The sequence below is a fragment of the Methylobacterium sp. UNC300MFChir4.1 genome (assembly GCF_900110155.1).
GTDB lineage: Bacteria > Pseudomonadota > Alphaproteobacteria > Rhizobiales > Beijerinckiaceae > Methylobacterium.
Genome location: NZ_FOCS01000013.1, coordinates 1 through 113678, shown reverse-complemented (window position 1 = coordinate 113678; position 113678 = coordinate 1). Strand labels below are relative to the sequence as shown.

The window sequence follows — 113678 nt, the reverse complement described above, 5'->3', positions numbered from 1 at the left end:
GAGTGTGCGCCCGTCCGCCAGCGCGACGCTGCGGCCGGCCGGATCGATCCGGGTCGCCTCGGCCTCGACCCGCTCGACCCGGTGGGCGGCGGCGAAATCCGGCTCCAGCAGGGTCTTCTCGGCCGGGGTGGGCTTGGCCAGGAACTGCTTGGACAGCTTGGTCCGGTCGTAGGGCGGGTGGCCCTCGCGGCCGACCAGGGTGATCGCCCCCGCGAAGCCCTCGCGCCGGAGCGTGGTGACGCAGGCGGCGGCGGCCGCACCGGTGCCGACGATCAGGACCGTCCCGACCGGGGCCTCGGCCCGCCGCGCCGGGACCGGCTCGGGGGTCAGCGTCGCCACCGCCTCGCCGCCCTCGATCCGGACGGGATAGCGGGTCAGCGCCTCCAGCGCCGGCGGCTCCTCCAGGCCGCCGTCGGCGACCGCGAAGGCCGCCTTGTGCCAGGGACAGTAGAGTCGGCCGCCGCAGATCTCGCCCTTGGCCAGCGGCGCGCCGAGATGCGGGCACTTCGCTTGGAAGGCGCGCACCCCGTCGGCGTCGCGCACGAACAGCACCGCGTCGTCGCCCGCGGCCCCCTCGCCCTTGCCCTCGGCCTTGCCACCGAGAGGGATCGCGTCGAGGGCGAGGCGGATCTCGCGGGGCTTGTCCTGGTTCATCCTCGCCTCGCGCGCTGCCGGCCCGGGCCGATCCGGCCCGCGCGCACCAAACCGCGAGGGCGCGAAGGGTTTCCGCGCCTTCCGTCGCAGGGGTCGCGGCCTCGGCGGCGACCGCCCGCGGCCATCTCACCCGCGGCTCGCCACCGCCACGCCGAGGGCGGCGAGCGCCATGCCGGCGCCCTGCACGGGGGTCAGCACCTCGCCGAACAGCAGGTAGCCGAGGACGGCCGCGACCGGCGGCACGAGGAAGAACAGGGCGGCGACGCCCGCCACCGCGCCCCGCCGGATCAGCACCAGCAGCAGCAGGATCCCGGCGACCGAGTTGACCAGGACCGCCCAGCCGAGGCCGAGCCACAGGGCGGGCGCCGGATCGAACGCGCCGCCGCCGAAGGCGAGCGCCAGCGGGATGGCGCAGGCCATGCCGCCGACGAACTGGAGGGTCGCGCCGGCCAGGAGATCGACCTGGCCGCCGGTGCGCTTCTGCCAGAGCGTGCCGAGGGTCAGCGCCAGCACCCCCAGGAGGCTGACGGCCAGCGCCGCCGGCGGGATCCCGGACGGGTCCGTGGCGCCGAGCTTCGGGGCGAGCACGAGGCCGGTGCCGACGAAGCCCATGAGGATCCCGAGCGCCCGCCGGCCGCTGACGCGCTCGCCCAGCAGCGGCTGCGCCAGGAGCGCGGTGAGCAGCGGCTGGAGGCTGCCGACGAGCGCCGCGATGCCGGCCGGCAGCCCGTGGCTCACCGCCCAGAAGACGCCCGACAGGTAGACGCCCTGCATCAGGAAGCCCGCGACGACCGGGTCGCGCCACCCCGCCCGGTCCGCCGGCCAGCGCACCCGGGCGGCCGCGGCGATCAGGGCCAGCACCAGGGCGACGGCCGTGAAGCGGATTGCGGTGAAGGCCAGCGGATCGACGTGCGGCACGACCGCCCGGGCCGAGATGAAGCCCGTGGCCCAGATCGGGATGAACAGCGCCGGGAGAGCGCCGGACGCGAGCGTCGACGGGCGGGAGAGCGTAGGCATGGCCGCCGGACGGAGCATGCCGGCGCGCCCGGCGCAACGGTGATCTTACCCGTGGGGCGCGACCGGCACCGGCGTGGCGCGGACGCGTCACCGGCCGCCGATCGGGACCGGAGCGGGCCGACGGCGTTGACGCGCGGGTGCCGGCGCCGTTCATCGGCGGACCTCTCCCGGAGAGGGCCGCCCCGAGGATCGCGCGATCGAGGATCGTTGGACACCCGTGAAACCCCTCCGCAGCGGATTACAGGTCATGGGCGTCGCCGCGCAGCGCTTCGTCTCCCATGACGGCTGGGCGATCGCGAGCCACATCGCCCTCTCCAGCCTGACCTCGCTGTTCCCGTTCCTGATCCTGCTGGCGGCGCTCGCCGGCCTGTTCGGCACCCAGTCGCTGGCCGACGAGGCCGGGGTGCTGATCTTCGACGCGTGGCCGCGGGAGATCGCCAAGCCGATCGTCGGCGAGGTGCACCGGGTGCTCACCGAGCAGCGCAGCGGCGTGCTGACGCTCGGCGCGCTGTTCGCCCTGTACTTCTCCTCCTCGGGCGTCGAGAGCCTGCGGGTCGGGCTGAACCGGGCCTACGGCCTGCGCGAGAGCCGGCCCTGGTGGCTGACCCGCCTCGAATCGATCGGCTACGTGATCTGCGGCGCCTTCGCGATGCTGGCCTTCGCGCTGCTCGTAGTGCTGGGGCCGCTGATCTGGCGCAACGTCGTCCTGGTGGCGCCGGGCCTGGAGCCCTTGAGCCTCACGGTGGCGATCGGGCGGATCGCCGTCACGGCCCTCCTGCTCGCCGTCGTGCTGGTCATCGCCCACAAGTTCGTCGCGGCCGGGCGGCGCTCGATCCTGTCGGTGCTGCCGGGGATCGGGGTGACCCTGCTCCTGTGGTTCTTCGCCGGCCTCGGCTTCGGCTACTACCTGGACCGGTTCTCCAACGCCTACGCGTCGACCTACGGGGGGCTGGCCACCGCGATGGTGTTCCTGGTCTTCCTCTACTGGCTCGCCGCCATGTTCCTGTTCGGCGGCGAGATCAACGGCACGGTGATCGCCGCCCGCCGCACCCGCCTGCAGGCGAAGATGCTGGCGCGCCGGGCCGAGATGGAGGGCCGCAGGTCCGGGACGCGCGCCCCGGGACCGGGCGCCTGATCCCGGAGCGTCCCGGTCGCACCCCACCGTCTCCCGCGCGGGAGAGGGGTTCGCGCCCGGACCCGACGACGCGGTGCGCCCGGCGGCGCCTCACGCCGCCAGCGCCAGCCCCTCGTCTTCCTCCGCCTGGGCCGCCATGAACTGCGCCCGGGCGAGCTCGGCGAACCTGCCGTCCTGCGCGACCAGGTCGTCGAAGGTGCCGGCCTCGACGATCCGGCCCTCGTGGAACACCAGGATGCGGTCGGCGTCGCGGATCGTCGCGAGGCGGTGGGCGATGACGAAGGTGGTCCGCCCCTCCATCACGGTCTCCAGGGCGCCCTGGAGCTTGCGCTCGGTGGCGGCGTCCAGCGCCGAGGTCGCCTCGTCGAGGATCAGGATCGGCGGGTTCTTCAGGAGGGCCCGGGCGATCGAGAGCCGCTGGCGCTCGCCGCCCGAGAGCGACCGGCCGCGCTCGCCGATCACCGTGTCGAGCCCGTCGGCCTGGCGCGCCATGAAGGCGCTGGCCTGGGCGCGCTCCAGCGCGTCGAGCATCTCGGCGTCGGTGGCGTCGGGGCAGCCGACCTGCAGGTTCTCGCGGATCGAGCGGGCGAACAGCATCGGCTCCTGGAACACCACGCCGATGTTGTGGCGCAGCGAGGCGAGGCCGACGTCGCGGATGTCCATGCCGTCGATGCGGATCGCGCCGGAGGCCGGGTCGAAGCTGCGGTGCAGCAGGCCGAGCGTCGTCGACTTGCCCGAGCCGGTGGTGCCGACCAGCGCGATCGTCTCGCCGGGCTTGGCGGTGAACGACACGCCGTCGAGCGCCGGGCGCCTTCCGTCGTACGAGAAGGCGACGTCCTCGAAGGTGACCGCGCCCTCGAAGCGGGCGACCTGCCGGGCGTGCGGCCGGTCGGCCACCGCCGGGACGGTGTCGTAGATCTCGAAGAACTCGGCGATCTTCGGCGCCTGCTGGAACAGGCCGTTGACGAAGCCGACCACGTGGTCGAGCCGGGCCACGAAGGCGGTGGCGAGGCTCATGAAGGCCACGACCTCGCCCACCGTGGTGGTGCCGGCCTGGTAGAGCCAGATGCCGGTGACGAAGATCGCCGTCATGGTGATGGTCGCGGAGGCGCGGGTCGCCACGTTGGCGAGCGCCCACCAGGACAGGACCGGGATCTGCGCGGCGAGCAGGTTGGTGATGATGCCGCGCATCGCCTCCTTCTCGGCCTTGGCGCGGGTGAAGGACTGGATCACCGCGACGTTGCCGAGGGCGTCCGAGGCGTGGGCGGCCAGCCCCGAGTTGAATTCCTCCACCTGGCCCTGGAGCGCCTCGGTCCGGCGCATCACGAAGGTGGTGAGCGCCGTGAAGGCCAGCACCAGCACCACCAGGATCGCGCCGAGCTGCCAGTTGATGAACAGGGTCATCGGCAGGAGCACGCCGAGCGAGACCAGGGCGACGAGGTGATCGCGGAAGAAGCCGAGCCACAGCCACGCCATGCCGTTCGTGCCCTCCAGCATCGCCTTCAGGACGCGGCCGGAATGGTTGGCCGAGTGGAAGGCGAGCGGCAGGTCGAGGACGTGCTCGAAGTAGCTCGCCATCGACGACAGGCGGTTGCGGTGCGCGAGCCGGTCGGCGTGGAGCGCGATGAACACGCCCGCCGCGATGGTGAAGAAGCCGAACGCCACCCAGGCGGCGAGCAGGGGCAGCATCGTGCCCATGGCGTCGCCGCCGCGCTTGAGATGGGTCAGCTGGTCGATGATCCGGCCCATCAGCAGGGGCTCGGCGAAGGCCGCGATCGCCAGGACCACGTTGGTGACGGCCAAGCCTATCGCCAGCCGCCGCTCCGCCTTCAGAAATCCCAGGACCCGCCCGTACAGACGAACCATCGTACCGCTCCGCCACCCCTGGCGCGGCCCGTGTGACCCGGGTCTCACGCCTTCACCGAAGAGGTCCGCGCGGCCGGCATGCGTGCCGGATTCGCGTCAAACCCCTCGTACGAAACGGGTATGCCAGCGCCTGCCTGAACGGGCGATGACGGGCCGATACAGGTTCGAAACAGTCGCCTTTACGGTTGCTTCAGCAAAGCTTCCCGAAGCTTAGCCCGGACCCGCCGCGCCCGGGACGCGCGGGCGGTGCCCGACGGCTCGGCGGCGTCGACGCGGCGTTCGCGCCGTTCATGATCGACGGCGTCCGGCTGTCCGGACGACCGATTCGCCTCCCGCCGGCGAGGCCCCCTCCATGCCGGCCGACCGGCGGGGTGCCGCTACTTCGCGGTGAGGAGCGCCCAGTAGACCTTGTACTTCGAGCCCGGGGCGTAGGCGGTGGCGATCCCCATCCGGGTCGCCCCGGGCGCCAGCATGGTGGCGTCGTGGGGCGGGCTCTCGCGCCAGCCCGAGAAGGCCTCGGCCAGGGTGTGGTAGCCCGCCGAGAGGTTGGCGTTGACGCTCGCGTAGCCGAGCCGCTCGACGGCGGCCTTGACGGTCTGGGCCCGGCTCGGCCGGTCGGCGAGCGCCATGGCGGCCGCCTCGGCCTCGGCGAGGCGCTGCAGTTCGGGATCGACCGTCAGCGGCGGCGCGCCGCGGTTGCGGCGGTAGGACGAGATCATGTCGCGGGCCGCCTCGACGTCGATATGCGCGCTGTTGCTGGCGAGCGGCAGGTAGATGCTCGGCAGCCCGGCGCTGCTCGGCGGCTGGGCGGCGCAGCCGCCGAGAAGCGCCACCGCCAGCGCGGCCGGACCGACCATCCGGGCTCCGGTCCTGATCCGGGCGCGCCCGCGCCCCGCATGTCGACCGTCCCGATCGCGTCTCGTCACGTTTCACCCATCCCTGCGACGGCCCCACCGCCCAGCCGCCATATAGGGGCTGCCGCTCGGCCGCGCATCGGACGGTTAGGGCTTCCTCAAAGGCCCTCCGTCTAAAATTGCACACCGATGACGACCGCGCGTTCCCTGACCCCGGTGGATCCACCCCGCGACCGACCCGTCGGCGGGTGCGCGGACCCGTCGGCAGCGTCTGAGGCGGCGTTGGAGGCCGCGGCCGCGCGCGCCCTCCAGCGGACGATCCTTCGCCAGCAGGCCGGCCTGCTGGCGCGGCAGGAGCGTGCCCTGGCGGCCGCCGGGATGGGCCTCTGGTCCTGCCGCCTGCGCGACGGCGCCCTCGACTGGTCCGGGGGCGTCCACGACCTGTTCGGCGTCCCCCGGGGCGCAGCGCTGCACCGGCCCCGGATCCTGGACCTCTACGAGCCGACCTCGCGGCGCCTGCTGGAGGCGCTCCGGCACCGGGCGATCGCCGGGAGCGGCGCCTTCGTGCTCGACGCCGAGATCCAGGCCGGGGGCCGGCGGCGCTGGATCCGGATCCGCGCCGCGGTCGAGGCCGAGGACGGGCGCCCCGCCCGCCTGTTCGGAACCAAGCAGGACGTCACCGAGGAGATCGCCCGGCTGGCCGAGCTGAGCCGGCGCGCCGAGCGCGACCCGCTCACCGGGCTGGCGAACCGCCGCGGCTTCGAGGCGCGATTCGAGGCGCGGTTCGAGGCCGGGACGGGCGGCGCCGGTCCGGATCCCCTCGGCGCCCTGCTGCTGATCGACCTCGACGGGTTCAAGCCGGTCAACGACGTCCACGGCCACGCGGCCGGCGACCTGTGCCTCCGGCGCTCGGCCGCGCGGCTCGCCGCCGTCTGCCGGGACGCGGCCCTCGTGGCCCGCATCGGCGGCGACGAGTTCGCCGTGCTCCTGCGGGCGCCCGTCGACCCGCTCGCGCTGGTGGAGCGCGGCCGGCGCGTCGTCGCCGCCCTGAGCCGGCCGATCCCGTATCGCGGCCGGGAGTTGCGGATCGGCGCCTCCGTGGGGATCGCGGTGGGAGACGCCGCGGGGATGTCCAGCGGGCGCGGGGGCCGCGCCCGGCTGTTCGACCGGGCTGACGCGGCGCTCTACGCCGCCAAGGACGCGGGCGGGAACGCCGTCCGGATCGTCCTCGGCGGCGGCCGGTCAGGCACCGGCGCTGCGCAGCCCGCGGTCGCGCTGGGGGCGGGCTGATTCGCCGCCCTCGGGAACCGCGGCCGGCTGGATGAAGCGGCTGGCGATCTCGCCCATGGCGCTCTGCATCGTGTCGAGGCCCTGCACGGTGACGATGCTGGAGCCGGGCCCGAGCGGCGGGATGAAGCCCGCCTCCGAGAGGGTCGCGAACACCGAGAAGTTCAGGTCGGTCACCACCTTCTGGCCGAGGCTCACGTCCACGATCCAGACGAGCAGCTCGAATTCCAGGAACGGGTCGCCGATCTTCTTGAACACCACCCGGGGCGGGGGCTCCTTCAGGATGTCGGAGTGGCTCTGCGCGCAGGCCGTGATCATCTCGGCGGCGCGCACCGGGTCCTGGTTGCGCAGGACGCTCACCGTGATGCTGACGCGCCCGGTCCGGTCGCCCCGCACCCGGTTCTTCACCACCCCGGAGATCAGGTTCGAGTTCGGCACGATCACGGCCGAGCGGTCGAAGGTCTGGATCTCGGTGGAGCGCACCGAGATCCGCTTCACGATGCCCTCGGAATCGCCGATCACCACCTGGTCGCCGACCCGGATCGGGCGCTCCCACAGGAGCAGCAGGCCGGAGACGAAGTTGTTGACGATCGACTGGAGGCCGAAACCGATACCGACCGACAGGGCGCCGGCCACGATGGTGAGCTTCTCGAGGCTCAGGCCGAGATACGAGAAGGCGAGCGCCAGCGCGATCAGGAAGCCGCAATAGCCCGCCACCGTGGTGATCGAGTTGCGCAGGCCCGCGTCGAGGTCGGTGGCCGGCAGGTAGGTGTTCTCCAGCCAGCGCTGCACCCCGCGGGTGATGAACACGCCGACCACCAGGATGCCGATCCCGAAGGCGATGCTCGAGAGCGAGATCGTGACGTCGCCGACCTTGAAGCCGAAGAAGGCCTGCCGGACCGACGAGACGATGTCGGTGGAATCGAGCCCCCAGGGCGCCAGCACGAGGACCGCGGCCGCCAGGAACAGGATGAGCCGGGTCGCGCCGGTCGTCAGGACCGAGATCTGGTTGAGCGAGCGCTTGCGCAGGCCGGTATTGGCCTGGAGCGTGGTGGCGAGCCGCGTCTCGTCGCTGAGCGCGCGGCCGACGAAGATGTCGACGCTCTGGACCAGCAGGTAGAGCAGCACGAGGACCGCGGCGTCCCAGATCAGCTGGTCGATCAGGAAGGCCGCGAAGGCCACGTAGCCCACCAGCGCGCCGAGCCCGATCAGCGCCACCGCGGCCCAGCCCAGGAGCCGCGCCGGCCCGCCGATGCCCGTCGTGGTCTTGGTCGGCACGTAGGGGCCGAAGCAGGCCTCCTCCTCCTGCTCGGTGTCGGCGAACCGGTGGAGGCCGACCGCGAGGATCAGCGCGGTGGCGACCGCCCCGAGGCCCCGCGTGGCGATGGAGATCGGCAGGGCCGCCGAGATCCCGGAATTCAGGGCCTCGACGGACTTCACCACGGTGATCACCGTGGCGATGCCGACGGCGAGCCGGGTCAGGCGGGTGGCCGCCGCGTCGCTCACCGGGGCGGGCCGCCACGCCGGCTTCTCGGGGCTGAGCAGCCCGTCGCAGAGGGCCTCCACGAAGGCGATGAAGGCCAGCCCTCCGAGGATCGCGGCGGCGACCGGCAGGAGCCGGGACGGCAGCAGGTTGGTGGAATCGAGGGCGTAGTAGACCGCGTAGGACCCGGCCACGGCCGGCACGGTGCCGAGCAGGATCACCCGCCAGGCGGCGAGCATCACGGCGCGCCGCGACGGGTCGGTCTTGGTGGCATCCCGGCGGGCGCCCTTGGGGGCGATGTTGCGCCGGCCGAAATACAGCGCCACCGAGATCCCGAAGGCGAGCCCCAAGAACAGCAGGTTGGCGAGGTTGCCGTTGCGGGAAAACAGCAGCCCGATATCCGACACGGCGCTCTGCAGGGCGCGCGTGTCCCGGGGGACGTCGCCCATCACCTTGGTCCAGAGACCGGGGCCGACCAGCGGCTGGGAGCGCTGGAGCAGGTCGCGGGTGAACGATTCGCGGCGGCGATTCGAGACACGGTCGACGATCTGGTCGCCCTGCACCACCAGGGAGCGGGCGAGGCGCTGGGTCTCGTCGATGCGGGTGACGGCGGCCTCGCGCTCGGCGCGCTCGGCGGCGACGTCGGCGCTCTCCTGGGTATCCTTGGGTTTCGGCCCGAGCTGAGCCAGGCGCTCGCGCGCGGCCTCCAGCGGCGCGTCGAGCCGGGTGACCAGGGTGCGGATCTCGTCGGTGACCGTCACGGCGCTGTCGCGGATGGCGGTGAGGTCGGCCACCGTCAGCTCCGTGTGGCCGAGTTGCTTCTCGCGGGCGTCGAGCTCGGTCTTGGCGGCGTCGAGCTTGGCTCGGACCTTCTTGAACTGCTCGGGAACCTCGGCCTTGGCGGCCGGCGGGGGCGCGGGCTTCGCGTCGGCGGGTTTCGCGTCGGGCGCCTTCGCGTCGGGCGCCTTGCCGTCCGCGGGCTTGGCGTCGGGCGCGGCCTTGGTGTCGGCGGACTTGTGATCGGCGGGCTTCTGATCGGAAGACTTGGCGGCGGGCGCCGGATCCTGGGCGAAGGCCGGCAGGGTCAGGGCCGCCGGGGTTGCGAACACCAGCGCGGCGAGCAGGGCGAGTGCGCGGGACGGGCGCGGCGCGCCCTCCGGCTTCCGGGTCCGCGCTGGGATACGATGCATGAGCAACCTCTCGTCGGGCGCGCGGCGGCCGGCCGGAGTCCGGCATCGGCGAATCGGCGGCGATCGGGGACCGGGCGGGCCTCCTGGCGGCCGGGCGCTCTGGGCGAGCAATAGGGCGAAACCGTGCCGCTGCCCACCCCGGGCCGGATCCCGCGCCGGGTCCCGCCCCCGCGAGCCCGCTGTGGGTGCGTCCCCGGGGCTCATCCGGAAAAGCTTCACAAGGGTGTCACGCTGGGATTAGATGAACACCTGATGGACAGGGCCTTTTCGTTGCTACGCGAAAGGGCGCGGCCGGTGGCGATACCGGCCCGGCCCGGCCGCGTTCCGGATGCTACCGCATCGACCGGCGCCCCCGCGCGCCGGCCCGCCGCCCTGTTGTTCCCTCCGTCTCTCCCGTCAAGCCGTCGCTCCGCGCGCCGGCCCGTCCCGTATCGGCCCCGGGCCGGTTCGGACGGGCCGGCGGGGCGGCGGCATGGTCCCGCGCGTCCCACGCGCCAGAGCTAGTCCGAAGAGTCGCGCCGATGATGGATCTCCAAACCCTCGTCCTCAACGCGGATTATCGGCCGCTCTCGTACAATCCGCTCTCCCTCTGGTCGTGGAAGGACGCCTTCACGGCCCTGTTCCTCGACCGCGTCACCCTGGTGGCGAGCTACGACGTCGAGGCGCGCTCGCCCTCGCGCGCCCTGCGGGTGCCGAGCGTCGTGGCGCTGAAGAACTACGTGGCGCTGGCCCGCAGTCCGGCCTTCACCCGCTACAACATCTACCTGCGCGACGGTTTCAGCTGCCAGTATTGCGGCCTGCGGCTGCCCTCGGGCGGCCTGACCTTCGACCACGTGGTGCCGCGCTCCCGGGGCGGCCTGTCGAGCTGGGAGAACGTCGTGGCGGCCTGCTCGCCCTGCAACCTGCGCAAAGCCAACCGAACGCCGGACGAGGCGGACATGCCGCTGATGACCGAGCCCCGGCGGCCGACGCGCTACGAGCTGCACCACCGGCAGCCCGAGTTCGACCACCGCCAGTACCATCACACCTGGCTCGACTACCTGTACTGGGACAGCGAGCTGGAGAGTTGAGGGCGGCGCGGAGGCCTCACCAGGCCGGCTCGCGGCGGGGCGGCTCGTTGTACATCGGGACGTTGTGGTTGCGCGGCAGGTAGCCCCGCACCAGGACGGGCGGGGGGACGGCGGGAACGGACGGCACCGGACTCCGGTATCGAACACTGCGCGGCGGATGCGGGTCGCGCGGCCAATCCGCCGCGACGGCGGGGTCGAGGAGCGGGCCGGCACCGAGCAGCAGGAGGGTGAGCCGGATGGTGCGTGCGTACCACATGAGCAGGCTCCCGCCGAAGCGCGGCATCAGAACTTGACGGCCGCGCCGGCGCGGACGGTGTTCAGGTTGACCTTGTGCCCGTCGAAGGCATCGAAGAGCACGTATTGATACTCGGCGCGCAGTAGGATGTTGGGCGTGATGGCGTACTCGACGCCGGTTCCAGCCGAAAAGCCGCCGACGATCTTGGTCTTGGCGCGGTTGAATACCAAGGGATCGGACAGGATCCCGGCATTCGGGTTGCTCGCGTCGAACGAGCTGTACCCGTAACGTCCGACGAAGGCCGGCTTGGTCGCGTCCGTGATCGCTTGGTTCGCTCTGTAGGTCGTCTGGTCGTAGCCGGCCACCTGCACGGACACGTGGTCGGCGATCTGCGCGGAGCCGATCGCGAATCCGCCCGTCACGAAGGGAAGAACGTTTCCGAACGCGTAACCCGCTCGGGCGCGCAGCGTGGCGTAATCGTCGAGCTTGGTGCGGGAGTTGCTCGCGAGGTTGACGTAGTTCACGAAGCCATCGTTGGTCACCATCTGCCGGCCGATCGTGTCATTGACCGCGCCACCCGATCCGAAATGCGTGTAGTCGGCCTCGACACCGAGAACGATCTCGTCGAACTGAATGTTGTAGCCGACAAACGCGCCGAAGCTGGTCCCGTTCACGCGCCGATTGGCGTTCGAGGACATCAGGGTCGAGACGTGGTACTGGCTCTCGACGCTGGTCTGGCGCAGATCATTGGCAACGATCGGCTGGGCGGTGTTCCCGAAGCCCAGGCTCGTCGACGTGAAGCCGCCGTGGCCGCCGACATACACGCCGCTCCAGTCGACCACCGGGGCCGGGACCGGGTCGTAATCCGCGCCGCGCAGGTAATCGTAATCCAGATCCGCAGCGCGCGCGGTGTTCACGCCGCAGAGACCGAGAACCGCCAGCAGCGGGAAAGTGACGGTACGCATCGGGATCGTCCTGGGACGGAAGAGACGGACGGCGGATCGAGCCTCGACACGGTGATACGCCAGTAACCTTAATTCTCCGTTGCTCGACTGCGATAGGTCAGTCCCGATCCGGGGATGCCAGTCCCGGGACGTCGTGGCGGTTATTGGGTCGGGCAAGGACGGGCTGAGGACAGGCCGAGAACCGGACCTGTCGCGACGGGGCGCCGAAACGCGAGACGGCGCGGAGACCCTCCGCGCCGTCGTCGTCCGTCAAGGGGATCGCGGTCGAGGCGCGATCAGTACTTGCGCACCAGCGGGCCGGGGATGGGCTCCGGCATCAAGGGCGGCAGCGGGGCTGCCACGAAGCCGCCGAGGTAGTAGCGCAGGCCGATCTTCACGTCGTGCGCCTCGATGTCCTTGATCTTGATCGCCTGCAGGCTGCCGGTGCAGCACGGGACGAAGCCCGGGCCGGTCTCGGCCTTGCCGAGGTTCAGGTAGCGGTAGGCTACTTCGATCTTCAGCGCGTCGGTCACGTTGTAGGCGAGACCGGCGTGGAGCGCCCAGGCGAGGCTGCCGGTGGTCTTGTCCTTGTAGAACTTGCTGCCGCTGTTGGTGTTGTAGACCGGATTGCCGTTCGGGTCGTAGACCGGGGCGTACGGGATGCAGCCGCAGCCGGCATTGGTGTAATCGTACGCGTAGGTCGGGCTGGTGAACTGCTGGTTGGTCGAGTAGCTCGAGACGTGGTTGAACGCGTAGCCGACGCCGCCGCCGATGAACGGCGTGATGCCGTACCACGTGCCGAGGTCGAAATAGGCGTTGGCCAGCACCACCGCCGAGTCGAAGTTGCCGCTCGACTTGTTCACGCCGTACGAGCCGAGTCCGTTATCGAAATCCGGACCCTTGTAGTACTCGCTGCCGCGCAGGCCGGTGGAGTAGCGGTACTCACCGGTGATGTCGCCGCGCAGGAACGGGGTGAACTGGTAGCCGACGCCGACGCCCGCGAAACCGCCGCCGCCGACCGCGTTGCCGAAGGCGCGGTTGGACTCGGCGTAGCCGGTGTAGTCGTAGGCGTCGCTGTAGCGCGGACGGGTGTAGATGCTCGCGCCCACGTCGCCACGCAGGTACCAGCCGCCGCCGACCTCGATCGGCGGGGGCGGCGGGGGCGGGGGCGGCGGCAGCATCAGATCCGCGGCCGCGGCGAGGCAGGGCGCACCGACGCTCGCCGCGAGCGTCAGGCTACGCACCAAAGCGTTCAGCTTGGAGCGGGCCATGAGGATTCCTTCACTGGACTCGTGAGCCGGACGCGCGGCGCGCGGTCCCGGGGTACGAGGGCAGGATGGAAGGAACGTCTTAAATCCGGCTTAACGTTAAATGTTAGGCTTGCGCATCCGTTGCCGAACTGTCGAAACGGATATCCGGGCGAGACTTGCTTGTTTCGGCTGCGCTGCGCCGCCGGGGTCAGCGCAGTTCTTCTGTGGGGGCCGGACGGCGCGGGGGCTGAGGCCGCATGGGACCCGACGACGTGCGCATCCTGGCGCTGATGCTGCCCGAGGCGGTAGCGGGCGCCCACAGCGGCAACCCGGATTTCCGGGTCGGCGGCCGGGTCTTCGCGACCCTCTGGGTCGAGGAGGCGCGGGTCGTGCTGCGCCTCGCGCCCGCCGATCAGGCCGCCCTGTGCGAGGCCGAGCCGGACCTGTTCGCGCCGCTCGACGGCGCCTGGGGGCGGCGGGGCTGGACCAATCTCGACCTCGACCTCTGCGCGGAGGAGACCCTGCGGGCGGCGCTGCTGGGCGCGTGGCGGATGACCGCGCCCGCGGAGCTGCGCGCCGCCTACGCCGACCTGGGCTGACCTGGGCTGACCCCGCGCCTGGCGCCCCTCCGGGGCTCCGGCCTCAGGCCGCCGCGCGGGTGACGGCGTCGACCACCTCGTCGACCACCGCGTTGACGAGGCCGCGGTCGTCGCCCTCGGCCATGACGCGGATCACCGGCTCGGTGCCCGACGGGCGGATCACGAGGCGGCCGGCGTTGCCGAGCCGCTCGCGGGCGTGCTCGATGGCGCTGACCACGCTGTCCTCGCGCAGGGGCTCGCCGCTCCGGTAGCGGACGTTCTTGAGGATCTGCGGCAGCGGGTCGAAGCAGTGGCAGACCTCGCTCACGGGCCGGTTCTGCCGCTGCACCACGCTCAGCAGCTGCAGGGCGGCCACGAGGCCGTCGCCGGTGGTCGTGTAGTCCGACATGATGATGTGGCCGGACTGCTCGCCGCCGAGGTTGTAGCCGTGCGCCCGCATGTGCTCGAGGACGTAGCGGTCCCCCACCGCCGTGCGGGCCAGGGTCAGGCCGAGACCGCCGAGGAAGCGCTCCAGGCCGAGATTCGACATGATCGTCGCCACCACGCCCGGCTGCGTCAGGCGCTCGTCCTCCTTCCAGGAGCGCGCCACGACGGCCATGAGCTGGTCGCCGTCGACCACCTGGCCCTTCTCGTCCACGATCAGCACCCGGTCGGCGTCGCCGTCCAGCGCGATGCCGATATCGGCCCGGCGCTCGCGCACCATGTCGATCAAGGCCGCGGGCGCGGTCGAGCCGACATCCCGGTTGATGTTGAACCCGTCCGGCTCGGTGCCGATGGCGATCACCTCGGCGCCGAGCTCCCACAGGGTCTCGGGGGCGACCCGGTAGGCCGCGCCGTTGGCGCAGTCGACCACGACCCGCAGCCCGTCCAGCGTCACCTGCCGCGGCAGGGTCCGCTTGGCGAACTCGATGTAGCGGGCGTGCACGCTCTCGATGCGCTTGGCCCGGCCGAGGTCGTTCGAGCCGGAGAGGCGCTTGTGCATGTCGGCGTCGATCAGCCCCTCGATCTCGTGCTCGATCGCGTCGTTGAGCTTGAAGCCGTCGGGCCCGAACAGCTTGATGCCGTTGTCCTCGAACGGGTTGTGCGAGGCCGAGATCATCACGCCGAGATCGGCCCGCATCGAGCGGGTCAGCATCGCCACGGCCGGCGTCGGCACCGGCCCGAGCAGGAGCACGTCCATGCCCACCGAGGTGAAGCCGGCGACGAGCGCGGTCTCGATCATGTAGCCCGAGAGGCGGGTGTCCTTGCCGATCACCACCCGGTGGCGGTGGTCGCCGCGCTGGAACACGAGGCCGGCGGCCTGACCGACCTTGAGGGCGAGCTCCGGCGTGATCACGCCGTTGGCCCGGCCCCGGATGCCGTCGGTTCCGAAATACTTGCGCACCATCACGTCTCCGGCGCCCGGTCTCGCGGACCCGGCACAGCTTAGCAGATTATCGCGCCCGCCGGCGGCTCACCGGCCGGCAGAGTCAACGGGGTGCTCCCCGACAAAGGCGGTCGAAATGGGGCGCCCGGCGCGCTGCAGGAGCCGCGGCGCCGAGGCCGAGACCAGCGCGAGGCCCGAGACGGTCAGCAAGCCGAGCACGAGCCGGCGGAAGGCGACCTCGCTGAGGCCGAGATAGATCCGGGTGCCGAGCAGCGTCGGGACCAGCATCGCCGGCAGGACCACCGCCAGGATCGGCAGCGTCGCCCGGGTGACGAGCCCCGCGGCGAGGTAGGTCGCCAGGGTGACGCTGAGCATCGCGAGGTTGAAGTTCTGGATCACCGAGCGCTGCACGTCGCGCTCGTAGCGGCGCAGGGTGCACCAGAGGGTCGGCAGCATGCCCGTTAAGCCGCCGAGCCCGCCCATCATCCCGCCGCCGAGGCCCACCGCGGCGTCGGCGAGCCGGCCGCCGGCCGCGATCCGCGGTAGGTTCCGGGCGAACAGCATGGCCGGGCACCAGACCATCAGCAGGAGGCCGAGGAGCGTCTTGAACCAGTCGGCGTCGAGCCGCGGCAGCAGGAGGACGCCGAGGGGGATGCCGGCGAGGCCGCCGAGGACGAAGGGCGCGAGGCGCCTAGTCTCGAACCCGCGCCGGACCGAGACCGCCGCGATGACCTGGCCCGTGAAGGCGCCGGAGACGGCCAGCACGGCGGCGAGCTGCGGGTCGATCACCCAGGCCCAGAACGACAGGGCCGTGAGGCCGAAGCCGAAGCCCGACAGGCCCTGGACGAAGCCGGCGACGACGGCGCCGAGGGCGACGACGAGATAGGTCGAGACCGGCATCGGGGGTTTCGCGGCGGCCTGTGGAAGGGACCTGTGTTTCCGATTCGGCGGAGTCCGCCGAGCCTCCGGCCAAGCTGACGCGCGCGATCCGCCGACAGGAAGGTCGGTTTGTCACGGGAGACGCGGCGACGATCACGCGTCGCCGGCGAACGCCGCCGCTGATGAGGGAGCGTGACGCGGCCCCGCGCGCGGTCCTGACAGCGTCCTGAAAGCGCGCCGAATCCGCACGCGCGTCGAAGGAGGCCGCACGGAACGAAAAAGGGCGCCTCGCGGCGCCCCCTTCGCTCGTCCGATTCCGCGACCTCAGGCCTGCGGCTGCGGCTCCAGGCCGCCGTCGCTCTCCTTCGGCCGGCCGCGGCCCGCCGAGGGGACCGAGGAGCCCCGGGCCGGGGTCGGCGGCACGTCGCCGCCGTCGCGGATCGGGGGCTGGCCCTTGAGCAGGTTGCGGATCTCCTCGCCCGAGAGGGTCTCGTATTCGAGGAGCCCCTGGGCCAGGGCCTCCAGGTCGTCCTTGTGCTCGGCCAGAATGCGGCGCGCCTCCTCCAGGCCGGTCTCCACGAGGCGGCGGACCTCGGCGTCGATCTTCTGGGCGGTCGACTCGGAGACCGATTGCTGCCGGCCCATCGACATGCCGAGGAAGACCTCGTCGTTGTTGTCGCCGTACGCGACGGTGCCGAGCTCGGGGCTGAAGCCCCAGCGGGTCACCATCATCTTGGCGAGCCGCGTCGCCTGCTCGATGTCCGACTGCGCGCCCGAGGTCACCTTCTCGCGCCCGAAGATCATCTCCTCGGCGATGCGGCCGCCCATCATGATCGCCAGCCGCGAGGTCATCTGCTCGAAGCTCATAGAGAGCTTGTCGCGCTCGGGCAGCTGCATGACCATGCCCAGCGCCCGACCGCGCGGGATGATGGTCGCCTTGTGCACCGGGTCGGTGGCCGGGACGTTCAGCGCCACGATGGCGTGGCCGCCCTCGTGGTAGGCGGTGAGCCGCTTCTCGTCCTCGGTCATCACGAGGGTGCGCCGCTCGGCGCCCATCATGACCTTGTCCTTGGCGTCCTCGAACTCGTGCATCGTCACGATGCGTTTTCCGCGTCGAGCGGCGAGGAGCGCCGATTCGTTGACGAGGTTCATCAGGTCGGCGCCCGAGAAGCCCGGGGTGCCGCGCGCGATGGTCTTGAGGTCGACGTCGGGGGCCAGCGGCACCTTGCGGACGTGGACACGCAGGATGCGCTCGCGGCCGGTGACGTCCGGGTTCGGCACCATGATCTGGCGGTCGAAGCGGCCGGGCCGCAGCAGGGCCGGGTCGAGCACGTCGGGGCGGTTGGTCGCCGCGATGATGATCACGCCCTCGTTGGCCTCGAACCCGTCCATCTCCACGAGAAGCTGGTTGAGGGTCTGCTCACGCTCGTCGTTTCCGCCGCCGAGGCCGGCGCCGCGGTGGCGGCCGACCGCGTCGATCTCGTCGATGAAGATGATGCAGGGCGCGTTCTTCTTGGCCTGCTCGAACATGTCGCGCACGCGGCTGGCGCCGACGCCCACGAACATCTCGACGAAGTCGGAGCCCGAGATGGTGAAGAACGGCACGTTGGCCTCGCCCGCGACCGCCCGGGCGATCAGGGTCTTACCGGTGCCGGGCGGGCCGACGAGCAGCACGCCGCGCGGGATCCGGCCGCCGAGCCGCTGGAACTTCTGCGGGTCGCGCAGGAACTCGACGATCTCCTGGAGATCCTCCTTCGCCTCCTCGACGCCGGCGACGTCGTCGAACGACACGCGGCCGTGGGCCTCGTTCAGGAGCTTGGCCTTCGACTTGCCGAAGCCCATGGCGCGGCCGGCGCCGGACTGCATCTGGCGCGAGAGGAAGATCCAGGCGCCGATGAAGACGAGGATCGGCAGCCAGCTCACGAGGAGCTGGATGAACCAGGGGGTGTTGTCGGACGGCGGGCGGGCGGTGATCTGCACGCCCTTGCCCTGGAGCTTGGAGACCAGGCTCGGGTCGTTGGGCGCGTAGCTCGTGAAGTTGCCGCCGCCCACGTAGGTGCCGGACACGTCCTGCCCGGAGATCACCACCGACTGGATCTTGCCGGCATCGGCGTCGTTCAGGAGCTGGCTGTAGGCGATCTCGCTGCCGCCGCCCCGGTGACCCGGGTTCTGAAACAGGGTGACGAGGGCCAGCACCAGCAGGAAGATGACGACCCACAAGGCAAAGTTGCGAAAATTCGGGTTCATCGATCAATCCCTGGCGCGTGCGACCCCCAGGACGGACCCGCCACGCGGCTATTCCGGTCCATCCGTGCACACTCCGCCAATGTAGGCGGGGGGCTCTCCCTTGCCAAGTAAGTCGGGAGACCCTGCGGCGAGGGCAGCACCTGCGGGTCCGTGCCGGCGCGGCGGCGCCGGGGCGAGGCTCACGCCCCCGCCCGCGTCGGCGGCGACGAGGATCCCCGCGAGGGTGCGGCGGACCGGCTCCCGGCGGCGCAGGGCCGGCAGGAGCGATTCGAGGACGAGGGCCTCGAGGCGCGCGAGGCGGCGCGGCGCCGCGCCGGCCCGGGCCAGGGCGAGATCCAGGCAGCGCAGGGCCACGGCGTCCGGCAGGACCGCCAGGGCGCGCCCGTCGAGGCGCAGGCCCGCGCCCGTCTCCGACCCGGGTCTGAGCGCCCCGTCGAGGGCCTGCTCGGCCGCGCCCCGGAGCGCGGCCTCGTCGCGGGCGGCGCGCTCGGCGAGCCGGGCGAGGCGCGCCCGGGTCAGGCCCTCGCGCTCCAGGGCCGGCCAGGCCGCGCGCAGGCGGCCGCGGGCGAAGCGCGGGTCGCCGTTGGCGGGATCGCGCAGGTAGGCGAGGCCGCCCGCCGCGCACCACGCCACCAGACTGGCCTTCGGCAGGTGCAGGAACGGGCGTCCGAGGACGAGGCCCGGGCCGAGGTCCCGCTCGGCGCGCATGCCGGCGAGGCCCGCGGGGCCGCTGCCGGCCGCGAGCCGGATCAGGACCGTCTCGGCCTGGTCATCCCGCGTGTGGCCGGTCAGCACGAGCCCGGCGCCGGCCGCCCCGGCATGGGCGGCGAGGAGTGCGTAGCGGGCCGTGCGGGCCGCGTCCTGCAGGCCGCTGCCGGGCTTCGCGCCCGCCCAGGGCAGGGTCGCGTGGGGCAGGCCGAGCGCGCGGGCGGCGCGGCCGACGGCCTCGGCCTCCGCGCCGGATTCGGGCCGCAGGCCGTGATCCACGGTCGCCACGAGCAGCGACGCGCCGGTCGCGTCGCGCAGGCGCGCGGCGGCGTGCATCAGGGCGCTCGAATCGGGACCGCCCGAGACGGCGAGGAGCACGCCCCGCCCGCCGCGCGCGGCCCGGTCGAGCCAGGGGCGGAGGGCGCCGAGGACCGGGTCGCCCGAGTCGCCCGAGGCGCTCAGAGCGCCCGAGACGCTCAGGCGCCGCAGCGGGCGCGCTTCTGCTCGCGGGCGACGCCCTGGCGGACGCCGGTGCCGGCATTCGGGAACTTCCGGTCCAGCTCGGCCAGGGTCGCGCAGGCCTGCTCGCGGGCGCCGAGCGCGTTGAGCGTGACGCCGAGCTTCAGCATGGCGTCGGGGGCCTGGGCGGAGCGGGCGTAGTCGGTCGAGACCTTCAGGAACTGCTCGGCGGCCTCGCGGTTGCGGCCGCGGGCGAGGTAGCTCTCGCCGAGCCAGTAGGTCGCGCCGGCGACGCGGTTGTCGCGCGGGTGCGACTGGATGAACTGGCGCAGGCCCATCTCGGCCTGCTCGTACTGCTTGGCGCGGTACAGCTCGACCGCGGCGTCGAAATCGGCGGCCGGATCTCCGGTCCGGGTCGCCGCCACGCTCTCGGAGGGCCGCGCCGGGATCGCCCCGGTCCGGGCCGGCGGCCGCAGGTCCACGGGCTCGTCGTAACCGGAGGTCCCGGCCTCCGAGTCGTCCTCGCCGGACTCGTTGAGCGCGCCCTGGGGCAGGCGCTGCGGCCGGGGCGCCGCCTCGGCGGCCTCCTCAGCCTCGCGGGGCGGCAGCGGCGCGGAGGGCTGCGTGCTGCCGAGCTGCATCGGGGCGCCCGGGGCGCCGGGGGCCTGCGACGGGTCAAAGGCGTCGCCGCGCTTCCCGGGGCGGCCGGCGCCCGGATTGCCGCCGTTGACGGGCCCCGACGGCGCGGGCGCGGCCGAGGGTTTGCCGCCCTTGCCCTCGTTCAGGCGGTACTCGACGTCCTCCTGGAACTTGCGCAGCTGCTCCTTTAGCTGGCGGTTCTCGTACTGGAGGGTCTCGATCTGCCCGGCCATCATCCGGGACTGGTTCTCGATGCGGCCGAGGCGCACCACCAGTTCCGAAGCGTCCTGCGCGGCGGCCGGGTGGGCGAGGAGCACGGCACCGACGGCGGTGGCGAGGGCGAGGCGGGTGCGAAGGCGGGCGGGCATGGTACGGCTGCGGTCCGGTGTCGGCGCGAGGCCCTATCAGATGCGCCGCACCGCGGCAAAACTGCGGCGCGGGTCGAAGGAGTGATCGAAGGCCGTGATCGAGAGCATCGATCGGAGGCGGCGGCCGAGAGCCGCCTCCGGGGTCGTTCGCGCGGCGGCCTACGCGCCGGCGCCGCGGTCGAGGACGATCACCGCGCGGCGGTTCTGCGACCAGCAGGAGATGTCGTTGCACACCGCCACCGGCCGCTCCTTGCCGTACGACACGGTCCGCATCCGGCTCGCCGCGATGCCGCGGGTGGCGAGGTAGTCGTTCACCGCCTGGGCCCGGCGGGCGCCGAGGGAGAAGTTGTACTCGCGGGTGCCGCGCTCGTCGGCGTGGCCCTCGATGATGAAGGTGTAGCGCGGGTAGCGCTGCAGCCACGCGGCCTGCTTGTCGAGGGTCGCGGTCGCGGTCGGCGTCAGGTCGGTGGAGTCCGACTCGAAGAAGACCCGGTCGCCGATATTGACGACGAAGTCCTGCGCGCTGCCCGGGGTGGCGGCGCCAGCCCCGAAGGCGGAGGCGTCGGCGAGGTCCTTGTCGTTGCTGCAGGCGCCTAGGCCGAGGGCGGCCACGAGTGCGAGGCCGAGGGCGGCGGCGCGGAAACGCTGGGGCATGGTCTGAAAAACTCCTCGAGCGGTGCCGAAGGCCGGCTGCTGGTCTTCGAGGCGGGTCCGCGTAATCCTGGCGCCGTTGGTAGGCGGGGTTGGTTAAGCGACGGTTCCGCCGGGCGGCGCGGGGGCGTGGTGACGGTCCGCACCGATCGACGGCGTGCGCTGACGCACCCGGACGCGCCCGGAATGCGGCGGCGGCGGGGCGGCGGGCCGCGACGCGCCATTTCGGCCGCCCCGGTTGCGGCGCTGCAACAGGCGCCGGGCCTCCGCCGGTAACGGTCGCGGGCCGGGCTTTAAGAGATCCTCAACCCTATCGGTCCCTTATCGGCGGGCCGAAGACCGGACTTCCCGCATGCGCCCCGCCCAGAGCGTCCTCATCGTCGAGGACAGCTACCTGCTCCTCGAGATCGTCGCGAGCCTGTGCGAGACGCACGGCATCCGGGTGATCGAAGCCTCGACGGGCGAGGCCGCGCTGACCGTCCTGCGCGACCGGGGCGCGGCGATCGACTGGCTGTTCACCGACATCCACCTGCCCGGACTGATCGACGGCTGGACGGTGGCCCACGCCTTCCGGGCGATCCATCCGGACCGGCCGGTGGTCTACACCTCGACCGACACGCACGGCCGCAGCGGTGTGCCGGGCAGCCTGTTCCTGCGCAAGCCCTTCCAGATGCAGGAGGTCAACCGCCTGGTCCGGATGATGGTCGAGGGTCTGGGCGAGGCTGGCTCCGACAGCCGGCTCTGCGCGGCGGGCTGAGTCACGGACCCTTCCGGGCGGGACCGTCGTCGCGCGCGCCGCGAAGCGACCCGGGACGCCGCGGCGCCCGGAGGCGGCCTCAGCCGCCCCGGAACAGCGCGACGATCTCCGGCGCGGCGAGCCACGCCTCGACCCGCGGGCAGGCGAGATCCCCGGGGGGCATCGCGTCGTAGAGGGCGAAGCTCGCCGCGACGAAGCCCGGCAGGTCGTAGAGCACCGGGAAGTCGTCGCCCCGCGGCTTGGTCTTGAACAGGTACGAGCCGGTCAGGCCGAAATGCTCGGCGATGGGCGGGTAGATCGGCCAGACCACGTCCTGGGCCAGCTCGTCGCCGAGGTAATCCTCGATCTCCACGGGCTCGGGCGTGAGCCCGTTCTCCTGCAGCAGCCGCCTCGCGATGTCGCCGAGGACGTGGACCTTGGGATGGTTCATCAGGTGCATGAAGGCGCCGCGGCGCGCCCAGCGGGTCACCTCGCGCTCCAGCCCGAAACCCAGGGCGTCGGCCGCGCCGACGAGCTCGCGCACCGCCGGGTCCCAGTGGTCGAGGTAGCCCAGGCGGGCGAACACGTCCTCGCGGAACAGGGCGGCCGTGCGGCCGGCATCGAGCCCGAGCCGGTGGGCGGTGACGACGATCGCCGAGTGGTACTGGCCCAGCGGCGACGGCGTCAGCTTCAGCGCGGCGAGGTCCGAGGCCTGCCCGACATAGACCATGTCCGGGTGGAAGGCCGAGAACACGATCGACGGGAACAGCTTGAGCCGCGGGTCGGCCGCGCGCACAGTGGCGGCGTCGCCGCCGGGGATCAGCCCGGCCGGGAAGGCCTGCGAGAAGACGTGGTCGTGGGCGCGCAGGGTCCGGATCAAGCCGTCGACATGGCCGTGGTCGCGCTTCAGCGAGCCCATGGGCAGGTAACGGACCGGGCTCTTCGGCGCGAGCAGGCGCATGGCCCGGGCGATGCCCCGGGCCTGGCAATTGCCCAGCACCGCGATGCTCGGCCCGTCACGGGTCGTGGCGGTGCGGGCGCGGTTCCGCCATGGTGTCGCCCAGGTGGGGGCCCAACGGGTAGGCGTCCAATCGGTCGCCGAGCGGGTGAACGCGCTGCGGGCGCGCCGGGGCAGGTCGTTCAGGGCCACGTCGCGTGCCGGTGTCAGCGGACGGAACAGCGCCCCCGAGGGCCTGCCGCCGTCGTGAAGAAGAGGGTTCGAAGATGGCGTTGAATCCGTATACGGGTCTACCGGCCGAGCGATTCTGGCGCAAGGTCGTCACCAACGTGCCGCCCTTCGCGGTCAATCCGCACCCGAAGGACACGTTCGTGATCGGGCCGACCGACAAGGTCGCCACCGGCGGCTCGTGCTTCGCCCAGCGGGTGGCCGAGGCGGTGCGCGGCGCCGGGTTCAACTACTACCTGACCGAGCCGCCGACCCCCGGCATGAGCGCCGAGGAGGCCAATGCCCGCCAGTTCGGCACGTTCTCGGCGCGCTACGGCAACCTCTACTACACGCGCCAGTTCGTGCAGCTGTTCGACCGGGCCTACGGCACGTTCGAGCCGGAACTGAAGGCGTGGCTGCGCGACGACGGTCGCTACGTCGACCCGTTCCGCCCGACCGTCGAGCCGGCGGGCTTCGCCAGCGAGGCCGAGGTGGTCGCGGCGCGCGACGCGCACCTCGCCGAGGTGCGCCGCCTGTTCGAGACGCTCGACGTGTTCGTGCTGACGCTCGGCCTCACCGAGGGCTGGCGCTGGCGGGCCGACGGCGCGGCGCTGCCGCTCGCCCCCGGCGTCGCGGGCGGCACGTTCGACCCCGCGCTCTACGAGTGCGTGAATGCCGGCGCGGGCGAGGTGCTCGGTGACCTCAACGGCTTCCTCGACCGGCTCTGGAGCGTGAACCCGAAGGCGCGGGTGATCTTCACGGTCTCGCCGGTACCGATGATCGCCACCTACATGGACCGGCACGTGATGGAGTCGAACAGCTACTCCAAGTCGGTGCTGCGGGTGGCGGCCGGCGAGGTGGTCGGCCGCGGCGACCCGCGGGCGGTCTACTTCCCCGCCTACGACATCGTCACGAGCAACGTGAATGCCGGGCGCTACTACAACGAGGACCAGCGCACCATCAACGACGCGGGCGTGCGCCACGTCATGCGCCTGTTCCTGGCGACCTTCGCCCGCGACCGGGTCTCGCCGGCGCCGACCCACGCCCCCGTCGACCTCGCGGCCGAGTTCGAGGGCAATGCCGGCGTGATCTGCGACGAGGAGGAGATCGAGCGCAGCGTGGCGTGACGGGGGGGGCCGAGATCGTCACCGGAGCGGCCGCGGCCATCGGGCGGCCTGCATCGTCTTCACGAGCGTAGCGAAGTGACCCAGGGCGACGCGACATCGACAGTCGTGGCGCTGCCTGGATTGCTTCGCTCCTCTCGCAAAGACGGCAGCGCTCCGAAGATCCCGCCGGGCAACCGCTCGAGCCCTTCGCGACCGTCACGGCGGCCGGGGCGATCCCGCGTTTGCCTCCAGCCCGGCCTTTCGGGCAAGCTCGGCCGCCCGGGCGCTCGCGCCTATCGGAGACGAATCCCTTGAGCCTGCCCCCGCCCCGCCGCGCCGACCACGACATCGATCCGGTCTTCGTGAAGCGGCACTCGCCCCGCGCCTTCACGGGCGAGGCCGTGCCCGAATCCGAGCTGATGCGGATGATCGAGGCGGCGCGCTGGTCGCCCTCCGCCTACAACTCGCAGCCCTGGCGCTTCCTCTACGCGCTCCGGGGCGACGCCCACTGGGACACGTTCTTCGACCTGCTGGTGCCCGGCAATCAGAAATGGGTGTCCGGCACCGGCGCGATCCTGTTCCTGGTCTCGAACGGGTTCATGAAGGTCGGCGACGAGCTGAAGCCCTCCTACAGCCACTCCTTCGACGCCGGCACCGCCTCGCTGGCCTTCCAGCTCCAGGCGATCCACCAGGGCTGGCACGCCCACGGCATGGTCGGGTTCGACCACGTCCGCGCGCCCGCGGTGCTGCGTCTGCCCGAGAACCACCGGATCGAGGCCGCCTTCGCGGTCGGCCGCAAGACGCCCGAGGCGGACCTCACCGAGGAGCAGCGGCCCCGCGAGACCCCGAACGGCCGCCGGCCGATCACCGACTTCACCATCGCGGGACCGTTCCCGCAGGCCGCCGGCTGAGACGGGCCGGAACCCGCTCGGACGGCCGGGGATTGGCTCCGCATCGCGACGCCATCGCAGGTCCGTGGGCGCAGGCCCACGGGCTCGACCCGGGCCGGCAGGGGGCCGCCGCCCCGCGCCTCCTGTCCGCCCTCCGACGCTTCGGGAGCTGGCTCATGGATCCGTCCGACACCGCCGCGTCCGACCCGTTCCGGGATGACGGGCCGTTCGACCCCGTCCCCGGGCTGCAGACCGTCGCCGACCGCCACGGGGTCAGCCCGGACGCGGTGCGCCACCTGGTCCGGGCCCTCGAGCGTGGCCACGGCACGATGGCGCAGTTCGACCATCCCGATCTCGGCGGGATGGGGCAGTGGTTTTCCGGCGGGATGGTGATGGTTGGCCGGATGTTCGACGACGCGCTGAAGGCGCGGGTCGACGCGCTCTGCACCGAGCTGGCCGGGGCGCTCCCCGCGGGGGGCTTCTCGGAGGCCGCGCCCGCGGCGCGGCGCGGCGGCGGCGAGTGGTGGCCGGCCGGCCTCGGGGATCCGGCCAGCACCGGCGCGCAGGACGGGCTGCGCTACGCCTATTTCCCGGACAGCCGGCGGCTCGCCGTCGACGCGGGGTCCGGGGTCGCGCTGTACGATACCGGCGAGCACCGCATCACCGGCGTTTCCCAGGCGAACGGCAGCCTCGGCTTCACGGGACCGTCCGGGGCCGTCGCCCTCGACCGCCTGCGCCGGATCGAGGCGGAGGTCGCGGCGCCGCGCCAAGCGGACCCGGGCCAGGTGAATCCGGGCCGAGCGGACCCGGCCGAGATCCCGGCGAAGGCCGCCCCCGCCGCTTCGCCGGCCGCTGCGGCTGCCCCTTCGGCGGCCCCGGACCGGTCGTCTCCGGACGCGATCCTCGCGACCATCGAGCGGCTGGCCGACCTTCACGCGCGCGGCGTGCTCACCGACGCGGAGTTCGCGACCAAGAAGACGGAGTTGCTGGCCCGGCTGTGAGGGGCGCCCGGCCGCCGTACCCGCCGGCCCCGTCCCGAGGCGCGGAGGCCTCGCGGGATGCGGGCGCGGATCGGACCCTGCCGGGTCCCGACGGCCTCAGGCGATGCCGACGCGCAGCAGGTCGTGGACGTGCACGATGCCGACCGGCCGGCCGTCGGTGACGGCGAAGACCGCCGTGATCAGCCGGCGGTTCATCAGCTCCAGCGCGGCCTGGGCCAGCTTGTGCGGCTCCACGGTCACCGGGTCGCGGGTCATGACGGTCGAGACCGGCGTGTCGAGGAGCGCCGGACCCATGTGGCGGCGCAGGTCGCCGTCCGTGACGATGCCGACGAGGCGGCCGGCCGCGTCCGTGACGCCGACGCAGCCGTAGCGCCGCGCCGCGATCTCGATCATCACCTCGGACATGAGGGCGGTCTCGTGCACCAGCGGCATGTCCTGGGGCCCGTGCATCACCTGCTGCACGGTCCTGAGGCGGGCCGCGAGGGTGCCGCCCGGATGCAGGGTGTGGAAGCGCGCCGAGGTGAAGCCGCGCCGCTCCAGGAGCGCCACCGCCAGGGCGTCGCCCAGCGCCAGCTGGATCAGGCTGGAGGAGGTCGGCGCGAGGTCGTGCGGGCAGGATTCCCGCACGCGGGGCAGTTCCAGCAGCACGTCGGCGGCCTTGCCCAGGGTGCTCTCGCCGTTGCGGGTGATCGCCACCAAAGGGATCGAGAACCGGCGGCTGAAGCCGACGAGGTCGGACAGTTCCGCGGTCTCCCCCGACCACGACAGCGCGATGATGACGTCGTCCCGGGCGATCATCCCGAGGTCGCCGTGGCTCGCCTCGGTCGGGTGGACGAAGAAGGCGTGCGTGCCGGTGGAGGCCAACGTCGCGGCGATCTTGCGCCCGACATGCCCGCTCTTGCCGATGCCGCTGACGATGACGCGGCCCTTGCTTTGCAGGATGGTCTGCACCGCCTCCTCGAAGGCCGCGCCGAGCCGGCCCTGGAAGGCGGCGCTCGCCTCCTGCAGGGCCGCGATGCCGAGTTGGAGGCTGCGGATCCCGAGGTCGCGGGTGGTGGCGAGATGCGCCGACGGCGCGTCGTAGCGGTCGTCGCGCAGGGCGCTGGAGGCGGGAGCGTTCATCGTGTCCGTTCTTGACCCGTCGACCGGATCCGGCACCGGGGGCCGGAATCGGGGAGCGGCGCAGCGAGGCGTCTCCGGCGACGCTAGGCAGCCGTCGTGGTTGAAATGTGACGCGGGGACGACGCAGCGCCGCACGCCGGTTGAAGGCGCGGCCGCCGGGGTCCATGCTCCCGGCACGCCACCCCGCGCGCCGTCCCGCGCCGCGGGCCCCAGGAGGGCAAGAGCCCCATGACCATCCGCTTCCCCGACCCCGATCCCGCGATCCTCGCCCGCCGCGAGGCGATCCTGGCCGGCCTCGCGCCCCTGGTCGCGCCGGAGGCGCTGGTGGTCAGCGAGGACGAGCGCCGGGCCTTCGAGACCGACGGGCTCACCGCCTACCGGCAGATGCCGCTCGCCGTGGTGCTGCCCTCCACCACCGCGGAGGTCGCCGCCGTGATGGCCTACTGCCACGCCAACGGCGTGCGGGTCGTGCCCCGGGGCGCCGGCACCTCGCTCGCGGGCGGCGCCATCGCGCAGGCCGACGCGATCATCCTCGGCGTCGGCAAGATGACCCAGGTCCTCGACATGGACTTCGCCAACCGCACCGCCCGGGTGCAGAGCGGCATCACCAACCTGGCGATCTCCGGGGCGGTCAGCCACGAGGGCTTCTTCTACGCTCCCGACCCGTCGAGCCAACTCGCCTGCACGATCGCCGGAAACATCGCGATGAATTCGGGCGGCGCGCACTGCCTGAAATACGGCGTGACCACCAACAACCTGCTCGGCGTCACCCTGGTGCTCAACGACGGCACCGTGGTGGAGATCGGCGGCCAGCACCTCGACAGCGGCGGCTACGACCTGCTCGGCCTCGTCTGCGGCTCGGAGGGGCAGCTCGGCATCGTCACCGAGGCGACCGTGCGGATCCTGCGCGCCGCCGAGGGCGCGCGCCCGGTGCTGGTCGGCTTCTCGAAGGTCGAGGATGCGGGCGACTGCGTCGCGGCGATCATCGCGGCCGGGATCATCCCGGTGGCGATCGAGTACATGGACCGCGAGGCGATCCTCATCACCGAGGACTTCGCCCAGGCCGGCTACCCGCGCGACGCCGAGGCGATGCTGATCATCGAGGTCGAGGGCTCGGACGCCGAGTGCGACGCTATGCTGGCGCGGATCGAGACGATCGCCCGGGATTTTCGACCGACCAGCCTGCGCGTCTCGCGCTCGGAGGCGGAATCGGCCGCGATCTGGAAGGGCCGCAAGTCGGCCTTCGGGGCGACCGGCCGGATCTCCGACTACATCTGCATGGACGGGACGATCCCCACCGGCCAGCTCGGGCCGGTGCTGGAGCGGATCGGCGCCATCTGCGCCGAGAAGGGCCTGCGCGTCGCCAACGTGTTCCACGCGGGCGACGGCAACCTGCACCCGCTGATCCTGTTCGACATCAACACGCCCGGCGAATTGCAGAAGGCCGAGGCCGCGGGCGACGAGATCCTGAAGCTCTGCGTCGAGGTCGGCGGCTGCCTCACCGGCGAGCACGGGGTCGGTATCGAGAAGCGCGAGTTGATGCGCTTCCAGTACGACCAGGTCGATCTCGAGCAGCAGATGCGGGTCAAGGCGGTGTTCGATCCGGACTGGATGCTGAATCCTGCCAAGGTGTTCCCGCTGGACGGGCGCCTCGCGGCCTGAGCCGCGCCGCGCGCGGGGTCCGGCCGAGAGCTTGGCCGAGAGCTTGGCCGAGAGCCCGGCCAACAGGTCTGGCGAACAAGTCCGGACCGGTGCGGGCGCGATCGTCTCCGATCGCCCGCCCCCGTCCGGGCCTCGCGGCCGCGCTCAGGCGGCCTCGACCTTGCGGCTCGCCCGGGTCTTGCTCGCGGCGGTCTTGCGGCGACCGGAGGCAGGGGCGGAGGCGGGGGCGGCAGCCTCCTCCTCGGCGGCGGCCTTGTCGGACGCCGGGGACCGGCCCGGCTGGCCGAGGCCGAGGCTCTTGGCGAGCGCCGAGCGCTGCGCCGAGTAGTTCGCCGAAGTGGTCGGGTAATCGGCCGGCAGGCCGTAGCGCTCGCGGTAGGTCTGCGGATCGAGACCGTGCTTGGTCAGGTGACGCTTCAGCGTCTTGTACGACTTCCCGTCGATGAAGCTGACCAGCCCGTCGGGGCGGATCGACTTGCGGATCTGGGCGGGCGTCGGCCGCTCGACGCTCTCGGTCGCCGGAGCGACGGGGCCGGCCCCGATCGTGTTCAGCGCCTCGTGGATGCTCGCGATCAGGGCCGGCAATTCGGCCGAGGGCAGCGAGTTGTTGGAAACGTAGGCCGCGACGACGTCCACGGTCCGCTCGATGAAATCCAATTGCGATGTCGGCGCAGCTTCTGACATTCTCTCGTTCCTCGGCACAAATGCCTGATGGGATCCCCACTTTTCGCGAGTTAAGTCAGCGTCCGAAAAATGCAAGCCGCGCCATACAATTATCTGTGATGAGACCGAAGTCTAACTCTGCATCACGCGGCGAGGCTTACAGGGTATGGTTGCATTGGCGGCACTTAAGGGACACTTCTGAGACGCTTTATCGGTGTCCGCCCGGCGAATTCTAGTCGCTTCCTCGAAGCGGGTTTTCGCAACCGGCAGAGACCTTTACCCCCGGGTCAGGGGCCGGCTCTAGACGGTCGTATACGATTGCCGCCCGGTCGTGCGGGCACAATGCGCAATCTTCGTACAGTTGTGCGAGCGCGGGGCGAGGCCCTGCGTCATTTTCGCAACCCGCGCGGCCTCAGGCGAAAGTCTTGCGCGGATCGAAGGCGTCCCGCACGGCCTCGCCGGCGAAGACGAGCAGGCTCAACATCACGGCGATGACCAGGAAACCGGTCAATCCGAGCCACGGCGCGGTCAGATTGTCCTTGCCCTGCGCGAGAAGCTCTCCGAGGGACGGCGAGCCCGGCGGCAGGCCGAAGCCGAGGAAGTCGAGCGAGGTCAGGGTGGTGATCGAGCCGTTCAGGATGAACGGCAGGAAGGTCAGCGTCGCCACCATGGCGTTCGGCAGCAGGTGGACCGTCATGATCCGGATATTCGACAGCCCCAGCGCCCGGGCCGCCCGGACATACTCGAAGTTCCGCGCCCGCAGGAACTCGGCACGCACCACGCTCACCAGCGCGACCCAGGAGAACAGCAGCATGATCCCGAGCAGGACGAAGAAGCCCGGGGCGATGAAGGCCGAGATGATGATGATCAGGTAGAGGGTCGGGATGCCGCCCCAGACCTCGATGAAGCGCTGGAAGGCGAGATCGACCCAGCCGCCGAAATAGCCCTGCACGGCCCCCGCGATGACCCCGATCACCGACGAGACCGCGGCCAGGATCAGACCGAACAGGACCGAGATGCGGAAGCCGTAGATCACCCGCGCCAGCACGTCCCGCGTGGTGTTGTCGGTGCCGAGCCAGTGCTGGGGAATGTCCGCGCAGGTCGAGCCGCCGAGCTTCTCGGCGACGGGCTTGCACTGCGCGTCCGTGAGCATCCAGGTCGGCGGCGACGGCGACGGCGTCGGCAGGTCCTCGTTGATCGTGTCGTACGCGTACGGGATCGGCGGCCACAGTGCCCAGCCGTTCGCCGCGATCTCCCGGCGGATCTCGGGGGAGCGGTAGTCGGTCGTGGCGAGGAAGCCGCCGAACTTCTCCTCCGGATAGTCGACCAGGACCGGGACCAGCCACTCGCCCTTGTAGGACATCACGATCGGGCGGTCGTTGGCGATGAACTCCGCGAACAGGCTGAGCACGAACAGGACCGTGAAGATCACGAACGACCCGTAGCCGAGCCGATTGCGGCGGAAATTGTCGAGGCGGCGCCGGTTGAGCGGCGACAGCCGGGCGCGCCGGCCGGCGGCCCCGGGCAGGACCGGCGGCGGCGCGCCCTCGTCCGGCCGCAGGACCAGCGGCTGGGCACCGGGCATCGGCGCGGGCACGACCTCGCTGTCGCCGGGACGCGTGACCTCGTTCATCCGTGCTGCCTCCCGGGCCGCGTCGCGCGCGCGCCGGCCGCCCCGATATCCGGGCGGCCCCGCGACCGGTCGGCCGCGGGACGGAGGCCGGTAACGCTCAGCCGTCGAGCCGGGTCGCGGTGCCGTCGATCTCGGTGGGACGCAGGTTGCCGCTGCGCTCCAGCCAGCGGCGCAGCAGACGGACGTTGCGGCGATTGGCCTTGAAGGCGGCGTCGAACAGGTCGCCCGCCACCGGCACGGCGCCGATCAGCCCGTCGAAGGCCACGTTCAGGCCCATCCGGGCCACCAGCCAGCGCGGCGCCCCGAGGCGCTTCGCCTCGTAGACGATGAAGGACGAGATCACCATGCCGGCCAGGTCGCCGATCACCGGCACGAGGCCGATCAGCGCGTCGAACCCGACCCGCCGATTGATGCCCGGGATGACGAAGGCGGTGTCCATCAGGTGGGCCAGCGTCTCCAGCCGGGCGAGGCTCGCCTCCCGGCCGAGATCCGCCGACAGGTAGGGGGGCCGGGTGCCGGCGCGGGTCTCGCCTCCGGGGAAGGTCTCGGCACGGGCGAAACGCCCGGCCTGGGCAGCCTGGGTGAAGTCCATGGTCGGGATCCGTCGGGAAGCCATCGTCCCCAACGATGTGGCCCCCCGCCGGGATCCCCGCAAGGACGGTGCCCGCTCGGCGGGCGCGGTCCGCCGTGATGCCCGCCGTGATGCCCGTCCTGCTGCCCGTCATGCCGTCCCTCGAGCCGACCCTCATGCCCCGGCCCCCGGGAGCCCGCGCATGCGGTCGAGCGCCGCATCCAGGGTCGCGTCGTCCTTGGCGAAGCAGAGCCGGACGAGGCCGCGCACGGAGGCGTCCGGGTAGAAGGCGCTCACGGGGATCGCCGCGACGCCGTGACGGGTGACCAGGGCCTCGCAGAAGGCCACGTCGTTGGCGTGGCCGCGGGCGGCGATGTCGATGTTGAGGAACCACGTGGCCCGGGCCGGCAGCACGGTGAAGCCGAGGCCGCGCAGGCCGTCCGCGAGCCGGTCGCGGGACCGGGCGTAGCCGGCCCGCATCGCCTCGAACCACGGGGCCGGCTTGCCCAGCCCGTAGGCCACCGCCTCCTGGAGGTTCGGGGGCGTCGTGAAGGTCAGGAACTGGTGCGCCTTGGCGAGCCCGCGCATCAGCCGGGCATCGGCCATCACGAAGCCGACCTTCCAGCCGGTGAGGGAGAAGATCTTGCCGGCCGAGCCGATCTTGACGGTCCGCTCCCGCATCCCGGGCAGCGCCATCAGCGGCCGGTGGCGCGCGCCGTCGAACACCACGTGCTCCCAGACCTCGTCGCAGAGGGCGGTCACGTCGAAGCGCTGGCAGTAGCGGGCGAGCAGGTCGAGGTCCTCGGGCGCGAACAGGGTGGCGCTCGGGTTGAGGGGGTTGTTCAGCACCACGACCCGGGTCCGCGCCCCGAAAGCCTCCGCGAGCGCGGCCTCGTCGAGGCGGAAGTCCGGGGGCCGGAGCGCCACGACCCGCGGCACGCCGCCCGCCCGCCGGACCAGGGGCAGGTAGGCGTCGTACATGGGCGCGAACAGCACGACCTCGTCGCCGGGCTCGATCAGCGCCAGGAGCGCGCCGGCCAGGGCCTCGGTCGCCCCGGAGGTGACCATCACCTCGGTCTCCGGGTCGAGGACGAGGCCCTGGTGCTGCGCGTAATGGGCGGCGACCGCCTCGCGCAGGGCCGGCAGGCCCATCATCGGCGGGTACTGGTTCCAGCCGTCTAGGAGCGCCCGCGCGCCCCGCTCGCGGACATCCGCCGGCCCGGCGTCGTCCGGGAATCCCTGGCCGAGATTGATCGCACCGTGGACCCGCGCGAGACGCGACATGGTCTCGAACACGGTCGTGGGCAGCGCGTCGAAGACGGGGTTGATGACGGCGGACCTCATGCGGCGCGGCCCACGGTACGGCACGCGGCGCCGGGCATCGAGAGAGTCGGCATGGCGGGTCTCGGCATCGCCGGCCTGTAACATGGCCGTCGCGCGTTGCGGAATGTGCGCGGTCGCACAGACCCGGTCTCCGACGCGCCGGGGCCTGCTGACGAATGTTGACATTCATCACCCGTCTCTTAGGTTCGGATCACGGCCGGAGCGGCGCACACGCCGACGGAGCTTCGCCCCCTCGCTCCGTCAGCGGGGCGCCGCTCCGGTCCCCAGAAGGGCCATCGACTTGCGGGTCGGTGGCCCTTTCGGCATGTCCGGACGCGGCCGCACCCGCTCACGCCCCGCTCGCTGGGTCGGCCACCGGATACGACGATGCGGCCCTCCTCACGCGCGTTCCTCGGCTGCCTCGTGCTGGCGCTGCTGGTCGGCGGCCTCGGACTCGGCCTGCGCCGCGCCGTGGCCGTTACCCCGGTCGATCCCGCGTTCCGGGCGGTGCTGCGCGCTTATGCGGTACCGGACGCGTCCAGCGGGCCCCAGCAACACGAGTGAAACGTCGCCGCCCTAGTGACGGCGCATTGGCCGGGCACCGGTGGAGGGCGCCGCGAGGTGCGCGAGCGGCGCGGCCGCGGGTGTCCATGACGCCGCGGTAAGGAGCCGTTCGGGGCCCGGACAGCTTTATGGGCTTACGCTCCCGTACACGGGATCGGAGCCGTCGGGTCCCGCGGGACCGGGCGGCTTCAGGACGGGCTTCCGGGACGCGGCGTTCCGGGGGCGGCATGGGGGCTTGGACAGCGAGGGATAGGGTGCCGCCGGTCGCGCAGACGACCGTCCTGTGCTCTAGTCAGGCATGAACGAGAGTTCACCGATCCGGACCGACACGGCCCGCGCCTACCAGCCCGGCGAGGCGCCCGCGCGCGAGGTCCGGACGCGGCGCTTCCGCCCGATCCGCTGGCTCGTGTTCCTGGTGCTGCTCGCCGGCGCCGGGGCGATCGGCCACCGCTGGTACGAGGCCCGCACCGGCAAGGGCGCCGAGCCGGCGACGGCGCATCACACCGGCGGCCACGGCGGCCGGCGCGGCGGGGCCGACATGCCGCAGGCGGTGGGCATCGCCAGCGCCACGACCGGCGACATGCCGGTGGTGCTGCAGGGCCTCGGCACCGTGACGCCGCTCGCCACCGTGACGGTGAAGTCGCAGATCAGCGGCTACCTCACGCAGGTGCAGTTCCGGGAGGGCCAGACCGTGAAGGCGGGCGACGAGCTCGCCCGGATCGATTCCCGCCCCTACGAGGCGCTGCTCGCGCAGTACCAGGGCCAGCTCGCCCGCGACCAGGCGCTGCTCCAGAACTCGAAGCTCGACCTGCAGCGCTACCAGACGCTGAACCGGCAGGACTCGATCTCGAAGCAGAACGTCGACACGCAGGCCGCCCTGGTGAAGCAGAACGAGGGCACGGTCGCGGCCGACCAGGCGCTCGTCGATCAGCAGAAGCTCAACATCGCCTACACGCACATCGTCTCGCCGGTGGACGGCCGCGTCGGCCTGCGCCAGGTCGACCAGGGCAACTACATCTCGGCCGCCTCCACGGCGATCGTGGTGGTGACCCAGCTCCACCCGATCTCGGTGGTGTTCACCCTGCCGGAGGACGACGTGTCGCGGGTGATGCGGCAGGTGCGGGCGGGCGCGAAGCTCACCGTGCGGGCCTACGACCGCGGCGACGCCCACGAGATCGCCACCGGCCGCCTCGACACGGTCGACAACCAGATCGACACGACCACCGGCACGGTGAAGCTGCGCGCGCTGTTCGACAATTCCGACGAGGAGCTGTTCCCGAACCAGTTCGTCAACGCCAAGCTGACCGTCGACACGGTGCGGGGCGCGACGCTGGTGCCGAATTCCAGCCTGCTCCAGGGCACGCCCGGCACCTACGTCTACCTGATGGACGGGGACAGCAAGGTCACGGTCCGGCCGATCAAGACCGGCGAGACTGACGGGACCCACACGGTGGTGGTCTCCGGGCTGAACCCGGGTGACCGCGTCGTCACGGACGGCACCGACCGGCTGAAGGACGGCGCGCCGGTGCGCATCACCGAGGGCGCGCCGGCGGCCGCCGGCGACGGCAAGGCCGCGGCGGCGAAGCCGGACGGCAAGGCTGACGGCAAGGGGGATGTGAAGCCCGCCGCGCCGGCCGACGCGGCGACGGATTCCCAAGGGACAGCGGAGGGCGGTCGTCGGCACCGGCGCCGTCAGGCGCAGTGAGGACGGCTCTGGCGCGACACTCCCTCTCCCCCCTCCGCGGGGGAAGGGATAACGGGAACGCGTCATGAACCCGTCTCGCCTGTTCATCCTGCGACCGGTGGCCACGACGCTGCTGATGCTGGCGATCCTGATCGTCGGCGGCGTGTCGTACCTGAACCTGCCCGTCTCGGCGCTGCCGGCGGTCGATTACCCGACGATCCAGGTCCAGACCTTCTATCCCGGCGCCAGCCCCGAGGTGATGACCTCCTCGGTGACGGCGCCGCTGGAGCGGCAGTTCGGCCAGCTCGCCAACCTCAACCAGATGACCTCGCAATCCTCGGCGGGCGCCTCGGTCATCACCCTGCAGTTCAGCCTGGACCTGCCGCTGGACATCGCCGAGCAGCAGGTCCAGGCGGCGATCAACGCCGCCGGCAACCTCCTGCCCTCCGACCTGCCGGCGCCGCCGATCTACGCGAAGGTCAACCCGGCCGACGCGCCGGTCCTGACGCTGGCGCTCACCTCCAAGACCCTGCCGCTTACCCAGGTGCGCGACCTCGCCGAGTCGCGCCTCGCGCAGAAGATCAGCCAGGTGGCGGGCGTCGGCCTCGTGAGCATCTCGGGCGGCCAGCGCCCGGCCGTGCGGGTGCGGTTCAACGCGCGGGCGCTCGCCGCCTACGGGCTCAACATCGACGACCTGCGCACCACCATCACCAACCTCAACGTCAACACGCCGAAGGGCACGATCGACGGGCCGAAGCAGTCCTACGCGATCAACGCCAACGACCAGATCCGCGACCCGAAGGCCTACGACGCGGCGATCATCGCCTACCGCAACGGCGCCCCGGTGATGCTCTCGGAGGTGGCCGACGTGGTCGAGGGGCCGGAGAACACCAAGCTCGGCGCCTGGGCGGACGCGACGCCGGCGGTCATCCTGAACATCCAGCGCCAGCCCGGCGCCAACGTCATCGCGACCGTCGACAAGATCAAGTCGCTGCTGCCGCAGCTCCAGGCGAGCCTGCCGGCCGCCGTCGCGGTGGCGCCGCTCACCGACCGGACCACCACGATCCGCGCCTCCGTGGAGGACGTGCAGTTCGAGCTCGGCCTCGCCATCGCGCTCGTGGTGCTGGTGATCTTCCTGTTCCTGCGCAGCCTGTCGGCGACCCTGATCCCGAGCCTGTCGGTGCCGCTGTCGCTGGTCGGCGCCCTGTCGGTCATGGACCTCTACGGCTTCTCCCTCGACAACCTGTCGCTGATGGCGCTCACCATCGCCACCGGCTTCGTGGTCGACGACGCCATCGTGGTGATCGAGAACATCGCCCGGCACGTGGAGGCCGGGGACTCGCCCCTGGAGGCGGCGCTCAAGGGCTCCCGCGAGATCGGCTTCACCATCATCTCGCTGACCGTCTCGCTGATCGCCGTGCTGATCCCGCTCCTGTTCATGGGCGACGTGGTCGGGCGGCTGTTCCACGAATTCGCCATCACGCTGGCGGCCACGATCATCATCTCGGCGGTGGTCTCGCTGACGCTGGTGCCGATGCTGTGCGCGCGGCTCCTGAAGCACGTCCCGGAAGCCGGCCACCGCCGCCGGGAGGGCGTCCTCTCGCGCCTGGGCCGGCGCGCCATCGACGGCACGATCGAGTCCTACGGCCGCTCCCTGCGGGTCGTCCTCAACCACCAGGGCCTGACGCTGCTGGTGGCGCTCGGCACGCTCGGGCTCACGATCTACCTGTTCGCGGTGATCCCGAAGGGCTTCTTCCCCGTGCAGGACACGGGCGTCATCCAGGGCATCACCCAGGCCGACCAGTCGGTCTCCTACGCCGCCATGGCCGAGCGCCAGCAGCGGATGGCCGAGATCGTCCTCAAGGACCCGGACGTGGCGAGCCTGTCGTCGTTCATCGGGGTCGACGGCCAGAATGTCACGCTCAATTCCGGCCGGATGCTGATCAACCTGAAGCCCCGGGACGCGCGCACCGCGACGGCCAGCGCGATCATCCGGCGGATCTCGGCGGCGGCGGCCAACCAGCCCGGCATGCGGCTCTACATGCAGCCGGTCCAGGACCTGACCATCGACACCGCGGTCTCAGCGACCCAGTACCAAGTGATCCTGGAGAGCCCGAACATCGACGATTTCGAGACCTGGGTGCCGCGCTTCACCGAGGCGCTGGCGAAGTCGCCCGTGGTCACCGACGTGGCGAGCGACCACCAGGGCCAGGGGCTCGCCGCCTACGTGACCATCGACCGGCCGACCGCCGGCCGCTACGGCATCACCCCGGCGACGATCGACAACGCCCTCTACGACGCCTTCGGCCAGCGGATCATCTCGACGATCTTCACCCAGTCCAACCAGTACCGGGTGATCCTGGAGGCCGACCCGAAGCTGCACACGACGCTCCGCAGCCTCGACGCGATCTACCTGCCCTCCTCCACGGCGACCAACGGGCAGGTGCCGCTCTCGGCGGTCGCGCGGATCAGCGAGCGGCGGGCGCCGCTGCTGATCTCTCATCTCGGCCAGTTCCCGGCCACCACCGTGTCGTTCAACCTCGCCCCCGGCGCGGCGCTGGGGCAGGCGGTCGAGGCGATCGACAAGGTCAAGGCCGAGATCGGCCTGCCGCCCTCGTTCCGGGTGGTGCCGCAGGGCTCGGTCTTCGCCTTCCAGTCGGCGCTCAGCAACGAGCTGTTCCTGGTCCTGGCGGCGATCGTGACCGTCTACATCGTGCTGGGCGTGCTCTACGAGAGCTTCATCCACCCGATCACGATCCTCTCGACCCTGCCGTCGGCGGGGATCGGGGCGCTGCTCGGCCTGATGCTGTTCGGCCTGTCGCTCGACATCATCGCGGTGATCGGCATCGTGCTGCTGATCGGCATCGTGAAGAAGAACGCCATCATGATGATCGACTTCGCGCTCCAGGCGGAGCGCGAGGACGGGCTCGAGCCCCGCGAGGCGATCTTCCAGGCCTGCCTGCTGCGCTTCCGGCCGATTCTGATGACGACGCTGGCGGCGCTCTTCGCGGCGGTGCCGCTGATCCTCGGCACCGGCGTCGGCTCCGAGCTGCGCCAGCCGCTCGGCATCTGCATCGCGGGCGGCCTGATCGTCAGCCAGGTGCTGACGCTGTTCACCACGCCGGTGATCTACCTGGCCTTCGACCGGCTGGAGCGGCGGATCTCGGGGCGGCGGGGGCCGGATCTCGCGCCCGGCGAGGCGCTGCCGTGAACATCTCCGAGCCGTTCATCCGGCGGCCGGTGGCGACCACGCTGCTCACGATCGGCGTGCTGCTCGCCGGGCTGTTCGCCTTCCTGAAGCTGCCGGTGGCGCCGCTGCCGCAGATCGACTTCCCGGTCATCCTCGTCCAGGCGCAGATGGCCGGCGCCTCGCCCGACACCATGGCGACCACCGTGGCGGCGCCCCTGGAGCGGCGGCTCGGCGCCATCGCGGACGTCAACGAGATGACGTCCACGAACTCCCTCGGCTCGACCCGAATCGTGCTGCTGTTCGGCCTCAACCGCGACATCGACGGCGCGGCCCGCGACGTCCAGGCCGCCATCAACGCGGCGCGCGCCGACCTGCCCGCCTCGCTCCGGCAGAACCCGACCTACCGGAAGTTCAACCCCGCCGACACGCCGATCATCATCCTCGGCATGACCTCGGAGACGCTGACCCGCGGCCAGGTCTACGATTCCGCCGCCACCGTGGTGCAGCAGAAGCTGTCGCAGCTGCCAGGCGTCGGCAACGTCGATATCGGCGGCTCGTCCCTGCCGGCGGTGCGGGTCGAGCTCGATCCCACGGCCCTGTTCAACTACGGCATCGGCCTCGAGGGCATCCGGGCCGCGCTCGCCTCCGCGAACGCGAACTCGCCCAAGGGCGAGATCGACGCGGGCGACCGCCGCTACCAGCTCTACGCCAACGACCAGGGCCGCAAGGCCGCCGATTACCGCGACATCATCGTGGCCTACCGCAACGGCGCCGCGGTGAAGCTCACCGATGTCGGGCAGGTGCTCGACGGGGTCGAGGACAAGCGCAACCTCGGCATCGTCAACGGCAAGCCGGGCGTGCTGCTGTTCGTCTACAAGCAGCCCGGCGCCAACGTGGTCGAGACCATCAACGCCGTGAAGGAGGCGCTGCCGCAGATCACCGCCTCCCTGCCCGGCGGCATCGACATCAAGCTCACCGGCGATCGCAGCGCCACGATCCGCGCCTCCCTCGCGGCCACCGAGGAGACGCTGCTGGTGGCGGTCGGCCTCGTCATCCTGGTGGTGTACGGCTTCCTGCGCTCCTGGCGGGCCACGCTGATCCCGGCGGTCGCCGTGCCGATCTCGATCGTCGGCACTTTCTCGGCGATGTACCTGCTCGGCTACTCGCTCAACATCCTGTCGCTGACCGCGCTGATCATCGGCACCGGCTTCGTGGTCGACGACGCCATCGTGGTGCTGGAGAACGTCCAGCGGCACATCGAGGAGGGCAAGCCCCGGCTCCAGGCGGCGCTGATCGGCGCGCGGGAGGTCGGGTTCACGGTGATCTCGATGAGCCTGTCACTCATCGCGGTGTTCCTGCCGATCCTGCTGATGGGCGGCCTCGTCGGCCGCATCTTCCAGGAATTTTCGGTGACGCTGTCGCTGTCGATCCTGATTTCCTTGGTGCTCTCGCTCACGACCACGCCGATGATGTGTGCCCGGCTGCTCCGGGCCGAGGGGCATGGCCCCAATGGCGAACCGCCGGCCGGCCGCCGGCCGAACCTGCTGATCCGGATTTTGGAGGGCGGCTTCGCCCGGCTGCTCGGGGCCTACGCGCGGACGCTGGAGGTGGCGCTCGCCCATCCGCGCCTCGTCCTGCTGAGCCTGCTCGCCACGGTCGGGCTCAACGTCTACCTCTACATCATCGTCCCGAAGGGGTTCTTCCCCGAGCAGGATACCGGGCAGATGATGGGCGGCATCCAGGCCGACCAGCGCATCTCGTTCCAATTGATGGAGAAGAAGCTCACGCAGGCGACCGCGATCGTCGGGGCGGATCCGGCGGTCGAGAGCGTCGTCGGCTTCACGGGCGGCCGCGGCACCAACTCGGCCAACGTCTTCGTCGGCCTGAAGCCGCTCAACGAGCGGGCGCCGATCTCGGCCGTGATGGCGCGGCTGCGGCCGAAGCTCGCGCAGGTCGCGGGCGCGCGCCTCTACGTCTTCCCCCGCCAGGACCTGCAGATGGGCGGCCGCCAGAGCTTCGCCCAGTACCAGTACACTCTCCAGGGGGACACCGCCGAGGAGCTGTTCGCCGCCGCCCCGAAGCTGGTGGCGGCCCTGCAGAAGGACCCGACCTTCGCGGACGTGACCTCGGACCAGCAGGAGGGCGGGCTGGAGAGCCGGGTCGTGATCGACCGCGCGACCGCGTTCCGCTACGGCATCACGCCGAACAAGATCGACAACACCCTCTACGACGCCTTCGGCCAGCGCCAGGTCTCGACGATCTACAACCCGCTGAACCAGTACCACGTCGTGATGGAGATCGCGCCGCGCTACCTCGAGACGCCGGAGACGCTCAAGCAGATCTACGTCTCGACCTCGGGCGGCAACGCGCCGGGCTCGGCCACCACCAACGCGGTCGCCGGCACGGTGGCGGCGGGTGGGACCGTCAACACCAACGCGGCGACCGGCACCAGCAGCCCGGGCAGCGGGTCGTCGGCGAGCGCCGCGACCGGCGTCGCCACGGGCTCCGGCGCCGTCGGCGGCTCGGGTACCGCGGGCGCCGTCGCGGCGGCGGCCGCCGCCGCCTCCGCCAGCACGGCCGACACCGCCTCGAACGCCGCCGCCATCGCGTCCGACTCGGCCCGCAACGCCTCCGCCAACGCCATCGCGGCGAGCAAGGGCGGCGCCTCGTCGAGCGCGCCGGTCTCGGCCGCCAAGGAGACGATGGTGCCGCTCTCGGCCTTCGCGCGGATCGAGCCCGGCAGCGCCCCCGTGCAGGTGAGCCACCAGGGCCTGTTCGTGGCGACCACGATCTCGTTCAACCTCGCCCCGGGCAAGAGCCTGTCGGACGCCACCGACGCCATCGACCGGGCCATGGCCTCCCTGCAGCTGCCCGCCACGATCCACGGCGAGTATGCCGGCGCGGCCAAGAACTACGTCGCCTCCGCGTCGCGGCAGCCGCTGCTGATCCTGGCGGCGATCCTGGCGGTCTACGCGGTGCTGGGGATCCTCTACGAGAGCTTCGTGCACCCGCTGACGATCCTCTCGACCCTGCCCTCGGCCGGCGTCGGCGCGGTGCTGGCCCTGCTGGTGACGGGCACCGACTTCACCATCATCGCGCTGATCGCGGTGTTCCTGCTCATCGGCATCGTGAAGAAGAACGCGATCATGATGATCGACGTGGCGATCGACGCGGAGCGAACCCGGGCCGCGAATCCCGTGGACGCGATCCGCGAGGCCTGTCTCCTGCGCTTCCGGCCGATCATGATGACGACGCTGGCCGCCATGCTCGGCGCCGTGCCGCTGATCCTGGCCAACGGCGAGGGCGCGGAGCTGCGCCGCCCGCTGGGCATCGCCATCGTCGGCGGGCTGATTGTGAGCCAGATCCTGACCCTCTACACCACCCCCGTCGTCTACCTCACCCTCGATCGCCTCCGGCACAGGGTGCTCAACCGGCGCAGGCGCGGCGGGCGGAGCGGAGAAGCGGCGCTGCCGGCCGGAGAGTGATGGTTAAGGTTTCACGTGAAACAGCGGCGGCCGCGATCGCGCGCGGGGGTTCCTCCAACCCACCTCCTCATCCTGAGGTGCCGCGCAGCAGCCTCGAAGGAGGGCTCCAGCCAGGCGCGCGATTCCTGGAGGGCTCCTTCGAGGCCTCCGCTACGCTCCGGCACCTCAGGATGCGGTTCAGGGTGGGCGGTGCGCTCTTTACCCATCAACGGCTCCGCACCCTCGCATCCCTCCTCCTCGCCGCCCCGCTCCTCGCCGGTTGCGTGGTCGGCCCGGACTACACCCGGCCCTCCGTGGAAACGCCGCTGGCCTACAAGCAGGGCGGTGTCCGGGAGGACAGCCCGGCCTACGTGGCGGCGCGGAAGAAGGGCTGGCGCGAGGCCCGGCCGAGCGACGCGGTCGAGCGCGGCGACTGGTGGCGGGTGTTCAAGGACCCGACCCTCGACCGGCTGATCCGCCTCGTCGACGTCGACAACCAGTCCCTCCGGCAGGCGGTGGCGAATTACCGGCAGGCGCGGGCGCTCGTCGCCTCCGCGCAGGCGGCCCTGTACCCGACGGTGATCGGCGCGCCGAGCATCACCCGGACCGGCAGCGGCACCACCACGCGCACCAACGTGGCGCTGCTGGGCCAGGCGAGCTGGGAGCTCGACCTGTTCGGCGGCACGCGCCGCACCATCGAGAGCGAGGCGGCCCTGGCGCAGTCCGACGCCGCCACGATCGCGCTGACCCGCCTGAGCATCCAGGCGGAGATCGCGGCCGACTACCTGACGGTGCGCTACGCCGATTCCCTCCAGAAGGTGCTCGACGAGAACGTCGAGAACTTCAAGAGGACCCTGGCGATCACCGAGAACCAGTACGCCGCCGGGGTCGCGGCGCGCTCCGACGTGATCACCGCGCAGACCCAGGTCCAGACCATCCAGGCCCAGGCCATCGCGGTGCGCCTGACCCGGGTGCAGTTCGTCAACGCCATCGCCACCCTGATCGGGCGCCCGCCCTCCGAGGTGTCGATCCCGGTATCCGGCATCGGGCGCAGCCCGCCGGGCGTGCCGGTGGGCATCCCCGGCGACCTGCTGGAGCGGCGGCCCGACGTGGCCCAGGCCGAGCGCCTCGTCCAGGCGCAGAGCGAGCGCATCGGCGTGGCGGTGGCGGCCTTCTTCCCGACCGTGACGATCTCGGCCCAGGGCGGCATCTCGGGGGCGACCCGCAACGGCCTGCTCTCGGCGGCCAACCAGGTCTGGTCGGTGGCGGCCTCCGGCAGCGAGGTGCTGTTCGACGGCGGCGCCCGCACCGCGGCGCTGCGCTCGGCCGAGGCCGGCTACGACGCGGCGGTGGCCAATTACCGGCAGGTGGTGCTGGCCGCCTTCGCGGAGGTCGAGAACCAGATGGCGGCTTTGCGCATCCTCGGCCAGCAGCAGGGGGCGCAGGACACCGCCGTGGACCTGTCGCGCAAGGCCGTGGAGATCACCCTCAACGAGTACCGGGCCGGCACCCAGAACTTCACCACGGTGGTGACCGCGCAGAACCTGCTCGTGAACAACGAGGTCAACGCCCTTCAGGTGCGACTGAACCGCTTCACCACGGCGGTCACGCTGATCCGGGCGCTCGGCGGCGGCTGGGACGTGCGCGCCCTGCCGAGCGATTCCGAGCTGAAGGGCCCGAGCCTGCCGATCGACCGGGGCGGCCAGGCGGTCCGCCCCGACGAGTAGCGGCCGCCGGGCCGAGCGCCCGCGCGGGACCTTCAGGCCGCCGCCGCGTGCCCCCCGCAGGGCTGGACCTCGACGGTGACGTGGCTCAGGCCCTTCACACCGGCGAGGCGCGCCTTGTAGTGGGCGGGCGGCTGCGGATCGTCGCTGACGAGGGCGATCACGGCGGCCCGGTGGCCCGGCCCGACCCGCCAGAGATGCAGGTCGCTGACCCGGTCGCCACCGATCTCCAGGCGCTCCCGGATCTCCCGGGTGGCCGCCGACGAGGGCCGCGCGTCGAGGAGCACGAGGGCGGCCGTCCGCAGCAGGCTCCACGACCACGCCAGGATCACCGCGGTGCCGACGAGGCCCATGGCCGGGTCGAGCCAGGCGAGGCCGAGATAGCGCCCGCCGAGCAGCGCCGCGATGGCCAGGACCGACGTCAGCGTGTCGGCCAGGACGTGGACGTAGGCGGCCCGGAAGTTCGTGTCGTGGCCGCCGTGGCCGCCATGCGCGTGGCCCGCGTGCGCGTGACCTCCGTGCGCGTGGCCTCCGTGATGGTGAGCGTGGTCGTCGTGGCCGTGGTCGTCGTGGTCGTCGTGCAGCAGCCAGACGCTCGCGAGGTTCACGGCGAGCCCCAGCACGGCGATCGGGATCGCCTGACCGAAGCCGATCGCCACCGGATGCAGCAGCCGGTCGAGGCTCTCGGCGCCGATCAGCAGGGCGATCAGGCCGAGCAGCAGCGCGCTGGCGAAGGCCGCGAGGTCGCCGAACTTGCCGGTGCCGAAGCTGAAGCGGGGGTCGTCCGCGTGGCGCCGGGCGAAGTGGTAGGCGAGCGCCGCGACGCCCAGGGCCGCCGCGTGGGTCGACATGTGCCAGCCGTCGGCGACCAGCGCCATCGAGCCGAGCCACGTGCCGCCGGCGATCTCCGCCACCATCGTGACGGCCGTGAGCGCGACCACCGCCCAGGTCCGGCGGGCGTGCCGATCGTGCCGGTCACCCAGGAAGACGTGGCTGTGGGCCCAGGGCTCGAGGGAATGGGTATGCATGCGGGGTTCCTTGATCCTAGCCTCGGCGCAGCATAGCCCAGCGGGTACCGGAACGGGCCTCGCCGCGGCGGGTTGTCAGGCCGGTTTGGTGCAGTGCAGCCACACGGGAGTCAGGGATGGCCGAGCCGACGACAGCCCTCAAGGACACGGCAGCCTGCGGCACGCAGCCGGCACCGCCCTGCACGCTGGTGATCTTCGGGGCCGGCGGCGACCTCACCAAGCGCCTGCTGATGCCCTCGCTCTACAACCTCGCCGGCGCCGGCCTGCTGTCCGAGGGCTTCTCGATCCTCGGCATCGATCACAATGACGGGACGGACGAATCGCTCCGCGAGAATCTCACCCAGACCCTGGAGGCGTTCAGCAAGGACCCGACCTCGGAGTTCCACGCCGACCACATCGACCCGAAGAGCTGGGGCTTCATCCGGGACCGGCTCCACTACCTCAAGGGCGATTTCGAGAAGCCCGAGACCTACGCGGCCGTGAAGCAGCGGGTCACCGGCAGCGCGGTGTTCTACTGCGCGGTGGCGGCGCGCTTCTTCGGGACGATCGTGGACGGGCTCGGCCAGGCCGGCCTGCTCAAGCAGGAGGGCGACACCTTCCGGCGCGTGGTCATCGAGAAGCCGTTCGGCTCCGATCTCGCCTCGGCCCGGGAGCTGAACGCCCGCATCCTCCGCCAGGGCGACGAGAGCCAGTTCTACCGGATCGACCACTTCCTGGGTAAGGAGACCGTGCAGTCGATCATGGCGTTCCGCTTCGCCAACGGCCTGCTGGAGCCGGTCTGGCGGCGGGAATACATCGACAGCATCCAGATCACGGCGGCCGAGACCGTGGGCGTCGAGGAGCGGGGCGGCTTCTACGAGCCGACCGGGGCGCTGCGCGACATGGTGCCGAACCACATGTTCCAGCTGCTCTGCATGGTCGCCATGGAGCCGCCGAACTCCTTCGACGCGGAGGCCGTGCGCACCGAGAAGGCCAAGCTCGCCGAGGCCGTGAAACCGATCCCGCCCGAGGACGCGGTGCGCGGCCAGTACACGGCCGGCACCTCGGAGGGGCGCGACGTGCCCGCCTACCGGGACGAGCCGCACGTGGCGAAGGACTCGGTCACCGAGACCTACATCGCGTTGAAGCTCAACATCGAGAACTGGCGCTGGGCCGGGGTGCCGTTCTACGTCCGCACCGGCAAGCGCATGACCGGGCGACGCACCGAGATCGCCGTGCTGTTCAAGCCGGCGCCGTTCAAGATGTTCGAGGACACGCCCACGGCCGACCTCGCGCCCACCGTGATGCGGATCCAGATCGATCCCGATCACGGGGTGAGCACCGAGTTCAACGTCAAGGTGCCGGGGCCGCAGATGAAGATCGGCCGGGTGCGCTCCGGCTTCCGCTACAAGGACTTCTTCGCCGACCGGCCGAATGTCGGCTACGAGACGCTGCTCTACGATTGCATGACCGGCGACGCGACGCTGTTCCAGCGCGCCGACAACATCGAGGCCGGCTGGGCCGCGGTCGATCCCCTGCTCAAGGGCTGGCCGCAGGCGGAGGTGAACTTCTACCCCGCGGGCAGCGCCGGCCCGACGGAGGCCGACGCGCTGCTCGCCCGCGACGGCCGCCACTGGCTGGGTCTGGACGGCGAGACCGACTGAGCGGCCCGACGATTCGTTCGAACGCGAGGGTCGGCGGTTTCGCGCCTCCCCTTCCCGAAGCGGTGCGGCCGCCTGCCGCCCCCTGCGCCCCAGCCGTCAGTGCGCGTGCAGAGAAGCGATCCAGGGTAGCGCCACGGCGACGAGCGTCGCGCTACCTTGGGTCACGTCGCTGCGCTCCCGGTGACGGGGTTCGGCCCTGTCAAACCGGTCGTGGCGGATGGATCGACCCGGTTGTCCAGCGGGTCGCCGGCTCATCCGCGTCTCAGCCCGCCCGGCCGTAATCGCGGGCGTCCCGCGCCTGGCGGTGAAAGGTGAGCCGGCGATCGAATTCCCGCGGGTCCTTCGGCTTCACCAGGGCGCCCGGGGGCACGTTCAGCCAGTCGACCAGCCGGGTGAGCATGAAGCGGAGCGCGGCGCCCCGGCACAGGATCGGCAGGGCCGCGACCTCGGCGGCCTCCAGGGGCCGCACGGCCTCGTAGCCGGCGATCAGCGCGGCGGCCATGTCGCGGTGGAAGGTGCCGTCGGGGTCGAAGCACCACGCGTTCAGGCAGACCGCGAGGTCGTACGCGAAGGCGTCCGTGCAGGCGAAGTAGAAGTCGATCAGGCCCGACAGCGCGTCGCCGATGAAGAAGACGTTGTCGGTGAACAGGTCCGCGTGGATCACGCCGCCCGGCAGGTCCCGGGGCCAGTGCGCCTCCAGGACGGCGAGGTCCGACCGGGTGCGCGCCGCGAGGCCGGGCTCGACCGAATCGGCCTGGGCCTCGGCCTGCGCGAAGAGCGGGCGCCACGCGGACACCGAGAGATTGTTGTCCCGCACCATCGGGAAGTCCCGGCCGGCGGCGTGCAGCTCCGCGAGGGCCCGGCCGAGTTCCCGGCAATGCTCGACGCCCGGCGCCTTGACCGAGACCCCCTCCAGGAAGCTCACGATGGCGGCGGGCCGGCCGCAGAGCTGGCCGAGGGCCTGGCCAGCCCGGTCGCGCACGGGCTGCGGGCAGGCGAGGCCGCGGGCCGAGAGGTGCTCCATCAGCCCGATGAAGAACGGCAGGTCCTGTTCCCGGACGCGCTTCTCGTAGAGCGTCAGGATGTAGGCGCCCTCGGTCGTGTGCAGGAAGAAGTTCGAGTTCTCGACGCCCTCCGCGATGCCCTTGAAGGAGAGCAGGCTGCCGATCGCGTAGGCGGACAGGAACTCGGCGAGCGCCGCGTCGGATACCTCGGTGTAGACGGCCACGTGTCTGCGCTCTGATGTCGGAAGTTCGATACGGCAAGGGGCGCCGAAGCGCCCCCGCATAAAGCCTGCCGCGCGCCCCGAGCCCGGGGCGTCGGCGCTGTCGGACCGGACCGCCTACTCGGCGGCCTCGCTGCGCAGCTCCCGCGGCAGCGGGAAGACCATGTCCTCGATCACGGTCGAGACCGTGTCGACCATCACGTCGTAGCGGGCCGCGAAGGCGTCGATGATCTCCTCGACCAGGACCTCGGGGGCCGAGGCGCCGGCCGTGAGGCCGAGCTTGCGGATGCCCTCGAAGGCCGGCCAGTCGATCTCCTCGGCGCGGAGCACGAGGCGGGTGATCGGGCAGCCGACGCGCTCGGCGACCTCGCGCAGGCGCTGCGAGTTCGACGAGTTCGACGAGCCGACCACGATCAGGGCATCGACCAGCGGCGCCACCTGCTTCACCGCCTCCTGGCGGTTGGTGGTGGCGTAGCAGATGTCGTCCTTGTGCGGCCCGGTGATGTTCGGGAACTTCTTCTTCAGGGCGTCGACGATGTGCCGGGTGTCGTCGACCGACAGGGTCGTCTGGGTGACCCAGGCGAGGTTGTCGGGATTGTCCGGGGTCAGGGCCGCGATCTGCTCGAGATCCTCCACCAGGGTGATCGAGCCCTTGGGCAGCTGGCCCATCGTGCCCACCACCTCGGGATGGCCGGAATGGCCGACCAGCAGGACGTGGCGGCCGCGCTTGTGGTGGATCTCGGCCTCGCGGTGGACCTTGGTCACCAGCGGGCAGGTGGCGTCGATCGTCGTCAGCCCGCGCGAATCAGCGTTGGCCGGGACGGTCTTGGCCACGCCGTGGGCGGAGAAGATCACCGGGGCGCCGCCGTCCGGCACCTCGTCGAGCTCGCGGACGAAAACGGCGCCCTTCCGCTTCAGGCTCTCCACGACGTACTTGTTGTGCACGATCTCGTGGCGGACGTAGACGGGCGGCCCGTAGATGGCGAGCGCCCGCTCCACGACGTCGATGGCCCGCACCACGCCGGCGCAGAAGCCGCGCGGGGCGCAGAGCAGGATCTCCAGCGGCGGCTTGCCGGCGGTGCCCGGGACGGGCTCGGGGGTCGCGATATCGGCGGTCATGCGGGGGATGTGGCGAGGGCGGGGCTGTCCTGTCAACAGGACTGGCCCAGGAACCGGGCGGGAAGAGGGAAGCGGAACCGCTCCGTGGCCCCTCTGTAGCACGATTGCCGCGGGAATGGGACCCGCGCCGGCTCCCTCAGAGCCGCCGGATCCCCGTCACGGCGCCGAAGCTGTGCGCCGCGATGCGGCCGACCGCCCCGGCGAGCGGCTCCGCGGCGACCGCCATGTGGTGGCCGTTGGCGTGGATCAGCGTCTCGGGATCGACCATCAGCCCGACATGGCCGCGCCAGAAGACGAAGTCGCCCCGGCGCAGGCCCGCGACCTCCGGGCGCGCGGGGTCGAACGTCAGCGCCTGCCCGAGGGCCCGCTCCTGCATGTCGGCGTCGCGCGGGCAGGGCAGCCCCGCCGCGTCGAGGCAGAGCTGCACGAGGCCGGAGCAGTCGAGCCCGAGGCTGGTGCGGCCGCCCCAGAGATAGGGGGTCCCGGCGAGCCGCGCGGCCGTCGCGGCGTAGTCCGGCTCGCGCGCGTCGACGGGCGCGCAGTGGCGGGCGAACACGTAGCCGCCCGGCGTCTCCAGGTAGGCGCCCGCCTCCCCCGTCGCGGCGAGGCGTGCGCCGAGGCTGAGATGGCCGAGGACCGGCCGCTTCAGGTCCGGCTCGGGATACAGGAAGGTGCGCAGGGCGGTGACGCGGTGCGTCGGCTCCGGATCGGCCGGACCGAGGCTTTCGGCCGGCAGGTAGCCGACGTAGCCGTCGCGGGCGAGCTGCACGAAGGCGAAGCCGTCCGCCGTGTCGTAGAGATCGACCGCGTCGCCGAGCAGCGCCTCGGTGTCGAGCCCCGCATCGGCGGCGGGTGCGCGGCGCAGCGGCGCCGACGGCGATGTCACCCGCCGCGGCGTGCCGGCAACGTAGCGCGCCGCCGCGACGCGGTCCCGCAGGCGGAGATCGGCGACGTGCGGCCGGGCCGGGGTCAGCCGGGGATCGAGGCTCTCGGTCATCCGCGGACCCTACCATGCTGAGTTGAAGCGCGGGTAAGCGCGGGCCCGCCGGACCGCGCCACTATGACGCACGGAGGCGCGTCTCCGGACCGGAGCAGCCGGCACTGGCCCGCGGGGTCGCCCGAAAGTCCGGCAGATCGGGCACCGGGTGCCCGAAGCGGTCCGGGGCTGCCCAAGCGCGCGGCAGCTGGCATCACATCCGGGTCACCTGCGCATCATCCGCGCGTCACCTCCGCGTCACCCGCCGGCGAGACATGTGCGGGAGGCGCCCATCACACGTTTTTGATGCACTGCACAACCTGCCCGGAAGGCGCTATGTCTGGTGCATGAAGACCGCGAGTCGCCCCGTGAAGAAGACGCAGAAGAGCTTCGCCGACCTGCCACCGATCCGCGTCCGCCGCGAGCCGCCCACCGTGAGCGAGGCGGTCGCCGCCGCGCAGGACCTCGCGGACGACGTGGAGCAGCAGGTCGAGATCGCCGCCGGCCTGATGGGCCTGCCGGCCGACGAGGTCCGCCCCCACGTCCTGGCGGCCAAGAAGGCCAAGCCGGAGCGCATGCCCGAGCGGATCCTGACCCAGGCGAGCCCGAGCCGGGCCCCGCGCACCGTGGTGGTGGAGCGCCGCACGCGCCCGACCGTGGTGATCGAGCGCCGCAGCCGGCCCCTCGACCCCCGTCGCTGACGCCCCGGCTCACCGCCGGAGGGCGGCCCTCGGGATCGCCGCCCCGCCCGCGCGCCGCGCTCAGTCGGCGGTCTGCACCGACCACGTGGCGTGGCGGATGCCGGGCATGCGGGCCAGCTCGTTGGTCACGGCGTCGAGTTCCTCCGCCTTGACGGCGCTGGCCGTGAGCGTCGCCACCACGTCGACCGCGCTCTCGCCGCGCTCCTCGATCTCGACGCTGCCGACCGGGTAGTTCGCCGCCTCCAGGCGCTCCACCAGCATGTCCTGGGCCGGCCCGGCCTCGCCGGGCGCCGTGGTGACCTGGACCTCGTAGGTCGCCTCTGTGGCGGATTCGCGGATCGGCGCGCGGTTGATGGCGTTCACCAGCGGCCGGAGCGCGGTGTTGCAGGCGAGCACCGTCACCATCACGAACACCGCCTCCAGGGGCAGGTCGGCGCCGCAGAAGGCCCCGACCGCGGCCGAGCACCACAGGGTCGCGGCCGTGTTGAGGCCGCGGACGTTCATCCCCTCCTTCATGATCACGCCGGCGCCGAGGAAGCCGATGCCGGAGATCACGTAGGCCACGGTCCGGACGCCCCCGTCCGGACCGGTCAGGCGCATGCCGAGATCCACGAAGGCGCTCGCCCCGACCGCGACCAGCACCGCCGTGCGCAGGCCCGCGGTGCGCTGCCGGTACTGCCGCTCGGCCCCGATGATCGTGCCCAGCACGAAGGCCACGAGCAGGCCGATCGCGGATTTCAGTTCTTCGGGGAGGGCGGCGTAGCTGGTCATCCGGCGTCTCATGGGAGCGGAGAGGTGACGGAACCGTGACACCATGGCCCGGCCGGGACCGGAAAGCGTGTCCGAAGCGGGATTGACGGCCGCACCGGGCAGCGGGCACACCGGCAAGAGCCTGAGGATCCCTTAAGAATCCGGGACCCGGCCGAGGAGACGTGCAGGATGCAGCACACGGCCCAGGATAAGGCCCGGGACATGGCCCGACGGGCGGATCCGCTCCGCACCGGATCGTTCTCCGCATGAGCGGCGCCACGAGCGGCGCCCTCGCCGAACGCAGGCCCGACACCGCACCCGACAAAGGGTCCAGCAGCACGCCCGACGCCGCCCTGCACGGCCGCGTCATGGCGCTGCGTGAGGGGCTGGAGCGCGGCCTGATCGGCAGCGCCGGCCTCGTGGAGCGCCTGCTGATCGGGCTCCTCACCGGAGGGCACCTACTGATCGAGGGCGCGCCGGGGCTCGCCAAGACCCGCGCCGTCAAGCGCCTCGCCGACGGCCTCGACGGTTCCTTCGCGCGCATCCAGTGCACCCCGGACCTGATGCCGGCCGACCTCACCGGCACCACCGTCTGGCGTCAGGACAGCGGCACCTTCGAGTTCCTGCCCGGGCCGCTGTTCCACGCCCTCGTGCTGGTGGACGAGGTCAACCGCGCCCCCCCGAAGGTGCAGTCGGCGCTGCTCGAATCGATGGCCGAGGGGCAGGTGACGGTCTCGGGGACGACGCACCGCCTGTCCGACCCGTTCATGGTCGTGGCGACCCAGAACCCGATCGAGCATGCCGGCACCTTCCCGCTGCCGGAGGCGCAGCTCGACCGCTTCCTCCTCCACGTCGTGGTCGACATGCCCGACGAGACCACCGAGCGGGCGATCCTCGACCTCGTGGAGGGCGAGATCACCCACCACGTCGACGCGATGACCGTGCGGCTGTCACTGGCGGACGTGCGCGCCGCCCGGGAGGCGGCGCTCGCCACCTACGTGTCGCCGGCCCTCAAGGACTACCTCGTCCGGCTCGTGGCGGCGACCCGCACCGATGCGGCCGCCCCGGACCTGCGCGCCATGATCGAGCACCCGGCCTCCCCCCGCGGCACCCTGGCGCTGATGATGGCCGGCAAGGCCCGGGCCTGGCTGCGGGGGCGCGACCACGTCACGCCCGAGGACGTCGCGGAGCTGGCCCGCGACGCCCTCTCCCACCGGATCGGCCTGACCTGGCGGGCGGCCGCCGAGGGCCGGACGGCGCGCGGCCTCGTCGGCGAGCTGGTGCAGCGGGTGCGGGCGCTCTGACGGTGTTCGGGTTCGGGCAGGCGCGGCGCAGATCCCCTCTCCCCGCCGCGGGGGCGGTCGGCCCGACCGCCGGAGGCCCCTTCCCCGCCCGGGAGGCGGGGCGAGACCGCGCCGAGCACGGCATCCACCTCTCGGGCGAGGCCCTGATGGGCCTGCGCCACCTCGCCCGGCGGGGCTCCGCGCCCGCCACCCGGACGCTGGCGGGCCTGCCGGGCGGCATCGTCACCCGGCGCCGCGGGCGCGGGTCGGAGCCGGAGGACGTCCGCCTCTGGTCCGAGGGCGACGACCGCCGCTTCATCGACCGCAACGCCACGGCCCGCACCGGGCAGCTGCACGTCCGCACCCACCACGACGAGCGCGACCGCGCCGTGGTGCTGCTCGCCGATTTCCGGCCCGGGATGCTGTTCGGCACCCGCCGGGCCCTGCGCTCGGTGGCGGCCGCCGAGGCCCTGGCGCTGCTCGGCTGGCGGGTCGCCGCCGACGGCGGCCGGGTCGGCCTCGCGGTCGCCTCGGCCGGGGCGCCGACCGTGCTGCGGCCGGCGGGCGGCGAGCGCGCCATGATCGCGGTCACCGGCGCCCTCGCCCAGGCCCACACCGACGCCTTGAAGGCCGAATCCGGCGCGCCGGCCCGCGCGGAGCCGCCGCTGGAGGCGACGCTCGCCCTCGCCCGCAGCCTGCTGCCGGCCGGCGGCCACCTCGTCATCGCCAGCGCCCTGGACGATCCCGGCCCGGGCTTCGACGAACTCCTGACGCTGCTCGCCGAGCGGATCGCCATCCGGCTGATCCTGGTGAGCGACGCCTTCGAGCGCGCCCGGCCGCCGGGCTACTACCCCTTCGCCCTCGCGGACGGCCGCCGCGGGACCGCGCTGCCGACCGCGGGAGGGCAGGCGGACGCGTCCGCCGAGGCCCGGCTCGCCGACTACGCCCGCCGCGGCATCGCGGGCGTGCGCCTCGACGTCGAGACCGGCCCGGAGGCCTACGCGCCGCTCATGGAGCGCCTCGATGCCGTGCTGTGAGGCCGGACCCGGCGGCGCGATCCCCGGCGACCTGATCCGCGGCGGGACCCGATGAATCCCGTCGCGCCCGCCGAGATCCCCCTGTCGCTCGACCAGCTCCGGGGCCTGCACCTGCCCGGCGGCGCCGCCGGCGCGGTGCAGGGCGAGGTCGTGGCCGCGGCCGCCCTGGGCTTCCTCGCCGCCCTGCTGGTCGGGCTCGTGCGCTACGCGCGCGGCCGGGCGCGGGCCACCCTGCGCCGGGCGGCGCTCGCCGAGCTCGCCCGGAGCCGGGGCCTCGACCCGGAGGCGCGCCTCGTCGCCCAGGCCCGGCTGCTGCGCAGACTCGACCGGTCTCTCGACCGGTCCGGCGAGGCCGAGGCAGGGACCGGGACCCGGGCGACGGGCCCGGACTGGGCGGCCCGGCTGGACGGGCTGTTCCGGACCGACTTCTTCACCCGGGGCGCCGGCCGGGTGCTCGCCGACGGGCTGTACCGGCGGCAGGATCCCGACCTCGACGCCCTGGACGCCGAGCTCGCCCGCCTGATCGGGCGGCTGCGGGCATGAGCGGATTCTTGCCCGCGTGGCTCAGCGCGCTCCTGTCGGCCTTCGACCTCGCCGCGCCCTGGGCGCTGCTGGCGCTGCCCCTGCCGCTGCTGGCCGCGCGCCTGATCCCGGCGGAGCCGGAGGGGGGCAGCGGCGCCCTGCGCGTGCCCGCGACCCTGGTGGCCGGCGCGCGCGCCGGCGCCGACCGCGCGGCCCGCGGGCGCCGGCGGGCCCTGCTCACCTGGACGCTGTGGATGACCCTGGTGGCGGCGCTGTCGGGCCCGCGCCTCGTCATGCCGGCGGCCGCCCTCCCGGCCTCGGGCCGCGAGATCATGATCGCCATGGACCTGTCGGGCTCGATGGAGCGGCGCGACTTCGCCCTCGACGGCGAGACCGTGAACCGGCTGACCGCGGTCAAGCGTGTCGGCACCGATTTCATCCGGCGCCGGGCCGGAGACCGGATCGGCCTCGTGATCTTCGCCGACCAGGCCTACGTGGCGGCGGCGCCGAGCTTCGACACCGCGGCGGTCGCCCGGGCGCTGGACGAGGCCACGATCGGCATCAGCGGCCGCTCCACCGGGATCGGCGACGGCCTCGGGCTCGCCCTGCGCCGGCTGGACCCGCGGGACGCCGGGGGCGACGCCGCCGGGGCCAGGCCGGGCGAGAAGGCCGCGAAGGCCGTGATCCTGCTGTCGGACGGCGCCAACAATGCCGGCCAGACCGCCCCCAAGGACGTGGCGGAGCTCGCCAAGGAACTCGGCATCAAGGTCTACACGATCGCCCTGGGGCCCCGCGACATGGCCGACGCCGACGGCGAGCAGGACGTGGTCGACACCGAGACCCTGCGCGACATGGCGCGGGCGAGCGGCGGCGAGGCGTTCCGGGTGCGCACCACCGAGGATCTGGTCCGGGTCGCCGACGCCATCGACCGGCTGGAGGGCGGCCGCGCCCTCGCCCCGCCCCTGCCGCTCCGCCGGGACCTCTGGCCCTGGCCGGCCGCCCTGGCTTTCCTCAGCGCCGCGCTCCTGCTGGCCAGCCGGAGGGGCGCGTGATGGTTCGATACCCCGCGCCCCCGACCCTCCCCCGCGTCCCGCGATGCCGGGGCGCGGCGCCGGTCTCGGCGGCGGGAATGCGGGTCGGAGGGTCCGCCCGATGAGCGCCCTCGACGCCGTCGCCCTCCTGCGCCCCTGGTGGTTCCTGGCGATCCCGGTCGTGGTCCTGCTGGCCCTTCGCGCCGCGTGGCGCTCGGCGCCGCTGGGCGACTGGGCCCGGGCGGTCGACCCGGCGCTGATGGCCCATCTCGCCCGGGCTGGCGCGGTGCTCGGCGGCCGGCGGCAGGCGAACCTCGCCGCCGCGCTGGCGGCCGGGCTGATCGCCCTGGCGCTGACCGGCCCCGCGGTGGAGCGGGCGGACGGGCGGACCTTCCGCAACCTCGACGAGACCGTGCTCGTCGTCGACCTGTCGCGCTCGGTCACCGAGGGCGGCAACCTCCAGGGCGTCCGGCAGGCCGCCGCCGCCGTGGCGGAGGCCGCCGGCACCCAGGCGGTCGCCCTCGTGGTCTACGCGGGCGACGCCTACCTCGCCGCCTCCCCGACCACGGACCGCGACAGCCTCGGCACCACCCTGTTCGCCCTCGACGCCGACACGGTGCCGGACCGCGGCTCGCACCCCGAGCGCGGGCTGGCACTGGCCCGCCGCACCCTCGCGGAGGCCAACGTGGTGGCGGCCGACGTGGTGCTGATCAGCGACGGCGACGGCATCGGCGAGGCCGCCACCCGCGAGGCCCGCGCCATCGCCGAGCACGGCTGGCGGCTCCAGGCCCTCTACGTCCCGGCCGACAAGCCGCTGCCGCCCGGCGCGCCGAAGCCCGACCGGACCGCCCTCGACGCCCTCGCCCGGGCCGGCGGCGGCACGGCCGCCGACATCGCGACCCCGGGCCCGGTGCTCGACGCGGTCGGGGTCGGCCTCGCCCAGCACCTCGCGGCGGGCGGCTACGGCGTCCTGGCCTACGCGGATCTCGGGCGCTGGCTGCTGCTGCTGGCGGCGCTGCCGGCGCTGCTGCTGTTCCGCAGGAGCGCGTGATGCGGCTGACCCTTCCCGAGACCGGCCTCGCCGCCCCGCTCCGGGCCGGCCTGCCGCCGCGCTGGCGGCGGCTCGCCCGGATCGCCGGCCTCGCCCTCGCCGGGATCGGCCTCCTGGCGCTGCTCGCGGTCTCGCAGCCCCGCACCGGCTTCGGGCGGCTGCTGATGGGTCTCGGCCTGCCGGGCCTCGCCGCGGACGTGTTCGTCGATCCGGCCTGGCGCGCCGCCGCGCTCTACGAGGCCGGCCGCTACGAGGAGGCGGTCGCGCTGTTCCGTGCCGGCGGGCGGCGGGCGAGCTACAATCTCGGCAACGCTCTGGCCAGGGCCGGCGACCTTGACGGGGCGCTCGCGGCCTACGACGAGGCCCTGCGCTTCAACCCCCGCGACGCCGACGCCCAGGCCAACCGCTCGCTGATCGCCCGGATGCGAGCCGAGGTGATCGACCGCGGGCCCGGCGGCGGCATCGCCAACGGCACCGCCCAGTACGGCGCCCGCTACAACAACACCGCCAACCAGGACCAGAACAACGACATCAACGCCGCCTCCAGCGGCGAGGGTCTCGCCGGCAACAAGGAATCGAACGCCAGCGCGTCGCTGCCCGGCAACAGCAAGGTCGCCCGCCGCGGCAAGGCCGAGCAGCAGTCGATCGACGCCGGCAAGGGCCAGGCCCGGGGCTCGGCCGGCGACGCCGCCGGCCGCGGCCGGACCGGCGGCGGCTCAGCCATGGTGGCCGAGGCGCCCGAGCGCGAGGTCCGCCGGGTGACCAAGAGCTTCGAGGCCCACGAGATCCGCCCGGACCGGCTCTGGCTCCAGACCCTGCCGGACGATCCCGGCCGCTATCTCAAGCTGCGCCTGCGCGCCGAGCAGACCCGCCGGGTCGAGGCCGGCACCGCGATCCCCGCCGGGAGCAACCCGTGGTAAGTGTTTTCGGCGTTTCCGAGCGGCGCGCCCTGACCCGCGCCCTGACCTGTGCCCTCATCCTCCTCGCGCCCTTCCTCGCCCCCCTGCCCGCCCGGGCCGAGATCGAGCCGGGCGACCTCACGCTGACGGTGACCGCGGAGCTCAACGGCAACAGCGCCCCCTTCCCCCGCGAGATGGTGCTGCTGAAGATCCACGGGGTCTACAAGCAGCCGATCCTGCTCGAGGAGGTGGTGCAGCCCTCTCTCGCGAACTTCTCGTGGACGCAGCTCGGCCGCGACCACTGGAGCCGGACCAAGCTCCCCGACGGCCAGAGCGCCATCGCGTTCGACCGCACCGTAGCGGTCTTCCCGCACCATGCCGGCCAGTTCACCATCGAGCCGTTCGTCCACAAGCTCACCGTCAACGATGTCGGCGAGCGGCGGGTCGTCGAGGTCCGCTCGAAGCCGATCCCCTTCCCGGTCGCACCCTGGACCGAGCCCACCGGCGGCCCCGACGCCAAGGAGCCCTGGTGGCTGCCCGCCAAGGACGTGGCGATCACCGATTCCTGGAGCCCGGACCCGGAGACCATCAAGGTCGGCGAGACCACCCGCCGGATCGTCACCCTGGAGGCCCAGGGCATGGTCGCCGAAGGCCTGCCGCCCCGGCCGGTCATGCGCACCCGCGGCATCATCACCTTCGCGGGCCCTGTCACCCGCGAGACGCTGCTGACGCCCTCGGGACCCGTGGCGCGGGCCACCTACCAGTGGGACGTGAAGCCCGGCGTGCCGGAGATCATCCCCCTCGACGCCATCGCGATCCCGTGGTTCGACACCAACACCCGCACGATGCGCGAGACCGAGATCCCGGCCCGGCAGATCGGCGGCGGCCTGCCCGACCGCGAGACCGAGCGGGCGCCCCCCGCGATCCCCTCGCCCCTCGTCGTCGCCGCCTCGGCGCTCGCCGCCTTCGGGCTGGGCCTCGCGCTGATCGGCTTCGGCCTCGGGCGGCCGCGCCTGCGCCTCTCCGGCGCGGCGCGGCGCTCCTTACGCGCGGCGGCCCGGGCCGGCGACCCGGCCGGGTTCCGCGCGGCCCTCGACGCGGCCCAGCGGGACGCCCCCGACCTCGCCCGGACCTGGCGTGCGCGGCCCGACCTCGCGGCCGCCTTCGCGGCCCTCGACCGGGCGGTCTTCGGCGCGGCGGGCGCGCCCGTCCCGGATCTCCGGGCCCTGGCCCGGGCCCTGTCGCGCGCCGCGCCTGGGGAAGCCGCGGCCCCCGCGGCGGACCGGCTCGCACCGCTCGACGGCCCGGTCCGCTGAGCGCGGCGCGGCGCGGCTCCGCATCTCGTGAAGGCGGGCGCGGGAACGCAAGCCGGGACCGGGATTTGGGCTGCCGGAACCGACCGGCACCGGAGAGCCCCATGCCCGCGACCCCGCACCGATCCGCCCGCGCCGCCACGCGCCGCCCGACCATGGGCGCCCCGACCGTCGCCCTCGCCACCGCCCTCGTGACCCTCCTGGTTCTGCCGGCCGCGCTGCCGTCGGCGGCCCTCGCCCGGTCCTCCGGCACCGAGCGCGCGCTGAAGATGGTCGACACCGACCACGACGGCACGATCGACCTGGCCGAGGCCCAGGCCGCCGCCGGCAAGATCTTCGACGCCGCCGAGACCGACAAGGACGGCACCGTCGACGCCAAGGAGCTGAAGGGCCGGCTCAGCAAGAAGGACCTGAAGGCCGCCGACACCGATTCCGACGGCACCCTCGACCGCAAGGAATACCTCGCCTTGGTCGCGCAGCGCTTCAAGGCGGCCGATCCCGACAACGACGGCACCCTCGACGCCAGGGAACTCAAGTCCCCAGCGGGGCGCAGCCTGCTGCAGCTCCTGAAGTAAGCGCGCCTCCCGGACCTGCCGCCGTTGCACAGTTCATGAGCAAGTATTATTCCTGTGCAACGGCTCACGTTCTGAGCAGGCATCAATATTTTGCACTATCTTGCGTCATCTGAATTGGCCTCGTAGGTTTCGGTTATCCGAGCGGTAAAGCATCGGGTGAACCACCAGGGAGGAGCGCGATGGCACGCGCCAACGAGGTCAAGGACAGGTTTCGCGCGCGGCTGCAGGCGGCCGACGAGCGCAGCAACGACTTCCGGCGGAAGCTGCTCGAGGACGGGTCCCGGGCGCTCCAGCCCGTCATGGGCGTGCTGAACCTGATGGCCGAGGTCCTCAACGAGGAGGACAACGTCCACGGCAGCATCACCGGCCTCGAGGCGAAGATCGATCAGGACAACTTCATCAGCCTGTGCGCGCAGCTGCGCGGCACCGAGTCCGAGCAGAAGATCAAGATCAAGTACGGTCCGGAACTCGGCGGCAGCAACTACATCTCGGTCTCGGGCCTGAACCAGCGCTACAACGAGCGCCTCGTGCCGGGGGCGGCGAGCTGCTCCATCGGCCGGACGGTCGGCAGCGACATCCAGCTCGACGAGCACCGGGGCGACGAGCTGGCCGAGGTGGTCCGCGAGGTCGTCGAGGACTTCTACGCGGCCCAGATCGAGCAGCGCAGCCACTTCGCCTCCGCGCGCTGACGCCAGCGGCGCCGCGAACCGATCCGCGCGCCGCCGGCATCCGCCGGCCCGCCCCCGTCCTCGGGGGGACGGCCGGACCCCGCCGAAGGGCTCGGCCCTTCGGAGGCGCCGCCTCAGTCGGCGATGAACTTCAGCCGGTGGTCGCGGTAGAGGTCGACGATCGCCGCGGCGGTCTCCTCGATGGACCGGCGGGTGACGTCGATCGTCGGCCAGCGGTTCTTGGTGAACAGCCGGCGGGACATGGTGATCTCGTCCGCCACCGCCGAGCGGTCGACGTAGAGGGACGATTCGTCGGCGTTGAGGCTCGACAGCCGGTTCTGCCGGATCTGCACGATGCGCTCCGGCGACGCGAACAGGCCGACCACGAGGGGCTTGCGGGCCCGCTCGATCGCCGGCGGCAGCGGCATGCCCGGCACCAGCGGCAGGTTTGTGGTCTTGAGCCCGCGATTGGCGAGGTAGATCGAGGTCGGCGTCTTCGACGTCCGGCTGACGCCGAGCAGGATCACGTCGGCCTCCTCCAGATTGTCCGGCAGGTTGCCGTCGTCGTGGGCCAGCGTGAAGTTCATCGCGTCGATGCGCTTGAAGTACTCGGCGTTCAGCATGTGCTGGGCGCCGGGCCGCGCCGTGGTCTCGGCGCCGAGATACGCGCGCAGCAGGTCGTGGACCGGCCGCAGCACCGACAGGCAGGGCGAGCCGGTCTCCCGGGCGACCTCCTCCAGCCGCTCGCCGAGGTCGCCCCCCACCAGCGTGTAGAGGACGAGGCCCGGCGCGGCCCGGATCTCCGAGATCACCCGGTCGAGCTGCGCGGCCGAGCGCACCAGCGGGTAGACGTGCTCGATCGCCGACACGCCCTCGTACTGGGCGGCGGCCGCGCGCCCGACATTGATCAGCGTCTCGCCGGTGGAGTCGGAGACGAGGTGGAGGTGGAAGTAGCTGCGGCCCATTCCGATCGCCTCTGCGGTCGACCTCTCGGCCGACTGTGCGGTCGCCTCGCGCGGCGCCCACGTTGTCCACCGCCGGCCGCCAGGGGAGTCGATGAGTGTGGATAGGATGCCCCGCCGGGCCGGTCCAGGGCGATCCCGGTGCGCGCTGTCGACTCCGCCGTTCACAGGCAGATGATCGGGACGCGCCGAATCCGGCTCTCTGGACGAATCGGCCGCGAATCCGGCGCCCGTACACGACTCGGCGTTGCCAAGGCGCTGTCGGACCATCCGGTTCTCGCAAGTTGGCGGAAATCCTTTAAAGCCCCGTTAACGGCGCGGCGGCGGGGACCGCCTGTGGACGCTTTTGTGCCCCCGAGATTCGGCCCCCCAGAAGAAAAAACAGACTCCAAGATTCTCTCTTATCTTTTCGAAGGGGCCTGTGTGGGGATCGGCGCGCCTCGACTCGACAGGACGCCCGCCGACGGGCATGCGGGGTGAGGGATACGGGATGGGAGCAACCATGACGGGGACGGAGCGCGAGCCCAGGCAGACGACGTCGGGGACGACGTCCGAGCGCAAGGTGCTGCGGGTCCTCGAGGGCGAGGCGATCGGGCCGCCCCCCGCCTGGATGATGCGCCAGGCCGGGCGCTACCTGCCGGAATACCGGGCGACCCGGGCCGAGGCCGGCTCGTTCCTCGACCTCTGCTACAGCCCGGACTTCGCCGTCGAGGTGACGCTCCAGCCGATCCGGCGCTTCGGCTTCGACGCGGCGATCCTGTTCTCCGACATCCTGGTCGTCCCCCACGCGCTCGGCCAGGACGTGCGCTTCGTGGAGGGCGAGGGACCGCGCCTCGACCCGCTCGACGGTCGGGGCGCGTTCGCGCGCTTGCGGGAGGCCGGCGACCCGGCGATCATGATCCACCTCGCGCCGGTCTTCGAGACGGTGACGCGGCTGCGGGCCGAATTGCCGGGCGAGACGACGCTGCTCGGCTTCTGCGGCGCCCCCTGGACGGTGGCGAGCTACATGATCGGCGGCCGCGGCACGCCGGACCTCGCCCCCGCGCGGGCCCTGGCCGAGGGCGACACCGCCCTGGTCGACACCCTGATCGACCGCCTCGTCGCCGTGCAGACCGAGTACCTCGTGCGCCAGCTCGAGGCCGGCGCCGACGCGGTGCAGATCTTTGAGTCCCACGCCGGCACCCTGCCGCGCGCCGTTCCCTCTGCCGTTCCGGCCTCGGGCGGCACGGTCGAGCCCGTCGGCGACGTCGCCGAGAGCGCCTTGCCGGGCGCACCTGCCTCCGATGCCCTCACCCGCTGGTCGCTGCGGCCGATCGCCCGCATGGTGGCGGGCGTCCGCGCCCGGGTGCCGGGGGCGAAGATCATCGTGTTCGCCCGCGGCTCGGGCCTCGACGGCCACGCCCGGGTGGTGCCGGAGACCGGCGCCGACGCGGTCGGCGTCGACTGGGGCGTGGACCTGAAGGCCCTGCGGCAGACGGTGCCGGCCGCGACGGTCACGCAGGGCAACCTGCATCCCGACACGCTGATCGCGGGCGGCGCGGCCCTCGACGCGGCGGTGGACGCGGTGCTCGAGGCGACCGCCGGCCTGCCGCACATCTTCAACCTCGGCCACGGCATCACGCCGCAGACGCCGGTGGCCCATGTCGAGCGGATGCTCGCGCGGCTGCGCGGCCAGGGCTGAGGCCGCGCGTGCTGTACGACTGGATCAAGGCCCTCCACGTCATCAGCCTGATCGCCTGGATGGCCGGGATGCTCTACCTGCCCCGGCTGTTCGTCTACCACGCGAGCCTGCCGCCCGGCGCGGAGGCGCAGTCCGCGACCTTCAAGGTGATGGAGCGCCGCCTGCTCAAGGCGATCATGAACCCCGCCATGATCGCCACCTGGGTGTTCGGGTTGGCGCTCGCCTGGATGAGCGGCTTCTACGCGAGCGTCTGGCTGCAGGCGAAGTTCGCGCTGGTGCTCGCGATGTCGGGCATCCACGGCTGGCTCGCCCGGATGGTCAAGGATTTCGCCGCCGACCGGAACACCCGCGGGCACAAGTTCTACCGGGTGCTCAACGAGGTGCCGACGCTGCTGATGATCGGCATCGTCATCCTGGCGATCGTCAAGCCGGGCCTCTGATCCCGCGATCCCGCGATCCTGTGATCCCGGCCGGAGCCTTTCCGCGGCCGGCCCGTTGGGAGGCCATGTCGAAGCCTCTCGTCCTCGCCCTCGCGCTGGCCGCCCTCGCGGGCACGGTCGCCGGCGCGATCACCGCGTCCCCCGCCCGGGCCGCGAGCTTCCCGTGCGACAGGGCCGAGGCCCCCGACGAGAAGGCGATCTGCGCCCATCTCCCCCTCAATGACCGGGACGTCGAGATGGCGACCCGGTTCGAGATCCTGAAGAGCGTGCTGCCGATGGGCGGCCAGGCCAAGCTGCGCGACGATCAGGAGGCGTGGCTGACGGAGCGTCGCGCCTGCGGCGGCGATGTCGGCTGCCTGACGGCCGCCTACGACGCCCGGCTGAAGGTCCTGCGCGGGGTCCTGGCGGAGTTCGCCAAGCAGGGCCCGTGAGGTCCCGCGCTCAGGCCGCGCGCGGCAGGGCCGCGGCGTCGACGCGGCAATCCGGCCGGCACGCCGCCACGCAGGCGCGCGCCAGCGCCTCGGTGGCGTCCACCAGCAGGCCCGACGGGTCGCTCCCGGCGAGCGCGAGCGGGATCTCCGTGCAGGCCATCACCACCCGGTCGCAGCCGGCCTCGGCCAGCGCCCGGACCTGCGCCTCCAGGAGCGGCGTCGCCTCGGCCACCCGGTGCGCCTTCACCAGCCGGATCGCCGACGTCACCGCGGCCTGACCCGCCTCATCGGGCGCGCGGCACGCGAGCCCGTGCCGCGCCAGCCGCTCCGGGTAGAGCCCGGACCGCAGGGTGCCGTCGGTGGCGAGCAGGCCGATCCGGCCGCCGCTCCCGGTCCGCGCCAGGGTCTCGGCCAGGGTCTCGGCCAGGGTCTCGGCCACCGCGTCGACGATGTGGAGGATCGGCAGGGCGGTCGCGGCCTGCAGCGCCGCGTGCCAGTGATGGGCGGTGTTGCAGGGGATCGCGATCCGGGTGGCGCCCCCGGCCTCGAGCCGCGCCAGGGCGGCGCGGAGCGCCGGCAGCGGGTCCGGGCCGGTGCCCAGGATCGCGTCGGCGCGGTCGGGGATGTCGACGGCCGAGCAGACCAGGGTCGGGATGTGGTCCTGATCGCGCCCGGCGGGCGTCGCCCGCACGAGCTTGGCCAGGAAATCCACCGTGGCCATCGGGCCCATCCCGCCGAGTACACCGAGCATCGCCGCCTCCGACCGTCGCGGCCGCCGTGATGGGCCGCGGCGGGGCGGGAATCCAATGCCGTGTCGGCACCGGCCATGCCGATCCGGCACCGGTTCCTAGAGTTCGGCCGCCAGGGCGGCGGCCGCGGCCCAGACCGCCGCGACCGCGCCGCCGCGCCCGGCCCTGCGGTAGAGCCGGATCTCCAGCGGCGTGCCCGGCCCGGCCGCCACGAGGCTGCCGTCGGCGAGCTCGCGGGCGACGAGGCTCTCGGGCAGCCACGCGCGGCCGTGGCCCGCGAGGACCATGAACTTCAGGGCCTCTGCCATGGCGTTCTCGTTGACGTGGGCGGCCGCCGCCCCGTCACCGGCGAGCGCCGCGACCCGGCCCAGGAACGAGTCCCGGGGATAGCCGAGCCCGGGCCGGTCCGCGGCCGGCCCCGGCCGGTGCACCGGCACGAGGCTGTCCCGGCCGATGGACAAGTGCGGGAAGGCGGCCGGGTCGAGGGGGATCGGCACCAGGGGATGGTGGTAGGTCAGCAGCAGGTCGTAGCCGCCCTCGGCCAGCGCCTGCACGCAGGCGTGGAAATCGTCCGGCAGGAGCCGGCTGCCGAGCGGCCCGGTGCGGGCCTCGACGTCGCGGAACCAGCCCGGGAAGACGGTCAGCGCCAGGGTGTGGAGCGCCGCCACCGACACGGTCCGCGGCGGCGGCCGGATCCGGGCGCGGAGCGCGTCGCGGCTGCCGTGGAGCCGCCGCACGGTCTCCTCGGCGGTCTCCAGGAACAGCCGGCCCTCCGGCGTCAGGGCCGTCGGGTAGGTGCTGCGGTCGACCAGCGCGACGCCGAGCCAGCCTTCGAGCGCCCGGATGCGGCGGCCGAAGGCCGGCTGGGTGACGTGGCGCTCGACCGCCGAGCGCGAGAAGCTGCCGGTGCGCGCGAGGCTCAGGAAGTCCTCGAGCCATTTCAGCTCCATCTCGGCTCCATCGCGCGGCGGTCTCAGAGCCGCGCCAGGAGCCGCTCCGCCAGCGGGTTCTCGGCCGCGAAGGCGTAGTCGACCCGCCGCACCGTGACGGCCCGCGCGCCGGCCTCGACCAGGGCGCCGGCGAGCTCGAACACCGCGGCCTCCCGGCAGCGCAGGACGATCTCGCCCTCCGGCCCCCGCGGCGCGCCGTAGGGCAATTCGGCCTCGTGCAGGCCCGCGATCGTGGCGAGGTCGATCGTGCCGCTCTCCGGCAGGGCGGCGCGCACCTCGCGGGTGGTCCGGGCGCGCTCCTCGGCGGCGATGCGGCCGAGCACCGTGCGGAGCGCGGCCCGCTGGCCCTCGCCCCAGGGGGCCTTCAGCGAGGCGACGAGGTTCGCCTCCGAGCGCAGGATGATGCCGTCGTCCAGCACCTTCAGGGCGTTGGCCGAGAGCGTCGCCCCCGTGGTGGTGATGTCAACCACGATCTCGGCCGAGCCCGCCGCCGGCGCCCCCTCGGTGGCGCCCAGGCTCTCGACGATCCGGTAATCGGCGACGCCCTTCTCGGCGAAGAACCGGCGGGTCAGGTTCACGTACTTGGTGGCGACCCGCAGGCGCCGCCCGTGGCGGGTCCGCATGCCGGCCGCGACCTCGTCGAGGTCGGACATGTCGCGCACGTCGATCCAGGCCTGGGGCACGGCCACCACCACGGTGGCGTTGCCGAAGCCGAGCGGCGTCAGCAGCTCGACCTGGCCGCGCACGTCCGGCAGGGTCTCGCGGATCAGGTCCTCGCCGGTGACGCCGAGATGGGCGGCGCCCGAGGCGAGCTGCGCGGCGATCTCGGAGGCCGAGAGGTAGCGCACCTCGACGTCGGGCACGCCGATGAGCTTGCCCCGGTAGTCGCGGGCGCCCGCGCCTTGAGCGAGCTTCAGCCCGGCCCGGCCGAAGAACGCGCTGGCATTCTCCTGCAGGCGGCCCTTGGACGGGACGGCGAGGATCAGCGGCATGGCGGCCGCGTCCGAGGCACTCATCGGCCGGCTCCCGCCACGCGCTCGATCCAGAAGGTGCATCCCACCGCCGGCAACGGCGCCGGGCTGCCGAGATGGCCGAGCAGGCCGTCGTAGCGGCCGCCGCCGACCAGGGTCGGGCCGTCCCGCTCGGTCACCTCGAAGATGAAGCCGGTGTAGTAGTCGAGGTTGCGGGCGAAGCCGCCCTGGAAGCGGAAGCGCTCGATCGGCAGGCCGCGGGCCGCGATGAAGCCGGTGCGCTCCTCGAACAGGTCGAGGGCGGCCGCGAGGGCGTCGTGCCGCAGGCCCGCGTCGGCGACGAGCGCCCGCAGGTCGCGGGCGGCGGCGTCCGGATGGCCGGCGATCGCCCGGTAGCGGTCGAGGAGCGCGCGGTTCTCGGCGTTGAGCCCGGCGCCGCCATGGGCCTGCGCGGAGGCCTTGGCGAGGAAGCGCTCGGCGATCTCGCCGGCGCTGCGCCCGCCCACCGCCGAGATCCCGGCGATCGCCAGCACGTCCTCCACGAAGGCGCGCACACCGCGCGGATCCTGGCCCTGGATCGCCGCCAGCAGCCCCGCGTGGGGATCCTCGGGGCGGGTGCCCTCTGCGCCGTTGGTGACCGCGTCCAGCGAGCGCCCGGCGGCCAGCGCCCGGAGCGTCCGGCGCTTGGCGGCGGGCGGGACCGCGAGCCCGTCGAGGAGCGCCACGGTCAGGCCCATGTCGCCGAGCCGCACCGCCGGGTCGGTCCGGCCGAACAGGGCGAGGCCCTCCAGGGCGAGGCCCAGCACCTCGGCGTCGGCCGCCGGCGTGTCGGTCCGCCCGATCGACTCGATGCCGGCCTGGAAGAACTCGTCGGGCTCGTCGGCGGCGAGCCGGAAGACCGGGCCGCAATAGCTGTAATCGGCCGCCTGCCCGTCGGCCTCCGCCCGGTGCAGGCGGCAGACCGGGATGGTGAATTCGGGCCGCAGGCACAGCTCGGCGCCGCCCGCATCCTGGGTGACGAAGATCCGCCGGCGGATATCCTCGCCCGAGAGTTCGAGGAACGGCTCCAGCGGCTGCAGCACCGGCGGCGTCACCGGCCGGTAGCCCGCCGCCGCCAGATGCGCGGAGAGCCGCGCGCGCGCCGCGTCCCCCGCCCCCGTCTCGCCCGCCTCCGGTCGTGTCATCGCGATCCACCTCGCGGGGCAATCCACCTCGCGGCCGCTCTGTAGCAACCGCGACCGGACTTGGCGACACGCACCCGGGAAGCGTGGGGCCGGCGCGCCGCGCAGGACTGCGCAGACCCCGCGCCGCGGCCGGATTCCGCTACGGCGTCAGTGACCGGACCGGCTCAGAGCGGCTCAGAGCGGATCAGAGCGGCCGGAGGCTGCCGAGGCGCGCGCCGCGCGGGCGCCGGGCCGGCTTGCGGCGGGCGAGCACGGTCAGGGCGGGCGCCCCCGCCATCCCGGCGCTCAGGATCGGCGCGCTGCCGGTCCCGGGCGTGGCCTGCGCGACGGCGCTGGGCAGCCGGCCGAGGACCGGCCGGGCGGCCCAGGCGGGTCCCGCGCCGGCGCAGACCAGGCCGAAGGACAGGACGAGGATCTTCGCGCGCATCCCGACATCTCCTCGGCACCGACCGACGACAACGCCGCCAGAGCCTCTGCGTTCGACGTGCGGTTCGACTTGCGGTTCGACTTGCGGTTCGATGCGCGAGTGTCTCAGATCTCCGTTGACGGAAAATGCCGGGCCAGCACGGCGCGGACCTGCGCCACCAGGTCGGCCTCGGGACACGAGAATTGCGCGGGCCGCGCGGCCTTCCACTCGGCGTTGCTGGCGATGGACTCGGCCGCCCGGGCGCCCTCGATCAGGTCCTTGATCTGGACCTCGCCGGCCAGGCGCTCGTTCGAGCCCTGGATCACCGCCACGGGCGCGCGGCGGCGGTCGGCGTACTTCATCTGCGCCTTCATGCCGGCGGCGCCGAGGTAGAGCTCGGCCCGGATGCCGTCGGCGCGCAGGAGCGCGACGAGCCGCTGGTAATCGGCCATGTTCTCCCGGTCGAGGACCAGCACCACCACCGGCCCGGGAGCCTCGGCGCCGGCGATCAGGGGGCTGCCCACGAGCTGGAGCGCCGAGAACAGCCGCGAGACGCCGATCGAGAAGCCGGTGGCCGGGACCGGCTCGGCCCGGAACCGCCCGACGAGGCCGTCGTAGCGCCCGCCGCCCGCCACCGAGCCGAAGCGCACGGTCTGGCCGTCCTCGTTGGTGACCGGGAAGGTCAGCTCGGCCTCGTAGACCGGGCCGGTATAGTACTCGAGGCCGCGCACCACGCTCGGATCGGCCCGGATCACGTCGTGGCCGTAGCCGGCGGCGGCGCAGAGGCGCATGATCGCGTGCAGCTCGGCGATGCCCTCGCGGCCGGTCTCCGAATCGCCGACCGCCTCGTGCCAGCCGGCGAAGAACTTCTCCCAGAACGCCACCTTGTCGGCGCCGTCGCCGGCATCGGCCTGGAACGACACGTAGGCGAGGATCCGGCCGATCGCCGTGGCGTCGAGGCCGGCGCCCTTGGTGAAGTCGCCGCTCTCGTCCTTGCGGCCGCCGCCGAGCAGGTCGCGCACCCCGTCGACGCCGAGCCGGTCGAGCTTGTCGATCGCCCGCAGCACGGTGAGGCGCTGGCCGGCCTTGTCGGGGCCGGCGAGCCCGATCGCCTCCATGACGCCGTCGAGCACCTTCCGGTTGTTGACCTTGACCACGTACTGGCCGCCGAGCCCGAGGCGGTTCAGCGTGTCCGCCATCAGCATGCAGGTCTCGGCATCGGCCGCGACGCTGCCGGCCCCGACGATGTCGGCGTCGAACTGCATGAACTGGCGGAAGCGGCCCGGCCCCGGCTTCTCGTTGCGGAAGACGTAGCCGGCCCGGTAGCTCCGGTAGGGCTTGGGCAGCCCGTCGTAGTTCTCGGCCACGAACCGGGCCAGCGGCGCCGTCAGGTCGTAGCGGAGCGACAGCCACGCCTCGTCGTCGTCCTGGAACGAGAACACGCCGGCGTTCGGGCGGTCGAGGTCGGGCAGGAACTTGCCCAGGGCCTCGGTGTACTCGACGAACGGCGTCTCGAGGGCCTCGAACCCGTAGAGCTCGAAACTCCTGCGGATCGTCTCCAGCATCCGCCCCTGCGCAGCGATCTCGCCGGCGCGGCGGTCGACGAAGCCGCGCGGCAGGCGGGGCTTCAGGGTCTCGGCCTTCTCGGCCTTCGGGGTCTCGGGCTTGGACATGGGCGCATTCGCTCTCGCGGACCCGGAATCCGGGTCCCGCATCGAATCTTCGATCGTCTCCGGCGGGCGGAGATCCTGCGGCCGGGCTCTAGAGCATGCCGGGCGAAAGGGGAATTCGGTTCGCGGGCGCTCTGGCCGCCCGATCATCCAGCAATGTCGTCCTCGCGAGCTGAGCGAAGCGATCCAGACAGCGCCACGCTTGTCGAGGTCGCGCCGCCCTGGGTCACGTCGCTGCGCTCGTGATGACGGAAAGGGCGCATCGACCGGAGCGGTGAAGCGGGACCCTGCCGGAACTCCGCGCGCGCCGATGCGCCTTTTTCCGGATCGGGTTCCGCTTCGCTCCACCGGTCCGGCACAGGGCGCGGTTCACCCGGACCAAAGACCTCAGTACGGCGCCGTCAGCTTGAGCCAGAGCAGCACCGCGAGACTCACCACGGCGATCGGCATCTGCAGCGGGCGCAGGCGGGCATGCGACAGGGGCACCTCGCCGGCGCGCGCCGCGATCGGGTCGAGGATCCCGATGGCCGCGTAGCCGAGGATCAGCATCGCGAGGGCCGGCACCGCCTTGCCCATCACCGCCGCGAACAGGCTGCCCAGCCCGAGGCCGTAGAGGACCAGCATGGTGACGATCTGCGACACCTGCGGGCCGCCCTCGGTCCGGAAGCTGACGCCCCGGCGCACGCCGGCCAGGAACAGCAGGATCGAGGCGGCATAAAGCAGGGTGAACAGCGCCACGAGGTAGTCGAGGGGTTTGCCGTTCAGCCACCACGCCACGGCGGTGCCGACGGCGATCGGCAGCATCGGGCCGAAGCCGAAGACGATCTCGAGCCAGGGGATCCGGCGCGGCTCGTGCGTGGTGAGGGTGCGTCCGGTGGCGTCGTCGCGCATGGCGGTCTGGGGGAACTCTCGATTCGACGGTCTGCTGCGCCGCAGCACCGGGACAGGGAACGGCCGCGCACCGGCCCGGTTCCGAAACCCGGGTCCGGGCCCGGTTCGACGCCGTCCGTGTAGCGCCGCCGCGGCGCTCCGGCGAGGCCCCGCCGGTCCGTAAACGCGTCACCCGGTCGCCCGCGTCCCCGTCGGCGTCCCGGGCCAATGTCCGGGCCCTTGAGTGCGGGCGAGAAAGGCGTTATCTGTGTGGGGCCCTCATCACAAGGTCTGCGCCGCAGCGCGCCCGTGAGCCGCGAGGGTCCTGCCTCATCGGTTTCGCCAACCTGACCCCGGGCCCCTCGCCGCAGCGCGGCCCGCTCTCCGGTGCCCATCCCCCGGGCACCTGGCACTGAACCGGCCCTCCCACCACCTCCGTCGGTTGCAAGATACCCCCATGACGCCAAATCCCGACGCCCTCGCCGACGATATCGAGACCGCGGAGCCGGCCGACGCGCCGACCATGCCCGCCGCCCTCGAGGGCGTCCGCGAGGTCAAGCTCCAGGACCTCAAGTCGAAGACGCCGACCGACCTGACGGCCTTCGCCGAGGAGGTCGAGGTCGAGAACGCCTCGACCATGCGCAAGCAGGAGTTGATGTTCGCCATCCTGAAGCAGCTCGCTGCCAAGGAGGTCGAGATCATCGGCTCGGGCACCGTCGAGGTGCTGCAGGACGGCTTCGGCTTCCTGCGCTCCTCCGACTCGAACTACCTGCCCGGCCCGGACGACATCTACATCTCGCCGACCCAGATCCGCCGCTTCGGCCTGCGGACCGGCGACACCGTCGAGGGCCCGATCCGCGGCCCCAAGGACGGCGAGCGCTACTTCGCGCTCCTGAAGGTCAACACGATCAACTTCGAGAATCCGGAGAAGATCAAGCACAAGGTCCACTTCGACAACCTGACGCCGCTCTTCCCGACGAAGCGGTTCAAGCTCGAGCTGGACAACCCGACCAAGAAGGATTTCTCGCCGCGGATCATCGACATCGTGGCGCCGATCGGCAAGGGCCAGCGCGCCCTGATCGTGGCGCCGCCGCGCACGGGTAAGACCGTGCTGATGCAGAACATCGCGCAGTCGATCACCCTCAACCACCCCGAGTGCTACCTGATCGTGCTGCTCATCGACGAGCGGCCCGAGGAGGTCACCGACATGCAGCGCTCGGTGAAGGGCGAGGTCATCGCCTCGACCTTCGACGAGCCGGCCACCCGCCACGTGCAGGTCGCCGAGATGGTGATCGAGAAGGCCAAGCGCCTCGTGGAGCACGGGCGCGACGTGGTGATCCTGCTGGATTCCATCACGCGCCTCGGCCGCGCCTACAACACCGTGGTGCCGTCCTCCGGCAAGGTGCTGACCGGCGGCGTCGACGCCAACGCCCTGCAGCGGCCCAAGCGCTTCTTCGGCGCCGCCCGCAACATCGAGGAGGGCGGCTCGCTCTCGATCATCGCCACGGCGCTGATCGACACCGGCTCGCGCATGGACGAGGTCATCTTCGAGGAGTTCAAGGGCACCGGCAACTCCGAGATCATCCTGGACCGCAAGGTCTCCGACAAGCGCATCTTCCCGGCGATCGACATCACCCGCTCGGGCACCCGCAAGGAGGAGCTGCTGGTCCCGCCGGACTCGCTCAAGAAGACCTACGTGCTGCGCCGCATCCTCAACCCGATGGGCGTCACCGACGCGATCGAGTTCCTGCTCGACAAGCTGCGCCAGACCAAGAGCAACGGCGACTTCTTCGACTCGATGAACACCTGAGGCCGTCCCCGGCCGCGGGCATCGCCGCCGTCCCCGCGAGCGGAGCGATCCAGGCAGCGCCGCGGTGGCAAGCCGCGCGCTGGCCTGAGTCACGTCGCTGCGCTCCGGTCCCTCAGGATCGGGGAGCGGATGGGACGGGGGTCGCGCCCGCCGTGCGGGACGCCTGTCCCGCGGCGGCACGAAACGCGATTCCGGTCCGATCGGGCCGTTGACCGTCTCCTAACCGGCCTCTGCCAAGGTTCCATCCGGGCGCCAGGTAGCGTATCGGCCCCGCGACAGCCCCGCCGGCCGGTCCATCCCGGCGGCGGGGCTCGTCGCAGCCGGCTTGCACCGATCCCCGGATCCGTGACACTGGCGCGATGCCCCGCTCGCCCTGGACCGGTCCGGATCCGCTCCTCCTCGCCTCGACCAGCCCGACGAGGCGCCTCCTCCTGGAGAGCGCCGCCCTGCCGGTCGAGACCGCCGCCCCGGACGTCGACGAGCGCGCCCTCGAGGCGGCGAGCGCCGGCCTGTCCCCGCCCGACCTCGCCCTGCACCTCGCCCGCGCCAAGGCCGAGTCGGTGGCGGCGCGCCATCCCGGGCGGATCGTCCTCGGCGCCGACCAGGTGCTCGACCTCGACGGCACCGTGTTCCACAAGCCGGCCGACGGCGCGTCGGCCCGGGCCCAGCTCGCCCGTCTGTCCGGCCGCACCCATGCCCTTCATTCCGCCGTGGTCCTGGCCGGGGCGGTCGAGGACGCCTTCGTGGAGACCGCGCGGCTGACCCTGCGCCCCCTCGATGAAAGGGCGATCGCGGCCTATGTGGACTGCGCCGGCGCGGAGCGCGTGCGGGCGAGCGTCGGCGGCTACCAGCTCGAGGGGCCGGGGATCCACCTGTTCGAATCGGTCGCGGGCGATCACAGCACCGTGCTGGGCCTGCCGCTTCTGCAGCTCCTCGCGCGGCTGCGCGCCGCCGGGCTTCTGGCTTTCTGAGGGAGTACCGCCTTGGCGGGACACGACCATTCGCACGGCGGCCACGGGGGGCATTCCCAAGGCTCCCACGCCCACGGCGGCCACGCCCAGGGCGGTCATGCCCATGGCGGCCTCGGCGGCCACGCGCACGCGCCGAAGGATTTCGGCACGGCCTTCGCCATCGGCATCGTGCTCAACACCGCCTTCGTGGTGATCGAGGCGGCCTACGGCTACCTCAGCAACTCCATGTCGCTGGTGGCCGATGCCGGCCACAACCTCTCGGACGTGCTGGGCCTCGCGGCGGCCTGGATCGCCGCGATCCTGGTGCGCCGCCGCGCCAGCGCGCGCTTCACCTACGGCTACCGCGGCTCCTCGATCCTGGCCGCCCTGTTCAACGCCGTGTTCCTGCTCATCGCCATGGGGGCGGTGATCTGGGAGGCGCTGGTCCGGCTGGTCCACCCGGAGCCCGTCGCGGGCACGACCGTGATGGTGGTGGCGGCGGTGGGAATCCTGGTCAACGGCCTGACCGCGTGGCTCTTCGCCAGCGGCGCCAAGGGCGACATCAACGTCCGCGGGGCGTTCCTCCACATGGTGGCCGACGCCGCCGTCTCGGCCGGGGTCGTGGTGGCGGGCCTCGTGATCCAGCTCACCGGCCTCGCCTGGCTCGACCCGGCGGTCAGCCTCGTCATCGCCGCCCTGGTGGTCTGGGCGACCTGGGGCCTGCTGCGCGACAGCGTGGCCATGTCCCTCGACGCCGTGCCGCCGGAGATCTCCCCGGACGCGGTGACCGGCTTCCTCCTCGAGCGGCCGGGCGTCGCCGGCCTCCACGACCTGCATATCTGGCCCATGAGCACCACCAGCGTCGCCCTGACGGTCCATCTCGTGATGCAGGAGGGGCATCAGGCCCACCGCCAGCCCGGCAACGGCTTCCTCACCGAGACCGCCGAGGGCCTGCGCGACCGGTTCGGCATCTGCCACGCCACCCTCCAGGTCGAGGAGGCCGGCGGCCCGGCCTGCCGCCTCGCGCAGGATTGCGCGGCGTGAGCGGCGCCCAGCCCCGCGCCTTCGTGGTCGGCCACCCGATCGCCCACTCGCGCTCGCCGCTGATCCACGGCCACTGGCTCGCCGTGCACGGGATCCCGGGCTCCTACGAGCGGCTCGACGTGGCCCCGGAGGCCTTTCCGGACTTCATCCGCGCCCTGCCCGCGTCCGGCTACCGGGGCGGCAACGTCACCATCCCCCACAAGGAGGCGGCCTTCGCGCTGGTGGACACGCTCACGCCGCGGGCGAAAACCATCGGCGCGGTCAACACCCTGGTGGTCGGGCCGGACGGGCGGATCCGCGGCGACAACACCGACGCGCCGGGCTTCTGCGCCCATCTCGACCACAGCCTGGGCGCGGCCTGGCCGGACCGGGCGGGCGGCACCGCCCTGGTGCTCGGCGCCGGCGGCGCGGCGCGGGCGATCGTGGTCGGGCTCGCCGAGCGCGGCCTGCGGCGCGTCTGGGTCGCCAACCGCACCGCGGCCCGGGCCGAGGCGGTGGCGGCCCTCGCGCCGGGCGTCGGCGCGGCGCTCGCCTGGGACGACCTGCCGGCGGCGCTTCCCGGAACAGGCCTCCTCGTCAACACCACGTCCCTGGGCATGAAGGGCCAGCCGCCCCTCGCCGTCGGCCTGTCGCCCCTGCCGGCGGACGCGGCCGTGGCCGACATCGTCTACGCGCCCCTGGAGACCGAGCTCCTGGCGGCGGCGCGGCGGCGGGGGCTCGCCGCCGTGGACGGGCTCGGCATGCTGCTGCACCAGGCGGTGCCGGGCTTCGCGGCGTGGTTCGGCCCGCGCCCCGCCGTCACCCCCGAGCTGCGCGACCGGATCGTGGCGGACCTCGCCGGATGACCCCGAAGGCCGGATCCGGACCCGTCATCCTCGGGCTCACCGGCTCGATCGGCATGGGCAAGTCGGCCACGGCCCGGATGTTCGCGGAGCGCGGCGTCCCGGTCCACGACGCCGACGCCGCCGTCCACGCCCTCTACGGGCCGGGCGGCGCGGCCGCCGCGGCGATCGGCGCGGCCTTTGCCGGCGTGCTCGGCGACGACGGCGGCGTCGACCGGGCGCGGCTGCGCGCCGCGGTGCTCGACGCGCCCGACCGGATGGCGGCGCTGGAGGCCATCGTCCATCCCCTGGTGCGCGCGGCCAGCACGGACTTCCTGGCGCGGCACGCGGCGGCGCCGGTGGTCGTCCTCGACGTCCCGCTCCTCTACGAGACCGGCGGCGAGGGCCGCTGCGACGCGGTCGCGGTGGTGAGCGCCCCGCCCGAGATCCAGCGCGACCGGGTGCTCGCGCGTCCCGGCATGACCGAGGCGGCCTTCGCGGCGATCCTGGCCAAGCAGATGCCCGACGCCGAGAAGCGCGCCCGGGCAGATTTCGTCATCGACACGGGCCGGGGTTTCGCCGCCGCCGAGGCCGCGGTCGCGCGGATCGTCGAGCGACTGACGGCGCACCGTGCGCCGCCGCACCGCGGCGACGGATGAAACGCCCGGAGGATTGAATATCTGCGGTTGTGTTCCGGGGGGAATACGGACGGCAGGATGGACGTGATGGCGCGGCGCTGGGGCGGGATTGATCGCATTCGGTCGGGCGGCATCCGGGCCGCAACCCTTCTCGCGCTGCTGGCGGCCGGGCCCGCGCAGGCCCAGTACGCCGCCAGCTGCCCGCCGCCGAAGAAGGTCGCGGCCGGCGCCTGCGTCACCGCCTGCCCGGGCGGCTACGAGGACCGGGGATCCGTCTGCGTCTACCGCAACACGTCCCGGTGAGGGGCACGGGAGCTTAACCCCTCCGCCGTATCCCGCTAGGGTCCGCCCCCACCCCCCGCGAGTCGCGAGACCCATGCTGCGCGAGATCGTCCTCGACACCGAGACCACCGGCACGGAGGCGAAGGGAGGCGACCGGCTGATCGAGATCGGCGCGGTGGAGCTCCTCAACCACATCCCCACCGGCCGGACCTTCCACCGCTACTGCAACCCGCAGCGGCCGGTCTCCGAGGGCGCCTTCAACGTCCACGGCCTGTCCGACGCGTTCCTCGCCGACAAGCCGCTCTTCGCCGAGATCGTCGGCGAGTTGCTGGCCTTCCTGGCCGACGGGCGGCTCGTGATCCACAACGCGCCCTTCGACGTCGGCTTCCTCAACATGGAATACGCCCGGCTCGGCGCGAACGCCCCGCCGCCGATCCAGCTGGAGGACGTCGTCGACACCCTGCCGATGGCCCGGCGCAAGCACCCGGGCGCGGCCAACAACCTCGACGCCCTCTGCAGCCGCTACGGCATCGACAACACCCGGCGCACCAAGCACGGGGCACTCCTCGACGCGCAGATCCTGGCCGAGGTCTACGTCGAGCTGCTCGGCGGCAAGCAGACCAGCCTCGGCCTCCTGGAGGCCGCGACGGCCGCCCCGGTGGCCGGCTCGGCGGCCCTGGCGTCGGCGGCTCCGGCGGCGCCCCGCCCCTACCGGTCTCGCCTCACGGATGCAGAGCGCGCCCGGCACGATAGCTTCCGCGCGAGCCTCGGTCCTGCCGCGATCTGGGCCGAGTATATCGGGGCGGACGATCCGGCCTGATCGCTGGTCCGTCCCGCTCTCCGATCCGCACGCCTGCCGCGCGCCGCCGGCTGTTGCCGCATCGCACAGGGGCGTTTATTGCAATGCACAAAACGCCGTCGACGGAGCCTCTCGCGGGGTGACGGAGGCTGGCCCGCGCGGTGCCGGTGCGCTCCCTCGGGGGAGGCACGGGCGCGCCGGATCCGGCCGTGACGGAGATGCTGAGGCAGTGAGGCGCGCACGCATGACCGAGGATTTCGGCAGTCGCGACGGACAGCGCGACGACAAGACCGGCCCGTCACCCTTCGCCGACATGATCGAGGCCACCCGCCTGACCGGCCTCGGCCGGCTCGAGGAGGCGACCGCCCTCATCCAGCGCAGCCTCGGGGGGCAGAAGGCTCCGCCCGCCGATCCGCCGGCCGCGCCGCAGCCTCCCGCGCGCCGCGACGCGCCTTCCGCCGAGACGCGCAGTCCCGCGGCGGAGTCCGGGACGCGGATGCGCGAGGTGGTGGGGCAGGTCGTGCGCGGGCTCGCGCCGGTGCTGAAGGGCCTGGGCAACCCGCTCCGGTCGCCGGCCCCGCCGCCCGCCGACCTGGCGGGCGGGACCGGGGGCCGCTTCGTGTCCCTGACCCATGCCGAGCCCGCCGGCACCCGCGAGTACAAGCTGTTCATCCCGAGCCACCCGGACCGGGCGGCGCCGCTGATCATGATGCTGCACGGCTGCACGCAGAACCCGGACGATTTCGCCGCCGGCACCGGCATGAACACCCTCGCCGAGCGCGCCGGCGTGTTCGTGGCCTACCCGGCCCAGAGCCGCCAGGCCCACGCCCAGCGCTGCTGGAACTGGTACGAGCCCCGGGACCAGGGCCGCGGCGCGGGCGAGCCGGCGATCATCGCGGGCCTCACCCGCGCGATCATGGCGGAGCACCCGATCGACCCGGCCCGGGTCTACATCGCCGGCCTGTCGGCCGGCGGCGCCGCCGCCCTCAACATCGCCCGCGCCTACCCGGATCTCTACGCCGCCGTCGGCGTGCATTCGGGCCTCGCGGCCGGCTGCGCCCGGGACCTCGGCTCGGCGCTGATGGCCATGCAGGTCGGCGCCCCGGGCCTCGGCGCCCCGACCGCCTTCGGCACCCCGGCGCCCGCGACCCGCGTCCCGACGATCATCTTCCACGGCGAGGACGACGGCACGGTGAGCGTGCGCAACGCCGACCAGGTGCTGGTCCAGGCCAAGGTCGCCGGGCTGACGCCGCGGTCGGAGACCTTCGAGGGCCGCGGCCACCCCTTCACCCGCACCCGCTACCGGGACGAGGCGGGCCGGGTCGTGGTCGAGGATTGGCGGGTGCGCGGCGCCGGCCACGCCTGGTCCGGGGGCCGCCCCGACGGCAGCTACACGGATCCCGAGGGGCCCGACGCGTCCCGGGCGATGCTCGACTTCTTCGCCGAGCACCGGCTGGGCCCGGCCGGGCGCCCGTAGGGGGTTTCCGGAGGGCCGCGCGCTCTGGCGGGTTGTCAGGACGCGGCCCTGCTGTATCGCAGGGCGCTGCCCTGCTCCCACAAAAGGTCCCGGACCTTTTGCATCCAGGACCTCCCCAGGACCTCCCATGAGCACCACCCCCGCACCGATTCCGACCCTCCAGGGCCTCGCCGAGGTCGCCGACCGGTACGACCTGATCCTCTGCGACGTCTGGGGCGTGCTGCACGACGGCCAGACGGCCCACACGGCCGCCGGCGAGGCGCTGATCCGCTTCCGCGGCCTCCCGGGCGCGCGGCCGCGCCGGGTCGTCCTCGTCTCGAACGCGCCCCGGCCCGGCGACGGCGTCGGCCGCATCCTCGACCGGTTCGGCGTGCCGCGGGAAGCCTACGACGCGATCCTGACCTCGGGCGACCTCACCCACGACCTGATCGCCGCGCGCCCCGGTGCGCGGATCCGGCATCTCGGGCCGGAGCGCGACCTCGGCATCTTCCAGGGGCTCGACCTCAGCCTCGTCCCAGAGCCGGAGGCCAACCTCGTCGTCTGCACCGGCCTGTTCGACGACCGCAGCGAGACCCCCGACGATTACCGGCCGGAGCTGGAGCGCCTCGCCGCCCGCGGGCTGACGATGATCTGCGCCAATCCCGACCTCGTCGTGGAGAGCGGCAACCGCCTGATCCCCTGCGCGGGCCTGCTCGCGGCGGCCTACGCGGAGATCGGCGGCCCCGTGGTCTACGCCGGCAAGCCCCACCGCCCGGTCTACGAGGCGGCGCTCGCCAAGGGGGCGGCGCTCACCGGGGCGGCGCTCGCCGGGGCCCCGGTGGACCCGGCGCGGGTCCTGGCGATCGGCGACGCGATCCGCACCGACATCGCCGGCGCCCGCGGCGTCGGCATCGCCAGCCTGCTGGTGGCCCGCGGCATCCACGCGGAGGAACTCGGCGTCACGGCCGCGCATCACCGCCTGGGCGACGTGGCGGAATGGCTCGGCCGGCAGGCGGTGCATCCGGACGCGGTGATCGAGCGGCTGGTCTGGTAGCGGCCGGTCCTGCGAGGCGGGCCCTTCGAGGTGGGTCCTGCGCGTATTGCCGCCAGTCTAACCCCCTGAAATCCCCGACAAGCTTGACACCGCGCGGGAAATTGCGTGGATTCGCGCGTGTGAATCGGTCCCGCGCGCAGCAATCAGCCCCGACATCCGCTTCGCGTGTCGGGCGATTCGACCGGGAGACCTGTCCGGCCGCGATGCTCGCGACGATCGGAACCGGCGAGACGGCAGGTCTTGCGTGACCCTCGTCTCCGGACTGCCCGATTTCCTGCTCTATCTCGCCACCGCGACCGGGCTGATCGGCCTCTACCTGCTGATCTACACCCTCGCCACCGCGCACAACGAGCTCGCGCTGATCCGCCGGGACGTGACGGCGGCCGCCGTCGCGCTGGGCGGGAGCCTGGTCGGCTTCACCCTGCCGCTGGCGGTGGCGATCTACAACGCGCGGTCGCTGCTCGACTGCCTGATCTGGGGGCTGATCGCCCTGGTGATCCAGATCGCGATCTACTGGCTCGTGCGCCTCGCGGTGCCGGACCTGTCGCGGCGCATCGAGGAGGATCGCGCCGCCGCCGCGATCCTCCTCGGCGCGGCCTCGCTGGCGGGCGGCGTCGTGAACGCCGCCTCGATGACCTATTGAGGGGCCGGTGACGGAGACCGCGCCACCTCCCGCCGCTTCCGGTGACGCCGCCGCCGGCGGGCCCGGGACCGGCTTCGCCGCTGCCCGCCGCTCCAAGCGCTCGGCCGCCGTGTCGCTGGTCCTGGTCGCGGGCGCCGGCGCGGCCGCCCTGACGCTCGGCGGCCTCGACCCGTCCCAGCGCGAGGAGGAGGCGCTCGTCTACGGGACGCTCGGCGCCTGCATCGCCCAGCAGCTGCGCGGCGCCGAGGCCTGCATCGCCGCCTACAAGACCGCGCAGGAGACCTACGCGGCGACGGCGCCGCGCTACGAGACCGAGGCCGATTGCCAGCGCCACCACGGGACCGGCGGCTGCACCCCGGGCGCGCAGGTCACGGAGGCCGCGCGCGGCCGCTACCTGCCGGTGATGGCCGCCTTCATGATGGGGCGTACGGACGCGCAGGACCTGCCGGTCCAGCCGCTCTACCCGCACGCGCCCGAGGAGGAGCGCGACGAGGCCGGGGCCGCGACGGCCGGGCACGGCGGCGGCTACTGCACCGGTGCGGGCGGGCGGGTCGCCTACGCGGGCGGCGCCTCGCGGGTCCACGTCCCCGCCTCGGTCGCCCGCACCACGAGCGCGACCCCGCGCACGATCAGCCGCGGCGGCTTCGGCGGCACCGGGCGGGCGACGGCGTTCTCCGGAGGCTCGAGCGGCCGCGCGGGTGGGTTCGGGGGCGGGTTCGGGGGCGGCTGATGCGCCGCGTGCCGGTCCCGGAGCGGCCCGACTGGCGCCAGCACGCCGCGCGGGCCGGCTTCACCTTCCACACGTTCGACGGCGCCCCCTACTGGGACGAGAGCGCCTACTACGCCTTCGGCCTCGCGGAGATCGAGGACGCCATCGAGGCGCCGAGCGCCGCGCTGCACGAGCTCTGCCTCGCCTTCGTGGACCGGGCGGTCCGGGACGCGGCGATCCTCGCCTCGCTGCGGATCCCCGAGCATGCCTGGGACGCGATCCGGGCGAGCTGGGACCGGCGCGATCCCAGCCTCTACGGGCGCTTCGACTTCAGCTACGGGGGCGACGGGCCGGCCAAGCTCCTCGAGTACAACGCCGACACGCCCACCGCCCTGTACGAGAGCGCGGTCTTCCAGTGGCTCTGGCTGGAGGACGGGCTGGCGCGGGGACGCCTCCCCGCCGGCGCCGACCAGTTCAACACCCTGCACGAGGCGCTGGTGGCGCGCCTCGCCGCCGTGGCGCCCCCGGAGGGCGTCGCCTTCGCGGGCTTCCCCGACGCGCCGGAGGATCGCGGCACGCTGGCCTATCTCCAGGACTGTGCGCTCCAGGCCGGCCGCCCCGCCCCCTTCCTGCCGGTCGAGGCGATCGGGCTCGACGCGGACGGGCGCTTCGTGGACGCGGCCGGCGCCCCGATCGGCTGCCTGTTCAAGCTCTACCCGTGGGAGTGGATGTTCGCCGACCCGTTCGGCCGCGCGGTCGGCGCGGCCGCGACCCGGTTCCTGGAGCCGCCCTGGAAGGCGGTTCTCTCCAACAAGGGGCTGCTGGCGCATCTCTGGGCGATGGCGCCGGGCCATCCCAACCTGCTGCCGACCTATTTCGAGGAGGATCCGGCCAAGGCCGCGCTGGGCCGGAGCTTCGTGAAGAAGCCCCTCTACGGGCGCGAGGGCGCCAACGTGCTGATCGTGCGCGACGGCGCCGTCGCGGCGCGCGACGAGGGGCCCTACGGCGGCGAGGGCTACGTGCGGCAGGCCCTGGCGGAGCTGCCCGATTTCGCGGGCCGCCGCGCGCTGGTCGGCAGCTGGATGGTCGGCGACCGGCCCGCCGGCCTGTGCCTGCGCGAGTCGGACGGCCTCATCACGACCGACCGGGCCCGGTTCGTGCCGCACCTCATCGACCCGTGACCCAGTCCCGCGCCGCCGCGGCTCACCGGCCCAGCGCCGCGAGCTCCCGCCGCATGTTCGACCGCGCCGGCCCCTCCAGCTCCGCCCGGGCCCGGGCGGTGACGAACAGCGGCCGGCCGGATGCGAGGGCCCCCCGCAGGAAGGCCGCGCGCCCCTGCCGGTAGGCGGCCGCGCCCACGACCGGGACGAATTCCCGCGCCACGCCGGCGGCGTAGCCGTCGTAGGCGGCGGGCGCCGCCCCCAGGATCGCCATGTCCATGTCGAGGAAGAGCGCGACGTCCGCGGCGAGCGCGGCCGGGAGACCGTCCGGGACGGCGTGCCGCTCGGTCGCCAGGATCATCGTCTCGGCCGCCGCCAGCGTGGGCGCCGGGACCGCGCCCTCCGGCAGCGCCCGCAGGAGCGCGGCGCTGCGGCGCTCGTTGTCCGCGGCGCCCGGCCGGTAGACGGCGTCGTGGAACCAGATCGCCAGTTCCACCGCGTCGGGATCCCGGACCGTCCCGCGGCGGGCGCGGAACGCCTCCAGCAGCGCGTCGATATGCGCCTGGCCGTGATAGACCCGGTGCGGCTCGGCCAGCCGGGCGCGCAGGTCAGCCAGGATGCGGGGATGGCCGTCGAGCATCGGCCGATCCTCTACCCGATCCGCCGCCGCGGGACGAGGCGGATCGCGCCGCAGGCCCGAGAAGACGCTCCGGGCACCCGCGATGGACTTCCCGGCCTCGCGCTCCGACGCCCCGCGAGATCATCGTCCCCGCGACGATGATCGGGGATGTGATCGTCGAACGCCCCGATAGACGCGCCGCTGTCGATCCCGAGAGATCTATTGGGCGCGATCGACCCGATCCCGCGTCTGGTCTTCGCGCGGAACGCCGGCTACAGGGGCAGAACCATCCGGAGGATCCCCAGCGCCCATGAGAGCGACGAGCCTGAGAACGACGACTTGGTTGATGCTGACGGCGCTGCTCGCCGCCGCCCCGGCCCGTGCGCAGGCCCCCGCGCAGGCCCCTGCCCCGGCACCGGCGGGGCCGGCGACCAAGCCCGAGAGCGATCCGGCTCAGGAGACGATCCGCAAGCTCAACGCCTATGTCGGGCTCCTCAACCGGACCCTGCGGGCGCAGGAATCGCTCGGCCGCTATCAGAGCTGGGTCAACATGAAGACCGGTCCGACCGGCCGCGAGCGGATCATCTACGGCCTCTACGGGCTCTACGACGTGCGCGGCGAGATCGCGAAGGCGGAGGCCGCGACGGCGCAGTCGCCCGCGATGCCGGACCTCGACGGCGCCGTGAAGACCTACATCGCCGCCTATCAGGCGCTCGCCCCGACGGTCACCGAGGCGGAGGGCTACTACGAGCGGCAGGATTACCGCGCGGACAAGATGGAGCAGGGCAAGGCGCTCCACGCCAAGCTCGCCGTCGCGGGGCCGGCCTTCCTGGCGGCGCGCGCCAAGGTCGACGCCGCGCTGCGGGTCGAGAAGGAGAAGAGCGACGCGCTGGAACTCGCCGCCATCGAGGCGCAGGAGGGCCGCAAGGCGCGCTGGCACGTCGCGAACGTGATGACCGCCTGCCGCAAGGTCATGGACCTGCTGCCCACCGACGCCAAGCCGGTCGTCGACATGGCGGCCTTCGACGCCGCGCTCGGGCGCTACGCCGTCGCCGTGAAGGACATGGACGGGTACAGCGCTGCCAACCCGAACTCCTTCCACGTGTTCGAGAGCCGGCCCCGCGCGCTCCTGGGCAAGCTGCGCGAGTTCGACGACAAGCTCGCCAAGGCCAGGGGCGACGCCCGGCGCGGCGCCGGGCGCGACGTGACCTGGATCGTGAACGACTACAACATGATGGTGTCGACCGCGCAGACGGCCACGACCTTCTCGCGGTGACCGGGGGCGTCCGGGACCCGGGGCGCCGTCAGCGGGCGCTCCGGCCCGGTTCCGTCAGCCGCAGCGAGGTCGCGGCCGCGGTGACGGCCGCCTGCCAGCGCGCCTGCTCGGCCGCGGGGTAGCGGACGCGCAGGGTGACGAAGGCGCCGCCGCGCCCGCCCGCCAGCAGGGTCTTCCGGTACAGGATCCCGGCCGCCGTCGTGCAGGAGAGCACGATCCAGCCGGGCTTGCGCGCGGCGTATTCCGGCGGCTGCCGCAGGCATGTCTTCCGGTCCGCGGCCACGACGGCGTCGAGATCCTGGTCGAGCACGTCGTTCAGGCCCGACACCGTCAGGTGCAGGTGGCCGTCGGCCGAGCGGAAGGCCTGCCCGTCGCCGTTGTCCGGCGGCGGCTCCGCGACGAGGTCGGCGGGCACGTCGACGGAGAAGCCGAAACGGGCGTTGACCACGTGGCGCAGCGCCGGCGTGTCCGGCAGCGCCCGGCTCCAGTCGCGCCGGACCTGCGCGATCCGCGCGGTGTAGGCCCGCGTCAGGCAGGCCGTGTCCGGGCAGGCATCGCGGATCCGCGCGCGCCAGCGCGCGTGGTCCTCGCCGAAGGTGTCGATCGCCTGGCCGGTCTCGCCGTCGACCCCGCGCGTCTCGCCCACGATCCGGTCGAACAGGCGCCTGAGTTCCTCGTCCAGCCGCGTCAGGGCGGGGTCGGCACAGATCAGCGTCTCGACCCTGTCCCGGATCCCGGCGCAATCCGGCGCCGCCCGGGCGCCGACGGTGCCGAGCGCACAGACTGCGCCGACGAGGCCTGTTCGGAGGATCGATCGGGGGATCGATCGCGGGCTCAGGCGCGCCGGACGGGCTTGGCTACGCACGGATATCCTCCTGTGGCGGTCTGGACGCGATCGGCCGTCGGGCCCTCCGGATCCGGGCAGGATGGCGCGCCGCCGCTCATCGGCCCGTCGTTGTCTTGAGCATCAGGATGTCGATGTCGCGCCGGGGCACGTAATCCGTCACGACGCTCTCGAAGGTCGTCGGGCCGGTCTTGCGGAGCCCGGTGGCGCAGAACGACACGAGCGTCGTCGGATCGCCCTTGTCCACGGTCAGCTTGAACGTGCCGATCGGCCCGGCCCAGTTGCCGCCGGAGGTGATCACGTAGGACAGGTACTGCTCGAAGGCCTGCACCCCCTGCCCGCCCGCCGCCGCGATTCTGCGCGCGAGTCCCTGGGCTGCCTTCAGGAAGGCCGCGTCCGTGCAGTATTTCCGCGCGTACTCGGCCTTCTCGTCGGCGCCCTCGGTCGGGGTCCCGAACGACAGGCTGGAGAGGCCGCCGACGCCCGGAACGTAGCTCTGCCGGACGACGACGTCGCGGCCCGCCGGGAAGACCTGCCGGCGCCAGAACTTCGACCGCAGGGTCCAGACCGGGAACAGGCTCGTCGTGCCCTTGCCCATGTCCTGGGGCTCCAGGAGGCCGTCCGCCACGAGGCCGCGGCGCTGATCGGCGCCGAGGGCGGCCAGCGCGGCCTCGGTCGCCTCGACCGTCGGGACGAGGGGGATGCCGAGGCTCCGCAGCCGCCCGGTCACCTCGACCTCCGGCTTGCCGGCCGGCGTGACGAAGGCGCGCTGCTCGACCTGCGAGTCGACCGGCCGGCCGTCGACCTCGGTGGTGAAACGGAGGAAGTTGTCGTGCTTCGGGTCGGCGATGCTCAGCATCGCGTCGGGACCCCCGGAGATGTCGGGCATCGGGAACGCGATCGTCGTCTCGACGTCCCGGTCGGTCAGGTTGCGGAAGCGGTAGACGATCCGCACCGCCTTCTCGGACAGGAAGAGGTCCTCGGAGACGAGGGCGATCCGGTCCGTCTTCTCCAGGACGAGACCGCCGGTCGCGAGGGTCGCGACGCTGTCGTCGGCCCGGGCCGGACGCGGCAGGGCCGACGACAGGGCCGACAGGGCCGCCGACAGGATCACCGGCAGGAGCAGGGTCAGGCGCGGGACGCGGGTCGTGGATGGGATTCGCACGGCTGTCGGGCTCGCGGGTTGGATCCGTCGGTGCGGGGCGGGGTGAGAACCGGCGCGTCGCCGGTCAGCGATCGGCGGGCGGGTCTCGGTCGATCCGGTCACGCCTCCGGCTCAGTCGCGGAGCGGGCTCGGCAACCGTCGGTCCCGGTGGGAGACGGGCCTCGATCCGCCGCCCCAGGGCGGTGAGCGCTTCGGCGAAGGCGTCATCGGTCGCGGCACACCATCCTCCCCGCGGCGCGCCCGCACGCGCACCGCCGAATCTCGGACGGACCGAATGGAAGCTTTCGGGCAGAGTTGAGGCCGACCGAGAGGGCCATGTCAGGTCGAGGCGTCAGGTCGAGGCGTCAGGTCGAGGCTGTGAGAAGACACCGCCGTCGGCGGCCGCGCGCGATTGCGCCGCCGCGACCGTTCGGTCTATCGGCTGCCCGGGATGGCCGGCGGCCCCGGGCGCCGGCTCGATCCGCGACGATCTGCGAGGAGCGCCCCGTGCCAGCCGAAGACGCCCCGATCGGCCGCTTCCCGATCCCCCGCCTGGAGACGCTGCCGGACGACATCCGCGCACGGATCGAGGCGGTGCAGGAGAAGTCCGGCTTCATCCCGAACGTGTTCCTGGTGCTCGCCCACCGTCCGGACGAGTTCCGGGCGTTCTTCGCCTACCACGACGCGCTCATGGACAGGCCGGGCAACCTGACCAAGGCCGAGCGCGAGATGATCGTGGTGGCGACCTCGGCCATCAACCAGTGCCAGTACTGCGTGATCGCCCACGGGGCGATCCTCCGGATCCGCGCCAAGGATCCGCTGATCGCCGACCAAGTGGCGATCAACTACCGCAAGGCCGACATCACCGACCGGCAGAAGGCGATGCTCGACTTCGCCATGCTGGTCAGCCAGTCCGCCCACCAGGTCGGGGAGGCCGCGTTCGCGGCGCTCAGGGCCCACGGCTTCGACGACGCGGATGCCTGGGACATCGCCGCCATCGCGGCCTTCTTCGGCCTCTCGAACCGGCTGGCGAACGTCAGCAACATGCGGCCCAACCCGGAATTCTACGCGCTGGGGCGCGGCTGACGGCGCGGCGTCCCTCGCCGCCGGCGAGCGGACCGCCGGGGCGGGTTCCGGGTGTCCACCATCCCTTCAGAGGGCTCGGCGCCCCGCGGGACCGCCGGAGCCCCGCCGTGCGACCTGGCGTCGCGCGCGGGGAGCGGATGAAACGGCTCCGGCCCTCTGAGCCCGGCGGCGACCGCGCGCGGGCACGGGGGGCGGACGGGGCGCGCCGTCCTTACCAGTGCTTTAAGCCTATAGGAGCCGCCCGGTCCGGCTGTTAACAGGCGTTAAATTTTGTGGCCGACCCGGTGAGGGGGCGAATCCCGGCTTGAACCTTCGAAGCGGCGCGGCCCAGCGTCTCGACCTGACCGCGTGCGATCGCGAGCCCATCCACATCGTCGGCAGCGTCCAGCCGCACGGGTTCCTGCTCGGCCTCGAGTCCCGGTCCCTCACCATCGTCCAGGCGAGCGCCAACGCCCCCGCGGCGGCCTCCGTCGGCACCGTCCTCGACGCGGCCCTGCCCGACCTCGCGGCCGTCGTCCGCCACCACCTGGAGGCGGCGGAGCCCCAGGACGGCGCCCTCTATCTCCGGACGGTGACGCTGGAGACCGCCGGCGGGCGCCAAGCCTACGAGGTCGCGGCCCACCGGGTCGACGAACTCGTCGTGCTGGAGCTGGAGGAGATCGACGCGGCCGCGGCCGAGATCGGCGTCGACGTGCTCACCCCGCGCCTGCGGGCCTTCGTCGAGCGCCTGCAGACCGCCCGCACCGTCGAGGACCTCTGCCAGTTCGTCGCCGAGGACATCCGCCAGATCACCGGCCTCGACCGGGCCCTGGTCTACCGGTTCGACCGCGACTGGCACGGCACGGTGCTGGCGGAGGCCGGCAACGGCGTCCTGCCCTCCTACCTCGACCTGCGCTTCCCCGCCTCCGACATCCCGGCCCAGGCGCGCGAGCTCTACCGCCGAAACCGGCTGCGCATCATCCCGGATGCCGGCTACGTCCCCGTGCCGATCCGGCCGGCCACCACGCCCTCCGGCAAGCCGCTGGACCTCAGCCAGTCGGTGCTGCGCTCGGTCTCGCCGGTCCACGTCGAGTACATGCGCAACATGGGCACGATGGCGTCCATGTCGGTGTCGATCCTCGTCGACGGCGCCCTCTGGGGCCTGATCTCCTGCCACAACCGCGCGCCCAGGCGCGTGCCCCTCCAGGCGCGCAATGCCTGCGACGTGCTCACCCAGATCTTCGCCCTGCAGCTCTCGGCCCGCGAGCGCGGCGCCCAGTCCGAGAAGCGGCTGGCGCTGGGCGCCGTGCAGGCGCGCCTCCTCGCGTTCATGGCCGAGGAGGACAGCTTCGTCGACGGCCTGCTCAACCACCCCGACGACGTCCTGGCCCTGGTGGACGCGACCGGCGCCGCGGTGGTTACGGCCGACCGCTGCCGGCTGCTCGGGGCGACGCCGACCGAGCGCGAGGTCCGCGCCCTCTATCGGTGGCTGTCCGAGCGCGAGGATGCCGAGGAGGTCTTCGTCTCCGAGGCCCTGTCGGAGGCGTTCCCGGCCGCCGCCGCCTTCGCCGACCGGGCGAGCGGCCTCCTGGCGATCTCGGTCTCGAAGAAGTACGCGAGCTACATCCTCTGGTTCAGGCCCGAGGTCGTGCGGACGGTGAAGTGGGGCGGCAACCCCGTGAAGGCCGTCCGGCCCGACCCGGAGGGCGGCCCGGACCGGCTGCACCCGCGCAAGTCGTTCGAGATCTGGAAGGAGACCGTGCAGGGCCGCTCCCTGCCCTGGTCCGACCCGGAGGTGGAGGCCGCCAAGGACCTGCGCGCCTCGGTGCTCGGCATCGTGCTCCGCCGGGCCGAGGAGCTCGCCGCCATGAGCGAGGAGCTGCAGCGCTCGAATAAGGAGCTGGAGGCGTTCTCGTACTCGGTCAGCCACGACCTGCGCGCGCCGTTCCGCCACATCGTCGGCTACGCGAACCTGCTCAAGACCCGCGAGGGCGCCCAGCTCTCCGACAAGGGCCGGCACTACGTGGAGACGATCATCGAGGCGGCCTTCTCGGCCGGCACCCTGGTCGACAGCCTGCTGAGCTTCTCGCAGATGGGCCGGCACGCCCTCAACAAGGTCTGGGGCGACATGAACGCCCTGGTCGAGGAGGTCCGCCGGAAGGTCCTGCGCGACGTCACCCCCGACCGGACCCTCCGCTGGGAGATCGCGCCCCTGGGCCGCGCCTACGCCGACCCGGTGATGCTGCGGCTCGTCATCGAGAACCTGCTGTCGAACGCCGTGAAGTACACCCGCGGCACCCCGGAGGCGGTGATCGCGATGGGCAGCCTCCCGCCCCGGGAGGGCGAGGCGGTCTACTTCGTGCGCGACAACGGCGCCGGCTTCGACATGGCCTACGTCGACAAGCTGTTCGGCGTGTTCCAGCGGCTGCACCGGGTCGAGGAGTTCGAGGGCACGGGCATCGGCCTCGCCAATGTCCGCCGCATCGTCGAGCGCCACGGCGGCCGGACCTGGGCCGAGGGCAGGCTCGGCGCGGGCGCCACCTTCTACTTCACCCTGCCCATCCGGGAGGAGGCCCACTGATGGCGGGACTGAAGCCCATCCTCCTGGTCGAGGACAACCCGAACGACATCGAGCTGACGCTGGCGGCGCTCGAATCGAGCCAGCTCGCCAACGAGATCGTCATCTGCCGCGACGGCGCCGAGGCCCTCGACTTCATCTACCGGCGGGGCGCGCACGAGAAGCGGCAGGCCCAGGACCCCGCGGTGGTCCTGCTCGACCTGAAGCTGCCCAAGGTCGACGGCCTGGAGGTGCTCGCCAAGATCAAGGGCGACCCGGTCACCCGCCAGGTGCCGGTGGTGATGCTGACCTCGTCCCGCGAGGAGACCGACCTCGTGCGCTCCTACGATCTCGGGGTGAACGCCTTCGTGGTGAAGCCGGTCGCCTTCGAGGAGTTCTTCGCGGCGATCAAGGAGATCGGCGTGTTCTGGGCCCTCCTCAACGAGCCGCCGCCGTACCGGGGAGGCTGGCCATCGAACGCGTGATCGGACCTTCCGCGGGGCCGCTGCGGGTCCTCCACCTGGAGGACAGCGACCTCGACGCCGAGCTGATCGAGGCCGAGCTGGAGACCCTCGGGCACCCGGTCGCGATCGAGCGGGTGATGACCCGCGACGCCTTCGCCCGCGCGGCGGTCGCCGGCCGGCACGACCTGATCCTGGCCGACTACGTCCTGCCGACCTTCGACGGCGTGAGCGCCCTCGGCATCGCCCGGGCGCAGTGCCCCGACACGCCGTTCATCTTCTGCTCGGGCACGCTCGGCGAGGACGTCGCGGTCGAGGCCCTGAAGAACGGCGCCACCGACTACGTCGTCAAGCAGCGCCTCGACCGCATGCCGCGCACGATCGTCCGGGCGCTCGCCGAGGCGCGGGCCCGCGCCGACAAGCGCGAGGCCGAGGCCGCCCTGCAAGCGCTCAACGAGACGCTGGAGGTGCGCATCGCCGAGCGGACCCGCGAACTCGCCGCGGCGAACGAGGCCCTCCAGGCCCAGATCGTCGAGCGGGAGCGGGCGGAGGACGCCCTGCGGCTCGCCCAGCGCCTGGACGCGGTCGGCCAGCTCACGAGCGGCGTCGCGCACGACTTCAACAACCTGCTGACGGTGATCGCCGGCAACATCGAGTTCCTCGAGAGGGTCGTGTCCGACACCCGCTCGAAGCGCCGCCTCGCCATGATGCGCGGGGCCGCCGAGCGCGGCGCCCGGCTCACCGCGCAGCTCCTCGCCTTCTCCCGGCGCCAGCGCCTGGAGCCGACGCCGGTCAGCCTCAACCAGACGGTCGCCTCGATGCGCGACCTGCTGCAGAGCTCGATCGGCGGCGCGGTCCGGATCGAGACGACCCTTCAGCCCGACCTGTGGCCCGCCCTGGTCGACGCCACCCAGATCGAGCTGGTGATCCTGAACCTCGCCATCAACGCCCGCGACGCGATGGCGGTGGGCGGCCGGCTCGCCATCGAGACCGCCAATGTCAGCGTCACCGGGGCGCCGACCCGGCCCGAGCAGCCGGCGCCCGGCGCCTACGTCATGGTGGCGGTGAGCGACACCGGCACCGGGATGACGCCGGACGTGCTGGCGCGGGTGTTCGAGCCGTTCTTCACCACCAAGGAGGTCGGCAAGGGGTCGGGTCTCGGGCTCGCCCAGGTCTACGGCTTCGTCAAGCAGTCCGGCGGCGGCATCCGGATCGACACGGTCGCGGGCGAGGGCACCTCGATCAAGGTCTACCTGCCCCGGGCCGCCGAGCCCGAGGGCGCCGTGCCCCGCCTGCCGGCCGCGGCCGAGGCCGCGCGGACGCACCCGCCCGGGAGCGGCCCCCGGCTCCTCGTGGTCGACGACGACGCCGAGGTGCGCGAGGTGACGACGACCCGCCTGATCGAGGCCGGCTACGCGGTGCGCGAGGCGGCCTCGGGCCTCCAGGCCCTGGCCGCCCTGGAGGCGGATCCGGGCGTCGACCTCGTCGTGATGGACTTCGCCATGCCGGGCATGAACGGGGCCGAGACGGCCCTGGAGGTGCGGAAGCGCTGGCCGGCGCTGCCGGTCCTGTTCGTCACCGGCTTCGCCGACACCACCGCCCTGACCGAGGCCGGCGCCGTCGGCGCCGACGCGATCGTGCTGAAGCCGTTCCGCGTCGGGGAACTTGAGGGCAAGGTCGCCGCCGCCCTGGCGGCGCGCCCGCCGGCGCAGCTCCGGCTGATCTCGGGCCGCGACAGGAGCGCCTGAGGGGGACGTCGCGCGGGCGTCCCGCTGGCGTCCCGCTGGCGTCTCTGGGGCTCTCCCGGGCGTTCTCCACACGGCGTGCGGGCCCCGCACGGCGTCCCGGGCGGCGCGTGCGCGCCGACGCGGTTGCGCGAACCCGCCCGCTGGGGCACCGATGGCGCTGTCCTGTCCCGCCGGTTCCTCGCCCCATGTCCGAGTCACGCGCCTGGTCCGATGCCTGAGACCGTCGGGACCGCGCCCCCGGCCTTCCTCGCGGAGGGCGGCGCGATGGGCGCCCGGATCCGCGCCCACGACTGGTCCGGCTCGCCGCTCGGCCCGCCGGACAGCTGGGCGCCCTGCCTGCGGGCGACCCTGAGCCTGATCCTGGGATCGCGGTTCCCGATGTTCGTGGCGTTCGGGCCCGACCTCGTCTTCCTCTACAACGACGCCTACGCGGAGATCCTGGGCGACAGGCATCCCGCGGCGCTCGGCGCGCGCTTCCGCGACGTCTGGAAGGAGATCTGGCCGGAGATCGGCCCCCTGATCGACCGGGCGCTCGCCGGCGCGGCGACGTGGTCCGAGAACATGCCTCTGACCATGAACCGGCACGGCTACGACGAGCCGACCTGGTTCACCGTCTCGTACGCGCCGGTGCGCGACGAGGCGGGCCGGGTCGCCGGCCTGCACTGCGCCTGCACGGAGACGACCGGCCGTGTCCAGGCCGAGGCGCGCCTGCGCGAGGCGGAGGCCCGGATCCGGGCCCTCGCCGACCACCTCCCGGGCGGCTACGTCTACCAGCTCGCCATGGCCCCCGACGGCGCCGACCGGCGCTTCCTCTACGTGTCGCAGGGCTTCGAGCGCATGACCGGCCTGGCGGCCGGGGACGTGCTCGCCGACCCGGCGGTCGCCTACGACCTGATCCTGCCGGAATACCGCGCCGCGGTCGCCGAGGCGGAGGCCGCCGCGATCCGCGACCTCGCGCATTTCGACGTCGCGGCGCCCATGCGCCGGCCGGACGGCACCCACGTCTGGACGCGCATCATCTCGGCCCCCCGCCGCGTCGGCGACACGCTGGTCTGGGACGGGCTGCATCTCGACGACACGGTGCGCCGCCGGACCGAGGAGCAGCTGCGGGAGAGCGAGCGGCGCCTGCGGCTCGCGACCGAGGCGGCCGAGATCGGCCTCTGGGACGTCGACGTCGTCGCCGACACCCTGTTCTGGCCCGCGCGGGTCAAGGCGATGTTCGGCATCTCGGCCGACGTGCCGGTCACGATGGCCGATTACTACGCCGGCCTGCATCCCGAGGACCGGGAGGCCACGAGCGCGGCCTACGCCTCCGCCCTCGATCCCGCGCGGCGCGCCGTCTACGACGTGGAGTACCGCACCGTCGGCAAGGAGGACGGCGTCGTGCGCTGGGTCGCCGCCAAGGGGCGCGGGATCTTCGAGGGCGCGCGCTGCGTGCGGGTGATCGGCACGGCGATCGACATCACCGCCCGCAAGCAGGCCGAGGAAGCCCTGCGCGCCAGCGAGGCGCAGTTCCGGGTCCTGTCGCAGGTGCTGCCGAACTTCGTCTGGGCGACCGACGCGGCCGGGGCGGCGAACTGGTTCAACGCGCGCGTCTACGCCTACGCGGGCCGGGAGCCCGGCACCCTCGACGGCGCGGGCTGGCGGGGGATCATCCATCCCGACGATCAGGATCGGGTCGACGAGGAATGGCGGGCGGCCGTCCGGTCGCGGGCCGACTACCAGTCCGAGTACCGCCTGCGCCGCGCCGACGGCGCGTATCGCTGGTTCCTGGCCCGGGCGCAGCCGGTCCTGGGCGCCGACGGCGCGGTCACCCGCTGGGTCGGCACCAGCACCGACATCGACGACCAGAAGCGGCTCATGGCCGAGCTCGTGCGCTTCAACCTGACCCTGGAGCAGCGCGTGGCCGAGCGCACGGCCGAGCACGACCGGGTCTGGCGCAACTCGCGCGACCTGCTGGCCGTGGTCGGGGCCGACGGCATCTTCCGCGCGGTCAATCCGGCCTGGCAGACGATCCTGGGGCACGAGCCCGCCGCGGTGGTGGGGCGCAGCTTCCTGGACTTCATCTGGCCCGAGGATGCGGGCGCGACCCAGGAGGCGCTCGAAGCGGCCGCCGCGGCACGCGACCTGACCGATTTCGAGAACCGCTACCGGCACAGGGACGGCACCCTGCGGCTGATCTCGTGGCGCACCTCCGTCGAGGGCGCGCAGGTCTACGCCTACGGCCGCGACGTCACCGCCGAGAAGGCCCAGGCCGAGGCGCTCCGGCACGCCGAGGAGGCGCTGCGGCAGTCGCAGAAGCTGGAGGCGGTGGGCCAGCTCACCGGCGGCGTCGCCCACGACTTCAACAACCTCCTGACGATCATCCGCTCGTCGGTTGACTTCCTCCGCCGGCCGGACCTGGCGGAGGAGCGCCGGTCCCGCTACCTCAACGCCGTCTCGGAGACGGTGGACCGCGCGGCGAAGCTCACCGGCCAGCTCCTCGCCTTCGCGCGGCGACAGGCGCTGAAGCCCGAGATCCTCGACGTCGGCGCGCGGCTGCGCGGCGTGGCCGACCTCCTCGACACGGTCACGGGCGCCCGCATCGCGGTCGTGACCGAGCTGCCGGAGCGGCCCTGCTTCATCCGGGTCGATCTCAGCCAGTTCGAGACCGCGCTGGTCAACATGGCGGTGAACGCCCGGGACGCCATGGACGGCGCCGGAACGCTGACCCTGCGCCTGCGCTGCGGCGCGGCGCTGCCGCCGATCCGCGGCCATGCCGGCGCGCCCGGCCCGTTCGCGGCGATCGGCCTCGTCGACACCGGCACCGGCATCGCGCCGGACGTGCTGGCGCGGGTGTTCGAGCCGTTCTTCACCACCAAGGAGGTGGGCAAGGGCACCGGACTCGGCCTGTCCCAGGTCTTCGGCTTCGCCAAGCAGTCCGGCGGCGACGTCGCGGTCGAGAGCGCGCCCGGCCGCGGCGCCACCTTCACGCTCTACCTGCCGCAGGTCGAGCCCGAGGCGTCCTGCGCCGCCGCCGCGGAGGCCGCCGCCCTCGACCCCGGCGGCGCGGGGCAGCGGGTTCTGGTGGTGGAGGACAACATCGAGGTCGGCCGCTTCGCCACGCAGATCCTGGAGGATCTCGGCTACGCGACGACCTGGGCGACCAACGCCGAGGAGGCGCTGGATCAGCTCGGGGCCGACGGCGCGGCCTTCGACGCCGTGTTCTCCGACGTGGTCATGCCCGGCATGGGCGGGATCGCGCTGGCCCGGCTCCTCCGGCAGCGGATGCCGCACCTGCCGGTGGTTCTGGCCTCCGGCTACAGCCACGCCCTCGCCCAGGAGGGGATCCGCGACTTCGAGCTGCTGCCCAAGCCCTACTCCGCCGACCAGGTCTCGCGCGTGCTGCGCAAGGTCGTCGGCGCGCGGCGGAGGCGGCCGAGGGGCGGGCAGCAGGGCGGGCAGCCCTGACGCGGCGGGGCGCTGCCGGGACCAGCGGAGACCTGACAGAGACCTGACAGAGGCCTGACGCCGCAGCCGGGCGGCGACGGGCGGTCCCGGCGCCATGTTCCCGCGGGAGGTTCCGCGCGCGCGGGAGACGCCGCGCCCGCCCCGGAGGTCCCATGGACAGGGTCATGTACGCGCTCGTCACCCTGGCGGAGGCGGTGCTCGGGATCTTCGGCGTGCGGGCGCTCTACGAGCAGCCCGCCTACGCGGTCGTCGAGCGCCTCGACCGCGGGGTCGAGATCCGGTCCTACGCGCCGCGCCTCGCGGTCGAGACCGACGCGCGCGGCCAGGGCGACGGCGACGCCTTCGGGCGGCTGTTCCGCTACATCACCGGCGCCAACCGGGCCGGGGACCGCATCGCCATGACGGTGCCGGTCGAGAGCGGCGGCCAGTACATCGCCCAGCGCATCGCCATGACCGTCCCGGTGGAGCGGGACGGCACCGGCACGATGCGGTTCTTCCTGCCCCGCGCGGTGGCGGCGGCCGGGGCGCCGGCCCCGACCGAGCCGGGGGTCCGGCTGGTCGAGGTCCCGGCGGAGCGGGTCGCGGCCCTGCGCTTCTCCGGCCGCCTCACCCCGGAGGCGCGGGCCGCACAGGCGGGCATCCTCGCCGCGGTCCTGGCGGCGGCCGGCCGCGCACCGGCGGGCGCGCCCTTCGTCATGGGCTATGACCCGCCCTTCGCGATCCCGTTCCTGCGCCGGAACGAGGTCGCCGTCCGCCTGCCGCCGCCGTGAGAGCCGGGACCGGTCCTGACGGCCGGGCGCGCGGCCTCGGACGCCGCCCCGGAGGACCGGCCCGATTGCGCAATTATCCCGCGATGTCCTTCATAATAATCCCGAAGACTTGCCGCGATCTTCCTCTTTTGTTGTCTTTGCGCCACAGGGCCGATCATTCGAGGCCGCAAGTCGTCCCCGGCAGGGATTAAACAGAATGTGAATTGAGGTCGCGACCCGACCCGAGATCAGTGAGGCGCACGCAGCCGACGCGAAGCGGCGCGTGCCTTCGAATCCAGGTTGGGGGAAGATATGCGGGCCCTGCAAGGCAGCTTGATCGCGTCCGTGGCTCTGTTGCCGGGTGTCGCGCAGGCTCAACAATCCGTCACCCTCGGCGAGATCAGCGTCGTCTCGACGTCGCCGGTGGGCGCGGGCGGCGGCAATTCCAGCGGCGTCCAGAATCTCGATACGCTCGCCCAGGCCGCGCCGACCTTGCCGGCCCCGGCCGGCGGGGTGCGGCTGCGCGGCTCCGAGCAGCCGCTCAACAAGATCCCCAGCACCGTCGAGACCGTCACCGCGCGGCAGATCGAGGTCGATCAGGGCTCCGACAACGTGATCGCCACGCTGGCGCGGCGCACGCCCGGGGTGAACCTCAACGACTCGCAGGGCAATTCGAACCGGGTCGATCTCAGCTACCGCGGCTTCACGGCCTCGTCGGTGCAGGGCGTGCCGCAGGGGCTCGCCGTCTACCAGAACGGCGTGCGCATCAACGAGGCCTTCGGCGACGTCGTCAATTTCGACCTGATCCCGCCGCAGGCGATCCAGCGCATCGACGTGGTCACCGGCAACCCGGTCTTCGGCCTCAACGCCATCGGCGGCGCGGTCAACATCCAGATGAAGAACGGCTTCACCTGGCAGGGCACCGAGATCTCGGCCTGGGGCGGCTCGGACGCGCGCACCGCCGGCTACCTCGAGTACGGCAAGATCTCCGGCCCCTGGAGCTTCTACTTCACCGGCGACGGCCTGAACGACCGCGGCTGGCGCTACCAGAACCCGAGCACGATCGGCCGCCTCTACGCGGATCTCGGCTACCGCTCGCAGGATTCGGAGTTCCACCTGATCGGGCTCGCCGCCCGCAGCTTCTACGGCGCCGCCGCCGCCACGCCGGTGGACTTCACCCATCTCGACCCGCGGGCGATCTTCACCTACCCGCAGACCCAGACGACGCAGGTGGGCACGCTCCAGCTGACCGGCCGGGTCGACCTCTCGCCGACCTGGGACCTCGCCGGCAACGCCTATTACCGGCGCTTCAGCGAGTTCTACGTCGACGGCAACCAGGGCAACTTCGAGAACTGCAGCAGCCGCAGCAGCTTCCGGGGCTCGCTCTGCTACCAGGACGACGCGTTCAACGTGAACGCGCCGCCCACCAGCCAGGTGGCGGCGCGCCGGGCCTACGCCAACCAGTTCGCGATCCTCGGCCTGAACAACCAGACGATCCCGTTCGTCCGGAACATCCCGTACGGCACGATCGACACGACCCGGACGGAGGCCGAATCCTACGGCGGCTCGCTCCAGGCCGCCAACCGCGACCGGATCTTCGGCCTGAACAACGCCTTCGTGGTCGGCGGCAGCGTCGACGCCTCGAATTTCTCGTTCAAGTCGGCGAGCCAGCTGGGCGTGATCAACCCGAACCTGTCGATCACCGTCGATCCGAACAACCCGTACTACGGCACGATCCCGGGCCTCGGCACGCCGGACATCCGCACGCTGGGGGCGATCGGCCTCGCGCCGGGCAACGTCAGCGGCTCGACCCTGTATCTCGGCCTCTACGCCACCGACACGCTGGACGTGACCGACCGGCTGTCGCTGACCGGCGGCTTCCGGCTCAACTACGCCCGCATCCAGACCCGGGACCAGACCGGGTTCTCGCCGGACGTCACCGGCGTGCACGAGTACACCAAGGTCAACCCGCTCGCGGGCCTGACCTACCAGTTCGACCCGGCGCTGAACCTCTACGGCGGCTACTCGGAATCGAACCGCGCCCCGACCCCGCTGGAGCTGTCCTGCTCCAGCCCGACCCAGCCGTGCCTGCTGCCGAACTCGCTCGTGGCCGATCCGCCGCTCAAGCAGGTCACCGGCCGGACCTACGAGGCCGGTTTCCGCGGCGTGATCCCGGCCTTCCTGTCGGGCGGCGCCCTCACCTACAAGGCCGGCGTCTACCGCACCGACCTGAGCAACGACCTCTACCAGGTCGCCGTCGCGGGCAACGCCGCCCGCGCCTACTACATCAACGTCCCGGCGACCCGGCGCCAGGGCATCGAGGTTGGTGCCGAGTACGCGGTCACGCCCGACCTGCTGGTCTACGCCAACTACGCCCTGGTCGACGCGACCTTCCAGTTCAACGCGACCCTCTCGTCGCCCAACAACCCGCTGGCGAGCACCGGCGCGGCCGGCGGCGCCGTGGGTGGCGACGTGATCCCGAACGGCGGCATCCGCGTCCGGCCGGGCGACAAGATCCCGCTGATCCCCGATCACCAGATCAAGGCGGGCTTCGAGTACAGCATCACCCCGAACTGGCGCTTCGGCCTCAACGTCTCGGCCTTCTCGTCGTCCTACTACCGGGGTGACGAATCGAACCTCAACCGCAAGCTGCCGGCCTACTACGTGATGAACCTGACGACGAAGTATCAGGTCAGCAAGAACCTGGAGATCTTCGGGCTGATCACCAACCTGACCAACAACCGCTACGCCACGTTCGGCACCTTCGCCGAGACGGGGGCGGTCGCCGGCAACCTGTCGATCAACGACCCGCGGACCACGACCCTGGCGCAGCCGCTCTCGATCTACGCCGGCCTGACCTACCGGTTCGGGGCGGATCCGGTCCCGATGGCGCCGGAGCCGATCATCCGGAAGTACTGATCCCGTCCACGGGACGATGATGCGAGGGGCCGCGGGATCCGCGGTCCCCGTTCTGTTTCGCGTCATCGGTCCTTGGCGGCCAAGAGATTGGCCCGGTCTTTCAAACCCAGATGAGTGCGGCCGCCGACCCGATCTGTATCCCTGATCGGCCGCCGGCGAGGCTTGCGGGCGCTCCCGTCCCGGTCATCCCGATCCTGGAGACACCCATGCCGCGCTACTTCATCGACACCGCCGACCACGTCGCCGTCCGGGACGACGAGGGCACGGTCCTCCCGGACCGGGCCGCCCTGCGGGACCTGCTGCGCCGGACCCTGACGGCGCTCCTGCACGACGAGGGCGAGGAGACCGGGGTGAACGACTTCACCGCCCGCGCCTACGACGAGGACGGTCGCCTCGTGATGCGGGCCCAGGCCAGCTTCCACGTCGTGGACCCGTAGGGGATGCCCGGCAGGACGTCCCGGACCCGTAGGGGACGCCCGGCAGGACGTCCCCGCGCCCCGGTCAGGCCGCGTCCGGCATGCGGTCGAGGAGCTTGTCGAGGGTGATCGGGTAGTCGCGCACGCGGATGCCGGTGGCGTTGTAGATCGCGTTCGCGACCGCGGCGCCGACCCCCGAAATGCCGAGCTCGCCCACGCCCTTGGCCTTCATGGGCGAGGACATCGGGTCGACCTCGTCGAGGAAGATCACCTCCTGGTGCGGGATGTCGGCGTGGACCGGCACCTCGTAGCCGGCGAGGTCGTGGTTGGCGAAGAAGCCGCGCTTGGTATCGACGGCCAATTCCTCCATCAGGGCCGCCCCGGTGCCCATCACCATCCCGCCGATCACCTGGCTGCGGGCGGATTTCGGGTTGAGGATGCGGCCCGCCGCGCAGACCGCCAGCATCCGCCGCACCCGGACCTCCGCCGTATAGGCGTCCACCGCGACCTCGACGAAGTGGGCGCCGAAGGTCGAGACCTGCTGGGTCTTCGAGAACTCACCGAACTCGATCGCGTCCTCGGCCACGAGCTCGCCGTCGGCGGCGGCCCGGGCGAGCGGGATGGCGCGGTTGCCGGCGCGGACCTCGCCCGCCTCGAACACCGCGTCGGTGGCGTTGAAGCCGAGCTTCTGCGCGACCGCCTCCCGCAGCTTCACGCAGGCCGCGTAGACGCCCGCGGTCGACGAGTTGGCGCCGAACTGGCCGCCCGATCCCGACGAGACCGGGAAGTCCGAATCGCCGAGCCGCGCCACGACCCGGTCGAGGGGCACGCCCATCATCTCGGCGGCGGTCTGCGCGATGATCGTGTAGCTGCCGGTGCCGATATCGGTCATGTCGGTCTCGACCGTGACCGTGCCGTCGGCGGAGAGCCGCACCCGGGCGCCCGACTTCAGCACCATGTTGTCGCGGAACGCCGCCGCCATGCCGTGCCCGACGAGCCACTGCCCCTCCCGGACCTGTCCGGGCTTCGGGTTGCGCCGGGCCCAGCCGAACCGCTCGGCGCCGAGCTTGAGGCAGCCGACGAGGTCGCGGTGGGAGTAGCGCAGGTCCGGCTGGGTCGGGACGACCTGCGTGTCGTTGCGGATGCGGAACTCCACCGGGTCGAGGCCGAGCTTCTCGGCCATCTCGTCCATGGCGACCTCCAGCACCGCGAGGCCCGGGGCCTCGCCGGGGGCGCGCATGGCGTTGCCCTCGGGCAGGTCGAGCCGGGCGAGCTTCATGGCGGTCAGGCGGTTCGCCCCCGCGTAGAGGTACTTGGTCTGGTTCACGGCCGTCTCGGGATCGCCCTCCGGCAGGTTGCCCGAGACGCTCTCGTGCGCGATCGCCGTGATGGTGCCGTCCCGCTGGGCGCCGATCCGGACCCGCTGGATCGTGGCCGGGCGGTGCGTGGTGTTGTTGGCGATCAGCGGGCGGGTCAGCGCCACCTTGACCGGCCGCCCGGCGGCCTTCGCGGCGAGCGCCGCCAGCACCGCGTCGGCGCGCACGAACAGCTTGCCGCCGAAGCCGCCGCCGACATAGGGCGCGTCGAGCCGGACCTTGTCCTTCGGCAGGCCGAGCATCTTGGCGAGGCTGCCGTGGCCCCAGCCGATCATCTGGTTGGCGGTCCAGAGCGTGACCCGGTCGCCGTCCCAGGCCGCCGTCGTGGCGTGCGGCTCCATCATGGCGTGGCTCTCGTCGGACGTCGTGTAGGTCGCGTCGAGCGTCACGGGGGCCTGCGCGAAGGCGCCCTCGAAGTCGCCGGTCCGCTCCTCGCCGTTGCCGCCGCTGCCCTCGCCGCTGTCGGCCGGGACCGGCTCGGCGGTCTTCGCCGCGGCGGCGAGGTCGAACGCACCGGCCTCTGGGGCGTAATCGACCGTCACCAGGAAGGCGGCCGCCCGGGCCTGCTCGAAGGTCTCGGCCACCACGACGGCGATCGCCTGATGGTAGTGCTGGATCACGTCGCCGCCGAACAGGTAGGCGACGTTCATCACGCCGCGCTCGATCCGCGGCGTGTCGAGGGTGGTGACGATCCCGATGACGCCGGGCGCCTGCCGGGCCGAGGCCGTGTCGATGCTGCGCACCCGGCCCTTGGCGATGGCGGAGCCCAGCACGTAGCCGTAGGCGGCGTCGGGGGCCGCGTCGTGGCGCTCGTACGCGTAGGGCGCGGTGCCGGTGGTCTTGTACTTGCCGTCGATGCGGTCGGTGGGCAGGCCGACGACCTTGAGGCGGTCGATCGGGTTCGGGCCCGCGGCGGTGTCGAACTTCATGGCTCAGGCCCTCGCTTGGTTGAGCGCGGCGCCGAGGGTCCGCTCGGCGAGCTTCAGCTTGTAGGCGTTCTCGTGGGTGGGCTTGGCGTCGGCGAAGACCCGGTCGGTCACGGCCCGGGCGCCCTTCGGGAGATCGGCCTCGGCCGCCTCGACCCGCCAGGGCTTGTGGGCGACGCCCCCGAAGGCGACGTGGCCGGAGCCGTCCTTGCCCAGGATCGCCGCCACCGAGACCAGCGCGTAGGCGTAGGAGGCGCGGTCGCGGACCTTGCGGTAGATGTGCGTCCCGGGAACGGGCTTCGGCAGCGTCACCGCGGTGATGAGCTCGCCGGGGTCGAGGTTCGTGTCGCGCGACGGGTCGTCGCCCGGCAGGCGGTGGAACTCGGCGATCGGGATCTTCCGCGCGGCGCCCCCGGCGTCGATCGTCTCCACGGTGGCGTCGAGGACGCGCATGGCCACCGCCATGTCGCCCGGATGCGTGGCGATGCAGGCCTCGCTGCCGCCGATCACCGCCAGCTGGCGGCTCACGCCGTCGAGCGCCGAACAGCCGGAGCCCGGCTGGCGCTTATTGCAGGGCTGGGCGGTGTCGTAGAAGTACGGGCAGCGGGTCCGCTGCAGCAGGTTGCCGGCGGTGGTCGCCTTGTTGCGCAGCTGGCCGGAGGCGCCGGCGAGCAGCGCGCGGGCGAGGACCCCGTAATCCGCGCGCACCCGCGGATGGGCCGCGAGATCGGTGTTGCGCACCAGGGCGCCGATGCGCAGGCCGCCCTCCTCGGTCGGCTCGACCGCGTCGAGGCCGAGCCCGTTCACGTCGACGAGGTGGCGCGGGGTCTCGATCTGCAGCTTCATCAGGTCGAGCAGGTTGGTGCCGCCGGCGATGAACTTGGCGTCGGGCGTGGCGGCGACGGCGGCGGCGGCCGCGGCGGGCGTGCCCGGGCGCTCGTACGTGAAGGACTTCATGCGCGGCTCCCGGCGACTTCGGTGATCGCCTCGACGATGTTGGAATAGGCGCCGCAGCGGCAGAGGTTGCCGCTCATCCGCTCGCGGATCTCGGTCTCGGTCACCTGCGGCGCGGCGCCGAGATCCGCCGTGACGTGGCTCGGGATGCCGGCCCTGATCTCCTCCAGGACGGCCACGCCCGAGCAGATCTGGCCCGGCGTGCAGTAGCCGCACTGGTAGCCGTCGTGCTTGACGAAGGTCGCCTGCATCGGGTGCAGGTTGTCGGGCTGCCCCAGGCCCTCGACGGTCACGATCTCGGCGCCCTGGTGCATGATCGCCAGCGTCAGGCAGGCGTTGATGCGCCGCCCGTCGACAATCATCGTGCAGGCGCCGCACTGGCCGTGATCGCAGCCCTTCTTGGACCCGGTGAGGTGCAGGTGCTCGCGCGCGGCGTCGAGCAGGCTGGTGCGGGTGTCGAGTTCGAGCGTGCGCCGCTCGCCGTTCACCGTGAACGTGACGGCGGCGAGGACCGGTGCGTCGGTCCGCGCAGGTCTGGCGCCCGGGTCCTGGGGCACGGTTTCGGCGCTCACCATCAAGTCTCTCTCCGGTTCAGATCACGAAGGCGCGGACGGGATCCCGGTCGCCGGGGCCCGCGGGCGGAACATCCCGGCAAGACATCCCGCAAAGCGGCGGCACCCTGGATCGGCTCCAAGGTAGAGCCCGTTCCCGCGATGGTCAGGGGGGCGGCGCGGCTGGGGACGCGAAAGTTGCGGCGGGCCGCGCCGGGACCCGCCCAAACGAAAGGGCCGACCCGAAGGCCGGCCCCGATCGTCGCGCCGCGGACGCGCCTACTCGGCCGCGGTCATCTCGGCGGTGTAGTGGCCGCACCAGTCCTGGGCGGCGACCACCGGCCAGAGACCCTTGGACTCGGGCGCGGGCTGGCTGACCGGCGGGTTGAAGCGGCACAGGCCGGCATCGTTCTGCGCGACGGCGCCGTTGCCCTTGTGCTCGTCGAAGAACCGGCAGGTCTCGCACTTGGCGTTCATGGTCGGGCTCCTGTGAGGCCGGCGGCCCGGGGGCCGTCCCGGCGGGGGACGAGAGCTTGGACCTTAGAAGTGATCCAATCTGCGGGGCCAACGTCGGAGCGATCGGGCGGGTTCCCGGCGGCGGATCGGCGATCCCGCTCAGCCGACCGCGGCGAGGCCCGGCTCGGCCCGGGCGGACTCCTCGGCGGGGCCGGCGGGACCGCCGACCGCGGCGGCGTAGTCGGTGATCGGGCGCGGCCTGCCGAACAGGAAGCCCTGCATCTCGCCGCAGGCCTCCTCGGTCAGGAACTTCATCTGCGCGTGGGTCTCGACGCCCTCCGCGACGACGCCCATGCCGAGGCTGCGGCCGAGGCTGAGCACGGCCCGGACGATCACGGCGGCCTGCGGCCCGGTTCCGAGCTGCGCCACGAAGGAGCGGTCGATCTTCAGCTTGTCGAACGGGAAGGCCTGGAGGGTCGCGAGCGACGCGTAGCCGGTCCCGAAATCGTCCATGCTGATCCGGATGCCGTAGCTCTTCAGGCGGCGGAGGATGCCCACGGCCCGCGCCATGTCGTTGATGATGATGCTCTCGGTGACCTCCAGCTCCAGGCGGTCCGGCGAGAGACCGGTCTCGGCCAGGATCGCCAGGACGGTCTCGGGCAGGCCGGGCTTCTGGAACTGACGGGGCGAGAGGTTGACGGCGACCTTCAGGGGCTGCGCCCACTGGGCCGCCTCGCGGCAGGCCTCGCGCAGCACCCAGTCGCCGAGCGCCACGATCAGGCCGGTCTCCTCGGCCAGGGGCACGAACACGTTGGGCGACACGCTGCCGCGGACCGGGTGGGTCCAGCGCAGGAGCGCCTCGAATCCGACGAGCGCCCCCGTGTGGCCCTCGACCTGCGGCTGGTAGTGCAGGCTCAGGGTGTTGTCGTCGAGGGCCTGGCGCAGGTCGCGCTCGAGCACCCGCCGCTCCTCGGCCTCCTCGTCCATGGCGGGGGTGAAGATCCGGTACGTGCCGCGGCCCTCGGCCTTGGCCCGGTAGAGGGCGAGGTCGGCGCGGCGGTACAGCGGCTCGGCATCCGTCCCGTGCTCGGGGGCCAGCGCGATGCCGACGCTCAGGCCGACGCCGACCCGGTGCCCGCCCACGCTGAACGGGCTGTGGAACAGCGCGATGAGGCGCTCGGCCAGAACCTCGGCCTCGGCCGCGCCGCCGGCCGAGAGCACGGCGAACTCGTCGCCCCCGAGCCGGGCCACCGCTCCGTCCCCCGCGATGCCCCGCAGGCCGGCCGACACGCGCCGGAGGAGCTCGTCCCCGGCCTGGTGGCCGAGGCTGTCGTTCACGCTCTTGAAGCCGTCGAGGTCGAGGTACAGGACCGCGCAGGCGCCGCCGCGCTGGACGATGTCGACGAGGCTGCGCGCGAGGGTCTCGTGGAACAGCGCCCGGTTCGGCAGGCCGGTGAGGACGTCGTGGCGGGCGAGGCGCGCCACCTCGGCCTCCGCGGCCTTCCGCTTGGTGATGTCGGTGAAGGTGCGCACGAAGCCGCCATCCGCCAGGGGCACGGTGCGGATCTCGAGCACGAGGCCGTTCGGCCGCGCCCGCTCGTGAACCTGCGTCTGCCCGGCCTCGCCGCGCTCGATCCAGGTCCGGATCGAGCGGTCCGGGCGCCGGCGCTCGCGGCGGCTCGCCTCGTGGCGCAGCACCGCCCGGTAGCTCGGCCGCGCCTGCATCATCGCCCGGGGCAGGTCGAGGAGCGCCAGCGCCCGCTCGTTGCAGACCCGGACCACGCCGCCGGCGTCGACCATGATGAGGCCCTGGTCCATGCTGTCGAGGGTGGCGTCGAGCAGCAGGGTCTTCTCCCGCAGCATGCGGCCCTGCCGGGCCAGGGCGACGTTGATCCGGCGCAGGTGGTCCAGCATCAGCGTCAGCGCCGCGAAGGCCAGGATCACCGCCATCACGCCGGCGATGCCGCCGGCCAGGACGCCCCGGGCGAGGCCGAGCTGCGGGACCGCCAGGGCCGGGTCCGGCACCACACGGGCGGCCGCCATGGCCAGGAAGTGCAGGATCGCGATGGCGAGGGTCAGGACGGTCGCGGCCGCGAGCCGGGCCCGCGCGCCCGCGCTGCCGACATGGATGGCCATGCCGGCGGCCGCGAGCCCGCAGCCCGCCGCGATCGCCGTGGCGGCCATGGCGGGGTCCCAGGTGAAGTGCCCCGGCAGCCGCACGCCGGCGATGCCGAGGAAGTGCATGCAGGCGATGCCGATCCCGAGCACGAGGCCCGCCCCCGCCCCGGCCCAGCGCGACGGCGTGGCCCGGGCGAACAGGAAGGCCACGGTGGCGGCCGCGATCGCGACGATCAGCGAGAGCAGGGTCGTGCGCGGCTCGTAGCCCAGCACCACGCCGGGATCGTAGCCCAGCATGCCGATGAAGTGGGTGCTCCAGATCCCGGCCCCGATCGAGAAGCCCGAGGCCAGGAGCCAGACCGGCCCGTGCCCGTCGGCGCGGACCTGGACGCGTTGCTCCAGCTTGAGGGCGACCGCGCAGGAGATCCAGCACACGCAGGCGGCCAGGGCGACCACCCAGCCGGTATGTTCCTCGGTCAGGCAAGCGAACGCGCGATACATCGAGGTGCCCCGCCCATCTGCGACGGCGGGAACCTTAACCCGCGGATACTAATCAGAAGTTGCATTCCGCCCGGACACGGGTCCGATCCGCCATGCGGACGAGGCTCTTCCGGGCGCCGCCGGGCGCCGGTCAGGCCGCAGATCAGGGGTTGTATCTTCGGGCGCGGCGGCGGTCCGCCCGCCCGTGCCCGTCGCGGCGCCCGTCAGCCGCGCCCGTCGCCGCGGATCTCGATCGGCCGCGCCGCGAAATCCGTCAGGAGTTCCTGGAGCTCGTCCTCGTGGACGAGGCGCGCCGCCTCCTCGGGCGCGAACCATTGCAGGGTGCGCTGGGCCTGTTCCGGCCAGCGCTCGTGCTGGGCCTCGACCCGCAGCGGGTAGACGCGGACCATGCAGGGGAAGGCGCGGCCGTGGTCGAAGCGCTTCTGGTAATGGTACCGTCCGACCGGGTTCGCGGCGATCTGCCCTTCGAGCCCCGCCTCCTCGTAGGCCTCCCGCGCGGCGGCCTGATGGGCCTTCCGGCCGGTCATCGGCCAGCCCTTCGGGATGATCCAGCGCCCGGTATCGCGCGAGGTGATCAGCAGGACCTCGATCCGGCCGTCGGCGCCGACGCGGAACGGCAGGGCCGCCACCTGCTTGAGCGGTTTGACCTGCGCCTTGCGGAGCAGCTTCTTCAAGTTCGGCCGCTTGGATGCCGTCTTCAGCGCTGACCTCGCGGACGGAGAGGGGCGGGATTTCTGATGATGCTTCTGCAATCGACGGCCTCCTCACGCTTTTACATAAGTTTAACACGATCCCATTGCAGCCCGCGCGCATTGGCACCGAGCCATGCCTGTAACGCTGTGCTCATCCCCGCCGGGCGGCTTGTCGCGGGCCGGCTTGTCGGCGAAGGCTGACGCGTCAAACGTCCACGAGGCGCGGCATGGCTGTCGAGATCGAGCGCAAGTTCATCGCGAACCCGTCGGTTCTGGCGCTGTGCCGGGCGGGGACGCCCCTAGTTCAGGGATACCTCTTCACCGACGCGGCCAACACGATCCGGATCCGTCGGGCTGGTGAGCGCGCGCTGATCACGTGGAAGAGCCCGCGCCGCGGCGCCAGCCGGGACGAGATCGAGTTCGCCATCGCGCCGGAGGACGGCGCGGCGCTCCTCGCCACCGTGCCGCCCGGCCGGCGGCTCGAGAAGACCCGCTACCGGGTCGCGCATGCCGGGGCGGTCTGGGACGTCGACGTGTTCGGCGGGAACCTCGCGGGCCTGATCCTGGCCGAGATCGAACTGGAGCGCGAGGACCAGCCGGTGGTGCTCCCTCCCTGGGTCGAGCGCGAGGTCACCGACGACGCGCGCTACCGCAACTCGCGGCTGGCCGCGGGACCGGTGCCGGAGCGGTGGGCGGCCTAGGTCCCCGACGCGCCGGGCGGATCCGTCCGGTCGAACATCTCGAACATCCGGGCCCGTGAACATCCCGGGGCCGCCACCGTTCTCACGGCATGCCCCGGACCCTGATCACCTGACGCAGGACGAGACCGCCGGCGTGCCGCTCCCGCGCTTCGTCGGCCGGGTCGGGACGGTCGTCGTGGGGATCTGCGCCTACGACGGATCGAGCCGGTTCTGGACCTGGTGGAGCCCGCTGGCCGAGGACATCTGGGGCCACGGCCAGGACGCCGAGGGCGCCCGGCAGGGCTGCGAGGCCTGGCTGCGCGGATGGCTCGAGAACTTCAGGCCGTTCTTCACCTGACGCGGCCGGGCCGTCGGCGCGGGATCAGCGCATGAAGTGCGGCAGGCGCCGCTTCCAGCGCTCGCCGAGCCGCAGCTCGTTCGTCCGCCGCCCTGCCGTCGACCGGGGCGACGGGCCCTGACCCGACGTGGGACCCGACGTGGGACCGGACGTGGGACCGGACGCGGCCGGCGGCGGGACGCGGGCGGGCGCCGCGTCGACGGGCGGGGCCGACGGCGGGGCGGTCGGCGCGGCCGGGCGCGACGGCACCGTCTGCACCTGCGGGAGCGCGTCCCGCGCGGCCGCCCGCGGCCGCCCGCGCCGCGCCCGCGGCGCCGGGACGGTCTCGGCGGCGGGGTCCGTCGCGGCCTCGTCGGCGGTTTCGAGGACCGGCTCGGCCGGGGCCTCGAACATCGGCATGAGGCTCGGCAGGACGCGGCGCACCGGTGCGTCCGGCACCTTCCGTTCCGGGCGCGGCGCCGGTGCCGCCTGAGGGGCGGGCGCGGGTGCGGGCGGCGCGAGGGCGGCCTGCGCCAGTTCCGGCCACAGGATCTTGTCCGGGCGCGGCCGCGCCTCGGTGGCAGTCAGCGTTGTGCGGGCCGAACGGGTCTGCTTGACTTCGACCATGAACGGTCGCGCGCTGCGGCGCTTCATGTAAGATGATCCTTGGAAGCATTCGACCGCGCATGTCGGCGGCACGAACACACCGAGGTTAAGCCTGATCTCGGCCGTTGTCCAGAAAGACGACGTCGTACTGGTCAAATTTCTCTTTAGTCGAGATGGGCCGCGGTCGTTTCCAGGCCTCGGGTCGTGAAACCGAAGGCGTGATCGCCCGAGCACCTGCGGACACTGCCCCGTCGCCGTCCGGCGAGGGGGCGATCCGCTGCGGGGCGATCTGTTGCGGGGCGGGCGTCGCGCGCGATCGGGTCGTCCGGGATCAGGCGGCCTGCGCCTGCGCGGGCGCCGGGCGCCGCCGCAGGGGACCGGGCGCCCCGAACAGGGACTGGTACAGCGCGGCCGGCGTCCGCGCTTCGCCGCTGCCGTCCGTGATCGTCACCTCGGCCATGCCGGCCGCGATCAGGCTCATGCCCTGATCCAGGGCGGTCAGGACCGAGGCGTGCTGGTAGGCGAACCGGCGCGCGGACAGGCGTGCGGTGACGGTGAAGTGCATGACGACGATCCCGGGAAGCCGGACCCGCCGGGTCCGGACGGCAACGGCGCGCGCGCGACGCGCTCGGGTGAGAACGGGGCTCCGGCAACGCCGCTGCCGGTCCCGCACCTGCTCGCGGCCAATAAAGTCGTTATCTTGACGAAAGCTTGTTCATCCCCGCTTTGCACGAACAAGGCGCACAATTAGCGGCGGGATTTAGTGGTTGCCGCCGCGCCGCTGCCGTCACGCTTCAGTTCAGGCGGCGGCGCCGTTCCGCGACCTGCCGCCGGGCCAGCCGTCGCCCCAGCGCCATCAGCAGCGCGTCCGCCTCGGCCTTCAGGGCCGGATCGCCCAGCGCCGCGACGGCGTCCTGCGCGGCGAGGGCGTGCTCGACCGCCCGGTCCAGGGGCGTGTCGCCGATGCCGGGCGCGGTCGCGCCGCCGATCGCCTCGCACGCGCGCAGCGCCGTGATGTCCACGAGGATCCCGCGCCCGCCCGTCGGCCGGCCGCGACGGTCGCTGGTGAAGCGGCCGCGAGCCAGGACCCAGCGCATCCGGCCGTCGACGGAGATCACCCGGTACTCGGCGACGTAGGAACTCCCCGCCGCGACGCTGCGGCGGATCAGGGTGTCGACCCGGTCGCGGTCGTCGACGTGGATGGCCTCCTCGTAGACGGCCAGCGGGATGCCGGATTCCGCCGCGGTCGGATCGACCTTGAACAGGAGGGCCACCAGGGCGTCGACCCGCACCCGGTCCGTCGCGGGCTCCCACGCCCAGTGCCCGATCATGTCGGCGGAATCGAGCGCGATCTGGAAGGCTTCGGGACAGGTCTGACCGACGGACGCGTTGGTCTTGGGCATGGCGGTGTACGTGTGCGGCTCCGGTCCGATCGATCTACGGGTTCGGTAGCTGCAACCTCAAGACTTCTTTGACGCATTCATGCAACTGTTGCGTGCTGGCCACTCGCGTCCTGCCGGTCTTCTGTATTATGAATGCTCGAGCCAGCCCGCGCGCCAGAGCCTGACCGCCGATGGGATCGAAGTCACCTGTCCGGAGCGGATCCTCCGGGGCTGCGGCGCCCGAGGACGACCTGTTCGAGCGCTCCGCACCGCCGCACGCGCCGGGTGCCGGGCGGCTGCTGCAGCGGATCGCCGACGCGCTGCAGGTTCCGGCCACCTCCCTGTACGGCCCACTGGGCGCGGAGCGGGGCGCCGGCGTCGCGGGCGGGCGTGCCGACGAGGCCGACGCCCTGCTGTATGCCTACCGGCGCATCGACGATCCCGAGATCCGCCGCCGCGTCCTGACCCTCGTGCAGGATCTGGCGGCCGCACGCTGACCGGCACGCTGACCGGTGCGCCCGTGATGCGCTTGTGATGCGCTTGTGATGCGCTTGGCCCGCCGCGTGCTAACCTGAGCGGGATTGCAACGCTCGGGCGAGTCGGCATGCTGAACAGACGATCCTTCATGGCCCTGTCGGGGGCCGCCCTCGCGACCCCGGCGCTGGCGCAGGGCAGTGCCGCCCGGACGCTCAAGTTCATCCCGCAGGCCGACCTGACGGTGCTCGATCCGATCTGGACGACCGCCTACGTCACCCGGAATCACGGGCTCGCCGTCTTCGACACGCTCTACGGCACCGATGCCGCCTACGCCGCCCAGCCGCAGATGGTGGCGGGCCACACGGTGGAGAACGACGGCACGCTGTGGCGCCTCACCCTGCGGCCCGGGCTGACCTTCCACGACGGCAGCCCGGTCCTGGCCCGCGACTGCGTGGCGAGCGTCGCGCGCTGGGGCAAGCGCGACGCCATGGGCCAGACGCTCATGGCCTACACGGACGAGCTCTCGGCCCCGGATGACCGGACGATCCAGTTCCGCCTGAAGAAGCCCTTCGCGCTCCTGCCGGACGCGCTCGGCAAGGTCGGCTCCTCGATCTGCGCCATCATGCCGGAGCGTCTCGCCAAGACCGACCCGTTCACGCAGGTGACCGAGATGGTCGGCAGCGGCCCGTTCCGCTTCAAGGCGGACGAGCGCGTGGTCGGCGCCCGGGTGGTCTACGAGCGCTTTGCCGGCTACGTCCCCCGCGAGGGCGGCGAGCCGCAATGGACCTCGGGCCCGAAGCGCGTCCACGTCGACCGGGTCGAGTGGAACGTCATCCCCGACCAGGCCACCGCCGCCTCGGCCATGCAGACGGGCGAGATGGACTGGTGGGAGCAGCCGCCGGCCGACCTCGTGCCCACCCTCCGCGGGCTGACGACGCGGATCACCGACCCGACCGGCCTGATCGGCTGCCTGCGGATGAACCAGCTCCAGCCGCCCTTCGACAATCCGGCGATCCGGCAGGTGCTGCTGAAGGTCGTCGACCAGACCGACTTCATGCAGGCGGTGACCGGCACCGATCCCAAGCTGATCCACGTGCCGACCGGCTTCTTCTGCCCGGGCCTGCCCATGGCGAGCGATGTCGGCCTCGACGCCCTGACCAGCAAGCGCGACTACGCGGGCGCCAAGGCGGCGCTGGCGGCGGCCGGCTACAAGGGCGAGAAGGTGGTGCTGATGGGCGCCTCGGACTTCCCGAGCCTGAAGGCGCTCGCCGACGTGGCGGCCGACATGCTCACGCGCGCCGGCTTCAACGTCGACTATCAGGTCATGGACTGGGGCTCGGTGGTGCAGCGGCGCGCCAAGAAGGAGCCGGTCGCCCAGGGCGGCTGGAGCGCCTTCTGCACCTTCTGGGCGGGGCTCGACCAGGCGAATCCCGCGGTCAGCGCCTTCCTGCGCGGGACCGGACAGAGCGCCGCGATCGGCTGGCCCACCAGCGCGAGGATCGAGGCGCTGCGGGACCAGTGGCTGGACGCCCCGGACACCGCCGCGCGCAAGCGGCTCGCGGGCGAGCTCCAGCAGCAGGCCTTCGCCGACCTGCCCTACCTGCCCCTCGGGCAGTACTTCAACCAGACCTCGTACAAGCCGTCCCTGACCGGCGTCCTCGACGGCGTGCCGGTGTTCTGGAACGTCAAGAAGGGCTGAGGCGCAAGGGTCGCCCTCTTTCAAGACCTCGGGACGTGGGCGCGGGATCAGCGGCTCCAGGTCCGTGCGTGCGCGCCTTTTCCGGGTACCCGAACGCGGAGAGGGTCGCGGTCCGGCGACAGGGATCGCGCAGAACTGGCTCCGTGCCTTTGCGAGCGCAGCGAAGCAATCCAGCTGCGCCAAGCTTGACCGATGTCTCGCATCCCTGGGTTGCTTCGCTGCGCTCGCAAAGACGAACAGGCCATCGGCATCCCTACAGCCCCGCTGCACGAGCCTACTGTGTCGCCGGCACGGCGTAATTCAACGGTATCCTCCCACACGAATACGCCGGTCCCTCCAACAAGTCCGATCGATTGAAGCCGCGCGAGCGCTTCCCAGCCGCATCGGGAACGGGGTAAGCAGATTCGGCACAGGTCACCGCCAGAGATGACCGGCCCGCGAGGAAGCCCGAGATATCCGTCTCACCGCCATCGCGGCGGTGCATCGACGCCCTCGACGCCGCGCGGATTCCATGACGCGACGAGGACACGCTCGATGACAGGCTTGGCGACAGGCTCCCCGGACGAGGCCGCCCTGGAACGCTCGGCGATGCGCAGGATCGGCTGGCGGCTCGTGCCGTTCCTGATCCTCGCCTACTTCGTCTCATTCCTGGACCGCGTGAATGTCGGCTTCGCGGCGATCCAGATGAACCACGATGTCGGCCTCTCGGCGACCGTGTTCGGCTGGGGCGCCGGCATCTTCTTCCTCGGCTACTTCCTGATGGAGATCCCCAGCAACCTGATGCTGGAGCGCTTCGGGGCGCGGCTGTGGATCGCCCGGATCATGGCGACCTGGGGGCTCATCTCCGCCGCCATGGCCCTGGTGCAGGGGCCGTGGTCGTTCATCGGCCTGCGCTTCCTGCTGGGGCTCGCCGAGGCCGGCTTCTTCCCCGGCGTGATCCTCTACCTGACCTACTGGTTCCCCTCCGCCTACCGGGCGCGGATCATCGGGGTCTTCATGATCTCGATCCCGATCTCGTCGTTCCTGGGCTCGCCGATCTCCGGCGCGCTGCTCAACGTGACGGGGTTCGGCCTCGCCGGCTGGCAGTGGCTGTTCATCCTCGAGGGCCTGCCGGCGGTGTTCCTGGCCGTCGCGGTCCTGTGGCTCCTGCCGGACGGCCCGCGGGACGCGGCGTGGCTGCCGGCGGCCGAGCGGGACTGGCTGGAGCGGCAGCTCCGGGCCGAGGCGGCGCGCAACACCCGCAGCGGCCAGCCCGCGAAGCCGCCGCTCTGGGACATCCTGCGCGACCGGCGGCTCGCCCTCTTCGCCGCGATCTATTTCGGCTCGACGGCGAGCAGCTACGGGCTGTCGTTCTGGACGCCGCAGATCGTCAAGAGCTTCGGCCTCGGCAACGTCGAGACCGGGCTCCTGAACAGCATCCCGTACGGCTTCGCGTCCCTGGCGATGGTCCTCTGGGGCCGGCACAGCGACCGGACCGCCGAGCGGCGCTGGCACCTCGCGCTCTCGTTCCTGATCCTGGCGCTGGGGCTCGCGGGCGGCACGGTCCTGTCGGGGCTCGGCCCGGTCGTGGCGGCGCTGACGATCGCCGCCATGGGCGTCTACATGCTCAAGGGCCCGTTCTGGGCGCTCGCGACCGAGCAGATGCCGCCCGCCACCGCGGCGGCGAGCATCGCGGCCATCAACGCGGTCGGCAATCTCGGCGGCTTCCTCGGCCCCTACCTGATCGGCGCGATCAAGGACGGGACCGGCAGCTTCACCCTGAGCCTCCTGCCGCTCGTGGTCTTCGCCCTGCTCTCGGCCGCCCTGTCGCTGGTGCCGGGCCGCGCCCCGCGCCCCGACTCGGGCGCGCCGCGGCCGTCGGCCGTCTGAGCCCGCGGCGAACCGAGTCCGGGACCGGCCGGTTGGCCCGGTGCGGCCGCCGCCCGGCGCTGCGCCGGCCCGGACCGGCCCGGACCGGACCGGACCGGACGGGATCCCGCGGGCCGTGACCGCGCCGCCGCCAGGAGATCGCCGTGCCCGAGCTCAACGCCATCTTGGAGACGGCGCTGTACGTCGCGGACCTCGACCGCGCCGAGGCCTTCTATCGCGACACGATGGGGTTGCGCTGCCTCTTCACCGACTTCCGCATGCGGGCCTTCGACGTCGGCGGCCGCGGCGTCCTCCTGCTCTTTCCGGAAGGCGGGTCCCTGCAGCCGATCGAGACGCCGGGCGGTCTCATACCGCCCCATGACGGCCGCGGCCCGGCCCATATCGCGTTCTCGATCGACGCCGACGCCCTCGCGCCCTGGGAGGACCATCTCGCGGCCGCCGGCGTGGCCGTCGAGGGCCGCACCCGCTGGCCGCGGGGGGGCGTCAGCGTCTACTTCCGCGACCCGGACGGGCACCTGCTCGAGCTGGCCACACCCGGCCTCTGGAAGGGCTACTGAGGCGGCGCCGGGTCGAGGCCGGGTCGAGGCCGGGTCGAGGCCGGGCCGGATTCCGGCCGCCCGAACGGCGAAGGGGCCGCCTCCTGTGGGAAGCAGCCCCTTCGCGTGTCGGGTCGGGTGCGACGGTCGGGGTCCGAGCGTCGCACCCGACCGTCGCTGGTCGATCTCAGTAGGAGCCGAACTTGTAGTTCAGGCCCGCGCGGACGACGGCGAACTCGTCGGAGCGGCGGCCGATGCCGCTGTAGACGACCGGGAAGTTGTTGGCGGCGTTGATGACGAACGCGCCCTGGTTGCGGGTGTTGCGGTCGAGGTTGACGTACAGGCCTTCGACCTTGAGCGTCACGGCCGA

General features: G+C 72.6%; 100 protein-coding genes and 1 pseudogene (1 of these 101 running past the window's edge). 55 read left to right on the top strand and 46 right to left on the bottom strand.

From position 1 onward, the window contains the following. Positions 1-654, bottom strand: the 5' end (the start) of a protein-coding gene (locus tag BMY19_RS18290) for an FAD-dependent oxidoreductase (protein ID WP_100252509.1). Its footprint begins 909 nt before the window's first position; the window shows 654 of its 1563 coding nt (coding positions 1-654); the start codon lies at positions 652-654; its stop codon lies beyond the left edge, outside the window. A 126-nt stretch (positions 655-780) separates the two neighbouring features. After that, on the bottom strand, positions 781-1689 hold the full coding sequence (locus BMY19_RS18285; protein WP_100252508.1) for a DMT family transporter: 909 nt from the start codon (positions 1687-1689) through the stop codon (positions 781-783). A 229-nt stretch (positions 1690-1918) separates the two neighbouring features. Here BMY19_RS18285 and BMY19_RS18280 point away from each other — a divergent pair, with 229 nt between their 5' ends. Next, positions 1919-2806: a YihY/virulence factor BrkB family protein gene (locus BMY19_RS18280; protein WP_100252507.1), complete on the top strand. Its 888-nt coding sequence runs from the start codon at positions 1919-1921 to the stop codon at positions 2804-2806. Between the two features lie 90 nt (positions 2807-2896). On the opposite strand, the gene BMY19_RS18275 is transcribed toward BMY19_RS18280, so the two are convergent. Next, positions 2897-4672 (bottom strand): glucan ABC transporter ATP-binding protein/ permease, encoded by a 1776-nt coding sequence (locus tag BMY19_RS18275; protein ID WP_091978991.1) that lies wholly within the window; start codon positions 4670-4672, stop codon positions 2897-2899. Between the two features lie 377 nt (positions 4673-5049). Then, on the bottom strand, positions 5050-5529 hold the full coding sequence (locus tag BMY19_RS18270) for a CAP domain-containing protein (RefSeq protein ID WP_091926984.1): 480 nt from the start codon (positions 5527-5529) through the stop codon (positions 5050-5052). Between the two features lie 279 nt (positions 5530-5808). Between BMY19_RS18270 and BMY19_RS18265 the strand changes: the two genes are divergently transcribed. Beyond that, positions 5809-6816, top strand: coding sequence for a GGDEF domain-containing protein (locus tag BMY19_RS18265; protein WP_244534947.1), 1008 nt, complete (start codon positions 5809-5811; stop codon positions 6814-6816). On the opposite strand, the gene BMY19_RS18260 is transcribed toward BMY19_RS18265, so the two are convergent. Further along, a complete protein-coding gene (locus BMY19_RS18260; RefSeq protein ID WP_100252505.1) occupies positions 6769-9486 on the bottom strand; it encodes a DUF3772 domain-containing protein in 2718 nt (905 codons plus the stop codon). The two genes, BMY19_RS18265 and BMY19_RS18260, sit on opposite strands and share 48 nt — an antisense overlap. Before the next feature lie 521 nt (positions 9487-10007). Here BMY19_RS18260 and BMY19_RS18255 point away from each other — a divergent pair. Then, entirely contained in the window at positions 10008-10556 is a 549-nt protein-coding gene (locus BMY19_RS18255; protein ID WP_020094004.1) for an HNH endonuclease, read from the top strand. 16 nt (positions 10557-10572) lie between these two features. Here the strand turns inward: BMY19_RS18255 and BMY19_RS18250 are convergent, their stop codons facing one another. The 3 genes from BMY19_RS18250 to BMY19_RS18240 form a co-directional block, all read right to left on the bottom strand. Further along, positions 10573-10812: a hypothetical protein gene (locus tag BMY19_RS18250; protein WP_042675860.1), complete on the bottom strand. Its 240-nt coding sequence runs from the start codon at positions 10810-10812 to the stop codon at positions 10573-10575. A gap of 26 nt (positions 10813-10838) precedes the next feature. Continuing rightward, positions 10839-11756, bottom strand: coding sequence for an outer membrane protein (locus BMY19_RS18245; protein WP_100252504.1), 918 nt, complete (start codon positions 11754-11756; stop codon positions 10839-10841). Positions 11757-12031: 275 nt separating this feature from the next. Beyond that, on the bottom strand, positions 12032-13006 hold the full coding sequence (locus tag BMY19_RS18240; RefSeq protein ID WP_020094007.1) for an outer membrane protein: 975 nt from the start codon (positions 13004-13006) through the stop codon (positions 12032-12034). 236 nt (positions 13007-13242) lie between these two features. Here BMY19_RS18240 and BMY19_RS18235 point away from each other — a divergent pair, with 236 nt between their 5' ends. Next, positions 13243-13584, top strand: a complete 342-nt coding sequence (locus BMY19_RS18235; RefSeq protein WP_042675844.1) for an MmcQ/YjbR family DNA-binding protein — start codon at positions 13243-13245, stop codon at positions 13582-13584. Between the two features lie 43 nt (positions 13585-13627). Here BMY19_RS18235 and glmM read toward each other — a convergent pair whose 3' ends face one another. The 6 genes from glmM to pal form a co-directional block, all read right to left on the bottom strand. Then, entirely contained in the window at positions 13628-14968 is a 1341-nt protein-coding gene (gene glmM / locus BMY19_RS18230; protein ID WP_026605059.1) for a phosphoglucosamine mutase, read from the bottom strand. A 69-nt stretch (positions 14969-15037) separates the two neighbouring features. Then, positions 15038-15850, bottom strand: a complete 813-nt coding sequence (locus BMY19_RS18225) for a sulfite exporter TauE/SafE family protein (RefSeq protein WP_100252503.1) — start codon at positions 15848-15850, stop codon at positions 15038-15040. 303 nt (positions 15851-16153) lie between these two features. After that, positions 16154-18076 carry an ATP-dependent zinc metalloprotease FtsH gene (gene ftsH / locus BMY19_RS18220; RefSeq protein ID WP_012321255.1) on the bottom strand — a complete coding sequence of 641 codons (1923 nt, stop codon included), beginning with the start codon at positions 18074-18076 and terminating at the stop codon, positions 16154-16156. A 48-nt stretch (positions 18077-18124) separates the two neighbouring features. After that, positions 18125-19162, bottom strand: coding sequence for a tRNA lysidine(34) synthetase TilS (gene tilS / locus BMY19_RS18215; protein WP_100252502.1), 1038 nt, complete (start codon positions 19160-19162; stop codon positions 18125-18127). 98 nt (positions 19163-19260) lie between these two features. Next, positions 19261-20250, bottom strand: a complete 990-nt coding sequence (ybgF, locus tag BMY19_RS18210; RefSeq protein WP_020094012.1) for a tol-pal system protein YbgF — start codon at positions 20248-20250, stop codon at positions 19261-19263. Positions 20251-20409: 159 nt separating this feature from the next. Then, positions 20410-20904, bottom strand: coding sequence for a peptidoglycan-associated lipoprotein Pal (pal, locus tag BMY19_RS18205; RefSeq protein WP_012321252.1), 495 nt, complete (start codon positions 20902-20904; stop codon positions 20410-20412). Positions 20905-21253: 349 nt separating this feature from the next. Here pal and BMY19_RS18200 point away from each other — a divergent pair, with 349 nt between their 5' ends. Then, positions 21254-21658 (top strand): response regulator, encoded by a 405-nt coding sequence (locus tag BMY19_RS18200; protein ID WP_056533685.1) that lies wholly within the window; start codon positions 21254-21256, stop codon positions 21656-21658. A 79-nt stretch (positions 21659-21737) separates the two neighbouring features. On the opposite strand, the gene BMY19_RS18195 is transcribed toward BMY19_RS18200, so the two are convergent. Beyond that, the gene (locus BMY19_RS18195) at positions 21738-22787 is read right to left on the bottom strand and encodes a WcbI family polysaccharide biosynthesis putative acetyltransferase (protein WP_042675849.1); all 1050 of its coding nucleotides are present in this window, start codon (positions 22785-22787) and stop codon (positions 21738-21740) included. Positions 22788-22861: 74 nt separating this feature from the next. Here BMY19_RS18195 and BMY19_RS18190 point away from each other — a divergent pair, with 74 nt between their 5' ends. The 3 genes from BMY19_RS18190 (at position 22862) to BMY19_RS18180 (ending at position 25799) form a co-directional block, all read left to right on the top strand. Beyond that, entirely contained in the window at positions 22862-23929 is a 1068-nt protein-coding gene (locus BMY19_RS18190; protein ID WP_042675851.1) for a GSCFA domain-containing protein, read from the top strand. A gap of 290 nt (positions 23930-24219) precedes the next feature. Continuing rightward, a complete protein-coding gene (locus BMY19_RS18185; RefSeq protein ID WP_100252501.1) occupies positions 24220-24819 on the top strand; it encodes a nitroreductase family protein in 600 nt (199 codons plus the stop codon). A 155-nt stretch (positions 24820-24974) separates the two neighbouring features. Further along, positions 24975-25799: an SHOCT domain-containing protein gene (locus tag BMY19_RS18180; RefSeq protein WP_100252549.1), complete on the top strand. Its 825-nt coding sequence runs from the start codon at positions 24975-24977 to the stop codon at positions 25797-25799. Positions 25800-25895: 96 nt separating this feature from the next. On the opposite strand, the gene BMY19_RS18175 is transcribed toward BMY19_RS18180, so the two are convergent. Further along, the gene (locus BMY19_RS18175) at positions 25896-26921 is read right to left on the bottom strand and encodes a KpsF/GutQ family sugar-phosphate isomerase (protein ID WP_056533680.1); all 1026 of its coding nucleotides are present in this window, start codon (positions 26919-26921) and stop codon (positions 25896-25898) included. 228 nt (positions 26922-27149) lie between these two features. On the opposite strand from BMY19_RS18175, the gene BMY19_RS18170 reads away from it, so the two are divergent. Next, a complete protein-coding gene (locus BMY19_RS18170) occupies positions 27150-28583 on the top strand; it encodes an FAD-linked oxidase C-terminal domain-containing protein (RefSeq protein ID WP_020094019.1) in 1434 nt (477 codons plus the stop codon). Between the two features lie 144 nt (positions 28584-28727). Here the strand turns inward: BMY19_RS18170 and BMY19_RS18165 are convergent, their stop codons facing one another. The 4 genes from BMY19_RS18165 to BMY19_RS18150 all read right to left on the bottom strand — a co-directional run bounded on the left by BMY19_RS18165 (position 28728) and on the right by BMY19_RS18150 (position 32794). After that, a complete protein-coding gene (locus tag BMY19_RS18165) occupies positions 28728-29267 on the bottom strand; it encodes a Ros/MucR family transcriptional regulator (protein ID WP_091680971.1) in 540 nt (179 codons plus the stop codon). A 391-nt stretch (positions 29268-29658) separates the two neighbouring features. Further along, on the bottom strand, positions 29659-30879 hold the full coding sequence (locus BMY19_RS18160) for an ABC transporter permease (RefSeq protein ID WP_100252500.1): 1221 nt from the start codon (positions 30877-30879) through the stop codon (positions 29659-29661). A gap of 97 nt (positions 30880-30976) precedes the next feature. After that, positions 30977-31471, bottom strand: a complete 495-nt coding sequence (locus tag BMY19_RS18155; protein WP_020094022.1) for a DUF4112 domain-containing protein — start codon at positions 31469-31471, stop codon at positions 30977-30979. A 153-nt stretch (positions 31472-31624) separates the two neighbouring features. Further along, positions 31625-32794: an aminotransferase gene (locus tag BMY19_RS18150; protein WP_170862991.1), complete on the bottom strand. Its 1170-nt coding sequence runs from the start codon at positions 32792-32794 to the stop codon at positions 31625-31627. 366 nt (positions 32795-33160) lie between these two features. Between BMY19_RS18150 and BMY19_RS30935 the strand changes: the two genes are divergently transcribed. From BMY19_RS30935 to BMY19_RS18125, 5 genes are all read left to right on the top strand, one after another. Next, positions 33161-33337, top strand: a complete 177-nt coding sequence (locus tag BMY19_RS30935) for a hypothetical protein (protein WP_170862990.1) — start codon at positions 33161-33163, stop codon at positions 33335-33337. Positions 33338-33635: 298 nt separating this feature from the next. Beyond that, positions 33636-35042 carry an MdtA/MuxA family multidrug efflux RND transporter periplasmic adaptor subunit gene (locus tag BMY19_RS18145; RefSeq protein ID WP_100252499.1) on the top strand — a complete coding sequence of 469 codons (1407 nt, stop codon included), beginning with the start codon at positions 33636-33638 and terminating at the stop codon, positions 35040-35042. Between the two features lie 64 nt (positions 35043-35106). Then, the gene (locus BMY19_RS18140; RefSeq protein ID WP_100252498.1) at positions 35107-38232 is read left to right on the top strand and encodes an MdtB/MuxB family multidrug efflux RND transporter permease subunit; all 3126 of its coding nucleotides are present in this window, start codon (positions 35107-35109) and stop codon (positions 38230-38232) included. Beyond that, positions 38229-41696 carry an efflux RND transporter permease subunit gene (locus BMY19_RS18135; RefSeq protein WP_100252497.1) on the top strand — a complete coding sequence of 1156 codons (3468 nt, stop codon included), beginning with the start codon at positions 38229-38231 and terminating at the stop codon, positions 41694-41696. Before BMY19_RS18140 ends, BMY19_RS18135 begins: the two co-directional genes overlap by 4 nt. 170 nt (positions 41697-41866) lie before the next feature. Next, entirely contained in the window at positions 41867-43402 is a 1536-nt protein-coding gene (locus BMY19_RS18125; RefSeq protein WP_100252496.1) for an efflux transporter outer membrane subunit, read from the top strand. Positions 43403-43434: 32 nt separating this feature from the next. Here BMY19_RS18125 and dmeF read toward each other — a convergent pair whose 3' ends face one another. Next, positions 43435-44427 (bottom strand): CDF family Co(II)/Ni(II) efflux transporter DmeF, encoded by a 993-nt coding sequence (gene dmeF, locus BMY19_RS18120; RefSeq protein WP_100252495.1) that lies wholly within the window; start codon positions 44425-44427, stop codon positions 43435-43437. A gap of 116 nt (positions 44428-44543) precedes the next feature. On the opposite strand from dmeF, the gene zwf reads away from it, so the two are divergent. After that, entirely contained in the window at positions 44544-46070 is a 1527-nt protein-coding gene (gene zwf / locus BMY19_RS18115) for a glucose-6-phosphate dehydrogenase (RefSeq protein ID WP_091680963.1), read from the top strand. 262 nt (positions 46071-46332) lie between these two features. Here the strand turns inward: zwf and BMY19_RS18110 are convergent, their stop codons facing one another. The 3 genes from BMY19_RS18110 to BMY19_RS18100 form a co-directional block, all read right to left on the bottom strand. Then, on the bottom strand, positions 46333-47298 hold the full coding sequence (locus BMY19_RS18110; RefSeq protein ID WP_020094031.1) for a homoserine kinase: 966 nt from the start codon (positions 47296-47298) through the stop codon (positions 46333-46335). A 114-nt stretch (positions 47299-47412) separates the two neighbouring features. Further along, complete coding sequence (gene ispH / locus BMY19_RS18105) at positions 47413-48414, bottom strand: 4-hydroxy-3-methylbut-2-enyl diphosphate reductase (RefSeq protein WP_091926965.1); 1002 nt, start codon at positions 48412-48414, stop codon at positions 47413-47415. 136 nt (positions 48415-48550) lie between these two features. After that, positions 48551-49411, bottom strand: a complete 861-nt coding sequence (locus tag BMY19_RS18100) for a C40 family peptidase (RefSeq protein WP_100252494.1) — start codon at positions 49409-49411, stop codon at positions 48551-48553. Positions 49412-49758: 347 nt separating this feature from the next. Here BMY19_RS18100 and BMY19_RS18095 point away from each other — a divergent pair, with 347 nt between their 5' ends. Continuing rightward, positions 49759-50091 (top strand): hypothetical protein, encoded by a 333-nt coding sequence (locus tag BMY19_RS18095; protein WP_244526967.1) that lies wholly within the window; start codon positions 49759-49761, stop codon positions 50089-50091. A gap of 60 nt (positions 50092-50151) precedes the next feature. Here BMY19_RS18095 and BMY19_RS18090 read toward each other — a convergent pair whose 3' ends face one another. Continuing rightward, on the bottom strand, positions 50152-50862 hold the full coding sequence (locus BMY19_RS18090) for an MgtC/SapB family protein (RefSeq protein WP_020094035.1): 711 nt from the start codon (positions 50860-50862) through the stop codon (positions 50152-50154). A 245-nt stretch (positions 50863-51107) separates the two neighbouring features. Between BMY19_RS18090 and BMY19_RS18085 the strand changes: the two genes are divergently transcribed. From BMY19_RS18085 to BMY19_RS18045, 9 genes are all read left to right on the top strand, one after another. Further along, positions 51108-52145, top strand: coding sequence for an AAA family ATPase (locus BMY19_RS18085; protein ID WP_020094037.1), 1038 nt, complete (start codon positions 51108-51110; stop codon positions 52143-52145). 146 nt (positions 52146-52291) lie between these two features. Continuing rightward, positions 52292-53161, top strand: coding sequence for a DUF58 domain-containing protein (locus BMY19_RS18080; RefSeq protein WP_170862993.1), 870 nt, complete (start codon positions 52292-52294; stop codon positions 53159-53161). Between the two features lie 51 nt (positions 53162-53212). Beyond that, complete coding sequence (locus BMY19_RS18075; RefSeq protein WP_100252493.1) at positions 53213-53704, top strand: DUF4381 family protein; 492 nt, start codon at positions 53213-53215, stop codon at positions 53702-53704. After that, positions 53701-54735, top strand: coding sequence for a VWA domain-containing protein (locus BMY19_RS18070; RefSeq protein ID WP_170862989.1), 1035 nt, complete (start codon positions 53701-53703; stop codon positions 54733-54735). The genes BMY19_RS18075 and BMY19_RS18070 overlap by 4 nt, the downstream gene beginning before the upstream one ends. Positions 54736-54835: 100 nt before the next feature. Then, a complete protein-coding gene (locus BMY19_RS18065) occupies positions 54836-55765 on the top strand; it encodes a VWA domain-containing protein (protein WP_091680954.1) in 930 nt (309 codons plus the stop codon). After that, positions 55765-56685 (top strand): tetratricopeptide repeat protein, encoded by a 921-nt coding sequence (locus BMY19_RS18060; protein WP_042672380.1) that lies wholly within the window; start codon positions 55765-55767, stop codon positions 56683-56685. Before BMY19_RS18065 ends, BMY19_RS18060 begins: the two co-directional genes overlap by 1 nt. After that, positions 56679-57980 (top strand): BatD family protein, encoded by a 1302-nt coding sequence (locus BMY19_RS18055; protein WP_100252492.1) that lies wholly within the window; start codon positions 56679-56681, stop codon positions 57978-57980. The genes BMY19_RS18060 and BMY19_RS18055 overlap by 7 nt, the downstream gene beginning before the upstream one ends. 101 nt (positions 57981-58081) lie before the next feature. Continuing rightward, the gene (locus BMY19_RS18050; protein WP_170862988.1) at positions 58082-58552 is read left to right on the top strand and encodes an EF-hand domain-containing protein; all 471 of its coding nucleotides are present in this window, start codon (positions 58082-58084) and stop codon (positions 58550-58552) included. Between the two features lie 179 nt (positions 58553-58731). Further along, complete coding sequence (locus tag BMY19_RS18045; RefSeq protein ID WP_020094045.1) at positions 58732-59241, top strand: hypothetical protein; 510 nt, start codon at positions 58732-58734, stop codon at positions 59239-59241. A 113-nt stretch (positions 59242-59354) separates the two neighbouring features. On the opposite strand, the gene BMY19_RS18040 is transcribed toward BMY19_RS18045, so the two are convergent. Further along, a complete protein-coding gene (locus tag BMY19_RS18040) occupies positions 59355-60185 on the bottom strand; it encodes a pyruvate, water dikinase regulatory protein (RefSeq protein ID WP_020094046.1) in 831 nt (276 codons plus the stop codon). Between the two features lie 487 nt (positions 60186-60672). Here BMY19_RS18040 and BMY19_RS18035 point away from each other — a divergent pair, with 487 nt between their 5' ends. The 3 genes from BMY19_RS18035 (at position 60673) to BMY19_RS18025 (ending at position 62734) form a co-directional block, all read left to right on the top strand. After that, the gene (locus tag BMY19_RS18035) at positions 60673-61863 is read left to right on the top strand and encodes a uroporphyrinogen decarboxylase (RefSeq protein WP_170862987.1); all 1191 of its coding nucleotides are present in this window, start codon (positions 60673-60675) and stop codon (positions 61861-61863) included. Positions 61864-61871: 8 nt separating this feature from the next. After that, complete coding sequence (hemJ, locus tag BMY19_RS18030) at positions 61872-62303, top strand: protoporphyrinogen oxidase HemJ (protein ID WP_020094048.1); 432 nt, start codon at positions 61872-61874, stop codon at positions 62301-62303. Between the two features lie 65 nt (positions 62304-62368). Continuing rightward, on the top strand, positions 62369-62734 hold the full coding sequence (locus BMY19_RS18025; protein WP_244534946.1) for a lysozyme inhibitor LprI family protein: 366 nt from the start codon (positions 62369-62371) through the stop codon (positions 62732-62734). A gap of 10 nt (positions 62735-62744) precedes the next feature. On the opposite strand, the gene BMY19_RS18020 is transcribed toward BMY19_RS18025, so the two are convergent. The 7 genes from BMY19_RS18020 to BMY19_RS17990 form a co-directional block, all read right to left on the bottom strand. After that, on the bottom strand, positions 62745-63485 hold the full coding sequence (locus tag BMY19_RS18020) for a cysteate racemase (protein WP_100252490.1): 741 nt from the start codon (positions 63483-63485) through the stop codon (positions 62745-62747). A gap of 96 nt (positions 63486-63581) precedes the next feature. Next, on the bottom strand, positions 63582-64433 hold the full coding sequence (locus BMY19_RS18015) for a LysR family transcriptional regulator (RefSeq protein WP_100252489.1): 852 nt from the start codon (positions 64431-64433) through the stop codon (positions 63582-63584). A gap of 23 nt (positions 64434-64456) precedes the next feature. Continuing rightward, the gene (gene hisG, locus BMY19_RS18010; protein ID WP_100252488.1) at positions 64457-65449 is read right to left on the bottom strand and encodes an ATP phosphoribosyltransferase; all 993 of its coding nucleotides are present in this window, start codon (positions 65447-65449) and stop codon (positions 64457-64459) included. Then, on the bottom strand, positions 65446-66588 hold the full coding sequence (locus BMY19_RS18005; RefSeq protein WP_056533635.1) for an ATP phosphoribosyltransferase regulatory subunit: 1143 nt from the start codon (positions 66586-66588) through the stop codon (positions 65446-65448). Before BMY19_RS18005 ends, hisG begins: the two co-directional genes overlap by 4 nt. A 184-nt stretch (positions 66589-66772) precedes the next feature. Then, positions 66773-67015, bottom strand: coding sequence for a hypothetical protein (locus BMY19_RS18000; protein WP_056533633.1), 243 nt, complete (start codon positions 67013-67015; stop codon positions 66773-66775). 104 nt (positions 67016-67119) lie between these two features. Then, positions 67120-68667, bottom strand: a complete 1548-nt coding sequence (gene hisS / locus BMY19_RS17995; RefSeq protein WP_056533631.1) for a histidine--tRNA ligase — start codon at positions 68665-68667, stop codon at positions 67120-67122. 384 nt (positions 68668-69051) lie between these two features. Then, complete coding sequence (locus tag BMY19_RS17990) at positions 69052-69555, bottom strand: DUF3429 domain-containing protein (RefSeq protein ID WP_100252487.1); 504 nt, start codon at positions 69553-69555, stop codon at positions 69052-69054. Positions 69556-70057: 502 nt separating this feature from the next. On the opposite strand from BMY19_RS17990, the gene rho reads away from it, so the two are divergent. From rho to BMY19_RS17930, 12 genes are all read left to right on the top strand, one after another. Further along, the gene (rho, locus tag BMY19_RS17985) at positions 70058-71344 is read left to right on the top strand and encodes a transcription termination factor Rho (RefSeq protein ID WP_085986776.1); all 1287 of its coding nucleotides are present in this window, start codon (positions 70058-70060) and stop codon (positions 71342-71344) included. Between the two features lie 359 nt (positions 71345-71703). After that, a complete protein-coding gene (locus BMY19_RS17980) occupies positions 71704-72315 on the top strand; it encodes a Maf family protein (protein WP_100252486.1) in 612 nt (203 codons plus the stop codon). A gap of 12 nt (positions 72316-72327) precedes the next feature. After that, entirely contained in the window at positions 72328-73338 is a 1011-nt protein-coding gene (locus BMY19_RS17975) for a cation diffusion facilitator family transporter (RefSeq protein WP_100252485.1), read from the top strand. Then, complete coding sequence (locus tag BMY19_RS17970) at positions 73335-74183, top strand: shikimate dehydrogenase (RefSeq protein ID WP_100252543.1); 849 nt, start codon at positions 73335-73337, stop codon at positions 74181-74183. Before BMY19_RS17975 ends, BMY19_RS17970 begins: the two co-directional genes overlap by 4 nt. Continuing rightward, entirely contained in the window at positions 74180-74818 is a 639-nt protein-coding gene (gene coaE / locus BMY19_RS17965) for a dephospho-CoA kinase (protein ID WP_100252484.1), read from the top strand. Before BMY19_RS17970 ends, coaE begins: the two co-directional genes overlap by 4 nt. Positions 74819-74884: 66 nt before the next feature. Continuing rightward, positions 74885-75100, top strand: coding sequence for a hypothetical protein (locus BMY19_RS17960; RefSeq protein ID WP_100252542.1), 216 nt, complete (start codon positions 74885-74887; stop codon positions 75098-75100). Positions 75101-75173: 73 nt separating this feature from the next. Continuing rightward, a complete protein-coding gene (dnaQ, locus tag BMY19_RS17955; protein ID WP_056533619.1) occupies positions 75174-75899 on the top strand; it encodes a DNA polymerase III subunit epsilon in 726 nt (241 codons plus the stop codon). 223 nt (positions 75900-76122) lie between these two features. Further along, entirely contained in the window at positions 76123-77355 is a 1233-nt protein-coding gene (locus BMY19_RS17950) for an extracellular catalytic domain type 1 short-chain-length polyhydroxyalkanoate depolymerase (RefSeq protein WP_100252483.1), read from the top strand. A gap of 127 nt (positions 77356-77482) precedes the next feature. Continuing rightward, positions 77483-78388 (top strand): TIGR01459 family HAD-type hydrolase, encoded by a 906-nt coding sequence (locus tag BMY19_RS17945; protein ID WP_100252482.1) that lies wholly within the window; start codon positions 77483-77485, stop codon positions 78386-78388. Positions 78389-78632: 244 nt separating this feature from the next. Then, the gene (locus tag BMY19_RS17940) at positions 78633-79031 is read left to right on the top strand and encodes a DUF350 domain-containing protein (protein ID WP_100252481.1); all 399 of its coding nucleotides are present in this window, start codon (positions 78633-78635) and stop codon (positions 79029-79031) included. Positions 79032-79038: 7 nt separating this feature from the next. Beyond that, positions 79039-79761: a DUF1190 domain-containing protein gene (locus tag BMY19_RS17935; protein WP_100252480.1), complete on the top strand. Its 723-nt coding sequence runs from the start codon at positions 79039-79041 to the stop codon at positions 79759-79761. Next, entirely contained in the window at positions 79761-80921 is a 1161-nt protein-coding gene (locus BMY19_RS17930; protein ID WP_100252479.1) for a glutathionylspermidine synthase family protein, read from the top strand. Before BMY19_RS17935 ends, BMY19_RS17930 begins: the two co-directional genes overlap by 1 nt. A 22-nt stretch (positions 80922-80943) precedes the next feature. Here BMY19_RS17930 and BMY19_RS17925 read toward each other — a convergent pair whose 3' ends face one another. Continuing rightward, a complete protein-coding gene (locus BMY19_RS17925; RefSeq protein WP_100252478.1) occupies positions 80944-81540 on the bottom strand; it encodes an HD domain-containing protein in 597 nt (198 codons plus the stop codon). Positions 81541-81829: 289 nt separating this feature from the next. Between BMY19_RS17925 and BMY19_RS17920 the strand changes: the two genes are divergently transcribed. Next, the gene (locus BMY19_RS17920) at positions 81830-82795 is read left to right on the top strand and encodes a YiiG family protein (RefSeq protein ID WP_100252477.1); all 966 of its coding nucleotides are present in this window, start codon (positions 81830-81832) and stop codon (positions 82793-82795) included. A 28-nt stretch (positions 82796-82823) separates the two neighbouring features. Here BMY19_RS17920 and BMY19_RS17915 read toward each other — a convergent pair whose 3' ends face one another. Together BMY19_RS17915 and BMY19_RS17910 are read right to left on the bottom strand one after the other, a co-directional pair. Continuing rightward, positions 82824-83660 (bottom strand): lysozyme inhibitor LprI family protein, encoded by an 837-nt coding sequence (locus BMY19_RS17915; protein WP_100252476.1) that lies wholly within the window; start codon positions 83658-83660, stop codon positions 82824-82826. 76 nt (positions 83661-83736) lie between these two features. Next, on the bottom strand, positions 83737-84804 hold the full coding sequence (locus BMY19_RS17910; RefSeq protein WP_100252475.1) for a DUF4424 domain-containing protein: 1068 nt from the start codon (positions 84802-84804) through the stop codon (positions 83737-83739). 486 nt (positions 84805-85290) lie between these two features. Here BMY19_RS17910 and BMY19_RS17905 point away from each other — a divergent pair, with 486 nt between their 5' ends. The 8 genes from BMY19_RS17905 to BMY19_RS17870 all read left to right on the top strand — a co-directional run bounded on the left by BMY19_RS17905 (position 85291) and on the right by BMY19_RS17870 (position 98169). Then, positions 85291-85869 carry a peroxidase-related enzyme gene (locus tag BMY19_RS17905; protein WP_020094072.1) on the top strand — a complete coding sequence of 193 codons (579 nt, stop codon included), beginning with the start codon at positions 85291-85293 and terminating at the stop codon, positions 85867-85869. A 304-nt stretch (positions 85870-86173) separates the two neighbouring features. Continuing rightward, positions 86174-88429 carry an ATP-binding protein gene (locus BMY19_RS17900; RefSeq protein ID WP_100252474.1) on the top strand — a complete coding sequence of 752 codons (2256 nt, stop codon included), beginning with the start codon at positions 86174-86176 and terminating at the stop codon, positions 88427-88429. Then, the gene (locus BMY19_RS17895) at positions 88429-88890 is read left to right on the top strand and encodes a response regulator (protein ID WP_020094074.1); all 462 of its coding nucleotides are present in this window, start codon (positions 88429-88431) and stop codon (positions 88888-88890) included. Before BMY19_RS17900 ends, BMY19_RS17895 begins: the two co-directional genes overlap by 1 nt. Next, entirely contained in the window at positions 88887-90614 is a 1728-nt protein-coding gene (locus tag BMY19_RS17890) for a hybrid sensor histidine kinase/response regulator (RefSeq protein ID WP_020094075.1), read from the top strand. The genes BMY19_RS17895 and BMY19_RS17890 overlap by 4 nt, the downstream gene beginning before the upstream one ends. A 210-nt stretch (positions 90615-90824) precedes the next feature. Further along, positions 90825-94064, top strand: a complete 3240-nt coding sequence (locus tag BMY19_RS17885; RefSeq protein ID WP_100252473.1) for a PAS domain-containing protein — start codon at positions 90825-90827, stop codon at positions 94062-94064. A 152-nt stretch (positions 94065-94216) separates the two neighbouring features. Then, complete coding sequence (locus tag BMY19_RS17880) at positions 94217-94834, top strand: SOUL family heme-binding protein (protein WP_100252472.1); 618 nt, start codon at positions 94217-94219, stop codon at positions 94832-94834. Positions 94835-95125: 291 nt separating this feature from the next. After that, positions 95126-97732 (top strand): TonB-dependent receptor, encoded by a 2607-nt coding sequence (locus BMY19_RS17875; protein ID WP_100252471.1) that lies wholly within the window; start codon positions 95126-95128, stop codon positions 97730-97732. Between the two features lie 206 nt (positions 97733-97938). Then, the gene (locus BMY19_RS17870; protein WP_100252470.1) at positions 97939-98169 is read left to right on the top strand and encodes a DUF6894 family protein; all 231 of its coding nucleotides are present in this window, start codon (positions 97939-97941) and stop codon (positions 98167-98169) included. A gap of 64 nt (positions 98170-98233) precedes the next feature. Here BMY19_RS17870 and paoC read toward each other — a convergent pair whose 3' ends face one another. The 6 genes from paoC to BMY19_RS17840 all read right to left on the bottom strand — a co-directional run bounded on the left by paoC (position 98234) and on the right by BMY19_RS17840 (position 105704). Further along, positions 98234-100453: an aldehyde oxidoreductase molybdenum-binding subunit PaoC gene (gene paoC / locus BMY19_RS17865; RefSeq protein WP_100252469.1), complete on the bottom strand. Its 2220-nt coding sequence runs from the start codon at positions 100451-100453 to the stop codon at positions 98234-98236. A 3-nt stretch (positions 100454-100456) separates the two neighbouring features. Further along, positions 100457-101407 (bottom strand): FAD binding domain-containing protein, encoded by a 951-nt coding sequence (locus tag BMY19_RS17860; protein ID WP_100252468.1) that lies wholly within the window; start codon positions 101405-101407, stop codon positions 100457-100459. Next, positions 101404-101979, bottom strand: coding sequence for an aldehyde dehydrogenase iron-sulfur subunit PaoA (gene paoA, locus BMY19_RS17855; RefSeq protein ID WP_100252467.1), 576 nt, complete (start codon positions 101977-101979; stop codon positions 101404-101406). The genes BMY19_RS17860 and paoA overlap by 4 nt, the downstream gene beginning before the upstream one ends. Before the next feature lie 255 nt (positions 101980-102234). Next, on the bottom strand, positions 102235-102432 hold the full coding sequence (locus BMY19_RS17850; protein ID WP_012321181.1) for a hypothetical protein: 198 nt from the start codon (positions 102430-102432) through the stop codon (positions 102235-102237). Between the two features lie 138 nt (positions 102433-102570). Further along, positions 102571-105030, bottom strand: a complete 2460-nt coding sequence (locus BMY19_RS17845) for a bifunctional diguanylate cyclase/phosphodiesterase (RefSeq protein ID WP_056533585.1) — start codon at positions 105028-105030, stop codon at positions 102571-102573. A gap of 203 nt (positions 105031-105233) precedes the next feature. Then, entirely contained in the window at positions 105234-105704 is a 471-nt protein-coding gene (locus BMY19_RS17840; RefSeq protein ID WP_020094084.1) for an NUDIX hydrolase, read from the bottom strand. A 245-nt stretch (positions 105705-105949) separates the two neighbouring features. Here BMY19_RS17840 and BMY19_RS17835 point away from each other — a divergent pair, with 245 nt between their 5' ends. Both BMY19_RS17835 and BMY19_RS17830 read left to right on the top strand, forming a co-directional pair. Further along, the gene (locus tag BMY19_RS17835) at positions 105950-106423 is read left to right on the top strand and encodes a CYTH domain-containing protein (RefSeq protein WP_056533583.1); all 474 of its coding nucleotides are present in this window, start codon (positions 105950-105952) and stop codon (positions 106421-106423) included. A 133-nt stretch (positions 106424-106556) separates the two neighbouring features. Further along, on the top strand, positions 106557-106760 hold the full coding sequence (locus BMY19_RS17830) for a hypothetical protein (protein WP_244534945.1): 204 nt from the start codon (positions 106557-106559) through the stop codon (positions 106758-106760). Positions 106761-106784: 24 nt separating this feature from the next. On the opposite strand, the gene BMY19_RS17825 is transcribed toward BMY19_RS17830, so the two are convergent. The 3 genes from BMY19_RS17825 to BMY19_RS17815 all read right to left on the bottom strand — a co-directional run bounded on the left by BMY19_RS17825 (position 106785) and on the right by BMY19_RS17815 (position 108748). Then, positions 106785-107393 (bottom strand): hypothetical protein, encoded by a 609-nt coding sequence (locus BMY19_RS17825; protein WP_100252465.1) that lies wholly within the window; start codon positions 107391-107393, stop codon positions 106785-106787. Between the two features lie 283 nt (positions 107394-107676). Beyond that, positions 107677-107910: a hypothetical protein gene (locus BMY19_RS17820; protein WP_100252464.1), complete on the bottom strand. Its 234-nt coding sequence runs from the start codon at positions 107908-107910 to the stop codon at positions 107677-107679. Between the two features lie 229 nt (positions 107911-108139). Continuing rightward, positions 108140-108748, bottom strand: coding sequence for a PAS domain-containing protein (locus tag BMY19_RS17815; protein WP_100252463.1), 609 nt, complete (start codon positions 108746-108748; stop codon positions 108140-108142). Positions 108749-108918: 170 nt separating this feature from the next. Here BMY19_RS17815 and BMY19_RS17810 point away from each other — a divergent pair, with 170 nt between their 5' ends. From BMY19_RS17810 to BMY19_RS17795, 4 genes are all read left to right on the top strand, one after another. Continuing rightward, complete coding sequence (locus BMY19_RS17810) at positions 108919-109224, top strand: hypothetical protein (protein ID WP_100252462.1); 306 nt, start codon at positions 108919-108921, stop codon at positions 109222-109224. Between the two features lie 107 nt (positions 109225-109331). Then, positions 109332-110903 carry an ABC transporter substrate-binding protein gene (locus BMY19_RS17805; protein ID WP_026605074.1) on the top strand — a complete coding sequence of 524 codons (1572 nt, stop codon included), beginning with the start codon at positions 109332-109334 and terminating at the stop codon, positions 110901-110903. Between the two features lie 534 nt (positions 110904-111437). After that, positions 111438-112772, top strand: a complete 1335-nt coding sequence (locus BMY19_RS17800; RefSeq protein ID WP_056533571.1) for an MFS transporter — start codon at positions 111438-111440, stop codon at positions 112770-112772. A gap of 143 nt (positions 112773-112915) precedes the next feature. Continuing rightward, positions 112916-113329 carry a VOC family protein gene (locus BMY19_RS17795; RefSeq protein WP_020094093.1) on the top strand — a complete coding sequence of 138 codons (414 nt, stop codon included), beginning with the start codon at positions 112916-112918 and terminating at the stop codon, positions 113327-113329. A gap of 166 nt (positions 113330-113495) precedes the next feature. On the opposite strand, the pseudogene BMY19_RS17790 reads toward BMY19_RS17795, so the two are convergent. Beyond that, positions 113496-113678, bottom strand: a pseudogene (locus BMY19_RS17790) (porin family protein); the annotation flags it as partial.

Coding starts and splice junctions, on each gene's coding strand:
- pal (WP_012321252.1), bottom strand. CDS start 20,904: ATGCCCCAGCGTTTCCGCGCCGCCGCCCTCGGCCTCGCACTCGTGGCC.
- BMY19_RS30935 (WP_170862990.1), top strand. CDS start 33,161: ATGCGGCCCTCCTCACGCGCGTTCCTCGGCTGCCTCGTGCTGGCGCTG.
- BMY19_RS17950 (WP_100252483.1), top strand. CDS start 76,123: ATGACCGAGGATTTCGGCAGTCGCGACGGACAGCGCGACGACAAGACC.
- dnaQ (WP_056533619.1), top strand. CDS start 75,174: ATGCTGCGCGAGATCGTCCTCGACACCGAGACCACCGGCACGGAGGCG.
- BMY19_RS18035 (WP_170862987.1), top strand. CDS start 60,673: ATGGGAGCAACCATGACGGGGACGGAGCGCGAGCCCAGGCAGACGACG.
- BMY19_RS17895 (WP_020094074.1), top strand. CDS start 88,429: ATGGCGGGACTGAAGCCCATCCTCCTGGTCGAGGACAACCCGAACGAC.
- BMY19_RS17815 (WP_100252463.1), bottom strand. CDS start 108,748: ATGCCCAAGACCAACGCGTCCGTCGGTCAGACCTGTCCCGAAGCCTTC.
- BMY19_RS18190 (WP_042675851.1), top strand. CDS start 22,862: ATGGCGTTGAATCCGTATACGGGTCTACCGGCCGAGCGATTCTGGCGC.
- BMY19_RS18145 (WP_100252499.1), top strand. CDS start 33,636: ATGAACGAGAGTTCACCGATCCGGACCGACACGGCCCGCGCCTACCAG.
- BMY19_RS18235 (WP_042675844.1), top strand. CDS start 13,243: ATGGGACCCGACGACGTGCGCATCCTGGCGCTGATGCTGCCCGAGGCG.
- BMY19_RS17845 (WP_056533585.1), bottom strand. CDS start 105,030: ATGTATCGCGCGTTCGCTTGCCTGACCGAGGAACATACCGGCTGGGTG.
- BMY19_RS18165 (WP_091680971.1), bottom strand. CDS start 29,267: ATGTCAGAAGCTGCGCCGACATCGCAATTGGATTTCATCGAGCGGACC.
- BMY19_RS18250 (WP_042675860.1), bottom strand. CDS start 10,812: ATGTGGTACGCACGCACCATCCGGCTCACCCTCCTGCTGCTCGGTGCC.
- BMY19_RS17925 (WP_100252478.1), bottom strand. CDS start 81,540: ATGCTCGACGGCCATCCCCGCATCCTGGCTGACCTGCGCGCCCGGCTG.
- BMY19_RS18245 (WP_100252504.1), bottom strand. CDS start 11,756: ATGCGTACCGTCACTTTCCCGCTGCTGGCGGTTCTCGGTCTCTGCGGC.
- hisG (WP_100252488.1), bottom strand. CDS start 65,449: ATGAGTGCCTCGGACGCGGCCGCCATGCCGCTGATCCTCGCCGTCCCG.
- BMY19_RS17880 (WP_100252472.1), top strand. CDS start 94,217: ATGGACAGGGTCATGTACGCGCTCGTCACCCTGGCGGAGGCGGTGCTC.
- dmeF (WP_100252495.1), bottom strand. CDS start 44,427: ATGCATACCCATTCCCTCGAGCCCTGGGCCCACAGCCACGTCTTCCTG.
- BMY19_RS18160 (WP_100252500.1), bottom strand. CDS start 30,879: ATGAACGAGGTCACGCGTCCCGGCGACAGCGAGGTCGTGCCCGCGCCG.
- BMY19_RS18125 (WP_100252496.1), top strand. CDS start 41,867: ATGCGGTTCAGGGTGGGCGGTGCGCTCTTTACCCATCAACGGCTCCGC.
- BMY19_RS17820 (WP_100252464.1), bottom strand. CDS start 107,910: ATGCACTTCACCGTCACCGCACGCCTGTCCGCGCGCCGGTTCGCCTAC.
- BMY19_RS18005 (WP_056533635.1), bottom strand. CDS start 66,588: ATGACACGACCGGAGGCGGGCGAGACGGGGGCGGGGGACGCGGCGCGC.
- BMY19_RS17800 (WP_056533571.1), top strand. CDS start 111,438: ATGACAGGCTTGGCGACAGGCTCCCCGGACGAGGCCGCCCTGGAACGC.
- BMY19_RS18015 (WP_100252489.1), bottom strand. CDS start 64,433: ATGGAGCTGAAATGGCTCGAGGACTTCCTGAGCCTCGCGCGCACCGGC.
- paoA (WP_100252467.1), bottom strand. CDS start 101,979: ATGGTGAGCGCCGAAACCGTGCCCCAGGACCCGGGCGCCAGACCTGCG.
- BMY19_RS17805 (WP_026605074.1), top strand. CDS start 109,332: ATGCTGAACAGACGATCCTTCATGGCCCTGTCGGGGGCCGCCCTCGCG.
- BMY19_RS17945 (WP_100252482.1), top strand. CDS start 77,483: ATGAGCACCACCCCCGCACCGATTCCGACCCTCCAGGGCCTCGCCGAG.
- BMY19_RS17870 (WP_100252470.1), top strand. CDS start 97,939: ATGCCGCGCTACTTCATCGACACCGCCGACCACGTCGCCGTCCGGGAC.
- BMY19_RS18225 (WP_100252503.1), bottom strand. CDS start 15,850: ATGCCGGTCTCGACCTATCTCGTCGTCGCCCTCGGCGCCGTCGTCGCC.
- BMY19_RS18100 (WP_100252494.1), bottom strand. CDS start 49,411: ATGACCGAGAGCCTCGATCCCCGGCTGACCCCGGCCCGGCCGCACGTC.
- ftsH (WP_012321255.1), bottom strand. CDS start 18,076: ATGAACCCGAATTTTCGCAACTTTGCCTTGTGGGTCGTCATCTTCCTG.
- BMY19_RS18280 (WP_100252507.1), top strand. CDS start 1,919: ATGGGCGTCGCCGCGCAGCGCTTCGTCTCCCATGACGGCTGGGCGATC.
- BMY19_RS18000 (WP_056533633.1), bottom strand. CDS start 67,015: ATGCGCGCGAAGATCCTCGTCCTGTCCTTCGGCCTGGTCTGCGCCGGC.
- rho (WP_085986776.1), top strand. CDS start 70,058: ATGCCCGCCGCCCTCGAGGGCGTCCGCGAGGTCAAGCTCCAGGACCTC.
- BMY19_RS17835 (WP_056533583.1), top strand. CDS start 105,950: ATGGCTGTCGAGATCGAGCGCAAGTTCATCGCGAACCCGTCGGTTCTG.
- BMY19_RS17875 (WP_100252471.1), top strand. CDS start 95,126: ATGCGGGCCCTGCAAGGCAGCTTGATCGCGTCCGTGGCTCTGTTGCCG.
- paoC (WP_100252469.1), bottom strand. CDS start 100,453: ATGAAGTTCGACACCGCCGCGGGCCCGAACCCGATCGACCGCCTCAAG.
- ispH (WP_091926965.1), bottom strand. CDS start 48,414: ATGACCGCCGATATCGCGACCCCCGAGCCCGTCCCGGGCACCGCCGGC.
- BMY19_RS18080 (WP_170862993.1), top strand. CDS start 52,292: ATGGGCCTGCGCCACCTCGCCCGGCGGGGCTCCGCGCCCGCCACCCGG.
- BMY19_RS17860 (WP_100252468.1), bottom strand. CDS start 101,407: ATGAAGTCCTTCACGTACGAGCGCCCGGGCACGCCCGCCGCGGCCGCC.
- BMY19_RS18270 (WP_091926984.1), bottom strand. CDS start 5,529: ATGGTCGGTCCGGCCGCGCTGGCGGTGGCGCTTCTCGGCGGCTGCGCC.
- ybgF (WP_020094012.1), bottom strand. CDS start 20,250: ATGCCCGCCCGCCTTCGCACCCGCCTCGCCCTCGCCACCGCCGTCGGT.
- BMY19_RS17885 (WP_100252473.1), top strand. CDS start 90,825: ATGCCTGAGACCGTCGGGACCGCGCCCCCGGCCTTCCTCGCGGAGGGC.
- BMY19_RS18175 (WP_056533680.1), bottom strand. CDS start 26,921: ATGAACGCTCCCGCCTCCAGCGCCCTGCGCGACGACCGCTACGACGCG.
- BMY19_RS17920 (WP_100252477.1), top strand. CDS start 81,830: ATGAGAGCGACGAGCCTGAGAACGACGACTTGGTTGATGCTGACGGCG.
- BMY19_RS18065 (WP_091680954.1), top strand. CDS start 54,836: ATGAGCGCCCTCGACGCCGTCGCCCTCCTGCGCCCCTGGTGGTTCCTG.
- hisS (WP_056533631.1), bottom strand. CDS start 68,667: ATGTCCAAGCCCGAGACCCCGAAGGCCGAGAAGGCCGAGACCCTGAAG.
- BMY19_RS18150 (WP_170862991.1), bottom strand. CDS start 32,794: ATGAGGTCCGCCGTCATCAACCCCGTCTTCGACGCGCTGCCCACGACC.
- BMY19_RS17850 (WP_012321181.1), bottom strand. CDS start 102,432: ATGAACGCCAAGTGCGAGACCTGCCGGTTCTTCGACGAGCACAAGGGC.
- zwf (WP_091680963.1), top strand. CDS start 44,544: ATGGCCGAGCCGACGACAGCCCTCAAGGACACGGCAGCCTGCGGCACG.
- BMY19_RS18050 (WP_170862988.1), top strand. CDS start 58,082: ATGCCCGCGACCCCGCACCGATCCGCCCGCGCCGCCACGCGCCGCCCG.
- BMY19_RS18025 (WP_244534946.1), top strand. CDS start 62,369: ATGTCGAAGCCTCTCGTCCTCGCCCTCGCGCTGGCCGCCCTCGCGGGC.
- BMY19_RS18260 (WP_100252505.1), bottom strand. CDS start 9,486: ATGCATCGTATCCCAGCGCGGACCCGGAAGCCGGAGGGCGCGCCGCGC.
- BMY19_RS17980 (WP_100252486.1), top strand. CDS start 71,704: ATGCCCCGCTCGCCCTGGACCGGTCCGGATCCGCTCCTCCTCGCCTCG.
- BMY19_RS18170 (WP_020094019.1), top strand. CDS start 27,150: ATGACCATCCGCTTCCCCGACCCCGATCCCGCGATCCTCGCCCGCCGC.
- BMY19_RS17930 (WP_100252479.1), top strand. CDS start 79,761: ATGCGCCGCGTGCCGGTCCCGGAGCGGCCCGACTGGCGCCAGCACGCC.
- BMY19_RS17990 (WP_100252487.1), bottom strand. CDS start 69,555: ATGCGCGACGACGCCACCGGACGCACCCTCACCACGCACGAGCCGCGC.
- coaE (WP_100252484.1), top strand. CDS start 74,180: ATGACCCCGAAGGCCGGATCCGGACCCGTCATCCTCGGGCTCACCGGC.
- BMY19_RS18040 (WP_020094046.1), bottom strand. CDS start 60,185: ATGGGCCGCAGCTACTTCCACCTCCACCTCGTCTCCGACTCCACCGGC.
- BMY19_RS18200 (WP_056533685.1), top strand. CDS start 21,254: ATGCGCCCCGCCCAGAGCGTCCTCATCGTCGAGGACAGCTACCTGCTC.
- BMY19_RS18075 (WP_100252493.1), top strand. CDS start 53,213: ATGAATCCCGTCGCGCCCGCCGAGATCCCCCTGTCGCTCGACCAGCTC.
- BMY19_RS18045 (WP_020094045.1), top strand. CDS start 58,732: ATGGCACGCGCCAACGAGGTCAAGGACAGGTTTCGCGCGCGGCTGCAG.
- BMY19_RS18285 (WP_100252508.1), bottom strand. CDS start 1,689: ATGCTCCGTCCGGCGGCCATGCCTACGCTCTCCCGCCCGTCGACGCTC.
- BMY19_RS18060 (WP_042672380.1), top strand. CDS start 55,765: ATGCGGCTGACCCTTCCCGAGACCGGCCTCGCCGCCCCGCTCCGGGCC.
- BMY19_RS18070 (WP_170862989.1), top strand. CDS start 53,701: ATGAGCGGATTCTTGCCCGCGTGGCTCAGCGCGCTCCTGTCGGCCTTC.
- BMY19_RS17960 (WP_100252542.1), top strand. CDS start 74,885: ATGGCGCGGCGCTGGGGCGGGATTGATCGCATTCGGTCGGGCGGCATC.
- BMY19_RS17825 (WP_100252465.1), bottom strand. CDS start 107,393: ATGAAGCGCCGCAGCGCGCGACCGTTCATGGTCGAAGTCAAGCAGACC.
- BMY19_RS18155 (WP_020094022.1), bottom strand. CDS start 31,471: ATGGACTTCACCCAGGCTGCCCAGGCCGGGCGTTTCGCCCGTGCCGAG.
- BMY19_RS17810 (WP_100252462.1), top strand. CDS start 108,919: ATGGGATCGAAGTCACCTGTCCGGAGCGGATCCTCCGGGGCTGCGGCG.
- BMY19_RS18255 (WP_020094004.1), top strand. CDS start 10,008: ATGATGGATCTCCAAACCCTCGTCCTCAACGCGGATTATCGGCCGCTC.
- BMY19_RS18240 (WP_020094007.1), bottom strand. CDS start 13,006: ATGGCCCGCTCCAAGCTGAACGCTTTGGTGCGTAGCCTGACGCTCGCG.
- BMY19_RS18085 (WP_020094037.1), top strand. CDS start 51,108: ATGAGCGGCGCCACGAGCGGCGCCCTCGCCGAACGCAGGCCCGACACC.
- BMY19_RS18275 (WP_091978991.1), bottom strand. CDS start 4,672: ATGGTTCGTCTGTACGGGCGGGTCCTGGGATTTCTGAAGGCGGAGCGG.
- BMY19_RS18020 (WP_100252490.1), bottom strand. CDS start 63,485: ATGCTCGGTGTACTCGGCGGGATGGGCCCGATGGCCACGGTGGATTTC.
- BMY19_RS18140 (WP_100252498.1), top strand. CDS start 35,107: ATGAACCCGTCTCGCCTGTTCATCCTGCGACCGGTGGCCACGACGCTG.
- BMY19_RS18180 (WP_100252549.1), top strand. CDS start 24,975: ATGGATCCGTCCGACACCGCCGCGTCCGACCCGTTCCGGGATGACGGG.
- BMY19_RS18090 (WP_020094035.1), bottom strand. CDS start 50,862: ATGACCAGCTACGCCGCCCTCCCCGAAGAACTGAAATCCGCGATCGGC.